The organism is Mucilaginibacter polytrichastri (assembly GCF_001911425.1).
Classification (GTDB): Bacteria; Bacteroidota; Bacteroidia; order Sphingobacteriales; family Sphingobacteriaceae; genus Mucilaginibacter; species Mucilaginibacter polytrichastri.
Genome location: NZ_MPPL01000001.1, coordinates 3,305,283 through 3,420,625, shown reverse-complemented (window position 1 = coordinate 3,420,625; position 115,343 = coordinate 3,305,283). Strand labels below are relative to the sequence as shown.

Below are 115,343 nucleotides of genomic sequence, written 5' to 3'. Positions count from 1 at the left end.
TACATGCGCTGTTGTTGGCAATGGTCCATCTTAAGGTGTATGCGCCGGCTTTTAAGTTACTTGCAGTGGCTGTTGCGCTGTGCAAATTATCAAAAGTAACGGCAGGGCTAAATGGCGGCTGGGTAACAACCGTCCAGGTGCCCTGGTCATTTCCGGTTAAGGTTGTGTTGGTAGATGCCAGGGTAACCGAAGCCGTACTGCCCGCTGCCGGTGCACAGGTGTTGGCAACCGTACCAGCATTGGCAACAGCAGGCGTATTGTCCTTTACAGTAATATTTACATCGGCAGATGAAGCAGTACAGGTACCATTGGTAATGGTCCACCTAAATTTGTAAGGATTGGCTGCATTAATTACCAAACCCGAAACACTTGTGGTCGGGGCATTGGGTGCATCAATAATCGGTGTACGGGTATCGCCGGGGCCGTTGGGTACAAACGTCCAGGTACCTATGCCCACCGTAGGGGTGGTACCGGTTAAGGTTACATTACCCAAACAGGCAGCAGGCTGGTCTGTCATTGGCCCGGCAACTGTTGGCGGGGCAAAAACACTGATGCGCACAATATCATTGCTCGACTCATTCCCCGTACAATTGGCATTGGTAACGGTCCATTGTAAAAGGTAATCGCCCTGCACACTTAAATTATTAAATGTGGCATTAGGTGCAGTGGTTGATGATAAAGTGGCTAAACTACCTAAAGGGCGGCTAATGATGCTCCAGGTGCCTGTACCCACGGTAGGTGTTGCCGCAGCCAGGGTTACCGAAGTGCCCGAACTGGTACATAATTGCTGGTCGGGGCCTGCATCTGCGGTAGATGGCGGCCCACTTACTGCAACTGCCATGTCATCTGTTAAGGTACCGCAGCCGCCTGCATCTTTACCTGCAACCAAGCCGGTGTTTATGGTATATCTGAATACATAGTTACTGTTGGGTGTTAACCCGGTTACTATTGCTGTATTGCCGAAACCGGTGGACGAGCCATTTTTGGTGATCGTAACCGGGGGAGTGCCCCCAGGTAATGCTGATACCAGTGTCCAAACACCATCGCTACCCTCATTGCCCGATAATACAGTTACTGTAGTATTACATAAAGCCTGATCTGCACCTGCATTGGCGGACTGATGCACAATAATAGAGACATTGGAGGTAGATGCCGGGCAGATAGTACCGTTGCTTGACTGCCAGGTTAATACATAAGTCCCTAATATTAATCCACTGATGGTGGCGTGCGGGTCGTTAAGGCTGCTAAAAGTTGGTGCGTTAGGGCCGCTTTGTACTACCCATAACCCTGTGCCAACAGTTATGGTGTTGGCATCTAAAACGGTTGATGCGGCATTACAAAGTGTAATTGGGTTTGTGCCGCCTACAGCCGCTACTGCTGGTGTTGGCGGCGCGCTTATATTGTAAGTTACCTCTGCAAACGAGCTTGAACAGGCACCGTTAGTTATGGTATATCTGAATTTGTACCTGCCTTCTACCAATCCTGTAACCGTGGTAGAGGTGCCATTGGGCGATGTAATTACTGCACCACCTGGCCCGCCGGTTTGCGTCCATGTACCTGCTTCGCCTGCAGTTAATGCGGCATTGGTGGCTGTTAGGGTAACAGGGCCTAGTCCGCACACATCCTGCTGCGATGTGCCCGTACTGCCGTTAATGGCAGCTGTGGTTGTACCATTTGATATGGTTATAACAACCGTGTCGCGCGTGGTGGCACATCCGCCTTTACTTAGCTGCCATTCAAACCTGTAAGTACCCAGGGTGGCACCGGTAACGGTTTGGCTGCTGGCGTTGGTAAAAGCAGGAGTATTGGGGCTGCCGGGCAGTAATGTCCAGATCCCGGTTTCGCCTGCATCCGGCGCATTAGCACTTAAATTAAATATTGTTGAGCCGCCTCCTAAGCATTGGTCGGGCCCGGCAGCTGCCTGTTTGGGGCCATTGGTGCTATTGGTGTTAATAACTACCTGGTCTGTAAGGGTACCGCAGGCATTTTCTATGGTCCATTGCAGGGTATAAATTTTATTGGCCAGTAAGCCGGTTACAATAGCGTTAGGGTCGTTAACGTTAGAAAACGTAACCGTACTTGCAGGTGTGGCGGGGCTTTCTGAGAGTACGCTCCATGTGCCTTTTTCATTTGGCAGCGGTGCATCGGCTGCCAGTTTTATTGGGGTAGAATAGCACACCGTCATATCAGCGCCTGCATTAACATGCGTTGGGGCAGCGGCAACGATCACTTTTACATCAGATTGCGAATCGCCGCAGTCTGTACTGCCACCGCTAACTATCCATCTAAAAGTATATACACCGCTTACCAGGTTAGATATACCTGTGGTATTTAAAGATTTATCGGCAATAGTAGCATTATTAGGGCCGCTTACCTGGCTCCATTGCCCGGTGCCCGAGTCATCGCCCTGCGGGGCATTACCTGCCAGCGTAGCAGAGGTAACATTACACGATAAAAACTGCGAAGTACCTGCATTGGCCTGGTATGGTGCTTTGGATACCACAATCCTGATATCTGCATAGCTGTCATTACATCCTCCGGAAGCATCGTCGCTGTAACGCCTGAACCGGATTACATACGTGCCGATCTTATTCATCCCAACAAAGGGTTGAAAATCGTCGGCTGCGGTTGTAAAAGTATTAATCCCTGCATTGGCCTGCAGCTGGGAGCCCGGCGGCGCGCTTACCAGCGCCCATTGCGAACGGTTACCACCGGCCGCATTATAATGTACCGTTAGTTGCGTAGCATTGCAGGGCAAAAATGAAGGGTTAGGGGTTATGAAACCAACAAATGGTGCCGTGGTATAACGTACATGATATATAGCTACCGAAGAGCAATTGGTAACTGTGTTGGTAATGGTATAAATAAAATCATACGCCGAAGCACCATTGAGGCCTGATATGGTGGTAGATGGTGATGTGGGGTTGGCAATTACTACACCGCCGGGGTTGGTTGCTGCCGATACCCAGCTTACCACTTCGTTTTTATAAAGTGGTTTTACACCGTTTAGTGCGGTATTTGTACGGCCGTCGCAGTAAGTAAAGAAAGGCTCGCCGCCTGCACTGGTCACATCCTGCGATGGTGGCGAAACATTAACAGTAACATCTTTAAAACCATTAAAACATGGGCCGGTTACCGTCCAGCGTACAATATAGGTGCCGCCTATCAGGTCGCCGATACCGGTATTTTGATCGTGAATATCTCCAAAAGTAGGTGTACTTGGCCCGCTGATGAATGACCAGGTGCCAATTTGCCCGTTGCCGCTACCACCAAATGAGGCATGCAAACCTACAGCTGCTTTAATAGAATAGCAGCTTACGTTAACAGGCGTGGTAACAGCGATAGGTTCGCCGCCCAGGTTAGTAACCTTTACACTGTAAGTAGAAGAGCAATTACCACTGTTGCTGGTAATGGTCCAGGTGTAAACCGAACTGCCAACTGTATTGCCGGTTGCCGGTAAGCTAATTGTACCATTGGGTGATGTTACCGGGTTGGGCAGCGGCAGGTTGCCATTTACAGACCATATGCCGGTTTCGCCAGCCAGTGGCGTATTTGCCGCCATGGTTACAGCATTAAGGCCGGGGCACGATACAATATCGGGCCCTGCATTAGCCACTGTTAATGGCGAAACCGTATATACTGCATCATCAAAAACCGGCGTACCATCGGTACAGGTAGCAGAGAGGCGGAAACTATAACTTTGCCCAACTGTATAGCCGGTAACGGTTGCAGATGCTGTACCGCCATTTACCGTTGTAGCCGAAATGGTGACAGGCTGCCCGGCAATCTGCGTCCAGGTTGCTTGCTGGGTAAGCAGCCCCGTGGCGTTACCGTTCAATACGAAAGTGCTGCCTGGGCAAATGGTGCGGTCGGCACCTGCGTTAATAGTACAATTTTGTGCAAATGCAGATAGGTGTACTAAAAGCACAAGTAAAATTGCAGGAAAATAAAAACGTAAAAGTTTGATCATACGGTTGTATAAGCAAGTGAATAAATAGCAGATGCCGGTTTATTATATCTGGCTGCCGAGAAAGGTGTTGAGGCAGAAAAAAGTAATATGCGTTTTAGATAATCTAACATGTAAGGCCGGTTCATTTATTAAATATAATTATAAATGATAACTACCCCAATGAAATGATATCAAAGGGGGCGTTATTTACCTTTTACGACAAATACTTACAAATAGGTTTTAAATATTGACTTTTTTAGAAAATTGTACAAAATGAACAATCGCCCGGAAAGGAATGAGCTTTTAAGGTATTGTCATCTGAAGTTATTTGCAGTGGAAGGAATGCAAATCGGGCCAACAAAAAAGGCTGTCACTCGACAGCCTTTTTTACCCTAAACAGTTTATTGATTTAATTACTTTGCTTCGTTCTTTTTTTCAGTTACCTCGGTGCGGATGTCCTGAGCAAGTGTTTTTAACTGTTGCATAGCATTGCGAACCCTTGTTCCTGCTGCTTTATTTCCTTTTTCGTAGAATGCGGTGAAGTCAGCTTCTGAAGCAGCCACCAGCTCTTTAACTTTACTGAAGTTTTCCATAATAATCTTTATATGATAACAAAATAGGTGCGAATATAGCCAGAATCCTGAAAAAGCGATATAAAAACAACGTAAACAGCTGCGTATTATAAAGTGACTTCAATCATTTATTATATCAGCCGCCGTCATTTTTTTAAAGGAGTTTGCACCCCATTTTTGGGGGGTAAACAATTAACCCATGGCTATACATACTATTGATGCTACCACTTGTTACCATTGCGGCAATGATTGCACCGATGTACATTATGAGTTAGATGAAAAAAGCTTTTGCTGTAATGGCTGTAAAAGCGTTTATAAAATACTTTCTTCCACTGGTTTATGCAGCTATTATGCCTACAACGATCATCCGGGTGCTACGCGTGCAAGGGTAGAAAAACGGTTTGAATACCTGGACGAGCCATCCATCATTAAAGAACTGGTTGATTATAAGGATGAGCAGATGACCATCGTTACGCTGTATATCCCTTACATCCATTGCAGCTCCTGCATCTGGCTGCTGGAGCAGTTAAACAGAATTAACCCGGCCATTTACTACAGCCGCGTCGATTTTTTGAAAAAGCAGATCAACATCCGTTTTAAAACACAAGAAATAAGCCTGCGCGAAGTGGTTGAATTGATCTTTGATATCGGTTATGAGCCATTGATCAGTTTGCAGGATGTGATTAAAAAGCAAAATAAGGGTACAAGCGATAACCTGATCAGAAAAATTGCAGTTGCCGGGTTTTGCTTTGGCAATGTAATGCTGCTTAGTTTCCCAGAGTACCTGGGGCTATCGGTTAATGAGCAAAACTTCCGGCATTTTTTCGGATGGCTTAATATCCTGTTTGCTGTGCCTGTAGTATTTTATAGCGGCTGGGGATATTTTTCGTCGGTCCGGGTAAACCTCCGGAACAAGGTATTGAACATTGATTTCCCCTTAGCCCTGGGCATAGCCGTTTTGTTTATCCGCACAGTGGCCGAAATATTAACACATACCGGCGCAGGTTTTACCGATACGCTTTGCGGGCTGGTGTTTTTCTTACTGGTTGGTAAATACGTACAACAAAAAACCTATTACCATATCTCTTTCGAGCGCGATTATCGCTCGTTCTTCCCGGTGGCGGTGCAGGTAATGGAAGAGGGTATGGAAAAACCCGTGCCGCTTTCCAATATTGTAATCGGGCAACGTATCCGTATCAGGCATGGTGAAATTATCCCGGCTGATGCTATTTTGTTAAAAGGGGATGCCCGTATCGATTTTAGCTTTGTGACCGGCGAATCTGCCCCGGTAAATAAAATATTAGGAGAGGTGATCTATGCCGGAGGCCGCCAATTGGGCGAAGCCCTGGAGCTGGAAGTAATTAAACCGGTTTCGCAAAGCTATTTAACCCAATTGTGGAACAACGAAGCCTTTACACGCAAGCAGGACAACCGCATGCAAACCTTTAACCAAAAGGTAAGTAAATATTTTACAGTGATACTATTGTGTATCGCTTTTGGCTCGTTTATATATTGGGTACCTGCTAATGTGCAGCGGGCTTTCTCGGCGTTTACAGCAGTACTTATTGTGGCATGCCCGTGTGCATTGGCTTTAAGTACACCATTTACCATGTCGGCTGCACTAAGCATCTTCGACCGTAATTTATTTTACCTTAAAAATACTGATGTGGTTGAACAGCTTGCCCGCATTGATACCCTGGTTTTAGACAAAACCGGCACCATAACCATTGGCGGCGAGCAAAGCGTTACCATGCATGCCGACTTAAACAACCGGGAGAAACAATATATTTATTCGGTTTGCAGTAATTCCGGCCACCCCTTAAGCAGGCAGATCTGCGCGTACCTGGGCCATTACGAAAGTCTCTCGTCGGTTGCCTATCATGAAGCCACAGGTCAGGGCATTACCGCACAAATTAATAACCACCTTATCCGCATCGGCAGTATGGCATTTGTGCTGGGCAGTGGTAACATCATAGAGCTGGCCACAGAAGTACACGTAATGATTGATGGTATTTATGCAGGCTACTTTGCTTTTAAACAAGAGCAGCGCACCGGCCTTAATGAAGTTGCCGATTTATGCGATGCCGATTACCGTCTCTATCTTTTATCAGGCGATAATGATCATGACCGGCGGGCATTACTGCCTTATTTTATGGATCATCACATGCATTTCAGCAAATCGCCCCAGCAGAAACTGGACTTTATAAAATCATTGCAGCAATCACACCAAAAGGTATTGATGATGGGCGACGGTTTAAATGATTCGGGCGCTTTAAAGCAAAGCGACCTGGGGGTTGCCATTACAGATAATGTTAACAATTTTTCACCGGGCAGCGATGCCATTTTAGATGGCAGATCCCTCCGCAAATTACCGCAGTTTTTAAGGTTTTCTAAAGATACGGTTCAGATCATCCATGCATCCTTTCTTATTTCATTGGTATATAACCTGTTCGGTTTGAGCTATGCTGTAACAGGCAAACTATCACCATTAATAGCGGCTATTTTAATGCCTTTAAGTACGGCAACCATTATCTCGTTCACCAGTATTGCTACACATTTAGCGGCAAGGTTCAGAAAATTATTATGAGCATTATTTACTTTTTAATTGGCTGCAGCATTTTGCTGGCAGTGCTATTTTTATGTGCATTTTTTTGGGCGCAGCGCCATGGCCAGCACGACGACCTGTATACGCCGTCTGTGCGGATCTTGCTGGACGATGAACCGCGGGAAGAGCCTAAAAGTGACTAAGATCAGCTTTTTGCGCAACCGTCATCATTCTGCCGCAGGAGTTACCTGCCTACTTTTACATCATCCAAAACAGATACAACCACACGATTATTATGCAACCCGAAAAATTTTACTACGATAACAAAATTGTACGTGATTTCGGTATCGCAACGGTAATATGGGGCATCATCGGCATGACCGTTGGCCTCATCATCGCGATACAATTGTACCATCCTGCCGCCAATATGGGTAACCAATACACTTCCTTTGGCCGCATTCGCCCCCTGCACACCAATGCTGTAATTTTTGCCTTTGTGGGTAACGCCATATTTATGGGTGTATATTACTCCTTGCAACGGCTGCTTAAAGCGCGCATGTTTAGTGATGCGCTCAGCAAGATCCATTTTTGGGGCTGGCAAATTATTATTATTTCGGCAGTAATAACCTTACCGCTGGGTATTACCACATCGCACGAATACGCCGAACTGGAATGGCCGATAGATATTGCCATCACCGTAATTTGGGTGGTTTTTGGCATAAACATGTTCGGTACCATATTCAAACGCCGCGAAAGGCATTTGTACGTAGCCATTTGGTTTTACATTGCCACCTTTGTTACGGTAGCGGTATTACACATCGTTAACTCGCTCGAATTACCCATCTCTACCTGGAAAAGCTATTACCTGTTTGCCGGTGTGCAAGATGCACTGGTACAATGGTGGTATGGGCATAATGCGGTAGCGTTTTTCTTAACCACGCCCTACCTGGGTATGATGTATTACTTTTTACCTAAAATGGCTAACAGGCCTATTTACTCTTATAAATTAAGCATCCTGCACTTTTGGGCATTGATATTTATTTACATCTGGGCAGGCCCTCACCACTTGTTGTACACCACCTTACCGGGCTGGGCGCAATCATTAGGCGTAGCCTTTTCTATTATGCTTATTGCACCAAGCTGGGGTGGTATGATTAACGGTTTGCTTACCCTGCGTGGCGCATGGGACAAGGTGCGTGATGATGCTGTTTTGAAATTTATGGTGGTAGGCATTACCGCTTATGGTATGGCCACTTTTGAAGGCCCGATGCTGGCACTGAAACAAGTGAATGCCATTGGCCACTTTACAGATTGGATCATTGCACACGTACACGTAGGTGCTTTGGGGTGGAATGGCTTTTTAACCTTTGCTATTCTGTATTGGTTAATACCCCGCATTTATAAAACAGAGCTTTATTCTAAAAAACTGGCTTCGTTTCATTTTTGGATAGGCACACTGGGCATTTTGTTTTATGCCGTGCCGATGTATTGGGCAGGTTTTACCCAGGGCTTAATGTGGAAAGAGTTTACCGCGGAAGGTATGCTGAAATATCCTAATTTCCTGGAAACTACGCTGCGCATTATCCCAATGCATGTGTTACGGTCAGTAGGGGGCACGTTCTATCTGTCGGGGGTTATCATCATGGCTTATAACCTTACCCGCACGATGTTGCAAGGTAAGCTGGTAGCAAATGAAGCCGCCGAAGCCATGCCGCTTGCGCCGGAGTTTACGGAAGAGAAGGGCGCACACTGGCACCGTACATTAGAGCGCAGGCCTATCCAGCTAATGGTACTGGCCTTGCTGGTGATATTGGTGGGTACTTTTGTGGAGCTGATGCCAACCCTTACCATCTCATCAAACATCCCAACTATAGCCAGCGTAAAACCCTATAGTCCGCTCGAATTACAGGGGCGCGATCTTTATATCCGGGAGGGCTGCGTGGGCTGCCACTCGCAAACGGTTAGGCCTTTTCGGTCTGAGACGGAGCGCTACGGAGAATATAGCAAAGCCGGAGAATTTGTGTACGATCACCCGTTTCTATGGGGCTCTAAACGTACCGGGCCAGATCTGGCGCGTATAGGCGGCAAGTATGGCAATGCATGGCATTATAATCACTTAATGGACCCGAGGTTAATGTCGCCGGGGAGTATTATGCCTAATTACGACTGGTTAATTTCACAAACGCTGGACACCACCACCACGGCATCAAAAATTAATGCTATGCGCAAGCTGGGTGTTCCTTACGGCCCCGGTTACGAAAACATAGCAAACCGCGATCTGGACAAGCAGGCGAAAGGCATAGCCGATAACTTAGCGAAGGACCATATTAAGGTAAAAAGCACGAAAGAAATTGTGGCCATTATCGCTTACCTGCAGCGTTTGGGTATGGACATTAAAGCAAACAAAACCGCAACTCCAAATAACTAATACCATGTTTAAGCAGTTTACAGAAAATATTCACGGAAACGAGGGTTACCTGCTCTCTTCATTGGCCATCTTTTTATTGTTTTTTATTGTGGTGGCTGTGTGGCTTTTGCTCATTAAAAAACAGCATGTGGTTTACATGAGCGATATGCCACTACACGACAGTATTGCCGAAAACCAAGAAAACTTACAGCCATGAAATTGATTAAACCTATCCTCTTAATAGTTTTAGTGATGGCAGCCCAGGGAATAAAGGCCGATAGCCTTATCTCTGGCCAGGATAAAAACTATATTGCCTATGGTGCCATCATGATGATGCTGATCTTACTGGTTATCGTAATGCTGGTATTGCTGCGCACCTTTAAAGTACTCACCAAAATAATCATCGGCCCCGAAGCTTACGCCACCATGAAAGCTGAAGAGGCTGCTGCTAAAATTAAGCTAAAGCCTAAAACCAGTGTGGTAGAACGTTTGCTTGAACTAAAGCCGCTTGATGAAGAAGCCGCGCTGATTATACCGCATGATTATGACGGTATACAGGAAATAGATAACCCGATACCATCATGGTTTACCGGCTTGTTTTATGCCACTATAGTATTTGCTATAGGGTATCTGCTGGTATATCACGTATTTGGCATTGGCCAGTTACAGTATGCCGAGTATAATACAGAAATGGCCGTAGCCGCTAAAGAAAAAGAAGTATTTCTGTCGAAGTCTGCCAACCGGGTTGATGAGAATAGTGTGAAGCTAAGCGTAGAACCGGGTGTGATAGCAGATGGGCAATCCATCTTTAAACTCAATTGCGTACCCTGCCATGGCGACCATGCCCAGGGTGTTGTAGGGCCAAATTTAACAGATGATTACTGGCTGCACGGCAGCAAAATTAGCGATGTGTTTAAAACCGTAAAGTATGGTGTTGCCGCCAAAGGCATGCCAACCTGGGAAAAACAATTATCGCCCAAACAGATAGCAGATGTGGCCAACTATATAAAATCTTTGCATGGCAGCAACCCGGCAAATCCTAAAGAAGCGCAAGGGGAAAAAGAGGTGGAGGATGTGGTTAAAGCTGCCCCAAAAACAGCCAATGCTGCTGCCGCGAAATAGGGAATAACATGCAACTAACAGAAAATTTAAGTCGGCCACAAGCGGCTAGTAATAGCCGTAAATGGATGTACCCGGTTATTCGTAAAGGTAAACTTTACGAATACCGCACCTGGCTTAGTTATGCTTACCTGGTGATGTTTTTTGCTGGGCCATTTATTCGCATTAGCGGGCAGCCATTTTTGTTGCTCAATGTAATAGAACGCCGCTTTGTGCTATTTGGGCAGGTATTTTGGCCGCAGGATTTCTTTTTATTCGTACTGGCTATGCTTGCCGGCATCGTATGCATAGTGTTGTTTACTATTGCTTTCGGCCGAGTATTTTGTGGTTGGATCTGTCCGCAGACTATTTTTATGGAGATGGTGTTCCGCAAAATAGAAGTATGGATTGAAGGGGATGCTAAAAAGCGCAGAAAGCTGGATGAAGGAGCATGGACACAAGAAAAAGTCTTTAAAAAATCAGCTAAACACGTACTCTTTTTCCTGGTGTCCTTCCTCATCGCCAATACCTTTCTGGCTTACGTTATCGGTAGTGAAACCTTGATCAGAATTGTGACAGAGCCGGTAACCAGGCACTGGTCAGGCTTTTTCAGCATCTGCATATTTACAGTTGTTTTTTATCTTGTTTACAGCCAGGTGCGCGAGTTGGTATGTACAGTGATCTGTCCTTATGGCCGCTTACAGGGTGTTTTAACCGATAAGCATACCTTGGTGGTTGCCTATAATTATTTGAGGGGAGAACCCCGCGGCAAACGATCTAAAAAAGAGGAAGCGCCCAAAGGCGATTGTGTGGATTGCCACTTATGCGTAGATGTTTGCCCTACCGGGATAGATATCAGAAACGGTACGCAACTGGAGTGCATTAACTGCACCGCCTGTATCGATGTGTGTAACCATGTAATGGATAAGATCAATATGCCTATGAACCTGATTGGTTTCTATTCGGAAGAAATGATCAGACAGGATAAAAAACCATCATTTACCGGGCGGATGAAAGCATACTCGGCAGTGATATGTGTTTTGCTGGTAGGCCTTATCTATTTTATAGCCCAACGCAGTGATATAGATATTACCATTTTACGCTCGGCAGGGATGCTTTACCAGGAACAACCGGGGGGGTATATCAGCAATATTTACAATGCAGATATGATTAATAAAACCGACAGTAAACGTCGGATCTCTTTGGTTACGAGTAATCCATCCATCAAAATAAAATATATACAGGCACCGGGCATACTTGATAAAGAAGGTGCAGGCAAAGCCGTGTTTTTCTTAATGATACCGACTAAACAGATCCGCTCGATGAAAACGGAAATCACGATCAAAGTAATGGATCAGCATAAATTACTGCAAACGATAAATACAACATTTATAGGACCGGTTAACGGGGAGGATTAAATATGAACTGGGGAAAAGGAATTGTTTTGGGGTTGCTGGCATTCGTGATTTTCATTACGGCCATGGGCGTAAAGATGTTTGCACAGCCCGATGATGTAGACCACGAGTATTACGAAAAAGGCCTGGCCTTTGATGCTGATTATAACCGCGAAAAGCGGGTAGTTACTGAGAAGCTGCAACCCAATATCCGGTTTACGGATAAGGCTATGTGTGTAAAGTTTGTTAAGCCGCTGCAATGTAAAATTACTTTAATGCGGCCGTCTGACCGCCGGATGGACAAAATCATTAATATGGCCAGCGATGGAGTAAACGAAATAAACATCCCTATTGAAAAATTGGCCACCGGCCCATGGCAATTATCTTTTGAATGGGCCGACCACCATAAAAAGTACCTGTATAATCAAGAAGTGATGGTACCATGAACGCTAATGAACTTGCCTTTTTTATTGGGCTGTTTGGCAGTATCCATTGCATAGGTATGTGCGGGCCGCTGGCCTTTGCCATCCCCAATAATTACGCAGGTTTTATGCTGATTATTTGGGACAAGCTGATCTATAACCTTGGGCGGGTATTAAGTTATGCTACCCTGGGCTTGGTAACCGGTTTAATAGGCCGGCAAATATGGCTGTCTGGTTTGCAGCAGGGGGTAAGTGTTTTTAGCGGGGTGCTAATTATCCTTGCGGCATCATCCAGGTTTTTAAAGGTGTCAATTGCCAATAACAGGCTGGGTTCTGTACTTATAAAGCCGTTTAATAAGGTGCTCACCTACGCGCTTAAACACCGGGCCGGGCATTTAATTATAGGTGTGCTCAACGGGTTTTTACCTTGTGGCTTTGTTTACCTCGCGCTTATTGGGGCAGTTAATGCCAGTACGGTAATGGCATCTGTGAGTTATATGGCTTGTTTTGGGCTGGGTACAATCCCGCTAATGCTGGTGGCATCGGTAAGTACTGGCCTGTTAAATAATTCGGTACGCAGAAAAATGAATAAGGTGGTCCCTTATTTTATGCTGTGCCTTGGCGTATGGTTTGTATTGCGGGGACTGTCGCTTAACATCCCCTACATCAGCCCGGCAGCCAATACCGGTAAAGTAATATGCCGGTAGGATTTTGAAAAATGCTCAAGATCATTTTTAGCGGTGATTGTGGTCACGCCCTTCAACAGCCTTAACGTTCATATTTGCATCAGAGACAAGATAAAACAGCAATTATGAATACTTTAAACAAAGCAAATTTGACCCAATTATACAGCCGCGAGGTATTGCTTTTTGCCAAGAATCTGTAATCCCTTTCCTCGTAACTAATTTAAAGAAAGTGGCAAAACCCGCTTTTATTTCCTGCAAACACTTAAAATATAAACTATGCCACATACTTTTCATATTCCAGTATTAGGGTTAGGCTTTTCTATTGATACGCCTTTAAAAACTGCCAGGTACGGTATAGCATCGGTAGTTTCTATTGTTGATGATGAGCTTATTGAACGCATGCGTAAGTACCATGCGTTGCAAAATGAGGAAGCATACACGCCGATCATGAAATCTGCACCGGATGCCCGGGCAAAAAGAATCACCGCTTATCTGAACCTGCTTAACAAACTTGTAAATAAGCAATTTGAGCGGTTAAAAACCTTGCCATTTAATCAAAATAACGACCTGGATAGATACTTTAGCCTGCTGCCGGATTCATCGCACCTGAAACAGGGCTATGAATTGATGCAGGAGTATCCCGAAGGCATCAGCAAAAAGATCTTTCAAAATATTTTACTGAGCCGGATGCAGAAGGGCGCTATCGATGTTAATATTATGTCGAAAGTGGATAAGCTTAATTTTGATATTGACGGGCAGTATACCGGTGATGATAATACCGATGCGCTGGCTGGCATCAGGGGTTTTGTGAATAGCGATCTGCAATCGTCGGTAGTTCTTTCGGCAGGGATGAACCCGCGTTTATACAGCTATCTGGAATCGTTTGATTGCTTTTTTCCAGACAGTGATGGCGCGTTAAACAAAAAGATCATCTTAAAAGTGAGCGACTACCGGTCGGCTTATATACAGGCTAAATTTTTAGCTAAAAAGGGTCTGTGGGTTTCCGAGTTCAGGATAGAATCGGGCTTAAATTGCGGGGGCCATGCTTTTGCAACAGAAGGGCTTTTATTGGGCCCGATACTGGAAGAGTTTAAGCAAAAGCGCGAAACCATGATGGCCGAACTGCTTACTATTTACCAGGCTGCATTGATTGAAAAAGGCGCTAATGCTACTGCCATACCTCCCCAACGCATTAGTGTGCAGGGTGGGATAGGTACCGCTAACGAAAACGATTTTCTGCTGGAACACTATCAACTGCAGGCCACCGGCTGGGGCAGCCCTTTTTTACTGGTGCCCGAAGCTACCAACGTTGATGAGGAAACCCTGCAGCAATTAACCAGCGCCAGGCAGGAGGATTTTTACCTGAGCGCATCATCGCCACTGGGTATTTTGTTTAACAACTTCAAAAAATCAACCGGCGAGCAACAGCGACTGGAAAGGATTGAACAGGGGAGGCCTGGCAGCCCATGCGTGAAAAAGTATTTGTGTACCAATACCGAATTTACCGAGCAACCCATCTGTACAGCATCGCGCGAATACCAGCATCTTAAATTGCAACAGCTGCAAACGTTGGAGTTATCGCAGGCTGATTACCAGGAACGGGTAGAAAATATTACTGAGAAAGTTTGCCTTTGTGAAGGTTTATGCGCTTCGGCCTATCTGAAAAATGATATGTTAAAACCCAGGGAAAATGCTGCGGTAACTATTTGCCCGGGCCCTAACCTGGCTTATTTTTCTCAAGTTTATACGCTCGACGAAATGGTGGGGCACATTTACGGGCGGCAGGATCTGTTAAGCGATGTGGAGCGGCCCAGCCTTTTTATTAACGAATTGAACCTGTACCTCGACTATTTTAGAAAAGAAATTACCGGCTACCTGAAAAACGTTAACCAAAAAAAGGAGAAACAACTGGTGAACTTTAAAGATCAGCTGCAGCAGGGTATCATTTATTACAAACAGCTATTACCGCAGTTATATAACGAAACCATAAGCTACCGCGACGAAATGTATAAAAACTTAATTGTTTGCGAAGCGCACTTAAAAGCAATTGGTGCGGGTTTGTTAGCAGTGTAATACCGTAAATAGTCTTAAACAATAAAAGCGGCTGTGGCCGCTTTTATTGTTTAAGATCAATTAAGTTAGTTTAGCCCGCCATGCTGAATAATTGTGATGAGGGTTTATCGGCCCATAAGCGGGCATCTAGCGCCATGCAGATATTGCGGAGAAAACGTTTGCCTGACTGGGTTACACTAAGCTCCCCTGAGTTAAGCTCAATAAGGCCGTCGTCGGCAAGTAGCTGCATTCGTTCTATGCCTTGCAACAAGGCTTCACATTGGTGTTGGGGGTGGTTCCAGGAGGTTTTGCCTGTACACATAATATTGAGGATATGCTTGCGGATAATCAAATCTTCTGCCGTTAACATATGGCCTTTAAATACCGGCAACTCACCGGCGTTAACCAGTTTAACATATTCTTCTACCGACTTTACATTTTGAGCAAAACCATACCAGCTATCGCTGATAGATGATACCCCCAAACCAACCATTAGCTGGGTATACTGGTGTGTGTAGCCCATAAAATTACGGTGTAATGTGCCGCATTGTTCGGCGTGGTACAGGCTATCTGTTGGTAATGCAAAGTGGTCCATACCTATTTCTTTATAGCCCAGGTCAGTAAATAAATCTCGGCCGGTATTATATAAATGGCGTTTGGTATAGGCATCGGGCAAATCATGTTCTGTAAACTTACGCTGGCCGGGTTTAATCCAGGGCACATGGGCGTAGCTGTAAAAGGCAATCCGGTCTGGCATTAATTGTGCAACTTGCTGGATGGTTGCCGAAAGTCCTGTTGATGTTTGCAAAGGCAGGCCATATATTAAATCGAAATTAATGGAGGTATAGCCAATTTTCCGTGCCTGTCCGGTCACCGTTTTTACCTGGTCAAAACTTTGTATCCGGTTAATAATGAGTTGTACCGCCGGGTCGAAATCTTGTATGCCAAGGCTCAGCCTGCGGAAACCCAGATCGTGTAGTATTTGTAAATGTGCTGTAGTGGTATTGGCCGGATGGGCTTCAAAGCCAAACTCGGCATCTGGGTGCAAGGTAGAATGCATGAGTATGCCATCTATCAGTACTTTTAAATGCCCCGCGCTAAAAAATGTTGGTGTGCCACCACCCATGTGTATTTCGCGTATTACAGGTTTCTGTCCAAAAATATTGCGGTACATAGCCCATTCCAGTAAAACGGCTTTGATATAAGGTTCTTCAACTGTGTGGTTTTTGGTGATGCGGGTATTGCAGCCGCAATAGGTACATAGGTTTTCGCAGTAGGGCAGGTGTATATAAATGCTGATGCCATCGGCCTCGTTACTCTCGTTGAAAGAAAACTTAACGGAGTTTTTCCAATGGTCTGTATTAAAATTGTCTGCATCCCAATAGGGCACAGTAGGGTAGCTGGTGTAGCGGGGCACCGCTACATTGTATTTATCAATTAAATGAAGCGGTGTGTTCATAAAGGGAGGGAATTAAATTTTAGGATTGTTAATAGCATCCATAGCGCGGCAATTTTTTGCGCATACGCAGGCCTTGCCAACGCATTTATCCTGCTGCCAGTTATCGAGGTTTCTGATGGTCTGGTCTGCAATTTGTTGTAAAGCCTCATGGGTTAAAAATCCCTGGTGCGGGGTTATTAAAACATTAGGATACTCTAGTAACCTGGTTAGTAAAGGGTCGCGCACTTTATCTTGCTGATGATCCTCAAAAAATAAGCCCTTTTCAAATTCATACACATCAAGCCCCAGGTAGCCAATCTTACCACACTCAAGCGCTTCTAAAACATCCTCTGTATTTATCAGCGCGCCACGGGATGTGTTGATAAGCATAACGCCGTTTTTCATGGCGGCCAAACTGCCTGCATTAATAATATGCGCTGTAAATGTATTTAAGGGGGCATGTAAAGAAATGATATCAGCCTGCTTAAGCAGCTGGTTAAATGGTACTGCCTCAATCCCTTTCAAATCTTCGGGCACCATTACATCATAGCCGATAACATGGCAGCCCAAGCCATTAAAAATTTGCGCAACTGCCAGCCCGATATGGCCCAGCCCAATAATGCCTACCGTTTTACCGTAAAAATTAAAGCCAATTAATTCATCAAGCTTAAAATCAAAATTATGGCTGTGTGTATTTGCCCTGGTTAATTGCCTGCTTAGCGATAAAGCAAGCGCCACGGTATGTTCTGCAATGGCCTGGGGCGAATAAACAGGAACATTGGCTATTTTAATACCCCTGCTTGCGGCAGCATCCTTATCAATTTGGTCGGTACCTGCAGACCGGGTGGCAATGTATTTAATACCCATTTCGGCTAGCCGGTTAACCACCGGTGCCGAAACATCGTCATTAGTAAAAACTACAACTGCATCTTTCCCTTCGGCATAGGCTGCTGTTTCGAGGCTTAGCGAATTTGATATAAGGGTTATATCATGTTTTTTTTGATTGGCTTTCGCTAAAAATTCTTTTTCAAAGCTCTTAATACTATAAGCTACCACTTTCATCTGTCGAAGGTATTTTTGATTATCTACAAAAATACCTGTCGGCCAAAAGATATACTATGCGTTAGGTCATGCTACAAAGTGACTGTTATCAGTTTTTCATTTTAATAAGTCTGTTCATATCCAGAATATTAATGAGGCTGCCTTTTTTTTCAATCAGTTTCTCCTCCTTAAAATCACTTAGCGTTCTGCTCACTGTTTCTGTTGCCATGCCGGCCATAGCGGCAAGTTCATCGCGCGAGATCTTAAATTCATGGGCATCTGCAAACTGTTTACTCAGCCTGATAAGTACTTGTGCCAAACGTTTGCGCACAGATTTATAAGCAAGCTCAATAAGCTGTTCTTCTTTTTCGCGAATGTTGTTAGAGAGTAGCTTTATAAACTGCTGCCCAATTTCGGGATATTTATTTAGCAGTTTTACAACCTCTTCTTTAGGCAATAAACACAGGGTGGTGTCTTCTATCGCTTCGGCAGTTTCTGTAAATACATCATCCATTAGTAATGAATTAATGCCCAGATAATTATCGGCTTTAAATAAGCCTGTCATTAGCTCGCGGCCATCCTCGGCCATTTTTATAGTTTTTACCGCACCTTCCAGTATCAGGTATAAGCCCTGCGGCTGGTCTCCTTCGTAATATAATACCTGTTTTTTCTTAATCTGCCTTATTTTACGGTGGGCAATTAGTCCTTTTAATTCTTCTGCACCTTTGCTGTTGCCGTTAGCAATGTTTTCCAGCCCTTGTAAAGATTTGCTGTAAAAGGCTTCCTGTTTTTGCTTTTTGTTCAGGCGGCTTTCTATCGCGTTCAGCAATTCCATATCGTCAAAGGGTTTGGTCAGGTAATCGTCGGCACCCATTTCCATCCCTTTCCTAAAATCAATCCGCTCTGCCTTGGCTGTTAAAAATATAAAGGGTATGGCATCGGTTTCGGGGTTTTTGCCCAGCAGGTATAATACGCCATAACCGTCTAGTTCGGGCATCATAATATCACACAGTATCAGATCTGGTTTATGCTGAAAAGCCAGATCGATGCCTGCCTTGCCATTGTTTGCCTGTAATACATTAAAGCCGGATAGTCCAAGTATTTCGGCAGTGCTTTCCCTAATGTCGTTATTGTCTTCAATAATTAAGATCGTTTTCATTTTTGGATCGGGAATGAGAGTATAAATGAGGTGCCTTTATTTACTTCGCTTTTAAACTGGATGGTACCATCCATTAGTTTTACGTAACGGGTTACAATGTTTAAACCCAAGCCCGTGCCTGGGATATTACCGGTATTGTGTGCCCTGAAAAAAGCCTCGAACAAGTGTTTTTGGTCGTTCTCTGGTATGCCGATGCCGTTGTCTTTAATAATAACAAGCAACTGCTGCTGCGTTATTTCTGTATTAAATTCAATAAACGTGTTTTCGCCCGAGTATTTGATCGAGTTACTGATGAGGTTGATGATACAGTTTTTGAGCAGCGACTGATCGAGCTTGGCATTACTTAATACGCCTGTATGCTGATAGATGATGTTTTGATTTTGCTTGGCAACAAGCTGCATTTCTTCTGTTATCTCTTCGGCAAATTTTACAATATCAAACGCTGTAAAAATGGGTTCTACTTTGCCGGCCTCTAATTTTTCGAGTGATAAAAAATCATTCAGTATCCCGGTGAGGTTCTCTACTGCGCTTTTAATTTTACCAATATGTTTGGTGATGTTGGCATTGTTAAATTCCTGGGCATATCTTTCTATAAGTGATGCCGATAGTTGTATGGAGCTTAAAGGCGTCCTGAACTCGTGCGAAGCCATAGATACAAACCTGCTTTTGAGCTGCCCCAGCTCGCGTTCTTTTTCTAATGACTGGCTAACTTCTTCTTTGGCTTCCTGTAGGGCATCCAACGATTTTTTTAATGATTGTGTGCGCTCTTCAACCAGTTCTTCGAGGTGCGTTGCATAATCCTTTAACTGGCTTTCTGCTTCTTTCTCACGGCTTAGGTCATGGATAAAACCAGTGTAAATTTTTCGCCCCGAGTATTTGACCTCGCTTACACCCAAACGGAAAGGAAACGTGGTGCCATCTTTGCGCAGCCCCATTACTTCGCGCCCAATGCCGATAATATGTGCCTGGCCGGTGTGCTGGTACCGGTGCAAGTATTCGTCGTGCTGGCTTTTGTCTGGTTGGGGCATTAGTATGGCAATGTTGTTGCCAATTACTTCGCTAGCTTCATAACCAAATAAATTACATCCCGAAGGATTTATGGATTCAACCCTGCCACGCTCATCTATGGTAATAATACCGTCGATGGCATTTTTAATGATGGCTTGTAATAAGGCTGCATTTTCCATTTAAAAATAAATATGATACTTGTCACAAATATCAACAATGAAACATAGAATAGAGAATGATGAATATCTGCCAGAATAGTGACGGCGGTCATTTTTTAAGCGAGTGTATAGTTTGGGTGTATGAATTAGAAACCGGGGCTTTGATTGGGATTTAAAAAAAAATGAAGCGGCTCAATTCGGAATAAAATATATTTAGTAAATTGCTATTCATATATTTAAGAAAAATCATTTTACGCCAAACAGCACATTTTATCATGATTAAAACCTCTTGTTTATTAACATTTCTGCTTGTATCTGTATCTGCTTTTAATGCTTTGGCACAGAAGCACGACCAATCATATTCTACTACGCCCGTGGCTGATGAATTAGGCAGGGCTGTACCAGTAAATAAATATGGCAAAGTAAAGGGATCGCCCTTTTTGTTTGATGACTGGATGACTGGAAAGGTGGTTACCGAAGATGGCAAGACCTATAAAAAAATGCTTTTTAAGTATAATATAGAAACCGATATGCTGACTTTTGTTTACAACAAAACAGACGAGCCTTTAAAGTTTGCAGAGCCGGTAAAATCTTTTACACTTAATGCCGACCGGGAAAGAACCTTTGCCGATAACTTTCCTAAAATAGATGGGTATCATGCCACATCATTTTATGAAGTAGTAGCCCCCGGAAAAACGATGCTGCTTAAACACTACAAGGAAGTAATTAAGGACGTAAGAGATGATAATATGGCGCCAATTGATGGCCTTTATTTAAAGGGGGCATCTTATTACATATTCAGGGATGCCAAAATGTTTCGCACAAAACTTAATAAAGATGCTGTACTGCAAGCCTTATCTGATAAAGCACCGCAGATAAATACCTACCTCGCTAATACAGCAATTGATTTCCATAAAGAAGAAGACGTTAAAAAGCTGTTTGATTATTATAACGGTCTGCAATAAATCTTTAACAAATCAGCCTGATTTAAGTGTTTGTTTAGGCCGAAAATACGGGTAATGTAAACCAAAAAGTACTGCCATTACCCAGTTCGCTGTTAACGCCTATCTGGCCCTTGTGCTTTTTAATAATTTCTGTACAAATAAAAAGACCTAAACCTAAGCCTGCATACCTGCTGCCGCTACTGTCTGCACGGTAATAACGGTCAAAAAGATAACGCAATTTTTCGGGGGGGATGCCAGGTCCATGGTCTATCACGGATACTTTAACCGAGTCGTCTATTTTTTCGATATGGACGCTTACTTTATCAGAACTCTGTGCATATTTGGCAGCATTGTTAAAAAAGTTAACCAATACCTGCTCAATACGAGCGGCATCTGCTAAAACAGCTACGGTACGGTCGCCAGTTACCTCAATGCGTAAACTTTCTGTTTTATACTGGCGAATGCACTCCTCAGCCACATTGAAAACTACCATGCGTTTTGCCTGGATGTTTAGCTGGCCCTCATTTGCTTTGCTGGCGTTCAATAAATCTTCGATCAACGCGTTTACCTTTTCAGAACTTTTATTGGCCTGCTCTATAAGAGCCGGAAGTATCGGCGCAGATGGTTTGTTTTTAATCCTGTCCAGCATTTGCAGGGTCGCTTTTAGGCTGGTCATGGGGGTACGCAATTCGTGGCTGGCAATACTTATAAAATCGTCTTTTTGCTGTTGCAGCAGTCGCAACTCCTGGATATCAGTAGCAGTGCCTACCCAAAGCTGCATTTTACCGTCTATGCTTTTTATGGGCATCAGGCGCAGCAAGTGCCAGCGGTAAGTACCGTCGGCACGTTTACCGCGAATTTGGAATTCACCTCCCTGGTTAGTTTTCCTGATCTGCCTGAATTTGTTAAGACTATCTTTCAGATCATCGGGGTGGATGAAAACCTCTATATCCCAATTGTCCGTTTCAGGGTTCAGTCCCGTGTAATCATACCAGCGCTGGTTAAAAAAGTTTACCGTACCGGCCATGGTGTTAGTCCAGGCAATCTGCGGTATGGTTTCCATCATGTTGCGAAACCGGTATTCGCTTTCTACTAACGCCTTAGTTCTATTGGTTACCCTTTCTTCCAGTTCGGCATTCAGGTCAATTAGTTCGGCGGTCTGCGCTCGTAATCGCTCATCTGTAATTAACTTTTCGGCCGCTATTTCAGTATCCCTCAGCGCACGTTTGATCTTTGCCGATAAACTAACCAGTGTGTTTTTTGATACGTAATCGGTTACGCCTTTTTTAATGAGCTCAACCACGTTTTCTTCCCCTATAAACCCAGATACGATGATGAAGGGGATTTGTGGATGGCTTATTTGTTTAATATCAAAAGCAGTTTCCGCATCAAAAGAAGGCATGGAATAATCTGACAAAATAATGTCAGGGATAAAATTCGCCAGCGCCAGCTCATAAGCAATACGGGTTTGTACAAGTTGAAAAGTAAAGTTTAATCCGGATTTTTTTAGCTGCCGGCATAGCAGGTCGGCATCTGTTGAGTCATCCTCCAGAATCAGTATTTTAGGATCAGCTATCATAGAAATAGGCAATCTAATGTGCCGGCTGGCTCAAAATCATCCAGTACATGCCAATTTCTTTAATGGCATTGAAGAAATTGTCGCTATCAACAGGTTTAACAATGTAGCTGTTTGCGCCCAGTTCAAAGCATTTTTCAATGTCGGGGCTTTCTTTTGAGGAAGTTAACATCACAATCGGTATGGCTTTCAGAATAGGGTCAGACTTTACTTTTTCAAGCACTTGCATACCAGATACTTTCGGCATCTTCAAGTCAAGCAAAATTAGTTTTGGAAACTCTTTCGGATTACGGGATTCGTAAATGCCCCTGCAATAAAGAAAATCAAGAGCCATAGCACCGTCCATAACATGATGAAGTTTATTTGTAAAACCGCTTTTGTTAAGTGCACGGACAGTTAGTGCTGCATCATCTTTACTGTCTTCGGCAAATAGGATTTCGATGTTATCGTAATTCATAGTTTAGTTATTAAATTTTTGTAGGCTGAAATAAAAGCAGCTTCCTTCTTCCAGCACAGATTCGGCCCATATGGTACCGTTATGGCGGCTCACTATTTTTTGCACAATAGCCAAACCAATACCGGTGCCTTCAAACTCCTCTTGTGAGTGCAGGCGTTGAAAAACCCCGAATAGTTTATCGTAGTATTGCATATCAAAACCAGCCCCGGCATCTTTTACATAGTAAACAATCAGGTCGTCTTTTTCATAAGCCCCAATGCTGATTCTTGTTTCCGGCTTATTGCGCGAATATTTAATAGAGTTGGAAATAAGGTTGATCCATACCTGTTTAATCAATGATTTATCTGCATTGGCAGCAGGTAGTTCGGCAATCTCGAAAATCGGAATATTTTCACCCTCCTCAAAGCTAAGGTCTTCACGTACCGATGCTACCAGGGCGTTCATGTCTACTTCGGTAAAGCTCACCTGTTTTCTTCCCAGCTTAGAAAACGCAAGCAGGTCATCAATCAGTTCGCCCATTTTTTTGGAGTTGTGAATGATGGATTGCAGGATTCCGGTGCCATCTTCATCTAACAGGTCGCCATAATCTTCGGCCAGAATCTTGGTGTATCCGTTTATTGCCCGGATGGGGGCACGAAGATCATGTGATACCGAATAAGAGAATGAGCCCAACTCTTTATTAACTGCCTCCAGCTGCGCGGTACGATCTGTTACCTTTTGCTCTAGTTCGTCATTTAGTTTACGGATATCGTCCTCAGCATTTTTAAGCTCCCTGTTGGCAGTACTTAGTTCCTCCGCTCGTTTTTCTTTTTCTATATTCTGATAAGCCAGTTCTTTATTGGCGATAATTAGTTCGGCAGCCCGGTTTTCCTTTTCTTCATTTTGATAGGCCAGTTCTTTATTTAAAATAACCAGTTTAGCGGCAAGGTCCTCTTTTTCTGTGTTCTGATAAGCCAGTTCTTTATTGGCGATAATCAGTTCAGCGGCGCGGTTTTCTTTTTCTTTGTTCTGAAATACCAGTTCTTTATTGGCAATGATTAACTCTGCAGCCCGGTTTTCTTTCTCTTCGTTCTGAAATATTAATTCTTTATTGGCAATGATTAGTTCGGCAGCGCGGTTCTCTTTTTCTTCGTTTTGAAAAGCAAGCTCTTTATTGGCGATAATTAGTTCGGCAGCGCGGTTCTCTTTTTCTTCGTTCTGAAAAGCAAGCTCTTTATTGGCGATAATAAGTTCTGCAGCCCGGTTCTCTTTTTCTTCGTTTTGAAAAGCAAGCTCTTTATTGGCGATAGCTAACTCCGCAGCGCGGTTTTCTTTCTCTTCGTTCTGAAATATTAATTCTTTATTAGCTATGATCAGTTCTGCAGCCCGGTTTTCTTTTTCTGCATTTTGAAAAATTAACTCTTTATTGGCTATCACCAGTTCTGCAGCCCGGTTTTCTTTTTCTTCGTTTTGATAATCCAGTTCTTTATTGGCGATGATTAGTTCGGCGGCCCTTTTGTTTTTTTCCTGGTATTGAAGAGCGATCTCTTTATTAGCACTTACCAATTCGGCAGCCTGGCTCTCATTTTCCTCATATTGTTGACGAAGATTGCCATCACCATCTGGTAAATTATCGGGATCAATTTTTATCATAGAATGAAGAGAACTAAAGGTAAGATGCAGGAAATAATAATTATTCTTACAAGATTATAAAGCTAACATAATTAAGTAGATACTGGTGGATAAGCAACAATGAGAACATAAATAATAGGAAATGAGTTTAAATGTCGATTTTTATGAAAGCAATTAAACTTGAACTTAAAACTGGTTGAAGTAGAATAGGGAACAGGAACTTTCATTTACAGATATCTATTGTTTGCGGAAGGTCGCGTATATTTCAAAAAAAAGATCTTGCTTACACAGCGCAAGGTGACAGGATTAACCTTGCCAGCAATAACAATTTTTTATAAATTGTTGGCTCTTGCTTTTATATTCTCCAGCCTGATATACCCGTTGGTGCTTTTACCGGCCTTGTTGCCATAGTTAATAAATACCCACCCGCCCTGGCGTATGTTCTCTAAGTCAACAATTACCCGGTCGCCCATTAATAAGTATGCGTTTGACCGGCTATTTAAATTGGGTTTTTTATAAAAATAAGTTTTAACCGCCAGCTGGTATGCTCCGGGTACAACATCGGCAATTTTGTGGTAGATGCCAGAAAAATCATCGGGCAAATTATCGGCCATACAATCATTAAATTTCACCTTAAGCTCATCTTTGCCAAAACTCATGGCAATACTGCAATCTAGATCATCGGTACCGCCATTAAACACACAGGTGTTGGCCTTAATTATTCCTTCGCCGCTAAAGTTGCCGTTGCGGCCCGATGGTATGCCCCACCATGCAAAAATAGCTGCTTTGGCTTTAGTGCCGTGTTTTGCAACGGCAATGGTGCAGGAAGCCCCGCTTTGGTCTTGCTTTTCATAAGTGCCTGTTTGAGCGCGGGTACTGCTTATGGTGAATAGTAATATTGTTAAAAAAAAGAACGTTAATAATTTCATGTGTCACGATAATCTGAGTATTCAGGATCTTATTTATTGTTGTTTTTTTGCCGGGTCACGTTTATAAATCTCACTTGGATAAGCATTTGATATATGTAATTGTATTAAGGTTTTTTTGTATTTCTAATAAATATAGACAACCCAATACCAAACAGTAAAAATATTGTAACAAATGATTTCATAGTTAGGTGATGAAGGAGCTATGAATGATAACCCAAAAACGAATGAAACGTTTGAACGAACTGGCATAATACCGGGGAAATAGAATGCAACTTAAAAATATGGTGTTGCTTACACTGCAAATTTAAAGTGTAAAAATCTGATAAAAAAGCAGAGCCTAAACTCATTAGTAATTACTAATTTAATTAGTAATTAATGTAGAAATATGTAAATAATTTTCCACCTTTGCTTATCACATTATTAGATATGGCATTAACTTATTTAAAATCTGCAGATAGCCTGAAGCTTAAAAGAGAGGATAATACCTTTAGGCTTGTAAGGGTGGAACCTTTTGGTGAAGGTGAAATAGCCTACCGGCTTAGGGAGGATGATACAGGTGTTTTCTTTCAGTTTTTTGAGGGATTAGGCGAAATTGCAGGGGAAGATACAGGCTCAGATCTTGGACGGATTATGTTTGATGAGCAAGGTTACTGGGTTTATGACGGTACCGGCCTCACTATCCAGGAGCAGGAACAGCTTGCAGAACAAATAAGCCATGCCGAAATTAAATCAATAAAAGCTGGCATTAGCGGCTTTTTTGAAAGGCATCCATCGTCCTAAATAGCTTAAATTATAATATGAAAGAGTATAGATGATATAGAAGCCATTTAATCATCTATCATGTACGCTGCTTGAAAATTAATAGCTAAGTAATGGGCCGATAAAAAGTTTGAATGTAATTAAGCGGTCTTCGTTAAAAAGCTGTCTTCAAAAGCATGAATAAATTGTTGAGAATTCAGCGGTTTTATCATGTAATCGGTAATATCCGGGTGGTCGTGCCCGCGTTCAATATCCAGATAATTAATGGATGAGGTTACTAAATAGATAGCAATTTTTTTGAAACTGCGTTGCGCCTTAAAAATCTCAAATGCGTTCATGAATTTCCAGCAACCCATATTTTCCATATCTACGCTCAGAAAGATCACATCGGGCAAATTGAGCGCTTCTTGGAGGTTAGTTAAAGTGTCTATAGCGTCGCTTGTGTTGCCAAAATCAAAGAGATTTTTGCATAAGACTTTATTGGTCACAAATTTACGAAAGCCATATCTGTAAATATCATCGTCATCTATTATCCATGCCGTACTAATCATATTAATACCTCCTATGGTAGCTTATACGATTAATGTTTTATCAATGTTACATGAACCTTGGTATCAGGTAAGTTTAATCAGAAACTTAGTACCTGCGTTTACAGTACTTTCAACCTCGATACAACCACCGAGCGACTCAATTTGATTGCGGGTAATATAAAGGCCAACACCTTGCGCATCCTGGTTGTTGTGAAACTTCTGATAAAGGCCAAATACTTTATCACCATATCGTTTCATGTCGATGCCTATCCCGTTATCTTCAAAAACAATAAAAATATGATCATCTTTAATATAGCTTTCGCAAGTTATAATTAGTGGGCGGTCAGGATTTCTGTATTTTAATGAATTAGAAAGTAAATTATGAAAGATGCTCTCTAAATAGGCCGGTAAATAATAAACATGGCTGCACTTGGTAAAATCATAATTGATTGTGGCATTGGTTTCCTGTATATTACTTTTTAGCGCGTTAATTATATTTTTAAAAAGCAACTCAAATTCAATCAGCGTTTTCTCGTTGTTTTTGCTTGTATCTATCGTTACAATTTCGGTTAAATGCTTAATTGTTACATCCAAGCTATTACTTATGCTTTTGATATGCGACAAAATCTCCTTCCTATCGTCTGCATCTTTAGATTCGTCGTGCAGGTTCAGCATTAACTTTAAATTACCGGCATACGAACGTAAATTGTGTGAAACGATATATGCAAAGTTTTGCAACCTTTTATTGTTATCGTTAACAGTGTTAAGTGAGGTTTTTAAATTCTCTTCTTGCCTTTTAACAAGGTCTATGTCTTGAATTATACCTTTAATAAATAAGCATTTTCCGTAGCCGTCTATATCGGCAACGGCTTTTATCTTTACCCATATTACGTTACCCTTATCTGTTCTTACTAATAAATCTAAATGAAATGGCCTGCCTGTTTTGATGCAGTCATCAATGGCAACTTTCAACAGTGGCCGATGCTCGGGTTCAACATATTCAATTAGTTCTTCAATTGAATCGAATTGATTTTGCAATTCAAAAATATGAAGTGCTTCCTCGCTCAAAAACAGTTTGTTAGCTAATGGATCGATTTCCCAAGTGCCAAACTTGACCAATCTGTTGGTTTCCGAAACTAAATTACTATTGGTTTCTAACTCAAACTCCAGAAACTTAAATTGATTTATATTGATGATTGTACCAACCGTTTTTAGATTATCACGCCGTTGAATTGTATTTTGGAACCATTCAAAGCCGCTCTTTGTTAACAGTCTTAAATATGTTATTTCGGGTTGCTTAATGGTATCTGTATCTATGCTTGTTAAAAATGTTGCCCTGTCTTGATAATAAATAATGTTATCAACCAAATTTAAATAAGAACATTCAATTTCTCCGGGAGCGTAACCCAGGATATTATAAAAGCCAACAGACCATTTTACTTTTTTGGTGCTAATATCAAGTTCCCATATGCCGGCATTAATATTATTTATTGTTTGTGCGAGATCGGGTGTATCGTTATCAAAAAGATAAGTGTCAAATAAAGTCATAAATTTTCGCTACGCAAATGCTTTTGCGATAAGTTAACGTAAGCTATTAGCAATTAACATACCGTAAAAGGTTTTAAATGAAAATATTATCATTGTTGAGCTAGTAAATTAATCAACATAACGGGTAAATTTATAAAACTATTGTAAGTTTATTTCCAAAAAAGAAAAATACTTTCAATTGATAGTAATCGTATATTTTCCTTTAACTAAATATATATTCAATTATTTTTATTCACGAAAATAAAGTAATCAATAGGTAATATTTGATCGCGAAATTTACAATGCTTCCGCTACACATTTAATTAATAACAGTGTGTTTTGAATTAAAAGGTACTGATAATAGCGTTTAGGTATACAGTGCTGTCGATTTGTGTTTTATTTAAAACTGTTATTACATGATCTGCTTAATAATTACCGGCTGTAAATTGCTACTAAACTTTTTATACAAATACACTAATACCAGTCTCTGCAAAGTATAGGGTTTGGCTGTTCATCTATCAAAATTTATTGTAATAAATTACTTTTATCACACTATTGCCTCTAATGTTTTTAGTATCTTTCTACCAGTTATCCCCCTTAAATAGTTGATGGAAAAAAGTACTTGTACTAAAGATATTGCAGAAGCGACCAATCGCCTTTTCGAACAGGAAATGTCCGTATTTTTGCGGGCATGGGTTCAGAATCATGGGGATCAAACGCTGCTACAATTTGATCAGACATTGGAGGAGTACCTGGAAAATGATGCATTAAGAGATTTCTTTGTAAACATACAGCACCCTATTCAACATTTGTTAAAGAACGATTTTATCGCTTGCCATTTGGGCCGTTGTGCAAAAAGTGTTTATTTCGATCCGGTTAACGGCGATCCTTTTCTTGCCCGGGCAGAGCAGCGGATCTATAACCTTGGCCGCCGTATGGATAGCGAACGCATGCATGTACCGTTCCGTACGGTTCAGCCTAATAAACAAACCGATACAGGTGATACGGCTGAGGTGAGCAGCTACCCCCCGGAGTCAGAAGAAATACGTTACAATAGTGGCAATCATTTTATAAGCCGCCCGGCCAATGATAATGTTTTTGATGAAAACAGTAAGCGTTGTGTAGCAAAATCAGATGAAAATTTGCATATTCTCTTTAAGCGGGGTTTTTTGGAAGACCGCTTGCAGGATGTTAAAGATATTGCCGCCGCTGTGTTTGGTGCAGGAGAAAGGCAGCCGCAATTTTTTGTAATTTATAGCAGGCATTCGCTGAAAGAAGGGCATTTTGGGGTTTCTTTGGTAATAGTAGATCCTGCAAAACCTGAGTATCCAAAGCGTGTTTTAGTTTGTGATACCCTGTTAAAAGAGCTGCCGCAGCATCCGCGCTGGTGGCATCATTTTATCGCCGAATATTCGAATGTATTTGGCGATGGGATAGTGGAGATCATCGAGGATCTTTCGCATCCGCTCCAAAAGGTAAATATTAAAGGAGATGAGCCATACCGCCATGATTGGGATTGCCCTTACTATGCAGCCAGCATGGCCGATGCACTTGCCAATTTGGTGAAAAGCAATCCGGACCTGCTGTTAAACGGATGCGTAAATGATATCCACCAGGCCATGAAAGAACTAATGCCGGATTATTATTTGCCGGATTGTGAAGTTAAGGACAGGGCGGATATCAGGCAGACCAACCAGTTAAAACGGTGGGAAAGCGGCCGCAATTTGATACATGATTTGCTGGCCGAAATGAGCAGGGAATCATCTTATAAGGTTTAATTACGGTGATCTGTTTGAGTTAGCACTTTAAATGTATTCGGCGTTGATAAATTGTGCAAAATATGCTTTGGGTAAAAAGGCAGGATAAGCTGTTAGTTACCCTGCCTTTTACCTGTAATTAATTCTTATTTACTGATACTTTTTATCTATATAAACAATTCGTGCAGGTCATCATTATCTCGGTTATCTGGTTTAAATAACTATTAAGCTTTTCGAGCTTTAGTATATTTCAATTAAACCATTACGCCTCCCATTACTGGGTCACTGAAACTGCTTTTTCCGGTTTCAACACGGCCTGCATATCTTTTTTCAAAACTGTTATGGCCATCTACCTTAATACTGAAATCGTACCAGCCAAAACTCTTGGTAAGATCAAGCACAAAACTTGTTTTTGCTCCATCTTTCCCCGAAGCTACAAGTAACTTTTTGCGCTTGCCGGTTTTGTAAGCATTATCAACAACCTCAATGGTATAGTTTGTATCTTTACTTAAATTTTTGACTTTCAATTCTACATTACCGGTCAGCTTTTTATTGCTGGTAAGGCTTGGCTGATATTCAAAAACTGTTTCAATAGCAGGGTCTTGTGCATTGCCTTTAAACTCGCGGAAAAAGCCATTTGGGCCGTAGGTTCTTAAATGGTAGTTCGCATTTTCAAATTCATGTAATGGCCATTGGTCGCTCAATTCGTCATTAGGCTTAACGCCGTATGCCCAAGTACGTAGGTTATCAAATTTTTGGCTGTCATCTTTATGGATGTACTTTCCGGGTGCGTAAACATTAAAAGGACCGCCTGCGGTATGCTCGCCAAAAATGGTGTCTTTACTGGCAAATGTAATTTCGAAAGCTTTTTTATCTGCGCTCAGCTTGCCATCTGCATAAAGCTGGTAGGGCAGGGCGCAAGCCGCACGGATGCCTTTTTCTTGCTTGGGCATGTACGGCGAAAGGTGAGGGGCTTTATTGATCTGCGCTATTTCATCTTTGTTAAGTATTTTGAAATCGCCAGGTAGCTTCTTAAATTGTGCTTTGTGGATGCTTTCTAAAAATACATCTTTAGATAAAAATTCCGGGTCGGCTATTTTATCATTGTTATGCGGCCTAAAAGCAGAAGTAAGGTTGCCGCACATGTTGCGGCGCCAATCGCTGATATTCGTTTCCTTGATTTTTTTACCGGTTTTTTTATCTAAGAAATGTTCTAAAAACTGAAGGGTTGAAGTGTGGTCAAATACTTCTGAATTAACCCAGCCGCCGCGGCTCCATGGCGATGCAATAACCATTGGCACGCGAAACCCAAGGCCGATGGAACATTCGCGATCATATTTTTCGGGGAAGTCTTTCCTGGCCTCTTCCTGCTCCAGGGTTACATACTCTACGCGGGTATCTATACCTTCTGAAACCTTGCCGGTACCCGGTTTATGCGAGTGGGGCGCTGTAAAAGGCGGCACGTGGTCAAAGTAGCCATCGTTTTCATCATACGTAAGGATGAAAATCGTTTTTTTCCACACTTCCGGGTTTTGCGTCAGGATGTCCATTACCTCTGATACATACCATGCGCCATACCACGGTGCCGAAGGGTGATCTGAGAAGTTTTCGGGGGCGGTAAGCCATGATACCGTTGGCAGCTTATCTGCTTTTACGTCTTCCCTAAATTGGTGTAGTACATCGCCCGCAGGTGCTTTCATTGATCGTGGCGTGCCATCATCATTGTAAGGCAAGTCTGTCAGCGTATGGTATTTCGGGTCGCGCTTGTTGGTATCAAATGCCTTTAAATGGATGTTTTGCTGGTGCTGCGATAATTTTTCAAACTGGCCTGGTTCTAATAAATGCGCGTTCTTTTTGATATTATCCAAGTCCAGCTGTTTTTGCCTGGCCTGTAATTGTAAATGATCTATGTGGGCATCGCCGGCAGGCAGGGCTGCTATTTGTTTTTGCAACGCAGCTATTTCTTCGGGCAGGGTGGTCAGCTGTTTTTTTAGCTGTGCTATATGCTCAGGATGCAGGTTGATATTATATTGCTCAAAAAATTCTAAGGGATTATCCTGAAAGTTAGAAAGCCATGGGTCTTCTTCGCCCTTAAAACCAACGTCGATACTCATCTCATTTTGATAGCATTTCCAGCTTACGCCGTTTTCTTCCAAACGCTCGGGAAAGGTTTTCCATTTCAGGGTGCCGTAATCCATGTCGTCATTCCAAACATTGGCTTTAGCGGTTTCATTCTGCTCTTCGCGAATTGTACCCGACCAGAAAAATAAGCGGTTAGGATTGGTGCCTGTTAATGCCGAGCAAAAATTTTGATCGCAAACAGTAAATGAATCGGCCAGTGCATAGTAAAACGGGATATCCTGGCGGGTATGGTAGCCCAGCGTTAATGGCATGTGCGCATAACTTTTATAGCCGGATTGCTTAACATTAAGCCATTGATCAAACTTGCCGTCGTTGCGTGCGTTAACCTGGTTGGCCCAGCTATGCGGTAGCGAGCTCATCCATGTTGCTTTAGTATTTTTAATATCGAGGTGGAAAGGGGCATAAGTTTCGCCCTTTGTGTTTGATTGCAGCCAGACTTTATTTTTATCAGGCAGGTCTATTGCCCGTGGGTCATTATAACCACGTACGCCGCGTAAGGTGCCGTAACAATGATCGAAGGAACGGTTCTCCTGCATTAATATTACAATATGCTCAGCATCAAGGTAGGTACTGCCCGGTTGCGGGTCAATAGCTAATGCTTTTTGTATTGATGTTGGCAGCACATTAAATAAGCCTGTAGCGCCCGATAGAAGCGCTGCTTTTTTAATAAAGTCTCTTCTGTTATCCATGATGTAAAGTAAGTTACACAGATTTACTATAATGTAAAATATAGATTATGAATTTGATCTGCCTGCAATAATTTGTTCGCACAGGCCGAATGATAATGTCATGCCGTTGCCGCCCATTCCGTTAATAATAGTTACGCCCGGTTCGGCCTCCATTACCAATTCGGTTTGGCCGTTGGTCATTTTGGGGTAGATACCGTTCCAGGTTTGTGCCAGTTGCCAGTTTTTAAGGTTGGTAAAGGTGCGCAGGTATTTAAGGATCATCTGGTTAATAAAATCTTTATCAAAAGGGTCATGCACCAGGCCGTATTCGTGCGAATCGCCTACGGTAAGTTCGCCGGTGTGGTTTTGTGATACCATTACATGGATGCCCCATTTTAATTCATCGGCATATTGTTCTTCATACCGCTTTTTTAAGCCGGGTAAAGAAGCCGCCGACTGAAAACCCGGGTAATGGATCATGGATAAACCACCGCATAGCGATGGGCCAATGCGCCACCCATCCGGCTGTGCGGCCAATCGCAGCATTTGCAATTTGCATTTGGTAATAGGGGTAGCTGCAAAAAGTTGTGGGTAAAGTGTTTCAAACTCGCTACCGCTGCAAACAAATATCTCGTCGGCTTCCCAACTGTTATTGCCAGATATTACTGCAGGGTAAGCTATCCGGCTGATGGCCGTATTCCAGTAAAATTGCACCTCATATTTTTCGGTAAGGTATTTTGCCACCTGGCCTATAGCTGCGCGTGCTTCTACAATCATTTCGGTGCCGCTCCATAAAGCGCCTTTCAACCCTTCCGGATTTACCCCTGCCGATTTTTGTAGTGTTTGTGCAGGTGTTAGCAAGGTACAATCGCGCAGGTGTTGGTTGGCATCGGCGTATTCTGCCATTACCTGCAGCTCATCATCATGGTAAGCCATATGTAATGAGCCTACCTCGTCGTGCCATATTCCGGCTTCGGCGCAAACTTGTTTCCAGATACTGCGGGATAGCATAGCGCGGTCAAAAAGCGGGCCCGTGGGCTGCCCTATTGGCCATACCATTCCAAAATTACGGATGGATGCGCCCACAGCTCTTTCATTACGTTCAAATACGGTTACCTGGTAGCCCCTAATGGCTAATGCCCTTGCGGTAGCGAGGCCAACTATGCCGGCACCAATTATAATAGCAGATGGTTTGCTCATGCTGTAAAAAGTTTAAGTTGGGAGTTTCTGTTCTTTTTTTTGTTAGCGGTATGGCGAAAATATATTAAAGACAATATGCCGCCAATACTGCCTGCTACAGATAAAACAATTAAGCCCTGGTTGTAAAATACAGGCCAGCTTAAGCCGGGGTTACCTAATTCTTTAATTAATAAAATACTGATGCTGCCCAGGTAGCCAATGGCATCGGCCACGTACATAATAAAACCCACGTTGCTGCGGTATTTAAAGGAGGCGATCATCCGCTCAAAAAATATAGCGTTATAGGGTACGTAACCTAAATAAAGGCCCAGCCCTGCCAATGTCATCCATATGGTAGGGCTTATGGCCCCAAGGTTGAAAAGCATGGTTGAGATACCGGCCAGCAAACAGCCTGCTATTATTAACAAATGGATAATGCTAAAGGCCCGCATGTTATTTTTAACCAGTATGAGCAGGCTAAGCACAATTAATACAACAATGGAGATGATGGAGTCTATATTGGTATAAATGCTGTTACTTTTAATGCCAAGGCCGGTCCAGATCTCTACTTCGAAATTATCGCGGATGTCGCGCATAATGGTTAGCATTACATATACGATAATGGTAAGTATAATACCGGGCAGGAATCGTATTAAAAAACCTTTTCTTTCGGCAGCTGTCATCGGTACCCTTTCAGACCGTAGCATTTTATCTTCGGCCGTAGGGGGCGGCATTAATTCGAGCAAAAAGATGAAAAGTAACAGGGGCAGCACAAATAAGGCTCCTGTTAAAAAAGGCATCATATATTCACTAACATGGAAGCTATGCATCAATGACCGGCCAACAGTTTTTACAAAACCCGATGCAAATATGAGGCTGATGGATAATACGGCTGCCATAAATTCGGTAGCCTTTCTTCCCTCCAGATAGCCAAAAACCAGGCCCCAGATCATCCCCAGGGGGAAACCATTAATGAATAAGAATATGATGTTGATCGGGGCGGGCACAAGTGCAAAGCCCAACAAGGCCAGCCAGGATACGCCTATTAATATCAGGATGCTTTTTGCGCGATGTTTCCCACTTATTTCGGCAATAAAGCGGATGCCATAAAATTTACTGAGGGTGTAACCTAATACCTGTGCAATAACCAGCCATGCCTTATAATCAACATGTAAATATTGATGACTGCTGTAGATACCTGCGGCAAATGCTTTGCGAAAAGCATACATACATGTGTAAGTACCAAAGGCTGAAAGAGATGTTATAATACATATAACACTATAAGGCAACTGTGTAACCTTATGCTTTAACCGGCTGATCACAGGCATGTGATAATTAGTTAATGATGTTTATTACTTCGGCTATATCATCAATAATATGGGTGGGGGCATAGGGCTGTAAAGTTTCGCGGCTAAAGGTGCCGGTGGTTACGCCAATTACATAGCGGCAACCTGCATTTTGCCCTTCGCGAATATCAACCTCAGTATCGCCCACTTTGGCAACTTCCTGTGCATCTGTAATACCGGCAAGTTGCATCATGTTAAAAATCATGGCCGGGTCGGGGCGGCCGGCGGGTACTTCGTCCGATCCGATAAGGTAATCGAACAAACCTTTTTCGCGCCATTGTAAACGTGCTATAATGGTATCGGCAATAACACGCGAAAAGCCGGTGTTAATGCCAATCTTTACCCCTTTGCTGCGCAGGGCAGCCATGGTTTCTTCGGCATGCGGTAAGGCTGTAAGTTTTGGTGTTTGCAAATAATGACTAATCATCAGCTCCACAAATTTGTGGTGAATGCTGTCAATTAAAACGGTTGTTATTCGGGTATGGTCAGCTTCATATATATTCAGCATTTTAGTGATAGCAGTCTTTTTCTCGTACCCCATCAACGGATTAATAATTTCTGCAGGGATCTGGTAGCCATAAGCGGCAATGGCTGACTGAAATGCTGCCGTAACATCGTTATCATCTTTAACGGTAGTTCCGGCCATATCAAAAACAACAAGTTTAATCGGCATTTTACTAAATTTTGTTTAGCAAAATTAAACTATGTTTATTAAGGGTAAACTAATTGTATGTTAAGCAATCTTTAAAAGTCAGTCTTTTTCTTCAAAAAAATAAACAACCAGCATCCTGGCTATTTCTTTACCGGTGTTTTGCGGGGTATGAGGCAGGCGCCCGTCAAACAGCATGGAGTCTCCTGCGTTTAAAATGTATTGCTGTTCGCCAAACAGATACTTTACCTGGCCAGATAGGATGTATTTGTATTCAAAGGCCTCTGTTTCTACCTGCGGTCGGTGGGCGTTAGGTTCCAGTTCAAGGATCACAATATCAACCGTGGAGTTTTTTATAGAGCGGGTAAATATGCGCTGGTAATGAAAGCCTTCGGCATGCTCTTTTTCGAAATGATCGTATTCTGCCTGCTTCCGTATAATTAGCGGTGCTAGCGTGCCGCCAGATTGGATGTCTTTGAAGAAAATATTAAGATCGATTTCTAAGGCCTTTATAATATCAATTAATACCATTAATGATGGTATGGTACGGCTATTCTCTATTTGCGAAATTAGTCCCTTACTTACATTAGCCCGGGTGGCTAATTCTTGCACGGTAATGTTTTTATCTCTGCGGCGGTCTTTTATCCGGTTACTGATCTGTATCAGTATATCATCTTCCATTGTATCAACTTTAATTAAGAGCGAAGAAAATTAGATAATAAATAAGCTGTAAACAAGAGGGGAGAGGTTAAATACTGTTAATTTATGCGATAGCGCACAGGATAGCTTGGTTAATAACATTATATACAGGTAATAATTTGTTTATTTTAAATGTGTTATTTGAACAAATTTTCTCTTTATGACAACAATACCCACAAGCCCCGAATTGATAGTAGAAGAAGTTTTTGCTTTGTATACATTACATGGCGACGAAGATTATATTGGTGAGCCTGTTTCACAGATCGAGCACATGTCTCAGGCGGCTGCACTGGCTGAAGCAGAAGGGTATGATGATGAAGTTATACTGGCTGCCTTTTTTCATGACCTTGGCCACCTTTGCGCCAGTAACCAGGCAGCCAGTATGGATGGCTTTGGGGCTGTTGATCACGAGAAACTGGGTGCCGAATATTTACGGGAACGCGGTTTTTCTGACCGCCTGGCCAACCTGGTACAGGGGCATGTAATTGCCAAACGATACCTTACTTATAAGCACCCAGAATATTATAAAAAGCTCTCACCGGCAAGTAAGGCTACTTTAAATTTTCAAGGCGGGGTAATGAGTGCTGCCGAAGCTGCACAATTTGAACTGAACCCAGATGCTAACTTAATTGTAAGAATGCGTTATTGGGACGATGAGGCCAAGCTGGAAGAAATACCTGTAGATAATATTAACCACTTAATGGACATAGCCATTAATCATCTAAAACGCAACAGATAAGGTGAAATTTTATTGTAATGTTAATTTTACATAACTGTTTCGTGATGTTATAATTACCAATTTCGGGCTGCTTAACGCTTAGTGAACAAAGGTTTAAAGTTTACTTAATCTAAACTTAGTTTATAAATAATAAACAAAGTTTAGTATTGCTTAAATCAAATCCTCATTAAAGCAATAAGCAAATGAAACAACTCTACCCCAATTTAAAAAGGCTTGTCATTATTCTATTATGCTGCCTTTCTCCATCGTGGTTGTTTGCCCAGACCAAAATTACGGGTACAATAAACGACGAAAAAAATCAACCACTGCCGGGTGTAAATGTGGTGCTGAAAGGTACAAACAAAGGTACTACTACAGACATTTATGGCCGTTTTAGCATTAATGCCGAAGCCGGGCAAGTACTAACCATTAGGTTTGTAGGCTTTACCACCCAAGAGGCAACTGTTGGTACTAACCACAATATGGTTATTACCCTAACGGGCGACACCAAAACCCTAAACGAGGTTGTAGTAACCGCATTAGGTGTTAAAAAGGAAACCAGGCGTATTGGTTACGCGGTATCAACCGTAAATGGCGACGACCTAACGATGGCGCGCGACCCCAACCCGATTACCGGTTTGGTTGGTAAAGTGGCCGGTTTATCAGTTGGCCCATCTGCAGAGTTACTCGGTGTGCCTAATGTAAGCATCCGTGGTAACACCGTATCATTATATGTGGTGGATGGTTTCCCGATCAATACAGATACTTACAACATTAGCCCAGATGATATTGATACTTATACAGTATTAAAAGGCCCTGCTGCTGCTGCATTATATGGTAACCGCGCCTCATATGGTGCTATTTTAATTACTACCAAAAAAGGTAATAAAAATAAAAAAGGTTTAACTGTTGATTTCAACAGCAGTACTGTAATAAATAAAGGTTTCCTGGCTTTCCCGCGTGTGCAGCATTCATACGGGCCGGGCGAAAATACCTTTTACCAGTTTGTTGATGGTAAAGGTGGCGCACCAGGTGGTGTGGATTCTGATTATGATGTTTGGGGGCCGTATTTTGCAGGCCAGTTAATCCCTCAGTATGACAGCCCCGTTATTAATGGTGTGCGCCAGGGTACACCCTGGACGGCCAGAGGTGCTGACAACTTGAAGAATTTTTTACAAACCGGTTATCAAACCAATAACAACATATCGTTAAGCGCCAATGGCGATAATTACAATATCCGTTTTTCGGCTTCGCAACAGCACCAAACAAGCTATATCCCTAAACAATACCTGGATATTGCCAACGCTAACCTTTATGCTTCATTTAACCCAGACCCACGCTGGAAATTTGAAGGAAACATTAATTTTAACAGGCAGTCTACAGATAATTTCCCTGATGTTGATTATGGGCCTAACAGCTTAATCTATAACCTTGCCGTGTGGACAGGGGCCGACTGGAGCGTAAACTCGCCAGATATTAAAGGTATCTGGCAGCCGGGTAAAGTAGGTACACAATCATTATTTGAGGAGTATACCCGCTACCACAACCCCTGGTTTATGGTTAACGACTGGACCCGCGGACATTATAAAAATGATGTTTATGGTTACCTGTCAGCAAACTTTAAAATCAACAATAACTTAAACGCCACTTTGCGTTCGCAAATTGATACTTACAACATTTTGCGTACCGAAAATATGCCGTTTTCGGCCCACCCTTATGGTCGTGAAGGTAACCAGGGCGATTACCGCGAAGATCGCCGCGATTTGTTTGATAACAACACCGAGTTTATGTTAAACTATAACTACACGGTTAAAAAGTTTTTAAACATCTCTGGTTTAGTAGGTGGCAACCTGCGTAGTTTTAATTATAACTCAAGCTGGACGTCTACTGATTACCTGATAGTGCCTGAACTTTATTCATTCAGCAACTCTAAAAACCCGGTACAATCAACCAGCTTCAACTCGCAAATGCGTGTATTAAGTGCTTATTACTCAATGGACTTGTCTTTTGGTAAATATGCAACCTTATCAAGCACTGGCCGTATAGATAAGTCGTCGGCTTTTCAAACACCAACAACTTACTATTACCCAAGTTTATCAGCCGCTACTGTAATTTCAGATTACATTAAGCTTCCAGATTTTATCACGTACTTAAAAGCGCGTGCATCTTATTCAAACATCCGTTCTGATGCTACCGCTACCTCTATTGGCCCTGCCCCTTTTAACTCTATCACCGTTTATGGTGGTACAACAACAGGTGCCGGCCCATTGTATTATAACCCGCTTGGTTATGGATCAACCTATACCTCGCCTTATAACGGGCCCGATTATTCACTAACTACCTCGTATGCCATCAGCAAGCCTTATAATGGCCAGGCGGCTGGTTATGCGTCTGATTATTTATATCAAAACGGTATTAAAACTTCAACCCGTGTAAATTACGAGGAGGGTTTTGATGTTAAGTTCTTACAAAATCGTTTAGGCTTTAGCGGTACTGCATTCCAGTATATCGACGGTCCGCGAATTTTGGCGAATACCATTTCTACAGCAAGCGGTTATACTACCGAATACCTGAATGCCCTTAAAACCAAGAAAACAGGTTACGAGGCGTCTATCAGTGGTACGCCTATTAAAGATCTCGGTGGTTTTGGCTGGGATATATTATTAAACTTCTCAACCTTTAAGGAGGTTTACAAAGAACTGCCTCCGGGACAAGATTCCTACAACACATTTTTCCATACCGGCGACCGTACCGACAAATTATACGGAACAGCTTTTGTAAGAACACCGCAAGGACAAATTATTAATGATGCTGCAGGCAAGCCGTTAATTAACCCGGTTTCGCAATACCTGGGCAACGAAAATGCTAAATACAGTTGGAGCGCTTACAATAAACTACATTACAAAAACCTAAGCCTTGGCTTCCAGTTCGATGGTTCTGTAGGTGGTGTAATTGTTGATTACATGCACAATAAAACGATGCGCGGCGGTGCCAATATTGAAACCGCTGAAGGTGCTTTGGGTGCTGCCCGCTACCAGGATTGGCAAAACTTTGGTGTAAAAGGTTACAATGGTGCTTACATAGGCCCGGGTGTTGCGGTATCAAACGGAACAGCTATCAACTATGATTCTAAAACGGGAGCAGTACTTAATTATAGTTCATTGCAATATAGCCCCAATAAGCAAACTGCCTTTGTACAAGATTACGTGAGTAAGTATTACAATGCCGACGAAGCAAACTTAATGAGCAAAACATTCTCGAAGCTTCGTGAGGTATCAATCGGTTATGATTTCCCTGCCAAATGGTTGCACAAATCATTTATACAAAAAGCTACAGTTTCTGTATATGGCCGTAACCTGTTTTACTTCTACAGCGATAAAAGATTTAAAGACGTAGATCTGGATCAGTACAACTACTCTACCAATACCGGTGGTTTACAAACCTCAAACAGTTTAACCGGCTTGCAATCTCCAACGGTGCGCAGCTATGGTTTTAACCTTAATCTATCATTCTAAACAAGTAGCAATCATGAAAAAGATATTTAAAAACTATATGCCGCTACTGGCTTTACTTTTACTAGTAAGCAGTTGTAAAAAAAGTTTTGAGGAACTTACTCAGAATAATAATAAACCAAACAACGTACCGGCATCATTATTATTTAATGGTGTTGCAAATAGCCTGGCAAATTTGCAAGGCAACTCAGATTTGCCCGAGAACTCAAGCGAAATATACGACCAGTATTACCTATATAATTACGATTATTACGGTAACAACCGCTATGACTTTGGCGGTGGTCCGGATTATTATACCACATTAAAAAACGTAGTGTCGATGGAGCAGCAGGCTGCTAAAGCTGGCTTGCCGGCGTTAAATCCTTACACGGCGCTGGGTAAATTTTTCAGGGCATATTTTTTTAGCAAGATGAGCCTTGAAATGGGAGATATCCCAATGACCCAGGCTCTTCAGGGACTTGATGGTCTTGAAAGCGCTTACGATAAACAAAAAGCAGTAATGCAACAATCGTTAGCCTGGTTAGAGAGTGCCAATACAGATTTAACCAGCCTGATTGCTGCAGGTGATAACAATTTAACCAACGACATTTATTTTAGCAACAACCTGGTAAAGTGGCAACAAGTAGTAAATACTTTTAAATTGAGATTGCTTATTCAGCTCAGCAAAAAGGCAACTACAGATCCTGACATGAATATCCCGGCACAGTTTGCAGCTATTGTAAACGATAGCAAAAAATATCCGATCATGACCAGTTCGAGCGATAACATGCAGTATGTATTTGTTTCGCCAAATAATTATTACCCATCAAATCCGCAAAACTTTGGTCAAAGTGGTTCCCGAAAAAACACATCATCAACGTATATCAGCTTACTGACAACGCTAAAAGACCCCCGTGTTTTTGTTACTGCCGAACCTGCCCGTTATTCTGTTGATACGCTGAAAAAAAGCCCTACAGATTTTGCGTCATTTATCGGTGCAGACCCGGGTTTGGATTTGGGGATCATGTATAATAATGCAGGCTTACAACGCTATTCGTTTATTAACCGTAAGCACTTTTATTCTACTTTTACCGGCGAGCCAAGTATACAGATAGGTTACCCCGAGCTGATGTTTAATATTGCCGAAGGCATTAACCGCGGCTGGGTTACAGGCGGCGATGCCGAAGCTTATTACCAAGCAGGTATCAAAGCCTCTATGGCATCGTACAGCATCCCGGATAATGGTACATTTACCGCATATTTTTATCGCCCGGGTTCTACAGATGTAACTGCGGCGTCTAATTACGATACTTATCTTATCCCCACTAACTTTGCAACCTATTATAACCAAACAGGTGTAAAGTATAGCGCCGGGAATGATGGCTTAACCAAAATATTACAGCAAAAGTATATTGCACTTTTCAGGCATTCTGGTCTCGAGTCGTATTTCACTTACCGCCGTACGGGTATCCCTGTCTTTACTACCGGCCCTGGTACAGGTAACGGTAGCCGTATTGCTTCGCGCTTCAAATACCCATCGGCCGAGCAAACTGCTAATGCTGCTAATTATAATAAAGCCTTGCAGAGTCAATATGCTGGTAATGATGATATTAACGGTATAATGTGGGTTCTTAAATAATTGAATTAACATACATAAAGTAAAGCCATTAGCAATAATGGCTTTACTTTTTTAATAAAGTTGCAGATGAGATGCATTAACCCATTGTGCCTTTTCCTTTATGGAAGAACTCAAGCTAAAAATCCATATGCAAATACTCACAAATTCTGGGTTTGAAATAGAATGGTGTCGGTAAATACTGTTCAATAATTGTAACATAAACAATACAATTATCAAGTTTTCTTTAGGACAATGCATGTCAAATGTGATTTTTAACACAAAATATAATTTAACCAGACGGAAATTGGTTAATATTTTTTTAAAATGGTTCAATAATCAATAATCTAATTAGCTACAATTTGATTGGCAGGTAATTAAGAGCTGATTTATGATGTTTTTATAAATTTAAAAATAGTATTTTATGTGAAATATTTTTAACAATAAAGTAATTGATACTCCTTTTTCGTGTTTTGGCACGGTTATTTACTAGTGCTGAGCGCAAGAATAATCTGCAACAAAATACGAATAATGAAATCTACAATTACAAAATCTGCATTGATCCTATCTATGATCGGTGCATCTGCGTCGGCTTTTGCGCAGCAAACAACAATGTCAGATACAACTAAACGATTTGACAAAAAAGAATTCCGTACCTGGTCAATCGGCCTTAATGGTGGTATGTTAACACACTATACACCGTTTAACAATAACGCAAATGGCGATTTTAAAACACCGCAGGAAAGATGGGGTTACGGTGGTTATATCAAAAAACAAATACTTCCGGGTTTTGGTATCCAGGCAGATTTCCTTGCTGGTAAAATAAAAGGTTTCCGGTCAAACGATTTACTTGCAGGGAGCCAGGCGCAAGACAACAGCAGTTTTAAAACGCACATCGAGTGGTCTGGTTCATTAAGCGCTAATTTTACTATTGCCAACTTAAGCCTTAATCAGAAACGTAATTTCTTATCACCTTACTTAACTGCCGGTGCAGGTTACATGTCATACAATGCACAAACCTATAACACGCCAGGCGGAGAGAATAACGGATACCAACGCAACTGGTTTGTACCGGTAGGAGCTGGTTTTAAACTGGGTCTGTCAAAGGGTATTAACTTAGACTTGGGTTACACCGTTAGTTTCATGAAAACCAACAAGTTTGACGGTGTAGCGAGCGCTATGAATGATCGTTTTACTTATGCACATGCCGGTATCGAAATTGCCCTGGGCAAAAGAAAATCATCACAACTGCAAAACTACAGCTCTATTGCAGCCCTGCGCGAGGCTAATGCAGCAGAAAGCATGGAATTGAGAAACAAGTTAGCAATAGCAGAGCAACAGCGTTTGGCAGACGAGCAACAATATGCCAAAGATATGTCTGATGATGATATGGATGGTGTAGCTAACAAATTTGATAAATGCCCTGGAACACCAACTGGTACTACAGTTGACGGTTCTGGTTGCCCGTTAAAAGTACCTGCTCCGGTTGTTACCGAAAAAGTACGTGTAATTGTTACCGATGCTGACCGTAGAGTTGTTAACGAAGCGATCAGAAACCTGGAATTTGATTTAGGTAAATCTTCCATCCGCGAAAAATCTTTCCCTACCTTAAACCGTGTAGCTGCACTATTGGTAGAAAAGAACTTCAGTTTAAAATTGGCAGGCCATACTGATAACACAGGTTCTGCGGCATTAAACTTAAGCCTTTCTAAAGATCGTGCCGAAGCTATCAAAGCTTATCTAGTAGGTCAGGGTGCAAATGCATCAAGAATTGAAGCTACTGGTTATGGTCAAACTCAGCCAATCGCTTCTAACAAAACAGCAGCTGGCCGTCAAAAAAACAGACGCGTTGAATTCTCATTATTGTAATCTTTAAATATAATATCATGAAAAAATATTTAATATTTTCAATTATGGGGCTTATTGTGCTTAGCTTTTCTGCTAAAGCGCAGATTCAGCAAGGCAATGTATTGGTGGGTGGAAACTTTGCTAACCTTAGTTTAGGTTTAGATAACTCTAAAGTATTTAGCGTTGACTTAACGCCCAAAGCTGCATGGTTTATTCAAGATAATGTTGCACTGGGTGGTTATGTAAACTTTGGTCTTCAATCGGCACATAACAGCAGTACTACTACTAATTACGGTGTTGGCGCATTGGGCCGTTATTACACCGGTAAAGATGTGGAAGTATTACGTCACGGTCGTTTCTTCGGAGAAGCTACTGTTGGTGTGGGTGGTATCAATGTAAGTGATGGTGGTGGCCATACCAATGGACTGGATTTTAGTTTCGGCCCTGGTTTTGCCTACTTTGTAACACCTAGCATTGGTTTAGAAACCATGTTGAAATATAACGGTGTAGGTGGTTTCGGTAATGCCGGTTACCAAAGCACCCTTGGTTTGTCTTTTGGCTTGCAGGTTTACCTGCCAGGTAAGGGTACAGCCAGGAAAATAAAAAATGATATAAGATAATCGGTTAAGTATTTTATAAAAAAAGGCGACTAAATTGTCGCCTTTTTTTATAATGTAATTTAATCATCAAGGGGCATGCCTATCAAGTATATTAAACATATATCCATGCCGATATTTATAAACACAAAACCAAATTGTATCAATAACGTTACGTATATATCAATCATAACTTAAATGAAAAAAAATTACATCCCGCTATTACTGATCTTATTATCTCTAAGCAGCTGTACCGTTATTGGAGATATTTTTAAAGCTGGTGCTATTACAGCCATAATTGGTATAGTAATCGTTGTTGCCTTAGTAATCTGGATTATCTCATTATTCAGAGGAAAAAATTCATAACAGCCTATATGGATATTAAGCAATTTAAAGCGCTACCGTTTTATATTAAAATGGCAAGCATCCTGTTTATCCTGATGTCTTTGGTTTACATCGTTATTGTTGCCAAAGAAATTTTATCACCATTAATATTTTCTTGCCTGTTCTCTATACTGCTGCTGCCATTGGCATCTTTTTTAGAACACAAGGTTAGGTTGCCAAGAAGCGCAGCTTCAATGCTGTCTGTACTATTACTGCTCGGTTCAATTGGTATTATACTATACGTTATCGGGTCACAGATATCCGGATTGGCAAATGACTGGCCCCAGTTTCAGGACCAACTCACCAAATCGGTAGATAATTTACAGGAATGGATTGCGGCCACATTCCATGTGGGTTATTCCAAGCAATTAACTTACGTACATACTGCAACTACCAAAATAATGGCTTCGGGTACCGCTGTTGCTGGTGCTACCTTGCTTACACTTTCTTCATTGCTGTTGTTTTTTGTATTTACGTTTATTTATACTTTTTTCTTTCTGTTATACAGACGCCTCATTATGAAGTTTTTTGAATCTGTATTTCTGGAAGAAAACAAGCACCTGGTGCACGATATTATTGAACAGGTACAATATATCATCAGGAAGTATATCATCGGCTTATTGATTGAAATGGCTATAGTTGGCGGAGTAGTTGCCTTAGCATTGTGGGCTTTGGGTATTAAGTATGCGTTTTTGCTGGGGTTAATAACAGGTATCTTCAACATTATCCCTTATATAGGCATTTTTTCTGCGCTTGTTGTCAGTTCGCTAATCACCTTTGCTACAGCAACCGTTGTCAGTAAAGTTTTATTGGTAGCCGTTGTATTCGTTGTGGTCCACTTGGCAGACAGTAATATATTATTACCGGTTGTAGTGGGTTCAAAAGTGAGGATAAACGCCTTAATAACCGTATTAGGGGTAATTATAGGTGAAATGATCTGGGGAATACCCGGCATGTTCTTATCAATACCTGTTATTGCTGTGCTGAAAATTATATTCGATAGGGTAGAAAGCCTGCAATCATGGGGTATTATCCTTGGAGACGAGGAGCATAAGCAAAATAAACTGGCCACTAAAATGAAAGCTAAGAGTAAGGCTAAGGCCGTAATACCAACAGATAATAATTAATATAAAACCAAAATTAAGTATATGAACAAATTAAAATTCTTAATGATACCTGCATTATTGGTGTCTTTACATTCGTTTGCGCAAACATCCGACAAGGGTAGCGTAGGGAAAACAATCAATAAGATTGGTAATAAAACGGCTCAGGTTGCTGTAAAAGGTGCCTCGGCTGTTGCCGACAAAAAATATGATGGTAAAGTTGGCCCTGCCGGACAAACTATTTACATCAACAAAAAATCGCATTACTATTATGTAAATGCAAGAGGAAAAAAAGTTTACGTTAGTAAGTCAAAACTAAGAAACAAGCCAATGTAATAAGGAGAGCCCGGGAATAAAATCCGGGCTTTTTGATTAAATGTGCAGTCGCTTTTTATATAGTTATACCCGTTTTTTTCTTTTAAATATACTGTTCAAATGCCGCACATAAGCAAGTTGAAAATTTACTACAGTTACTTTAAATTCATTTTGGTAGGCATACACTGATTTGTTATTAATGAGCATCAGAAAGGATACAGACCAATTTGGCTTTTGATAAGTTGCAGATCCTTTGGCAAAGGCGGTTGGATAGATTCTGAATTTTCCGGTACCGGCCATTTGGGGTTCGTTTTCTGTATTGGCCCCAATTTTGGCTATGCCAGATAGCATCCAATAGTTATTAATTACCCACGAGTAGCCATAGCCCAGATTTACGCCAATCTGAAATGTACGAATAGGGGTGCTTGCATGAATTACCATCAGGCTATCAAGCCCGATCTTGAATAAGTAAACGCCACCTCCTAATATAAAGCTCCCGGCCGACTGGAGTTGTTTTTCGCTTTGCTCATACGCCGCTTTCCCCGAAAATTTATTTCCGTTGAAAATATAAGAGCCTTCTGCTCCGATCTGGGAAACCGACAGGTTGGGATAGTTAACGATCTGATGATTGTTTATATCGCTATTATAGAAGCCTTTATACTTTTGAAGAAACAGGTCGAGCATGAAATGCCTGCCGTAGTTGTGGATCTGGAAATCGGTTAATTTTGTTTTGCCATAGGTATTGCTTTTTAATGGCAGCAGCCCATAATCAAATGTTGCATTTATTACCGTGTTCTTTACAGCGAGCCCTAAACCAACATTAAGCGGATAATTGGGCAAATAAGTTTTTCCGGCAGTAACCAGCTCAATGTTATTAGTGGAAAAATAGCCCTGTATTATTATTTTTTGAGCATAACTCTTAATAAAGACTGTATCTATGGCTAATTTTTGCGCAAGCGCCGGGCAGGCGGTAACACTACAAAAGAAAAGCGCTAAACAGGTGAACTTCATGATGCTTTTATGATCGCGGGCTAAATGTTTTTATCCATGCTATTGATAAATTATTGGAGCAATAAAATATGCTAAGCTTAATATAAACACCAAACCCGCGTCGTTGATTAACGACACGGGTTTGGTGCATTATCAGATTTATTAATTGTGAAGCACTTTATTAAGAATTACGCCCCCGGTGGCAGTATCTGTTAAATAAAGGGTATATATTTTGCCGGCCACAAGATCGGCCACGGTAAAGTTGCCTATATTATCTCTTGAAGCGGTACCAAAAAATTGTACCGATAAAGCTCCCGGGGATACATATTTGTAACCACTAGAAATATCTCTGGCCAGTGTAGTTACCAAGTCATCGCCCGACGAGTTTTTGATTGTGATTACAGAAGGGGCATTATTACTCAGGTGGATAAATTTAATTTTCACCTGGCCATTATTAGGAGCACCTAAATCATCTTCGTAAGCTTTAACCCTGGCATTTGAGCCCTGTCCGGCAAGGTAAACCGTAAAATTTACACCATTGGTAGTGTAAAGCGAGCCCGAGGCATAAACGCTGCTGGTTCCTGCATTCTTGAACTCCATCGTCATGTTTTTTCCGGATGGTGCATTAATGTAGGCAGAAGCATCAGTATAATTAAGCCCGCCGCTTACCAGCACATTACCTGCCAGGGTAAAGCTTTGTGCGCCGGATGTTGCGGCTGCATTTACTACCTTAATATTAAATTGTCCGGAAGCGTCGATCGTGTCTTTTTTGCATGAAGAAATAGATATTGCTGCAATTACAAAGGCCAGCCCCGTAAATAGTTTGTTATAAATTGCTGTTGTTTTCATATTGATTTTAGTTTTCATTCGTTTGAAATTTAATGCTTAGTATTCCCTTATTTAATTGAAAGTTTGTTACATGTATTTTACCTTGATTTCTATTTTTTGCTGTGTTTTTAAATCGACTTTAAAATCATCGAACACTGGCTTTTTCATCTTCTGCATAAAGAAGTTGGAAAACCCGAATCCTTCTTTGGGCATCCCGATAATGTTTTTATCAATTTTACCATTGGAGTTTTCATCGTCTACCATGGTAAAGCCATAGATGCCTGGCTCCAGTTCGCAGCTTATGGTAAGCGTTCCGTCAGCGAGTGCGCTTTTTTCAAACGTTAACTTTTTGTAAGGCTGTTCATCATCATAGGTCGCCTTATCTTTAAATACGTTTAGCACAATTTTTCCTTTCGGCGATCTGATCCCGGTTACTTTAATAGCTGTTTCGTGCTGTGCCTGGATATAAGAAGCCAGGCAAATAAACAGCAGGCCCATTAACAGGTTAATGCCAAATACAATTGTCTTTTTCATGGTTTTTAAAATTAATTTGCAATTACTTATGGCATCAAAAGTAGAGGTACCCATTGTAGGCTGCTCATAAAAACCCGGTGAAGCGGGCATAATTATAGCTGAAGGTTATGATAAGGGATATGAAAAAATACGATCATACCAGCTTGCCTGCCGGTTATTTTGATGAGGTAAAATACATTGGCTGTTTAATGTTGTGTTTTTAATATTGGGAGCCCAATTTGCCTGCTTCGGTACAAAATCAGTGCAACGATCCGGCTAAATAAGTAACTTAGCCTATATGCAAGAAAAGTTGCCTTTAAGGCGTTTAACCCAACTAACCTGGTTACAAACGATTATTATCGGTTTTATTTTTTATCTGGTAGCCTCTAATACCGATAGGCCGGTTCATCATACTATTGCGTATACTTTGTTAACCATGTCGGGGATTTTGCTGGTAGGGTATTCAGATATCGTGCTAATGATTTTTTTAGCTAAAAAGAACCCGATCAGTTCAAAAAAATTTTCGTTTTTAAGGCGGCTGTCAACCTATCCTATAAGTGTGCTGATTTATCTTTTGCTGCGGCCTGCCTTTGGTTATTTTGGAGATATTCAATGGTCGTTTTTAGAAATCGGCTCCTTTTTTGCATTCGTAGGATCGGGTCTTGTTGTTAATACCTTAATTACCCTTCTGCACGATTCTGTGTTGTTATATGAGCATAAGATGTATAGCGAGCTTGAATTAGCACGTTTGCATACAGCCAATGCAGAAGCTATGAATTTGGCGCTTAAGCAACAGATCCATCCTCATTTTCTGTTCAACGCATTAAATACACTTAAAGCGCTTTACCATAAAGACACACAAGTGGCCGATGATTATATTGTGCACATGGCCAACTTTTTAAGGGCATCCATTTATCACCACAGCGCCAATGTATCTAAACTGAAGGATGAGGTTAATTTATGTTATGACTATTTGGCCATGCAGCGGATTCGGTTTGGTTCCGCGGTGGATTGCCGGATTACCTTAGCTGATGAAACGCTGGATAATTATTATCTTCCATCGTTTTCGCTTCAGCCACTACTTGAAAATGCCTTCAAGCATAATAATTTTACACTGGAGGATCCGCTGCAGGTTATGATCAGCCAGGATGGCGACCGTCTGGTGGTTAGCAATAACATTCAAAAGAAAAAAATCAAGGTCATGTCAACTAATTATGGGTTAGCTAATCTTGCTGAGCGGTACAGGCTATGGTCAGGCGATGAGATAATTATTAAAGACGGACAAGACAAGTTTTCAGTCAGTATTAAATTGTTAGATAATGAACATAGTAATCATTGAGGATGAGGGGGTCGTTGCAGACGATCTGGAATTGAATATCAGGAAACTGATGGATGAAACGGTAGACATCGTGCAGTTAAGATCGGTGAAGGAGGGTATTGCCTATTTTAATACGCATGATGCTCCGGACCTCATTTTTAGTGATATCCAATTGGGCGACGGGCTAAGTTTTGAGATATTTGTAAGTAAGCCCATTGATGTCCCTGTTATTTTTTGTACCGCGTATGATGAATATGCGCTGGATGCGTTCAAAGCCAACGGGATAGATTATATCTTAAAACCATTTACCAGGCAAACACTTGATACTGCTCTTAAAAAGTACAAGCAGCTGAAAAGGGTATTTTCTACCGATCAAACACCGCAGTTTGATGCTTTGCTGCAAATGCTGTCGGCAAAAAACACACAGGTTGTAGCATCAGTGCTGGTTTATCATCAGGATAAGATCATCCCGGTAAATCTGGATGACATTGCAATGTGCTACCTCAGCAATGAGATTACGCATTTGCTTACATTTTCTGGCAAAACCTTTTACCCAAATAAAAATCTGGATGAACTGGAAAGACTAAGCGGGAATTCTTTTTTCCGGGCCAACAGGCAGCACCTTATCTGTCGTAAGGCAATTATAGATGTCTCCAGTTTTTTCTCCAGGAAACTTTCTTTAAATCTTAACGTACCCTTTGCCGAGAAGGTAATTGTGAGCAAAGGAAAAGCACCACAATTTCTTAACTGGCTGGCCAAAGGATAGTTTTGGTTAATGTGTGAATGCATAATTCGGGTTATTTGTTTGACAGGTATAAATTTTTGAGCATAAACGTATGCTAAGCGTATTCTGCGCCCTATCAGCAAATTTCTACAAATGGCATGATGTTGCTCTGTAAGCTCTTTCTCTACTTTTTCCTTTTGGCACAATCCCCCCCCGCGTTATAAATTAAAACTCACATTTACGGGGTAATCTAATATTGCTCATTAATTGCTTATAACTAACGGAGTAAATCTTAATTATTTGGCAGGGAAGCATGCCTGCAATTTATAAAGCTGCCACCACTCAATGCAGCCTAAAAGGTTTGTGGTGCAGACAGCCTTTCTGCGCTATTATCCTTATTGTCGCTTTTTTTTCAATCTGGTTTAAACAGTTTCAACTGTGAATTTGCCCGCTTCGGTTACATTTTGCTAGAAAGCTTTTCTATGATGCCGCACCTTTGACTTAAATAAGCAGCTTGCTATATGCAAGCAACAAAATTTAAAAGTTACAACAAGTAAGAATTTATGAAAAAGTTACTATCAATTTTAGTCGTTTTGGTTGCAATAGCAAGCAAAAGTTTTAGTCAAACAACTACTGAAAATCAAAGCTTCGGGAAAAAACTCCTGAGTAAAATGGAATTTGGCTTAACAGCCGGTGGCAATGCCAGCAATTTTACAAGCGCCAATTTCCCTACAGACCCACTGCCGGGTTTCCAGGCCGGGCTTACAGTTGCCTACAAATTCACAGATAATTTTATGGTGCAGGAAGAATTTCTTTATGCCATGCAAGGTGCTAAAGTTAAGGGAGGGATACTCGGTACACAAGATATCAAACTTTCTTATGCCTCTGTTCCCATTCTTTTAAAATACCGTACCAATTCTGGCTTGTTTGTAGAAGCCGGCCCGCAAGCGGGTTTTAAAGTAAAAGAAGATATTGGCGGAATCACAGATGCCAAATATTTCAAAAAAGTTGATTTTGGCATGGTTGGCGGAGTTGGATACAAATCCAGCATAGGTTTAGGCATTGATGCAAGGTATGTTTACGGGTTGCAAAAAGTTCAGGAAGTACCATCTGTTGTTTTAGGAGACTTCAAAAACAATAGCATACAGGCCAGTATCTTCTACGTTTTTTAGAATCAGGAATCACTTAGTCTGCCGATGACCCAAGTCCCGGTCGCATTTGCGCCGGGGCTTTCGGCGATTATAAAAAGTATAGGCGCCCTGTTCCCGCTATTTAAGTTAAATAATTCCCGCAAATAACCACATAATAAGTATTTCTAAACTCATCATCAACACGCCCTGAATGTATAAAGTTGATGTTTGTTGGTTTTAATTGAAAGAATGGCGGAACTCTAGCGGCGAGTAGCTGGTTTTTGTTTTGAATAGCTTGCTGAAAGACTGCAGATGTTCAAAACCCAGTTCATAAGCGATTTCGCTAACGGAAAGATTGGTGGTCGACAATTTCTCTTTGGCCAGTTCGATAAGCTTGTTATGCAGGTGTTGCTGCGTATTCTGTCCGGTAAGGGATTTAAGCAGGGTGCTTAGGTAGCCTGGTGAAATATTTAATTTTTCTGCAATATAGGTAACGCTGGGCAGACCTTTCTGAGCAAGCGCGCCGCTATTAAAGTAATTGGTGAGCATATCTTCCAGCTTGGTTAGGATTTCATGGTTGGCGATTTTGCGGGTGATGAATTGCCGCTGGTAGAACCTTTCCGAATAAGTTAGCAATAGTTCCAGCTGTGCAATAATTACGCTTTGGCTAAACCGGTCGATATTAGCATGGTACTCTTGTTCAATATTTTGCGTGATGGTGGTGAGCATCGTTTCTTCTTTGTCTGAAAGATAGAGTGCTTCGTAAACAGAGTAATTAAAGTATTCGTATTGTTTAATGGTTTTGGCCAGCGGCGTATTCCATAAAAAATCCGGGTGGATCAGTATAATCCATCCTTCGGGGCGGTGCACCATGCTGCCTTTTTCAAAGTCCACACCAAAAACCTGGCCGGGCGACATAAAAAACAGTACGCCCTCATCAAAATCCCTGGCCTGCTGGCCGTATTTGAATTTGGCGTTTTTCACCCTTTTCATCGAGATCGAATAAAAATCATAAACCACACTGAACGAACTTTCGGCCAGTGGCCTGCTCAGGTCGTCCATGTGCACCAGGCTAATCAGCGGGTGCGCCGGTTTAGGCAGGCCCGCCGCCCGGTGATATTCGGTGATTGTTTGGAAACGGAAAAGCTGGTTACTATTCATAGCTAAGTTAAAGTTCGTTATTTTTATGGTAAGCTGCTGCAAACTCTTTAGCGAAATCTGCAAGCTTTACCTTACCCATTTTTGGCTTGCTCCGGTTAAAATTCTCAAGGGTTTTGCCGCTATGCATGGCCGCCTGCATTTCTACTAATGTTTCGGCCAGTTTTTCAGGCAACTTGGCCATCTTCAATCCCTGCAGCATTTCTTTATCCGATAGTAATACCCATTTTAGCCAGGGCTTACCTACAGCTGTACCAATTATTCTGGCTGCTTCGTTACAGGTTATTTCCTCGCTGCCTACGTAACGGATGGTTTTCTCTTTATGCACCAATTGCAGTTCTTCTGCAACGGCGTCGGCGATATCCTTTGGCGATACAAAAACTATCCGGTCTTCTCCGCCGTAGTTTCCCATCAGCAGGCCGGTTCTACCGGTCAGTAAGGCCCGAAGGCCGGAGTAACGCAGCGTTAGTAATTTGCCGATGAAGCCCTTGCCTTTGATCAGATCCATCGACTGGTAGAAATTGGTATAAAAGGCGGCTGGCCTCATAATAGTAATAGAGGCATCCAGCCCATCCAATACATGTTCTACGTTTTCGGCTTTAACCAAGTCTGCTGCCCAGCCGCTCATCAATACAATCCGTTTGATGCCAGCTTCTTTAAGAGCCTGTGCGTAGTTTTGCGCCATACGGTGCAAGTAATCGCCCAAATCAGGTTCGGTAAAACTCAAAGGAATCATGGCATAAACTGCGTCTGCACCTTTAAAAGTATCGGTTAAAAAGCTGACATCGGAGATCGAGCCAATGGCTGGTATTGCGCCTAAGTTTTTTATAGCTGTTTGTTTTTTGGGGTCGCTGCTTACCACGGTTACAGTATGGCCCTGTTTAACCAATATTTCTGTCAGCGGCTGGCTGATGTTCCCTATAGATCCTGTTACAATAATGTTCATCTTTTTTAATTCAATTTTATTGCTCGTTATTTGGTATAAACGCCGTTCTCAATATCGGTAAGCAGGGTAGGGTGTGTTGGGTGCCAGTTTAAATGCTCCTGTGTCCATACGCTAGATGCAGGGCAGTCAATGGCGGCCATTTGTGCAAACCAGCCAAAATGTTCTGCGGCAGCTTCTGGTGCGATTGATTTTACCGGGATATTCAGTTGTTTACCGATAGCTTCAGCAATAGATTTTACTGTGATGGCTTCTTCTGTAGAAGCATGATAGCGGGCACGCGGGGTAGTGTTTTCTAATGCCAGGCGGAATAGATGGGCAGCGTCCAGCCTGTGTACGGCATTCCACCTGTTGAGTCCCTCGCCAATATAAGCCGATGCACCTTTTTCTTTAGCGATATTAACCAGCATGGGGATAAATCCGTGTTTATCCTCGTCGCCATGTACTGATGGTGATAAACGAAGAGCTGCCGCACGGACACCCAGGGCGGCCATGGCATCTGCTGTTTGCTCTGAAGCCCGCGGCCATGCTGGGTTAAGCGGTGGGATGATGTCTTCGGTGGCCAGTTTTCCTGGGCTTACCAGCGCTGTTCCCGAGGTTACAATAAACGGGCGGTTAGAGCCGGCTAATACTTCGCCTATGGCTTCAATAGCTTTTTTATCTGCCTGGCAAACTTCCGCGAAGCGGGTAAAGTCATGGATGAATCCGGCGTGGATTACGCCGTCTGCCAACGCAGTGCCGCTTTTCAGGCTATCAAGATCTTCCAGGTCACCCCGGTGAACTTCTGCTCCGGCATCGATCAGCTTTTGGGTAGATGCATCCGACCGGGCCAGCCCTAATACCTGGTGGCCGGCACCTATTAACTCCTGCACAATGGCAGTACCAATGAAGCCTGTGGCTCCTGTTACAAATACGCGCATAATTGTTTTCTTTTGTTGATACAAAGATGTGCTGCTTTGGCCGTTAGGATTTATCCAAATCTGCTTTTTGTTTAGCCAAAACCATAAAAGCATGCAAAGATTAAGATCCTGAATTCGCTGCTACTTATTTCCGTTAATCGTACTTGTAAAATGTGAATTTATTTTCTGCCTTTAATTGGGTATTCATACTCAACTGTAGTCGGATGGCAGGTGAGTTCTTTTCACTATTTACTTTATTGCCTTTTGCCACCCCGAGCTGCATCAGTGACCACGCTTATTGCTCTCGATGTGATTTCAATAATATTGTTTTGTAATGCAAAAGTTACGTTTTGTAAAATGAATTAAGTGGCCAAAAAGTTATATTTTTAAGGGTTTGATCAACCAAACCACCTTGTCCTACATGAATAAATTTATACTGGCTTTATCACTGTTTTTGGTTTCCTTAATTTGTAAAGCTCAATCTCCACAAATTTCATACAATACACCACAGCAGTTTAATGTCGGGATGGCGATTACAAATACTGTACCCACCAATACGGGTGGCGCAGTTGTGTCGCCGGATGGCTACAGTTATACACGTGTTTTAGCTGGTAGCGGCTCCTATTCAACAGTCGATGGCACAGGTATAGCGGCAAGTTTTTATTATCCTACCGGCATTGCAGCAGACCAGGCTGGAAATATTTATGTAGCAGACCAATATGGTAACAGGATTCGAAAAATTGCAGCCGGAGGCGTTGTGACAACAATTGCCGGAAACAATACTGCAGGCAGCACCAATGGCACGGGCATTGCCGCAAGCTTTAATAATCCCTGTGGCATTGCGCTGGATGCTAACGGAAATATTTATGTAGCCGACAGGTTTAATAACCTGATCAGGAAAATAACTCCCCAGGGTGTCGTATCCACGTTTGCAGGCAACAGTTATTATGGTAGTGGAGACGGGGTGGGTACTAATGCCAGTTTTAATAGCCCTTATGGCATTGCTGTTGATGCCTTGGGTAATGTTTATGTGGCCGAGCTAAGCGGCAATAAGATCAGAAAAATTACTCCGGCAGGTGTGGTAACAACCTTTGCGGGAAGCGGTTCGGCTATGAGTGTTGATGGCACCGGGATAAATGCAAGTTTTAACGGGCCCACAGGTATTGTTTTTGATGCCGCAGGGGCACTTTACGTAACAGAAAATATAGGTAACCGCATCCGTAAAATAACCCCGGATGGCATAGTAACTACTATAGCCGGAAACGGCCTTACCGGTGCGGTAAATGCAAAAGGTGCCAACGCTACTTTTAATGCACCAACAGGTTTAACTATTGATGCCGGCGGTAATTTGTATATAGCAGATCAAGGCAATAACATGATCAGGATGCTAAACCCTTCGGGAGATGTTACAACACTTGCAGGAAACCTTAACAGCGGCAATAGCGACGGTTTAGGCAATGCAGCCAGGTTTAGCAGGCCAACAGGCGTTGTAATGATAAATGACAAAGTTTATGTAGCAGATTGTTACAACAATTTAATACGATCAATTAACGCGGCCGGCTATACCATTTACCCTGCATTAACAGAAGGACTGATTTTTAATTCTTCAACAGGTGCCATTAGTGGTAGTGCTAATATTACGGCTGCGGCAAAAGACTACACGGTTACCGCCATTAACCAATATGGAAGCAGTACAGCGGTAATTAATATAGCTGTTATTTCACCGGCTGTAGCCCCTGTAATTGCTGAGTTTTCACCTTCAAACAGTATTGCAGGTACTTATATCACAATTAGCGGTAGTAACTTTTATGAAGCTTCTGGTGTTATAATAGGAGGGAAGACGGCAGAGTTTACCATCCTATCTCCCAATAAGGTAGTGGCAAAGATACCCCCGGCAGCTATAGATGGTGCTGTAACAGTTATTAACCCCTATGGCAACGGAAGCAAAAGTGGATTTACCATCACAACGTTGCCCGCAGTTACTTATACAAGCCCTCAACAGTTAAAAACCGGCCAACCTGTAAATATAATACCAAGTGGCAATAGTAATATACCCAGGCAATATTTAGGTCAAAAAATACTTTTTGCAGGCAGTGGTGTACCTGGCGCTACTGATGGTACTGCGCAAACTGCCAGCTTTTATTCGCCTGTAAGTTTAACGGCAGATGACCAAGGAAATATTTATGTATGTGACCAGGTAAACAGGTTAATAAGAAAAATTACTCCTGAAGGTGTAGTAAGTACTTATCCGGGTAACTACAGTTCTTCCGGATTGGTAACAGACCATTTGGGGAATATTTATGTGGCTGATAAAACCAGTAATACAATATTAAAGATAACACCAAACGGCACTTCTACCCTAATTGCAGGTGCTGGTTACAACGGTTCAACAAACGGCACGGGCACTGCTGCAAGTTTCAATTACCCGGCATCAATTATCCGGGACAATAACGGCAACCTTTACGTTAGCGATGCGGGTAATAACATGATCCGCAAAATTACTCCGGCCGGGTTGGTAACAACCCTGGCAGGTGGCGGGCAGGGATTTGCTGATGGAGCAGGTACCGCAGCTAAGTTTTCAAACCCACAGGGCCTGGCACTTGATAACGCAGGAAATTTGTACGTGGCTGATCAGGGGAATAATCTTATTAGAAAAATTACTTCTGGTGGAGTAGTAACAACCCTGGCCGGTGGGAGTAATACAGGTCTTTTACAGGATGCAGATGGTGCAGGGACTGCTGCAATTTTTAATTTTCCATACAATTTAGTGTTTGATAACAGTAATAATCTATACATCTCTCAATATAACGGTGCGATAAGAAAGGTATCTTTACAGGGAGGGGTTACTACCTTTACGCATGCAACTAATACCAGCTATTCTGCTTTTGGAATCACTATTGATCAGGCTAATAACATCTATTATAGTGATGTATCAACCAACAATATCTATAAAATAGCATTAACGGGATATGCAATTTCACCGGCACTGCCAGATGGATTAATTTTAAATCAGGATGGTAAAATAACCGGCAGCGCAAATGTAACTTCACCGGCAACAGATTACACGGTAACAGTAGCTAACCTCGCAGGAAAAAATACAACTCCCATAAATATCGAAGTAAAGATTCCGGAACTACCGCCGGTAATTAGTGCCGTTTCGCCTCAAAATATAGGTGCGGGCATGCGATTAAAACTCACGGGGACGAATTTTGTTGGTGCTACAGCAGTTAAAGTCGGTTCTTCAAATGTCGATTTTTTTATTGTGTCACCTACCATTATTACCACCAGTATACCGCAGGGGAGTACAGCCACAGAAATAAAGGTTATAAATCCATTTGGTACTGCTACCTATAGCCAATTACAATTAAACCCGCCACCGGCCATATCGTATACGCTAACCCAAAGTTTTACTGTTGGCACGGCTATCACTTCTTTAACGCCGGCCAATAATGGCGGTGCTATATCCGGTACTTACGGCACCGTAACAACCTACGCAGGTAATGGCACACAGGGCTACACTAACGGCACACTTACAACTTCGCGTTTCAGTACACCGCAAGGGATGACTACAGACGGAGATGGTAATACATATGTTACCGATGATTATTATCAGATTCGTAAAATCACAAAAGACGGTAATGTAACCACGCTGGCCGGCGGTGTAAGTAACAATGGCTACAAAGATGGTACGGGTGCCGCGGCAAATTTTAATTACCCTAAAGGTTTAGCAGCCGATGCTGCGGGAAATATTTACGTGGCCGAACAGGGAAATAATAGGATAAGAAAAATAACACCAGATGGAACGGTAACCACATTTGCAGGAAATGCGCAGGGATTTACCAACGGAAGTGCTGCCAGCGCAAATTTTAATTCACCTACAGGGCTTGCTTTTGATGTAAAGGGTAATTTGTATGTATCGGATATGTATAACAATGCCATACGCAAAATTACACCCGATGGACAGGTAACCACTTTTGCCGGGGGAACTTATGGAACAAGTACAGATGGTGTGGGTGCAGCAGCTATTTTTTCAACCCCATCCGGGTTAGCATTTGATGCTTCAGATAATTTGTATGTAACTGAAGTAAATGGTAACAGGATCAGAAAAATAACTCCTTCCGGAAACGTTACAACCGTAGCGGGCAGTGTTAATGGTTATGCGGACGGCCCGGTTGCAGACGCAAAGTTTAGCAACCCAAGTGCTATAGTGGCAGATGGTTTTGGAAATCTTTTTGTGGCAGATCAAGGCAATCAGCGCATCCGTAAAATCAGCCCGGATGGGATGGTGAGCACCGTAGCCGGAGGCAACGGCAATAAGAGATTAACAGATGGAGTTGGTTCAGATGCAGGGTTCAATTATCCGTACAGCATTACAATAGGAGCAGACGGAAACCTGTATGTTAGTGATGCCTACAATTATGCGATAAGAAAAGTTGTTCAAACGGGTTATACGATTAGCCCGGCTTTACCTGAAGGCCTTAATTTAGATGGGGCTACCGGTGTAATAAGTGGTATCCCAACGGCCTCGTCTGGTTCAAAGTCTTATAAAATAACCGGCAGCAATATTTACGGCAGCAGCACATCCACCATAAGCTTTGAGGTAAAGATACCGGCAGTTGCACCGTCCATTACACTATTTGCACCCACAACGGCCACCCCCGGTAATGCGATAACCATAACCGGAAGTAATTTTACGGATGCTTCGGGCGTTCAGATTGGCGGTGTTAGTGTATCGCCATATACGGTTGTTTCTTCAACAACTATAAAGGCTATTGTCCCGGCGGGGGCGCAGGGCAACAGTGTTAAAGTAATCAATAGTTATGGTTCGGCTACAGCTTCGGGGTTTGCTTATGCTGCTGCGCCGGCTATCAGTTACCCTGCAACCGCGAGTTTTAAAGCTGGTGTTGCTGCAACAGCAATTAACGTAACTAATAACGGCAGCGCCGTGCCAGAGGCCATATATATGCAGGTAAAGTCTATTGCAGGCAGTACCGAAACACAAAGCTCTGCCAATATTAATCAGCCGGTGGCAGTAGTTATTGATGCCATAGGCAATGCTTACAGCGCAGAAAATACGCTTATACGAAAAACTACCCCGGCCGGAGTAACCACTGTATTTGCGGGCAGCACAACAGCAGCAAGTACCGATGGTGCAGGCACCGCCGCCGGTTTTCAACTCATAAATGCAATGGCAATAGATAAAGCCGGAAATTTATTTGTTGCTGATGCCGGGAATCACAAGATTAGAAAAGTAACGCCGACAGGGGTTGTAAGTACATTTGCGGGCGATGGTACCGCTGTGTTTAACGATGGAGCATCCGGTTCTGCATCATTTATTAATATCACCGGGTTAGCTTTTGATACAGAAGGAAACCTATTTGTGGTTGATGCCGGAAGCTACCGTATCCGGAAAATAACCACCGATGGTATTGTTTCTACAATTGCCGGCAATATTGGAGGTTCTGATAACCCGCTTGCTAATGCCGGTTTCGCAAGCCCCAAGGGTATCACGATTGATAATTATGACAACATTTATATAACCGATTATAATTTAATAAAAAAAATTACGCCTGCAGGGATAAGCACACTTGCAGGGAGTTTTCAACAAGGTAATGCTGATGGAAACGGCACAGCTGCTACATTTTATAATCCCCAGGGAATTACTTCAGATATGGTAGGTAACTTATACGTTGCCGACGTTAGTAATCACACTATTAGAAAAATTACACCGCAGGGCGTTGTAAGTACTATTGCAGGCACAGGCGTAGGTGCGCTGACTGATAAAGTTGGCACGTTGGCAAGTTTCAAAAATCCCTGGGACATCAGGTTTGCCAATAACTATTTGTACGTTGCTGATAAGGGGAATAATGCTATCAGAAAAATAGCGATTGTTGGTTACCAGGTAACTCCTATACTTCCTGCTGGTTTGTCAATTTCCGACTTAGGGACTATTAGCGGTACACCAACCGTCATTTCACCGGCAACAAATTATACAATTAGTGCTATTAACAGTGCCGGATCGGGATTGGCAACTATCAAAATTGATGTGGGGGTGCCCCTGGTAGCACCGGCAATTACAGCAATAACACCAACTTCGGCAAACGCAAACACAGTAGTTACTATAACCGGCAACAATTTTATCGGAGCTACAAGTGTAAGCTTTGGTGGTGTGGCGGCATTGTCTTACACTGTTACTTCGCCAACATCCATTGTCGCTACTTTGGCTCCGGGTACGGCATCGGGCAGTGTTGTAGTTAATAATGCTTATGGTAGTGGCAACATTACCGGCTTTAACTTTATTGCGGCTCCCCAAATAAGTTATGGAAATGTGAGTACGTATACAGCCGGTAAGGCTATCACGGATCTGCAGCCAAGTAACAGCGGGACTGCTATTGAACCGGTTGTTTATTCAATGGTGTCAACAGTGGCCATTGGCGCTAATTTTCCGGCGCCGGTAAGTAATCCATATCTCTATAACGCCATTGCCGGACTTGTAACAGACCAAGCCGGGAACATTTACATAGCAGACCAGAGTTTGAATTTAATCCGTAAAATTACGCCTGCCGGTGTAGTAACCAATTTTGCCGGAAATGGGAATTACGGCCTAAATAATGGTAGTGCGGCCACTGCCACGTTTAGCAGGCCAAAGGATTTAACCATTGATAGGGATGGCAACCTTTATGTGTTAGATCAGGGCAATAATGTGATCCGTAAAATTACGCCGGCAGGTGTGGTAAGCACCTTTGCAGGTAATACTGATAACAGGTCGGTGGATGGTGTTGGCGTGGCGGCTTCTTTTGCTACACCTAATAACATTACAATTGATGCCGTAGGAAATCTGTATGTGATAGATCAGTCATCAAACACTGTGCGGAAAATTACACCTGATGGTATTGTTAGCACGCTGGCGGGGAGTGGTATTTCGGGTTCGGCAAACGGTACCGGTACGGCGGCAAGCTTTAATTATCCAAGTGGTATTTGTGTGGATGCAAGCGGTAATTTATACGTAGGTGACTCGGGTAACCATCTCATCCGGAAAGTTACGCCTTCTGGGGTAGTTACTACTTTTTTTGCAGGCACCCCAAGCGGGCCAAACAGCAGTGGCGGCTACATTTATAATGGAAATGCACTGGCTATGGATAGAGCAGGGAATATCTATGTAGCAGACTGGTCTGTCAATAAGATCATGAAAATTTCATCTGCGGGCATAGCAACTGTGCTGGCGGGTAATGGTTCCAATCTTCTGGTCAATGCAGTTGGCACAATAGCGGCTTTCTCTGCGCCTATCGCTATTTGTTATGACCAGGCGTCTGGTAACTTATATGTGTCGGCTAATCAGCAAGTGCGAAAAGTTGTGTTAACAGGCTATGTCATAGATCTGGCTTTGCCGTCAGGATTGAATTTTGATAGTAAAACCGGTAAAATAAGCGGCACTGCAAATGAGGTGATGCCTGCCAAAACATATACCGTTACAGGGTATAACAGTAATGGAAGCAGTGCAACAACTATCAACCTTTCTGTAGCATATCCGGAAAAACCACAAATTAGTTATGCGGCCAGTCAAACTTTTACTGCCGGCGTTATTATAGCGCCGTTAGTGCCTGCTAACAGTGGTGGCGGCATACCTACGGGCGGATATGGAAGCGTAAGCCGGATTGCCGGTATCGGCCAATATGATTATATAGACGGCCCGGCTGATGTTGCGGCATTTAAATATCCTTCGGGTTTGGCTGTTGATGCTGCTAATAATATATATGTAACTCATCGTATTGATAATTTAGTGAGAAAGATCAGTCCGGCTGGTATTGTAAGTACCTATGCCGGTTCCTCTTTTTATAACCATTCTGATTTTCCCGCCTCATTAGATGACCCGATCGGCCTGGCTATCAACTCAAAAGATGAATTATTTATTGGTGTTGGTTCAAACTGGCCGGGCAGTGATGGCAATAACCGTATTATAAAAATAGCTAATGGGCAGGAAACTACATTTGTTGGCAGTAATAACTATGGGCTACAGGATGGCACAGGCGCCGGTGCATTATTCCATGGCAGTTATCAGTTCTCAATGGATAAGAATGATAATATGTATGTAGCTGATCAGCAGAATAATGCTATACGTAAAGTAACACCTGCCGGGGTTGTTACTACATTTGCCGGTAATGGTACAATGGGTGCTGCCAATGGTGCAGGTACCGCAGCTACCTTTTATAATCCCGACGCTGTAACCGCCAACATTGACGGTAATTTATATGTTGCTGATACAAAAAATAACCTGATCCGAAAAATCACACCGGCTGGCTTAGTCTCTACTTTTGCAGGCAGTGGTACAGCGGCCTCGGTTGATGGAAAATTAACTGCTGCAAGCTTTAATTACCCAACATGCATTATTGCAGATAAAATAGGTAACCTGTATGTATCAGATTATCATGGCCATGTGATCAGGAAGATAACAACCGACGGTACAGTAACAACCATCGCGGGCAATGGTACGGCAGCCTCGGTTTCAGGGATTGGTACAGCAGCCGGATTTAATGGCCCGGTAAGTTTAACGCTCACCAATAACCAGGATGCTTTAATTGTAGCTGAGTATGATGGGCACCTTATTAGTAAAGTTCATTTAACCGGGTATGCTATTGATAAGCCACTCCCTCGAGGCTTAAGTTTCGATGTTAACACTGGTATAATTACCGGTACCCCTAAAAAGGCTATGCCTGCCACAGATTATATGATTACTGCAAATAATGCTTCGGGCACAAGCAGTACTAAGTTAACTATTACTGTAACGGCAGATCCTGCACCGGCCATCAGTTACCTGCCATCAAAAGTTTATACTTATACACAGGTTAACATTGGGCCCGCTAATACCGGGGGGGCTGTTCCGGCAGTTATCTTTGGCAACACAACAACTATAGCAGGTAATATCCAATCGGGAAATATAGATGGGGTGCTAACTGATGCACGCTTTAATAATCCGGCAGGCATTGTTACTGATAATGTTGGCAACATATACATCGCCGACCAGGCAAATAATATGATCCGTAAAATTACGCCAGATGGGGTTGTAAGTACGCTTGCGGGCAATGGCACAGCCGGATTTTATGATGGCCCTGCTGCTGTTGCGATGTTTAACAACCCAAGTGGTGTTGCGCTTGATAGTTACGGAAATGTTTATGTAACAGACAGGTATAACAACATGATCAGGAAAATAACACCTGATGGCATGGTGTCTACCCTGGCTGGTAACCTCAATGCAAATTCGCATAGCGGAAAAGGGTCGGCAGCGGGGTTCTATTACCCTTACGGTATTATAGCGGATGCAAATGATAATTTATATGTAGCCGAACAAGGCGGAAGCTTAATAAGGAAAGTAACGCCTGACGGTACGGTTACCACATTTGCGGGTGATGGTGTTTATGGTGGTAGCAAAGATGGTACGGGTACCAGTGCCAGTTTTTATAACCCTACTGGTATTGCTGCAGACAGTAAAGGCAATTTCTTTATTGCAGATAATTATAACAATATGATTAGGAAAATTACCCCGGCAGGTGTAGTAACAACTTTTGCCGGAGCCATCTCCAGTATTTGGGAAAGTAAAGATGGTATCGGTTCTGCAGCCAGATTTTATCGTCCAACATCTATTGTTATTGACAATAACGATAATTTATATGTTACAGATCAGAGCACTAATCTGATTAGAAAAGTAACGCCTGATGCCGTAGTAACAACAATAGCCGGAAAAGGAGTAAGCGGATTTAACGATGGTGTGGGTTTAAATGCGAGTTTTAACAGGCCAACCGGTATTACAATTGCAACAGACGGGGCGTTACTTGTTACAGATTTTGGTAATAATACTTTAAGGCGAATATTACTTAATGGTTATCAGCTTAGCCAGCCATTGCCCGCCGGATTAGTTTTTGATGGCACAACAGGAACTATAACCGGTATAACCAGTAATGTAACCGCGGCTAATAATTACCCTGTAATTGCTGCCAATGTTTCTGGCATGAGTAATACCACACTCGCGCTTGAAGTGCTTGCATTGCCAGCACCAAACATCACTTACGATACGCCTGTGGCATTAGGCATTAATCAATCAGCCGGAAATATATCTCCGAAAAACACAGGGGGGCCAGTACCGGCTACAGTATATGCTCAAACAACAACGCTTGCGGGTTCGCAAGGTGTACGCGGATATGCTGATGGAGTTGGCGTAGCTGCGTCTTTTGGTACACTGGCTGGTTTAACAAGCAGCATAGACGGCAATATTTACGCACTTGATTCGCAATACGGGCTTATCAGAAAAATAACCCCGGCAGGTGTTGTTAGCACCTTTGCCGGAAATACTAACAACGGGTTGGCAGATGGTGCCGGTCAGCTTGCCAAATTTAGAAACCCTAGTGGTATAGTTGCCGATGCTTCAGGAAACCTGTATGTAGCAGATCGCGGAAATAATTTAATAAGAAAGATCTCACCATCAGGATATGTGAGTACATATGCAGGCACAGGCTATGCGTCGTCAATTGATGGCTACACTTATTTTGCCAGCTTAAATGCGCCCGATGCCATAACTATTGATGCAGCCGGTAATTTATATGTAAGTGAAAAAGGCGGGGCTAAAATCAGAAAAATTAATGTTTCGACCAGTATGATCACTACTGTAGCAACCATACCTAATGCAGGGGGCGATTCTTTTATTTCAGGTATAGTTACAGATAGCCGGGGAAATTTATTCGTAACAGATTATGCCAATAACCTGATCAGGAAAATAACGCCATCCGGTACGATAAGTATTTTTACAGGTAATGGTTTAACCGCAAATAAAGATGGTACCGGAACCGAAGCCGGGGTTATGGCGCCAGTTGCGCTTGCTATTGACATTAATGATAACCTATACGCAGCCACCAGTAACCGGATTAGAAAAATTACGGCTGATGGAATTGTAACAACAATAGCGGGTACAGATACACAAGGTGCTGCCAACGGAATTGGTACCGCTGCTACTTTTGGGCAGCCTCACGGGTTGCTGTTTGATAACTCGGGGAGGCTTATTATTGCAGATTTACAAAATTCGCTGCTCAGAACTTTAACGCTTACGGGTTATACCATCTCGGCCAAATTACCGGCAGGGCTAGCATTTGACCAAACTACAGGTATTATAAGCGGCACTGCTACAGAACTTTCAACGGCTACGGACTATACTGTTTCCGCATACAATGTAACTGGTGCAGGCCAATTTAAAATTAACCTGAATGTTAGAAAAATACCACAACAGGTTATCACTTTAGCACCAGATGCTTATGCTACTTATGGCGACGCCGACTTTACGCCTGCTGCATCAAGCAATAATCCGGATAATACAATAATTTATAGCGGAGATAACTCTGCGGTTGCATCTATTGTTGGTGGTAAGGTTCATATAATTGGTGCCGGTGTTGTTAATATCACAGCTTCACAGGCAGGCAGCATTAATTACCTGCCAGCTGTTAACGTTGCACAAAAGTTAATAATAAGCCCGCTTCAGGTTGCGGTTAAGGCAAATGATTTTAGCAAAACATATGGCGATAGTGATCCTGTATTTACCTACCAGGTTACCAGCGGGCGCCTTGTAAACGACGACCAGTTTTCGGGCAGCATAGCAAGAGCAGCTGGTGAAGCAGCTGGTTCTTATAAAATTGCTCAAGGTACATTAGCCCTAAATGCAAATTATAAACTTACCTTCACAAGCACACCATTTATTATTAGCAAAGCATCGCTTGCCATCACCGCTAATGATCAAACCCGTGCATACGGGCAAAATAATCCGGCTTTAACAGTAAGCTATAGTGGTTTTGTAAATGGCGATAGTCAAAGCAGTCTGAATACTTTACCCACCATATCTACCACTGCAGATAATACATCAGCAGAAGGTGTGTATGATTTGGTTCCGTCGGGGGCAGTATCCAATAATTATAGTTTTGTTTATAAAACGGGTAAACTTACCATTACTGTACCGGCAACTAATTTCAAAATATCCACTACCAGTGTAACCTGTAAAGGCTCAAACAATGGTATGATTACCATATCACCTGTACAAAAGTTAAATTACACCGCAACATTAACCAGTAACGGGCTAAACAAAACGTATAGTTTTACCGGAGATGTTACCATTGATCAGCTTTCGCCGGGTACTTATAATGTTTGTATCACCGCCGGGGGTGTTGCAAATTTCAATCAATGTTATGATTTGGTGATTACCGAACCTAAAGACCTGGCATTGTATGCTACGGTTAATAAGTCTGTAAACACAGTAACCCTAAGCCTGAACGGAAGTGATGTGTATAACATACAGCTTAATGGGGCATTATATACCACGCATAGTAATTCTATTACGCTGCCACTTATTAAAGGTGGGAATAAGCTATCTGTTAGCACAGATAAGCCATGCCAGGGAACAGTTGACCAGGTGATAAATACCAAAGATGAACAGGCGCCTTATCCTAACCCGTTTAACAATATTTTGTACGTTAACTTAGGCAGTGCAAATATTAAAATCTGCGATATCAAAATCTATGGTTTTTCTGATGCCCGGTTAAGATATAATCAAACATATAATAATACTTCAGGGGTGGTTAGTATCGATGCCAGTACACTTACAACAGGGTTTTATTCCATACATATTATCGCAGATGGAAAAGAGTCGGTTTATAAAATAATCAAGCAATGAAAAAACAACGCTATTTAATTTATACAATCGCCATATTTTCACTGATGCTTGCCGCATGCGGCGGTGGTGGGAATAATGATACAGACCCTGTACCAGTGGCGGCACCGGTGAAGGCCGTGTTGGTTTTTCCGGCCCAAAATGCACTTTGTACACAGGGCATAGTAATTTCAGCTGTGCAAAGTACCGTTACGCTTAAATGGAATGCCGCGGCAAATGCAGATAAGTATGAAATTAACGTCAAAAACTTGTTAACTGGCGTTGCAACCACACAAACCACCACCAGTATTCAGCAGGATGTCGTTTTAGATATTGCTACACCATATTTATGGTCTGTTAAGTCTCTATCATTTCAAAGTACCGATGTTGCAGTTAGTGATACGTGGAAGTTCTATAACGCAGGGCCAGGTAAAACCTCTTATGCCCCATATCCTGCAGAGGCTATATCGCCAACTCAAATGTTGAGTGTTTCTGCCAATAACGGCAAAGTAACATTGAACTGGAATGGGGCCGATGTAGATAATGATATTAGCGGCTATGACCTTTACTTTGGTACCACTACTACGCCTATACTATTTAAAAGCGGTTTAATGGATAGTAAATATGATGTGGACGTTTCCAGTACAATAACATACTATTGGAAAATAGTAACAAAAGATACAGCTGGAAATACGTCGCAATCTGTTATCTACCAGTTTAAAGTTAATTAATTGACGTGCAGATTGAGTTTAAATTATACATTGCTGAATATAAAAAATAGGTTGGGTAGCCTGATAAAATTGAAGGCTCACTATTCATTTATAAATGTTTTGAGTGCACAATGTTCTATGGCTTAACAAATATATACTAATCGATTTTGGTTATCTGCTCCTCTTGATGTTTCTGTACATTAATGAAGAGTAGCGCTTTGAAACGGAACTGCAAGCAAGCCAGCGCATGTAATTCAAAGGTTTTCAAATTGGCTAGCGAAGAACAGCGCTTTGGGGATATTGCCCAGTGAACAGAGAATGCTTTATATGCGATAAAAGAGCAGGGCAATTATGCCGAATTGACTTGAGGCAATAACGAACTTTTCAACCATGCTACAAAAGCTAATTAAGGGTAATGTTATAAGCCTCCTTGTCCCTTAGCAGACAGTGTTATAATGTTTGTGATCACCTTATCCAGATTCGATGCGCTTATATTTAACATTTTTATAATTGCTTTGTTATCAGGGTTTACTTCATCATTCTCTTCCAATAAGCTAATCAAACCTAATATGCTGGCTAAAGGAGCCCGTACCAGGTGTGATTGATTGTAAGCAACCTCCCTTAAAACCAGGCTTTGATTTTCATGCTCGCCTTTTGCCTTGTTTTTTTCGTTCAATAATTCTGCTTCAAATTTTTTTCGCTCTGCTATCTTAAAGATAATTCCATTGATAACTTTTCCTTCCACTTCCCTTAATTCACCTGTTACTGCGCTGAATAACACAGGGAGGCTTCCAGAAGGCGTCCGTATCTCCAGATTGATTTCATTTACTGCCGAATGCATTTGAAGCAAGGGCAGAATAAAGAGGTGGTAGTATAGGTTACCGCCTTTGTGCAGAAGTTCGGGGAATTTTTTTGTTTTTATTGCTGTCTCGTCATAACCTGTCCAATTTAGCAAAGTATGGTTTGCATATACTATCCGGCCATCAGGCTGAAAAGTGATCATCCCGCAAGCTGCGTTTTCATATAAAACTTCGTAATCAATTGGGTTTTTCATATTAGCAGTATTCCATTAACGGAACACTAACGTAGGATTTTATGGCTTCTATTGTTTCCTGAGGGGCGCTCAAATGCGGGCAATGTCCTGTTGCTTCTAAAATAGTTAGCGTATTGTTTGCTGTATGTTTGTAAATATAATTACCTACCGCCAAAGGTGCAAGCATGTCATCAGAACATTGGAGCGTAAAATTTGGAACTTCCAGCTTTTGAAGGTCGGGCCTGCTGTCAGACAGAAAAGTTACCCGGGCAAATTCCTTGGCAATATTTGGATCGGTTGAACAAAAGTTGGCAGTAAGCGCTTCCCCTAGTTCAGGCTTGTCAGCATTTCCCATAACCAGAGGGGCAATAGCAGATGACCAGCCCAAATAATTATTATCCATCATACTTAATAAATCTAACAGATCAGATTCTTCCATACCTCCAATATATTCACCATCGTTAATGTAATAGGGAGACGGGGATACAAAAATCATTTTACTGAAATAGCCGGGTTTTAATAATGCGGCTCGTACACCAATCATGGCACTAACAGAATGTCCCACAAAAACAGGTGCTTCGATTGCCAGTGCTTCACAGATATCCAAAACATCCTTTGCATATCCGTCTAATGTAGCATACTTATGCTTATCATACGCACTTAGATCCGAATTTCCGGCACCTACATAATCGAACAGGACACATCTAAAGTCGGATTCCAGTGCCTGTATTACAGGCAACCATACATTTTGGTTACAACCAAAACCATGAGCGAAAATCATCGTTTGGTCTCCACAGCCTGTTACACTAACATTGTTTCTTTGTATTATATCAACCATAATTATAGAAAGGAATTTTAAAGAAATGATAGCGACTCACTATCCTTTCTTGCACATCATACACGTCTACAGAAATTGTTTCAATAACCAGTCCAATTTGTTAAATTTTGAGGGATAAATTTATTTTTTTAAAAAAATTTCGTAATGGTTTAAATAATAATCATTAACGATTTTTTTTGACGTGCATTGATGGATAAACGTTAGTTTTCTAATTCGCTTTTTTAATTTCTTTCAATATATTCATACACATTTGATACATTAAATAAATTCAATACGTAACTCGGTTTTACACTTTAATTAAGCAGGATAATTATGAAATATAAGGAGGGCAGGACAAAATTGTTCGGGTAATCGGTTCACTATCCTAAACTGGTATCGCCTTGTTCATAAAAGTTGTCTATTGACAGCCCTTCTAGAAAAATAAATATTAATTCAATTATTTACTTGCGCTAGTCTGTTAATGAGTAATAGATTTTGCTTCCTTTTTTTGATTTGCCGAAACAGTTTGTGGCTCATAAATGGGGCTTGCAATGCCATTAAGGTCGTAAACAATGTTTCCGGCCCTGATGGTTAGTTCACACTCCAGTTTTTGGGTAGCATTAATCTTGTAGCCTGTGTAGTCAAACAGGCCGAAGTTGCCTTTCCTTAAGTTTAAGATGGCTACATCAGCATCGGTACCAATACTTAAATTCCCTAGTTCCGGATGGCCAATTTCTTTGGCTGGCGTAAAGGTGCTTGCAGTAATAACGCCTTTAAGATCCATCCCAATGGCCAGGAATTTCGACATCGTGGTTAGCATGTCTTTCATAGCATTATTCATGCTGCCGGCGTGCATATCTGTGCTGATAGAGTTTGGAAAAAAACCTTCTTTAATTGCGGGGATAGCTTGCGAAAAAGCAAAGCTGATACCACCATAACCTACATCGAAGTTTATGCCGCGTTCTCGGGCTTTCCAAACAAAGGATTTTATATGGTTGGTTTTCAAGTCTACAATGTATTCCCGGTTACCAAGCTGGCCAAAGCAGTGTGTAAAAATATCGCCGGGGCGCAAATGTTTCATAAATAGTTCTTCAATGGGCAGGGGCGGGGTACTGCCCCCAAAATCAACCATAAGGGGTATGTTGCCTGCTTGTTTCGAAGCTTCAACGGCGTTATCAACTGGTGTCCATTCGTGGCCTTCGTAATGTGCTATTTTAAAACCCACAATCAGGTTTTTATATTTTCTGGCTACAATCGCTGCCATTTTAGGGTCCATATCATTGGCATTTTGTTCATAGCCGCCGCGCATCCCTTCGCCAACAATATTCAGGAAGGCAAGCACCCGTGTTTGTGATTGATCAATAGTTTGTGCTTTAAAGGTAGGGAAGGTACGCCAGCCAGAACTGCCTGCATCTACAACCGTGGTTATACCATTACGAAACGTAAAGCCATCCGGCGGGAGTGCCAGGTTCCCGTTTTCATAAGCATGATCGGGTTCAGTACCCCAGAAGTTGTGTGAGTGGATATCAATTAAGCCCGGGGTAACCCAAAGGCCGGTGGCATCTACCACTTGTATGCCTTGTTTAGGGTCGATATTATCTGCCACGCGTACAATTTTACCATCGCTTATGGCTATGTCAGTTATTTTATCAATACTGTTTTTAGGGTCGATAACGTGCCCGTTTTTGATGACTATATTATAGGTTTGCGCTTGTGCCTTTACCTGGAAAACACACAATAAAAGTGCGATTACAAAAAATAATTTTCGCATTAATTAATTTATTAGAGAAATAATTTGAACCGTGTAGCGGCTTTTGGGATATTTAAACTGCCTGTTGCAATATCTCTTTTACACGCCTTGCAACTACATCTACCTGGTCGGGGCGCAACAGTACTACGCCAATATTTAATTTATCACCGTCGCTGTTTGCCACTATACTTGGCGTGCCGTTTTTTAAAGCAGTAAGCACAGCTTCGGGTTTTATCTTAATTTTTGAGGTATTCCAGGTTACGTTTAAACTTGGGAAGGCATTGGCCGGCCCCGGGCTGATGTAGGTTTCTGTTTTTACGGAGTAGAGAGTTTCTAACTGAGCGCCGATTCGTTTGGCTCGTTGTAGCCATTCTTCCCATTCTTTTTTATGATCCCGTTCGAGGTATGATTTTAGGGCGGCATACATGCCAAACATTTCTTCTTTATTTACCTTCATCGGCCTGCCGATGGGTGCCTCGTGCGGGCTGTGGTTTAAGCGTGCAGCAGTAATTAAATCTTTACGACCGAAAAGTAAGCCGGCACTTTGTGGGCCGTGCATCATTTTACCGCCCGAAAATGTTACCAGGTCGAAGCCCATTTTCTGAAATTTAAACAGGTTTTCAACCGGTGGCACATCTGCCGCGGCATCCAGAAAAGTTGGAATTTTGTGCTTTTGTGCTATAATTAAAAATTCCTGATGGGTAATACTGCTTTTTTCGGCGGCATTAAAAAACAAGGCCATAACAGTGTTTGTATTAACAGCATTCTCCATTTCGGGAACTCCTTCAACCTCTATAATCTTTGCGCCGGTGGTACTAACCGCTTGGTCAAATAGGTAACGGTGTGTTTTTTGCATAATTACCTCGGGGCGGGGGCCGGGCAAATTGGGCAGTTGTTTAATTTTTTCGGCATTTGTGCCGGTTATTGTTGCGGCAGTACCTAAAACCATGGCGCAGGCAGCGCCCGATGTTACCATCGCTGCCTCTACGTGTAGCATTTCTGCTATTTTTGCGCCAACCTTATCTTGCAATTCATACATGTTGGCAAAATCGTGCGCGGTTGAGTTGATGGCTTCCAACACTTCGGGCAACATTAAAGACCCCGATAAAAAGGTCATGGTTACACCTGCATTGATAACCGGGGTTACGCCTAGTTCTTTAAAAAAGTCGCGCTTGGGAGTGGTTGGGGCTGCTTTAACAGCCTGTGGAATTACGCTGCCTATAATGCCGCCTGCCAACGGTAGGGCAGTAAGGCTTTTGATAACGTCTCTGCGTTTCATATGGAGTTGTCTGATTATAATTTGATAAATTTTATAAGTAGGCGATGCAATCCATCTCTACTAAAGAATTACCGGGTACGCCGCCCTTTGCCACTGCTACCGTGGTACGTACCGGCGGGTTTTTGCCAAAGCGGCCTTTGTATACATCGTTCATGCCCTGGTAGTCGGCTATATCGTTTAGGTAAACATTTACCTTTAAAACCTTTTCCATTGACGAGCCTGCCCTTTTAAGCTCTTCTTCCAATTCTTTCAATACAATTTCGGTATGCGCTTTTATTTCAAAAGGGGCAACGTGCGCACCTTTACCGGCTATAAAAATCATGTTGCCTAATTTGGTAGAACCCGAAAAAAGCGGCACATCATTATGTGTGGTTATGTTGTTGGTTTCTTTTTTGTCTTTAGCCAAATAACTGGCCTTTGCCGACAAGCCCATTACCGAGATACCGGCAACCGAAGCCAGCATTTTTTTCAAAATAGATCTTCTTTGTGTTTCCATAGTTATTATAGTTTTTAAGTATTGGTGTTTATTTATTAGGGGTAGAAGGCGTTAACCGGCTAACCCTCCGGTTAAATTGAAAATTATTGCACACCCCTGTAAATTTTCGTTTCGCCTTCTACCTCTAAGTTTGATTGCTCTGCAACCGCTTTATATTCATATTGCTTGCCTTTTTGTAAGGCACTAACCATCAAGTCAAAGTCGCCGTTGGGTTTAATGCTTGTCCAACTGGTTTTAACCCAGGGGCTGGCATACAGGGTTTCTACCTGCCCAGTGTAGGGGCGATAGTAGAAGCACGCCCTTTGTGCGCTTTTAGGCACATAGTGCATGATTTTTCCCGATAAAATCCCACCGGTTGCGGTCGCTTTATTTTCGGCTGTTATTACCTGTACAGCTTCGTTTATCACGGGGGCTATGTGCTCCAGCTTAATTACAACCGGGTTAGGCCAACGGTGATCGTCATAAATTCGCTGTGCTTTTACAACAGAAACCTCCAGGCCCTCTGCCGTTTGGCGGAAGCGGCTGGTTACATCATCGTTTTTGTACTCAATAATTTTGCTGTTTTGCCCCAGTACATTAACTTTTGTATCGTTTGTGCTTTTTACAGAATGGATCATAAAGGTTTTGCGTTGGCCTTCTTTCCAATCTTTTACATCGGTTATAAAAGCGTACAGTGTATGCCCATTTTTGCTGGTAAACCAAACGTCTTTTTCGTGGCTTACCACCCAGCTCCTCACACTATCTACACTTTCGCGATTGATAAAATACCATCCTGCCATTTCGCGCAGGCGGTCTTCCTGTTCTTGCGCCAATTCGCCATTGGGTTTGGGGCCAACGTTTAGCAGCAGCGAGCCGCCTTTTGCCCGCGCCTCAATTAAAAGCTGTAACAGTTGGTTGCCAGATTTATAGCGATCATTTGTGGGTTGATATTGCCAGGCAGTGCCCATTGTAATGCACGAAAGCCAGGGAGCTGTAATTTTGGCGCCCGGTAATACCTGTTCGGGCGTTTTAATAGCTCCCCGGGTAATAAGGATGTCGGGTTGTAACTTCCAGGCCAGTTTCTTAACAGTTTCCTTCGGGTCGCCGTCTATAAACAGTACATCAATTTTGCCGTAATTGGTAAAGAGCTCTTTACATTGCCGGGCAGTGTATTCGTCGTATAGTTTAAGGGTGGCATCATCCATTTTTACATCAGTACGGCTAATGGGGATCTGGTGATCGTGCAAAAAGTTAAAATCCTCTGGCGAAAAATAAAATCCTACGCCTAAACCTACCTCGCGGGTAGCCTCTACATACTCTATTAAAAGATCTTTTTTATAGGGCGTTTTAGTGATGTTAAAATCGGTTGTTTTGGTATCCCACATGCAAAAACCAGAGTGGTGCTTGGTGGTGAACACAATGTACTTCATACCTGCCAGCTTAGCCAAAACAGCTATTTCGTGCGGGTTGAACTTTTTAGGGTCAAACGTTTTGGGCAACTCGGTAAAGTAACGATTCACAAAATCGTCTGAAGCGCCAACTAGGGCATGGCTAATTACTATACCCAACTGACCGTCAACCCCAAAATGGATAAAAAGGCCATCATTGGTGTTGCGCAACCACTCCACACGTTCGGGTTTATTAAGGTTAAAATCGCTTGCTTCGTCGTCTTTTACCACATCATTTTGTGCTAAAACTATTTGGTAACAGCACAGCATCACGAGTAGTAGATATAATTTCTGCTTCATATATAGGCATGGAAGTATATGCAGCGCGTATAAAACGCGCTGCATATGAGGTATAGAAAAATAGTTTAAGAGTTATTGTTTATCCCACCAAATCCGGGTCAGAAAACTGTCGGCTCCCTGCCTGGCTATTGCGGCCTTATATGAAACTGTATTTAAGTTTTGCTCAGAAAGCGGGTAAAGCATTCGCCTGAAAATAAGCCCGCCTGTGGCATTGCCAACGTAGTTATTAGGCGTTAATGCGGGGTAACCTGTGCGGCGATAGCTAGCAAAAACTTCCTGCGCATCCGGGAAAACACCTACCCAAAACTGGGTATAGATTTGTGCCATCTGCTGATCGAAAGTACCGCTGGTGGTTAGCTGATGATATTTAATATAGGTATCAATTTGGTTGGTGGTTATGCTGCCTGCCGAGCCTGCAATAACTGCCCACTGGCGCATAGAAGCGCTGATGCCATTTTGGTACGAAGCGCTTACAGTTGCACCACTATACCAACCCCGCAAAGCAGCTTCGGCCAGTAGGAAATAAGACTCGGCCGCTGTGAAAACCAATCTTGGCGACGATAGTAAAAGCAAAGTGTTTTGCCGAGGCTCTGAAAAAGTAACAAAATTGCTCGGCTTAGCACTTAACATAGCCGACATGCCTTTTTGATTAACAGATGTGGTATCGGCAGTGCCGGTGGTGTAAACAACAGAAATTACAGGTAAACGGGGATCGTTGTTTTGCTTTAAGTAGTTAATAAACACATCCTGATATTTGCCGCCTTCTGTATTACTGTTTCCATCGGCCTTAATATAATCTGAGTTAAGCAAACTTAAAGCCAGCGGATTTTTATTGATATCCTGGCCCGAACCCACGTAAGCAACCTTGGCGATATCGGCATCGGCCATAATTACACCCCCTGTGATGGCTTTGGTAACCCATGTTTGGGCAGCTGCGACATCAACCTTGGTCATCCGCATGCCTAAACGGAGCATTAAAGAGTAGGCGAACTTTTTCCACTGCGTGGTATTGCCACTATAAATCAGATCAGATGATCCGAAAGTTGCTTTAGATGCATCCAAGCTTTGGGCGGCTGCATCCAGCTCGGCTAGCATGTTGGCATAAATGTCCTTTTGGGCATCATAAACCGGAGAATAAATACTGCTGTTGTAACCTTGTGCAGCTTGCGAATAGGGGATATCTCCGTATAGGTCTGTTAAACGGCTAAAGCAGTAAACGCGCCATATACGTGCTTCGGCAAGTAAATTAACCTTTGTTGCATCGCCTGTAACTGCTTTAATTACCTCCGTAATCTCATTAATCTCGTTAGGGTAAGCGTTGCTGAAGGCTGACGATGATGAGGTACTTTGGCTTTGAATATATTTAGATCCAAAACCTGCTACATCATTATAACTGGTGGTGTATTGCATAGTGCCCAGCAAAAGATTAAGCATGTTTGATGTGCCATCGTACTGCGCTTTGGTAAAAATGAACTGCGGGGTGCTGGTAGCAACGGCATCGGGGTTGGTATTTATTTCAGCAAAGTTTTTGCTACAGGATTGCATGGAGGCCACTCCTGATATTAGCAATGCTGTTTTTAATAAGTGCTTTTTTATAAAATTCTTCATCAGGTTTGTCATTAAAATTTAACAGAAAAGTTTAAACCAAAAGAGCGGGTATGCGGCAAACCGATAGACTCGATGCCCTGAATGTTGCTATTTGTAAGGCTCGATTCGGGATCGAAATTATCTGTCTTTTTGTATAAAATAGCCAGGTTGCGTGCCACAAGCGATATATTGGCAGATTGTATTTTAACCAATCTAAGGTTGTTAACCGGTATGCTGTAGCTAAATATCAACTGGCGAAGTTTTACAAAGCTACCGTCGTGTAAAAACAGATCGGAGTAGGTTTTGTAGTTGTCGTAATAGCTACGTAAACCACTTACAGGTACTGTGCGTGTGTAAGCAGCGCCGGTTTGGTCAACCCCTTGCAGTACTAAACCGTTTTCCCTGCCAGGCAGGGTTGATTTTAACAAGCCTAAACGGGTTGCATAAACTTCTGTTACAGAAAATATCTTGTTGCCAAACTTGCCGTCTAACAGCACACCCAGTGTAAAGCGCTTGTAACGAAAATTGTTATTAAGCCCCATGGTGTAAGGCGCAACACTATTACCCAATACCTGTAATGGGGTTTGTACCGGGTAGCCTGTTGTTTTGTTGTAAACTACATTGCCGGCGTCATCGCGCTGCATGCGCGTGCCTACAATTTGCCCGGCCGAGGAGCCTACAATATTGTTAATATAAGCCCAGTTGCCAACCGAATTGGCCAGTTGCATAGAAGTAATGTTATCGGTTAATTTTAATACTTTGTTTTTATTGTAAGCAAAGTTAAAGCTAGGGTTCCAGCTAAAATCGTGCGATTGTACAGGCGTTCCGCTTAATAAAATCTCGATACCTCTGTTATCTACAGCGCCAACGTTTAACACTACGCTATTATAGCCGGAAGCCGATGATATGGTTGAGTTAACAATATCATTAGTGGTTTTGCGATCATAATAAGTAACGTCAAGATGTAGCCTGTTTTTTAACATTTGTAATTCGATACCACCTTCTTTTGTGGTTGACGTATAGGGCTTTAATTTCGAATTGGTAATTTGGGTGCTGGTTACATTTTGCAGCGTTGGGCCAGAGCTGGGTACGTTACTGTATGAAAGGTTGATTACATACGGGTCGGGGCCGCCGCCGCCTACTTGTGCGTATGATGCCCTGATTTTTGCCAGATCGAAAATAGCCGGCAATTTAACCGCGTCTGACAGGATAAAACTTCCGCCTACACTTGGGTAAAAGATGTTATTGTTAGACGGGCTTAAGGTAGAGAACCAATCTTTACGGCCGGTTAAGGTAAGGTAGAAGATGGTTTTGTAATTCAGATCTGCCGAGGCAAAAGCCGAATTGGTTTGGATACGTGCATTGTAAGGGATGGTAGATGCAGTAGCAAGGTTGGTATAGCTGTAAAAATAAGGGATGGTGAAAGTAGCACCATTCATATTCAATTGTTCGTTAACAAATTTCCGGCTGTTTACACCCGCCAAAACAGAGATGCCGTAATCTTTTAAGACCGTTGTTTTATAATTACCGGTAACCATACCATTGGTTTCTGATACGTCTGATTTGATACCACTGTACTGGCCGTTTGGTACATACAAAGTACCGGTTGGTAAAATGTTGGTATAGTTATAGTTGTAAAAATCGCGACTGATAGTTGCCTTGAAAATCAGGTTCTTAACAGGCTCATAGGCCACAGATCCCTGGCCGATGAAGCGATTTTTAGTGTCGTCTTCTTTATATTTGTTAATCACAAAATAGCCGTTTGATGCAATAGAGGCATCGTTCCAAACAGTTTCGTTTCCGCTAGCGTCATAGCCTGGTTTTATCCAGCGCACATCAACAGTGTTGGCAGCCATGTAAGGCAGCCAGTTTGGGTTACCCAGTGCATCACCTGCGCTGGCACGGTTGTGGCCATTTTCTAAGTTGTATTGTGCTAAAGCTTCGATGCTTATTTTGCTGCCTAGTTTGGCATTTACCGCTAGGTTACCTGTTTTACGCTTGTAGGTATTGCCGGGCAAAATACCACGGCTATCTAAATCAGAGGCAGAAAACCGGTAGGTTACAGCCTCGTTACCGCCGGTAAAAGCCAGTGTGTTTGTATAGGTTGAACCTGTTTGGTAAAAGTTTTTAAGGTTGTTTTTTTGCGCTGTATAGCTGTGCTTTTGCCCATCTACAGCCACAAATGTTTTTGAGGGATCAATTAATGAACCCCAAGAACGGCGCCCGGTAGATTGTGCAGTTCCCAGGTCTGTGGGCATTACGCCGCCATCACCCTGGCCGTAAGTATATTGATAGTCTGGAAAAACAGCAATATCTTCTAACGTAGCGGTACTGTTATATTCAACACCTATGCCTTTTTGTGCTTTACCTTTTTTTGTGGTAATTAAGATAACACCATTTGCAGCACGCGACCCATATAAAGCCGCAGCAGTTCCACCTTTTAAAACCGTCATGGTTTCGATATCGTCGGGGTTGATACCGCCAATACCATCGCCGCGATCCACGTTGCTGGTAATACCGTTAACTGTTGCCGAACCACCGGGTACAGAATTGTCAATTGGCATACCATTTACCACATATAAAGGCTGGTTTTCGCCCGTTAAAGATCCGTTACCGCGGATCACCACACGGCTCGACCCACCGGGGCCGGTTGATGTACCAATAGCGTTTACACCTGCTACTTTACCTGTTAAGGCATTAGCAACGTTATTTTCACGTGCCTGGGTAAATTCATCGCCCTTTAATTCGGTAACGGCATAACCTAATGATTTTTTTTGGCGGTTGATACCTAATGCCGTAACTACTACCTCATTTAAGCCACGGGTAGCTTCTGCCATTTTAAGGTTAACTACCTTTTGGTTATTAACCGCAAGTTCTTGCGTAATAAAACCTACATAAGTAAAAATCAATGTGCTGTTGCCATCGGCGATGGTGAGCGAAAAATTTCCGCTATTGTCTGTGACGGTACCGGTTGTGGTTCCCTTAATCATAACACTAACACCAGGCAGGGGTAGGCCCCTGCTATCTGTTACCTGGCCTTTAACGGGTTGAGCCTGGGTTGATTTATCTGTTTTTTCTTTTTTATCAATTACGATAATATTGTCTGATACCGAATAAGCCATGCCTATCGGATCTAAAATATCGTGCAGTACGGTTTCAAGTATCTTATCGTGTACCTGCAAATCAATTTTCTTTTCGCAGGGTACAATGTTGGGGCTGTAAGCAAAATTGATATGGTAATCTTTGCTTATTTTTAAGAAAACGTCTTTTACTGCAATGTTTTTAACGTTTAGTGTGATGCGGGTGTCTAAACTTTGATTGCTTTTTACAGCTGCACCGGCATTGTAAATTGTTAAAAGTAAGATTAAAATAATAGCCCGGCATTTGCTTAAAGCGAGTTGCTTTATGCAAAAGGGTGGTAAAAATTTTATCATATATTTGAATGATTGTTTTTATACAATTGTTAATTCTCCTGTGAGGGATGGATTTTCGAGTCGATGTTGCTTCCTGCAACCCGGCTTTTGGGTTGAATGTGCTGGTAACACATTCAGCCCTTTTTTAATTATATGCTTTTTTACATAGGCAACTAATGGGGCGTTTATTAAATTTATTTAGTTATCGTTGCAACCTTTGCCAGAAATTTCGGCAATGTTGTTATGTATTGTATAGGTAGATTTTGTAATTCTGGTAATCACATTCAGTATTTGCGTTAAGCTTTTATTCTGGAAAACTGCAGAGATTCTGCACTTTCTCAATTGGGGATTATCCATTGTGATTTTTACGCCAAATCTTAAACTGAGGTCGGTCGTAATTTCATCCATTGAGGCGTCTTCAAAAACCAACTTACCGTTTCGCCAGGCGATGCTATTTTCGGCATCGCTAATCAATACCTTATTAAATGCTGCTGTGCCGATGTTAAATACAGCTTGCTGATTTGGGGTAAGCATTAATAACCTGCCTGCTGTTGCCTCCTGCACGGCTACCTTACCGGTTACGACGGTAATTTTCATGCTGGTGGCTTTTTTATAGGCCTTAACATTAAATGAAGTACCCAAAACCTGCGTTTTTAGTAGGCCAGATTGCACAATAAACGGTTTGTTAACCATGTGGTGAATTTCAAAATAGGCTTCGCCGTTAAGGTTTACTTCGCGTGTTTTTGACGTAAATACTTTAGGATATTTAATAGTTGTACCAGCGTTAAGGGTAGCCTTACTTCCATCTGCAAATAAGATAGTTTTAGTATGGTTGTAAGGTACGGTGTAGGTAATGTAGTTAGTGCCTGACAAATTGCTACTGCTAAACGTTTTAGCATGAAATAGGGAGGCGACGGTAATTATTACTGCTATCGCTGCCGCTGCAGCGCTGTAATACCACAGTTTTGGGGTAATGAATTTCTGATTTAATTTGCTTTGTGACTTTTGATTAATTGAGTTCGAATATAACTTATCCCAGTTTGGTTGTTGGGCAGCTTCATTCTGCTGAAGGTTATTCCATAGCGAAAATAATTCAGTATCGAGGTTGTTGTGATCTGAAAAATATTTTATTGATTCAAATAGCTCAGATATTTCATCTTTGCTTGCATTATTATTTATGTATTTCTCAAAAAGATAATTTATTCTGTCTTTTTCTTGCATAATTGGTGTCAATTATACTAAAGACACAGAAATGACTATCAGGGACTAATCACATTTGGTTTTTTTTAAAATCTAGCTTAAAAAGAGGAATAAAATGGCGATCGAGATGCCATTTTCACTTAGATAGCTTCTGATATGTTTTAATGCAGAAACGATATGATTTTTTACAGTGTTCTTAGACAAGTTTAGTTGAACCGCAATTTCTTCATGATTTAACCCTTCGTGGCGGCTTAACTCATAAACCAGCCTGCGCTGCGATGATAAAGTATGCAGGGCTTTTTCCATCAGCATGCGATAATCGTCGGCAACCAATTTCTCATCTATGTTATTTTGCTCAACCGCCGCGAAAGACAGAATCTCTTTCAGCATGCGGTCATCCTGGGCAGCTTTGCGCAGATGGTTAAGCGCATGATTTTTTACAATTTTGAAGATAAACCCGTCGAGGTTGTTGATCTCATTCAGCTTATCACGGTATAACCACAGTTTTATAAATATTTCCTGGGTTATCTCCTCCGCCGAAAAAGGAGATTTAACTATAGTTAGTACGTAAAAATAAACTCGCTTTTTATAGATGTTAAAAATAGAATCGAAATCTGGTAAACAGTCAGTCTTCATTTTACTTATTCACAAAAGTTTAATAATCAGGTAATATTAGCTTAAATTAAGAAAAATATGATATATGCAATGGTACTTTTGAAATATTTTAAAATTGTTTACTAATGTAAGGCACTAACACGCCTAAAGGCTTTGATAAAGGCGTTTAACTTACCGAGGTTACCACCGGCATTTCAGATTGTCGGTTCTTTGCATCTGTGAATGATAAAAAGCTAGGTGTAAATGCTATTAATGATAGTGGAACTGTTTTGTGCGAAGCTGTAATTACAAAATGATAATTAAGGCAATTAACAAATTTAACACTACGCAACTAGCTTCGTATAAATTACCAATAATGATTAGATCAGTATTAAGCAGCCTTATTTGGGGTGCCCTTTCTTTACAGGCAATTGCCCAGCCAAATCCGGTTCCGCAGCAACGGCATAAATTTATAGTAATAGCTCACCGTGGCGACCATGTATACTTTCCCGAAAATACATTGGCTGCTTATGCCCAGGCAATTAAAGATGGTGCTGATTATGTGGAGATAGACTTGCGTACAACAAAAGACGGAAAATGGGTTAGTCTGCATAACGAGTCTGTCGACAGGATGACCAACGGTAAAGGGCTGATAAAAAACCTGACTTTTGATGAAATTAAAAAGCTGAAAATTGCTGGCAGTGATAGCTTGAAAAATCAAGTTTACAGGATACCGGGCTTTGAGGAAATACTCAGCTTGTGTAAAGATAAAATATACATCTACATTGATTTTAAAGAGGCTAACCCGGCGCTTATTTACCCTTTATTGAAAAAGTTTGGAATGGAAAAGCAAGTGTTGGTTTATATCAACAGCGCAGCGCAATTTACCCAGTGGAGGCAGGCCGCGCCAAAGATGCCTCTGATGTTAAGTTTGCCTGATGATGCAAAAGACAGCATAGGCGTAATTGGGTTTATTAATAAGTACCAACCGGATATATTGGATGGCGACTTTAAGCAGTACAATACAAAACTGGTGGCTTTAGCAACCAGCTATCACATACCCGTTTGGCCAGACGGGCAAAGCGGCTCTGAAGGGCCCGCTGTTTGGGATGAAGCAATAGGTAAAGGATTAGCCGGATTGCAAACAGATCATCCGGAAGCATTGATCAATTATTTAAAGTAAAAAGGACTGAGATAGGCAATCAGGCTTAGGATTGATGTTATTTCACAACATGTATCTTACTGAGTTTTTTGTAGAATAACGTGATGTTTTATATCAAATCCTTTATTTGATATAAAACATCAAATAGAGGATTTAACAATTATTTAACCTGTAATAATAAATAGCATCATAAGGTATCAGCATCTTTGCTGCGGATTATGACAGCGCAAATTAAAGCATTGAAAGACAGCAGCAGGGAGTGTTTTAATGCTGTGTATGCTCAGTATCACGCTAAATTATACCAGTATATCTATAACCGCACACAATCTGCTTATCTGGCCCAGGAGGTTGTTCAACTTACCTTTATTAAGCTTTGGGAAAACCGAATAAAACTGTCGGAAGAGTTTACTTTGGATATTCAACTCTTTAGAATTGCCAAGACAATTTTGATAGACCAGTTAAGAAAAGATAAGGTTAAACTAAGGTATAGTGATACTGTAATTAATACAACAGAACAGGTATACGAGGATAATCAGGTTGCCGACAAAGATACGCTGAAGCATATTTACGATAAGTTGGAAACCCTGCCCACTATGCGAAAAAAGGTTTTTAAGCTTAGCCGCATGCAAGGGCTTTCGTATAAACAAATTGCTGAGCAATTATCTATATCCCCCAAAACGGTCGAAAATCATATTTCTAAGGCCATAAAGCAAATTAGGAGTGCTATAAGTATTTTGCTTCTTTAATCGCTAATTTGTAATGCATTGTAATTTAAAATTGAATAATAAAAAAGTTAAGTAATATATTACCAGTAGGGGTAAAGTATTATTTAAACGTATTAGTAAGATATGGAAGTTACCAAAGAGCTGTTATCTAAGTTTTTCAGGCAGGAGTGTAAGCCCGAAGAGCATACGGCAGTGAGTGAATATTTCCATAACCACCCCGATGAATTGGAAAGCTATCTGGACGAGGAAGACTGGAATAACTTTAGTTTAGAAAATGAATTGGACCCGGCAGTATCACAGCAAATGTTTGATGTGATAGAAAGCCATATCAATCAAAAAGCCGGGCGAGTAATCTTGATTAGGATAGTAAGTATTGCCGCTTGTTTGGTAGCAGTATTGGGTATTGCTGTATTTATTGGTTTAAACAATTATAAGGTTTCGAAAATTAACTCATTAAACTTAAATACAGCTAATAAATCATCTAATGATACTGTTTATAATAAAACGGACCACGTAAAGTATATTGCGCTGAAAGATGGTTCGCAGATCTCACTTTCGCCGGTGAGTATGGTTGTATACCAACATAGTTTTGATCAGAAAAAGCGGGAAGTTTATTTAACAGGCGAAGCTTTTTTTAATGTAGCTAAAGACAAATCCCGGCCTTTTACGGTTTATGCAGGCGGCCTTTCTACAACGGCCCTTGGTACCAGTTTCAGGATTACTGCGTTTGCAAAAAGTAATTTAACCCGGGTACAGCTTTTTACAGGTAAGGTTGTTGTAAAGCAATTGAAAAAGAAAGACAATACCGCCAACACTGATGTTTACCTAACACCAGGCAAAATGGTAGCGTTAGACCGGGCCGGTTACAGCACAAAGGTTTCTGAAATTAATGAAGCACCTGCATCTGTAAATGGTAGCGTTGAACTCAATACCGCTGTAAAAGGTAATATCATTAGTTTTAATAATCAGCCTTTGACAACAGTTATTGATATTTTACAAAAAGCATATCAGGTTAAAATAAAGGCGGGTAAGGGTAATTTGGCCAACCGGTATTTCACAGGTGCGGTTAACATACAAAAAGAGCAGGTAGATGACGTGCTGCATACAGTGGCCATGCTTAATAAACTTAACTTAAGTAAACACAATGGCACATATATATTGGGTGAATAATGAGCCTTGCAATAAAGTGATATTTTATGGGCAATTTGCAATGTTCCGAAATATACATGCACTTAAAAAGGGCATTTAAACGAGGGAGAGATGTTTACTAAAAAATGGCTTTTTATTTTATTAATGCCATGCTGGTGTACATTATATGCCCAAAATGTTAAGTCGCTTGTTACCGGTATTGTTAAGGATGAACAAGGGAAATCTATTCCCAATACCAACATAAAGCTGCAAGGCAATAACAACACGTTTTATACACAAACAGATACCAACGGGGTATTCAAATTCGATAAAGTACAGCCTGGTGGCCCATATGCTTTGTTTTTTACCAGTATAGGTTTCGAAAGCCAGATACTTAGCGGTTATAACATAGCGCAAGGTAGTGTAATAGCGGTTTCGGTTAAAATGAAACAGGTACTAACTGAGCTAAACCAGGTTGTGATTGTTGGTTACGGCAAAACACTTAAAAAAGAATTGAGCAGTTCCATTTCTCCACTGTCGCCGGTTGATTTTAATATTGGAGTAATTACCTCACCTGTACAATTACTACAGGGTAGGGTAGCCGGGTTAAGCGTAACTCAGGATGGCAACCCTAATGGCATCCCAACTGTAATTCTAAGAGGGCCGTCAACATTAAATCTGGGGCAGCAACCATTTTACGTGATAGATGGTGTGCCAGATGCTTCGCTTAATTTAATCAGCCCGGCAGACATAGCAAGCATAGAAGTACTTAAAGATGCTTCGGCAGCAGCAATTTATGGTAATAGGGGTGCAAATGGTGTAATTATGATCACCACCCGGCGTGGCAAACCCGGCGACACTAAAATAACTTACAATGGTTATGGCTCTATTCAAAAAATCTCCAGCTTTATTGATGTGTCAACTGCTAACGAGTTGCGTAATTATTTAAGGGCTAATAATAAAGCACTCGCCCCTGCAGATGATAACGGCGCTAATACCAATTGGCAAAAAGAAGTAAGCCGCACCGGCAATGCACAAAATCACAATATTGGTTTCTCGGGGGGCACCGATAAATTCATATATAGCGGTAGCGTCAACTATTTTAGAAATGAAGCCGTTATTAGGGGATCATCTCTCGAACGGTTTATTGGCCGCCTAAACCTCGAACAAAAAGCCCTAAATAATCACCTGAAAGTTAAATTCTCTTTATCCAATTTGGTTAGTAAACAAAGTGATGTAGATACGCTGGTGTTTTATAACGTATTGCGCTTTTTGCCTACACTTAACGTATATAGCGCCGACGGTACATTTAAGGAAGACCTTACCCGCACACAAACATACAATCCGCTAGCGTTGATTAAGAATAACCAGTATGATACCAAAATAAATACCATTTTGGCCAATGGGGGTGTTGAGTTAAAATTACCATTGGGTATAATGTACAATTTAGATGCAGCCTACCAAACCCGTACTACTAATAGTAATACCTATTATAATCACTATTCATTATTGGCTTATAATACTAATGGCGAGGCAATCCGGTCAACTTACCAAGATACCAAAAAGGTGCTGGAAACCTATCTTTCCTATGATCATGAATTTAACGGCAATAATCATTTGAAATTTTTGCTGGGATACTCCTGGCAGCAAGATGCCAATGGAGACGGCTTTCAATCATCGAATATCAACTTTTCTTCAGATGCCACCACTTATTACAACCTGGGCCTGGGGCAGTCGCCGCCTGGTTATGTGCCCTTATATGGCGATATATCTATTGAAACACTGCGCTTAATCTCTTTTTATTCGCGACTCAATTATAATTATAAAGACAAATACCTGCTACAAGGTTCACTACGGCGAGATGGTTCGTCTGCCTTTGGCACCAATCATCGCTGGGGATATTTCCCAGCTGTTTCTGCAGCATGGCGGCTTATTGAAGAGACTTTTTTTAAAAAACAAACCTATTTAAGCGATTTGAAATTACGGGTGGGTTATGGTAATGCAGGCAATACTATAGGGTTTGACCCGCTTACCCCTTTGCTGCTTAATAGTTCTACAGGTTCATTTTATTACAACGGCAGCTACATCAAATCAATAGGGCCAGTGCAAAACCCTAACCCTAATTTGCAATGGGAAAAAACGGCGCAGCTGGATGTCGGGATTGATTTTGGATTTCTGAAAAACAGGATAACCGGGGCTTTAGATCTTTACAATAAAACCACAACAGGTATTATTTATAATTATCAGCAACCTGCGTCATTGTCTTACACGCCTGGCAGTATGATCTACGCCAATGCCGGTGAAATGAATAATAAAGGTATTGAACTAACCCTAACGGCAATGCCTGTAAGTAATAAAGATATAAGCTGGGCCAGCAGTTTCAATATCGCACATAATAAAAACGAAGTCGTGTCACTATCTAATAGTATTTATAAGCTAAGCTATATTTATACCAGTTATCCGGCTGGTACGGGGCAAAGCAATGTAAGCACCCAAATTATACAGGCAGGCCACCCGGTAGGGCAATTTTATACACTCCATTATTTGGGCAAAAACGCACAGGGTATTTCTATATTTCAGGATAGAAATGGTAACCCTACAACGTCGCCCAAATCTACCGATCAAACTTATTTGGGTAATGCCCAGCCCCAATTAATAATTGGTTTCAGCAATACATTTAAATACAGGAGTTTCGATCTCAATGTGTTTTTACGGGGGGTAACCGGTAATAAAATATTAAATGCTACGCTGGCTACACTTAATGCTCCAGGCGATGCCAGTAACCATAATATCCCGAAGCTTACCCTATCAGAGTCATATAACGATTACAACGCAAGCCTTTATTCTGATAGGTATCTCGAAAACGGATCTTATTTAAGGCTGGATAACGCTACGCTCGGTTATAATTTTAAACTCTCGGGCCAGTCGGTCAGGTCATTAAGGTTATATATAACAGGTACCAATTTATTTACCATTACCAGGTACTCCGGTATAGACCCTGAGATGAATCTGGGTACGGTAACCCCGGGCATTGATAATCATAATTATTATCCTAAAACCAGGTCATTTATTGCAGGCTTAGCGCTTGAACTATAGCTTATGAAGTACATAGCCAAGTTTAAATATTGTTTGATGATTGGTTTCATAGCGGCATTTGCCGCATGTACAAAGTTAGATGTTAATGTACAGTCGCAATTAACCAATTCTAATTTCCCGAAAACACCGGCCGAATATATTGCGGCATCGGGCCCGGTATATACACAATTGCGCAGCCAGTACGCGCAATCTTATTGGTTTATGCAGGAGTTATGTACCGATGAGGCGGTAATTGTAGCCCGCGCAGGCAACTGGTACGATGGTGGTAAATGGCGAGATTTGCATTATCACAGCTGGACTATAGATCACGAGCATGTAAACACAACCTGGCAATGGGGGTTTAGCGAAATTAGCACCTGTAACCGAATCATCGCTTTATTTAATACCCTGCCCGATAACACTACAAAACAAATTACCATAGCCGAAATACGTGCAACCCGCGCATTCGCCAATTTTATGATGATGGATCTGTATGGTAATATCCCGCTGCTGAAAAACTTTGGCGACACTACCAATCTGGTGACCACCAATCGAAGTCAGGTTTTTCAATATATCGAAACCGAACTGAAAGCTGCCTTACCAAACTTAAACACAGCCATTGGCAATATTACTTATGGCAGGCCTACGCGCTGGATGGCTTTTGCCTTATTGGCCAAAATGTATCTCAACGCCGAATATTATACCGGCACACCGAGGTATAATGATGCCGTTACCATGTGCGATAGCATTATACAGAGCAAAAACTTTTTACTGGATGCCAATTACATTGCTATGTTTAACATTGATAACGGCCCGCAGATAAGGGATTTTATTTTTGCCATTCCTTATGATAATATTCAAGCTAAAGGGCAATATTTCGCCAGATATAGCCTGCATACCGCTTTGAAGGACAAGTACGGCATCCCTTTTATCCCGAGCAACCCGATGGCAACATTACCCGCGTTTTATAACTTATATAACGACCCGGCTGATGCACGTAACAAACAATGGTTGGTTGGTAAACAGTATGATAATCTGGGTAACCCCATCATTATACAAACTACAAAAGCCGGGCTCGATCAAACCTATAGAGGTGCAGATGCAAGCACCCTGGTTAATTATCAGTTGGAATTTACCCCTAACCTAACCCTCGATCCTACGGTTGATCCTGCCAAACTCGATGTAGGTAATGATGAGCTTGGTAAAGCAAAGGGTTATCGTAATAATAAGTTCTTCCCGGATAAAACATCTACAGATCGTAACCAAAGCAACGACGTGCCGGTTTTCAGGCTGGCCGATGTAATGCTGACCAAAGCAGAAGCCATATTAAGGGGAGCTAATTCAACCTATGGCGAAACGCCTTTGGGCTTACTAAACCAGGTACGTGCCCGTTCTGGTGCCGGGGCTTTGTTACAAATAGATCTTCAAACCATATTGGACGAACGCGGGCGAGAACTGGCCTTTGAGGGATGGCGCAGAAACGATTTGATCCGTTTCGGAAAATGGGAAAATCAATGGGGCTACAAAACAGATGCTAACCCCAATCACCGCATTTATCCCATCCCGGCAATTCAGCGCCAGCTTAGCCCAAAGCTGTTGCAAAACCCGGGATATTAATAAAAAGACTCTTATATGTATCCTCATTGTAACGTAATGGGGTGTTTTGCAGGTGTGTATTAAATAATTGTTAAGCAGTAGGGGCAAGGGTTTCAATAGGCGTATTGGTTGTAAATAATAACTATCGATAAGCAATTAATTATTGAAACAATCTCTTAAAGCTCAAAAATCAAATTAACAATTAGCATCTATGAAAAAAATGTACCCCTTATTTTTAAGGCCATTTTGCAGCGTTGCAACAAAGACAGCACTTATGCTGCTGCTGCTGCTTATGCAACTAACTACAACTTTGTTTGCCCAAAACACAGGCACAGTTAAAGGTATCGTTACAGACGAGAACAACGCAACACTGCCTGGTGTTACTGTATCAATTAAAGGTACGAACCAGGCAACTACAACCGGTAATAATGGCGCTTACACTATTTCTGTAAAAAGCCCCGCCGATGTACTCAGGTTTACATTTGTAGGTTCTGTACCCAAAGAAGAAATTGTTGGCAACAAAAAAGTAATCAACGTTACTTTAGTGGCCGATTCCAAAGGCCTTAAAGAAGTAGTGGTAATTGGCTATGGAACATCCAGTAAAAAGGATATAACAGGCGCTATTACTTCTATTAAGGCAGATGAATTTAATGTAGGCGTAACCACTACACCGGCGGAATTACTACAAGGTAAAGTAGCAGGTTTAAATATTACAAAAAGCGGCGATCCGAATGCTGCTCCTGCTGTGATATTAAGAGGCCCTTCTACGATACGTACAGACAATGGGGCCCAGGAGCCTTTTTATGTAATTGATGGAGTGCCTGGTGCATCTATAGATGTTTTGGCTCCGGCCGATATCGAAAGTATAGATGTTTTAAAAGATGCATCTTCAACCGCTATTTATGGCTCGCGGGCTGCTAACGGTGTAATTATTATTACAACAAAAAAATCTAAGGCCGGGCAAACCAGGTTAAATTACAGTGGCTACGGCTCTGTTCAGGATGTTTCTAAGAAAATTGATATGCTTAGTGCCGATCAGTTGCGTAAATATTTATCAGATAACGGCGTAGCTGCATTGGCGAAACCACTTGATGATGATGGCTCCAATACAAACTGGCAGAATTTAGTAGAAAGAAAGGGCTACTCTCAAAATCATAACCTTTCTTACAGCGGCGCATCAGACAATGCCGAATATGGCGCCAGCGTAAACTATTTTAAAAACGAAGGCGTGCTTAAACGCAGCTCACTTGAGCGTACCATTTACCGTGGCTATGTTAACCAGCGTTTTTTTGATAATCGCTTAAAATTAAATTTAAGTGTTACGAATAGCAACAGTACTGATAATGATATTTACCAGCAATATATTTTACCTGGTATGTTATTTTATTTGCCTACAGTGAGCCCCTTTAACCCTGATGGCAGCTATAAAGAAAACTATCAGCGTACAGGTAGCGGAACGCTAAACCCGCTATCGTTATTAAATAATAACACCATAAAAAACACCAGCAACAAAACATTAATAAATGGTATTGCACAGGTTGATATATTAAGTGGCTTAAAGTTTACTATAAGTGGATCAACACAGCGCGATCAAACTAATGCTAATAGTTATTTAAACAGTCAGTCTGGTTTGGCCGTAAATTTAAACGGGGTTGCCAAGCGCACTGCTTATTTAAACACCAATACAATTGTTGAGTCGTATTTTAATTACGATAAAATGTTTGGTAAGCATGTAATCAAATTATTGGCAGGTTACTCTTACCAGCAAAACCGTACCAATGATGGATTCGGCGTACAAAGTCAAAACTTCTCGAACGATAATTTAACGTATAACAATCTGTTTTTATCAAACCCTTCTTCTTTATCGCAAATAGCTTTTGATAATAACCCCATTTCTACGTTAAGGCTTATTTCTTATTACGGTAGGGTACAATACCAATTTGCCGATAAATATCTGTTTCAGGCATCTTTACGTGATGATGGTTCCTCTGCATTTGGAGCCAATCATCGGTACGGGTTATTTCCTGCAGTGTCTGTAGGGTGGAGGATTATCGACGAAGATTTTATGAAGAAGGCTCCTGTGTTTAGTGATCTGAAATTAAGGGGTGGTTATGGAGTATCTGGTAATAGCGTAGGTTTTAATGCTTTTAGCTCCATATTGGTTTATGGTTCCCAGTCAAGCAGTAAGTTTGTGTATAACGGGAATGTAACCAACTCCATTGGGCCGGTTAGAAATGAGAACCCCGATTTGAAATGGGAAAGTACAGGAACAACAAATATTGGTGTTGATTTCGGGTTGTTTAAAAACCGTATTACAGGTTCGGTAGATTACTACATCAAAAAAACCTCCGATTTAATTTATGACCAGTATCCGGTTTCATTAACACAATATTTTGTACCTACAATCACAGCCAATGCAGGTAAAATAAAAAACTCGGGTATTGAGGTGGTATTAACAGGCACGCCGGTAAAAACAAAAGATTTTACCTGGAAAACCTCCATTAATGCATCGCACAATAAAAACGTTATTGAAAGCCTTTCAAACGGACAGTTTAACTTGCCACAATTTTATACTGCCCAATTAGGTGGTAAAGGCCAGTCGGGCAATTTTAGTCAAATTGTACAGCCTGGTTACGCTTTGGGTACCTATTACCTGTGGCACTACATGGGTAAAAATGCAGCAGGGGTAAGTACTTATTTAAATGCCGCAGGCAACACAATAGCTACGCAACCATTAACAACAGATCAGCGCATAGCAGGTAATGCACAACCATCGCTTATATACGGCTGGAGCAATACATTCTATTACAAGAATTTTGACTTAAATTTTTTAGTACGCGGTGTAATGGGTAATAAGATATTAAATGCTACGCTGGCCAGTTTAAATAACCCGGCCGATGCTAAACTTCAAAATATCCCAACGTATACATTAGGCGAGTCTTATAAAGATATCAATGCTTATTTAATTTCAGATCGTTACCTGGAAAGCGGCGCGTATTTACGTTTGGATAATGCAACCCTTGGTTATACCATCAAGCCTAAAGTTCAGGCTATTAAAAGCATCAGATTTTACCTTTCGGGCAACAATATCTTCGTAATCACTAAATACAAGGGTATAGATCCTGAAGTAAATATTGGTGGCTTAACCCCAGGTATAGATAATAATAACTATTACCCTAAAACGCGCACGTTTTTGTTCGGCGTAAACGCATCATTTTAAAAGTTTAGTCAAACATTGTAATCAAAATGAAAAAGAAAATATACTTATTAATAGCAGCATTTACAGTAATAACTGTCATAAATGCTTGCAAAAAATTAGATGTACCTGTTGAGTCGCAATATGTAAAGTCTAATTTCCCGTCTACTACAGCTGATTATACTGCCCTGGTAGGAACTATCTATTCTAACTTGTCGTCAAGCTTTGCCGTAAATTACTGGCGTATGCAAGAGTTATCTACAGACGAAGCCATTATACCGGCACGCGATGGTAACTTTGACGACGGCGGCCAATACAGGCAGTTACACTATCATAGCTGGACGTTTGATCATCCAAACGTAATTGGGATATGGCAGTGGGGCTTTAGTGGTATAAATACCTGTAACCGTCTGTTAACCGTAATTGACGGTTCAAACTCTTCGGCTACTTTAAAGGCCTCTTATACCGCAGAAATTAAGGCGATGAGGGCTTTGTATTATTATTTTATGATGGATTTGTATGGTAACGTTCCAATCATCACAACATTCCCGGTAGCTACTCCTCCGGCAAATCAACCAAGAGCAAAAGTTTTTCAGTTTATAGAAAGTGAATTACTTTCAGTTTTGCAACAATTACCTTCTAAAACCAATACGCTGTCAACCAATACGCTTCAATACGGTAGGCCAACTAAGGGAATGGTATTTGCACTTTTGGAGAAAATGTATTTAAATGCCGGTGTTTACACAGGTACAACCCGCTACCAGGATGTGGTTACCATGGCAGATAGTGTTCAGAAAAACCCTAATTACACATTAGATGGTAAATTCAGGGATATATTTTTACCAACCAACGGTCCGCAGGTAAATGAAACCATATTTGCTATTCCTTACGATCAGCAAATTCCGGGCAATCAATTTACACGTTTTGGTTTCTTTTATTATTTAGCGCAGGCTTACGGCTTTAATGTAGGGCTAAGTATAGCCATGAGCACCACGCCCGAATTTTATAACCGATTTAACATACCCGGTGATGCACGTACTAAAACATGGCTGGTTGGCCCTCAGTTTTATCCTGACGGTAATGGTGGCTTTACCCCCCAACCGGTTTATTATCCGAACACGACTACACAGGTTGTAATAACCCCGGATCTTATCCTGGTACCGCCTAAACCGATGGATGTTGGTAATACCATTGCCAGTCAGGCAGAAGGTGTAAGGTCGATTAAATATTACCCGGATCCTGCTATTATACAAGCCACGCGTTTAAACGGTAATGACGTGCCGGTGTTTCGCCTGGCAGATGTTTATTTAATGAAGGCGGAAGCTATATTACGTGGCGCTTCGGCTACAACAGTAAATGGCCAAATGCAAGACCCGCTTACCTTGGTAAATAAGTTGCGTGCGCGTGCCGGTGCTCAATTTGCTTCTTCAATAGATCTGACAGGCCTTTTAGACGAGCGCGCTCGCGAATTATCATGGGAGGCATGGCGCCGGAACGACCTGATTCGTTATGGATTGTTCGAGAAAGAGTATCCATTACCTAATGATGTTTTAAAATTAAATACCGATGTTACCAGGAGAATATTTCCTATCCCATCTACAGAATTGAAAACAAATCCTAACTTGGTGCAAAATCCTGGTTATTAAAATCTTCATGTAATACACTTTTTTTTGATTCAACCAGCGGTCTAAAGGCCGCTGGTTGACCTTTTAATTTATACTTATGAAAACGTTTTTAAGCACCCTGCTTATATTAACATTGCCGGTAATTAAACAACCGGCACCAGATAATCTGCCGATGAACAGGGTGCAGGTAATAGGCTCGCATAACAGCTATAAAAAAGCTATTGACCCGGCTTTGTTTAAGCTGTTTCAGCAAAAAGATTCTGTGTCTTCCAGCAAGATAGATTATGAGCACATCGGTATTGCTGATCAATTAAATATGGGTTTATTAAACCTGGAGATTGATGTATATGCAGATGTAAATGGTGGACGTTATGCCCATCCTAAAGGCCTGGACTGGGTTAAAAACCAGCCTGATTTTGATCCAGAGGGTAAAATGAAGGAACCTGGCTTTAAAGTGTTCCATATCATCGATCTTGATTTCCGCAGTCACATGCTGACATTTAAAGATGGTTTAAAACAGTTAAGGGATTGGTCGCTTGCTCATCCTGACCACAACCCTATTTTTATCACTTTAGAACCCAAAGACGGTACACCTAAAAATCCGGCTTCAACCCAACCCGAAAAATTTACCCCTGCGCTTTTTGATGCTTTGGATAAAGAGATGGTTGATTATTTGGGTAAAGACCAGATCATTACACCAGATATGGTTCGTGGAAAATACAAAACACTTGAAGATGCCGTATTGCACGATAACTGGCCAACATTAAAAAAAGCCCGTGGCAAATTTATTTTTGTTTTAGATGATCACGAAACTAAGAGAGACATGTACATTGCCGGTCATCCATCTTTAAAAGATCGCGTAGTATTCGCTAACGCTGTGCCTGGAACACCCGAAGCTGCAATGATGATCAGAAATAATCCCAAAGATCCTGAAATACCAGGATTGGTTAAAAAAGGCTACATCATCCGCACCCGTGCCGATGGCGATACAGAACAAGCAAGAGCAAACGATAAATCAGATTTCATTGCTGCCTGCAACTCTGGCGCGCAAATTATTACCACTGATTATTACTTGAAAAGCACCCATTTTAAATCAGACTATGTGGTAAACTTCGAAACAGGTAACAAATATTTCCGGCTTAATCCATTGTTTGCCGGTAAGTCGTCAACCTCATCTGTTCTGGTGAAATAAACATTTATACAGTCTTTAATTAAATAAATATGTCGTTTTACAGGGCAATCAGTGCTTTATTGTTGATAGCAGCATCCACCGGGGGAATATCGGTAAATGCGCAAAAAAAGGTACATCAATATGTCGATCCAATGATCGGCTCAGAGGGGCTTGGGCGTGTCTTTATTGGGCCATCTTATCCTTTTGGTATGATCAAACCAAGTCCGGATTGCACATCTAGCCCCAATAGCGGTTGGTTGCCCGATCCTAATCCTGTTACCGGTTTTAGCCAGGTGCATGTAAGTGGCACAGGCGGTGGCCCCAAATATGGTAATATCCAGATTATGCCTTTCGTGGGTGCACTCAATAAAACCGAGCAATCTTCCATGCGCGAAAACGAACATGCGGCCTTGGGTTACTATGGGGTTACACTTAAAAAGGATCATATCAAAGCCGAAATTACCGCTGCAGAAAGGGCAGCTATTTACCGGTTCACGTATCCTAAAAAAGCTCAAAAAGCTTTAAAAATCGATGCCGGGTTCTTTTTAGGGGAGCAACCTGAACCCGATGCCCGCGAGGCCCAGCAATTTGTAGGTTCTGAAATAGAAATTGTTTCGGCTAATGAAGTAAGGGGTTACAGCCGTATTCGCGGCGGATGGAATAATGGTGCTGCCTATACCGTGTTTTTTGATGCGGTATTTGATAGCCCGGTTACAGCCTATACTACCTGGAAGGGCGAAAAGCTTTATCCAGGCAAAAAACAACAATTCGATTCTGGTGAAAAAACGGGAGTCTTGTTGGCATTTAAAAGCAGTTTATCTGATACACTGAAAGTTAAAATCGGGATCTCTTTTATCAGCGAACTGAAGGCAAAAGAAAATATCGACCAGGAAATATCACATTGGAGTTTTGAACGGGTGCTAAGCGGTGTCCAAAATAAATGGGATGCGCTTTTAAGCCGGATTGAAATTAATGATGATGCCACCCTGGAGCAGAAAACGCTCTTTTATACAGGGTTATATCATACCATGTTAATGCCTGCAGATCGCACCGGTGAAAACCCGTTGTGGACAGTTGATAAGCCTTATTATGATGATTTTTATGCCATCTGGGATACCTTCAGATCTTCAAATCCGCTAATTACTTTGATCTCTCCAAAGCGCGAAACAGAGATCGTAAATGCGCTGCTTAATATTTACAAGCACGATGGCTATATGCCAGATTCGCGCAGTGGTAATTATAACGGGCGTACACAGGGCGGCTCCAATGCCGAGGTATTAATAGCAGATGCTTATGTGAAAAAACTACCCGGCATTGATTATAACCTGGCTTTAGAAGCCATGCTGAAAGATGCCACCGTGCCACCGGGCGGTAACGAGGAAAAGGAAGGAAGAGGCGGCCTTACAGACTATAATAAACTGGGTTATGTATCGTATGACTTTGTGCGCTCTGGTAATCGCACACTTGATTATGCTTATGATGATTATTGTATTGCCATTGTTGCCAAAGGTTTAGGAAAAGAAAAAATCTATCAGCGTTTTATTAAACAGGCTGATAACTGGCGTAACTTATGGCGTGATGATTATAAAGATCATGGCGCAACCGGCTTTATTATGCCTAAGGATGCAGCGGGACATTGGTTGGATAATATTGCTTATGGAGAGGCTAATAATCAGCATCCTACTTTTAAGTATACACCGCTTACGCGCGAGTTTCCATGGTATGTATGCCATTGGTGTGCTTTCTTTTATGAAGCCACATCGTGGGAGTATTCATTAAGCATCCCGCATCAGGTGCCCGTTGTGATTGCTAAATCCGGCGGTAAAGAAGCATTCCGCCGCAGGCTCGATACTTTGTTCGATAACAAATATTACAACGTAGCTAATGAGCCATCGTTTTTAACACCATGCCTTTATCACTGGATTGGCCGACCTGATCTAAGCAGTAAACGTATCAGACAAATCATCGCTCAAAATTATAACATTTCACATTTCGGTTTACCGGGCAATGATGATTCGGGTGCTATGTCGTCATGGCTGGCATTTCAGATGATGGGTTTGTATCCCAATGCAGGCCAGTCGTATTACCTTATCAACTCGCCTTTACTTAAGCAAAGCATATTACACCAGGAGAGTGGTAAGGATTTTAAGATCACAGCTAAAAATCTAACTGATAAAAATATATATATAAAATCTGCCACTTTAAATGGTAAGCCATTGAACCAAGCTTGGATAGAACATGACGACGTGATAAAAGGTGGAGAACTGCAACTTGAAATGGATGATAAACCATCTGCCTGGGGAACAGAAATACTGCCTCCCGTTAAATATTAATCAACCGGCATAACACATTATAAAATGAAAAAAGTAAGTTACATTATACTATTGCTGATGCTGGGCTTAGGCACATCGGCACAAAAGTTAACGCCGGTAATTAAAGAGGGCACTGTTTTTAAATACACGTTTTACCTGCACGGGCAAACCTCACCTTTTCAAATTACGCTAAACCATATCGCAGATTCATTACTTTTGGGTTGGAACATTCGTGGTTTGGCAGCCGGCACCTACATTGTCTCCGCTTCGGGGCTTAATAACGGTACTAGTTTAAGCTTTGCACAGCCCGAAGCTTTTAAGAAAGTTAAACTCGGGGCCAGTCAAACTTTTTGTATGATTTCGCGTAGCGCTTTTAAGGAACTGGTTGCCAAACACCAATTTACGTATGATAATACGGTTTATGAGTTACAGTCAGATTCGACTATGGTAATGATTGACAATCAGCCGTTGGATGTGCTGCATGTTACAGCCCAAAATGAGACCACGGAATTTTGGATACTCAACAATCCAGATTTTCCTATTATCTGCCAAAGCAAGGCTAATCCTTTAGGTATCAACATGAAGCTCAACGCCATCACTCAACCCTAACTCATTCTAATTCTTCAAACATTTAAGCTTTAATTAGAATGACAACCAGAAGTAATAAAACACAAGCATTGCGTATTGTAATTCTCCGTACTGCATTATTATTATTTACCGCTTGTATTGCCGGCAGTGCATTGGCACAAGAGGCTCACGTTAGTCCATGGGAGCCAACTATATCTGGGCCGCTGCCTCCCATTGCCAGCCTTAGTAAAGGTGTATGGTTAAAGGGCGAGCTGCATGTGCACTCGCGGCATAGTAAGGAATCATCAAATAATTCCATTTCAAAAATCATCAATTTCTCTAAATCTGTTGGGATAGATTATGTAGCTATTACAGACCATGATAACCATGTTAATGGCGATGTAGCGCATAACACCTGGGCCGATCCGGAGTTTAAGTCTGACTCTGTTTTGCTGCTGTATGCTGCGGAATGGACAACAACGCGTGGCCATGGTAACGCATTTTCTGCCACACCGTACGATCATCAGCGGCTGTATGACGTTCGCGACCAGCGTGACGTGGTGGTAGGAGAAGTGAAGAAACAATTGGGTATCCATTTATCGGCCAATCATCCGAGCGGGAAAGATCATTTCGGCTATTCGTACGATATGGTCAACTCTATTGAGGTTTGGAACTCTGCAATCTGGCCAAAAAACGCCAATGCGATTATGATTTGGGACGATATGCTTTCATCGGGGCGTAAATTAACTGGTAGAGGCGGAAGCGATGCACATCATGGAGAACCGGATTCGCCTGATCTGGCTACAAAAAATACCTATCAGAGAAAAGCTAACTATGTAGGCACGCCAACAACCTGGGTGTTTGCTACCGCACGCACCACGCAGGCTGTTATTGATGCGTTAACCAATGGCCGGGTTTGCGTAACATCAAATCCTTATGCCCCTCGTGTTGAGTTTTATGCAGATCTTGATCAGGATGGTAAGATGGATATGATGATGGGCGATAATGTAAAATCGACCGGTAAACCTGTAAAGTTTCGTATTCAATTAACGGGGAAAAGTATTATTCCAGGTGCAGCTTATACCATCAGCGTAGTTAAAAATGGCAACCCCTACAGCACCATACAAATGAATGGTAAAACGCCCATGGTAGAATTTACAGACGCACCGGCAACTGTTGGTCGTACCTACTATCGTGTTACTGTAGAAGGGCCCCCTACGGCTTATCCCCAGGTGCCAGAATCGGCTGGTCTAAGCGGTAATATGGTTGGACTATCTAATCCGATCTATTTTAATTTCGATCCTAATTTTTAAAGCGAGAAACATTTAAAAGTCTATTTCAGTTATTTTTATAATCTTATTAAAAGAGGAATAAGATAAATTTTCTTTTGCAAATTTTAGAATAAGCATTACCATAAGATACCAATAACATAATTTTTAGTAACATTTATCTGTAAGCTTGTACGCGAGCGGATAACGAAGTACTAGTTATCTAATAATGGCTGTTTACTTGCTATTCTTACCCAGCTCCAAATGCAACCTATCCCTGCCAGTATCTGCAAGGGGAGCAAGGTAGTCCTTACAAAAACACTAAAGCCATTTGCTTCTTTATAAATAAACGGGGTAATTTGATAGCTACCTTCTTTAAACATATACAAATAATAAATTAAGCAGCCACGTAGCAGCGTTATCAAAAGTACTGCGAGCACTACCGTATTAGGTTTTTTACCGGGCGCAAAATAGAGAACTGTTAATACCAAACCGAGAGTAACACATATAATTAGATCAAGCACATAAAAAATTACGCTATTCATGTCATAAGTGGCATGATAACCAGGCTCTGGGGAATGGAGGAGTGCCGAAAAATCCAGGCATTCAATGAGCAGGAACAGTGCATACAGAAAATAAGCAGCAATGCTGATTGATAACCAGGTACTGCCGTTTTCTTTGGTGCTACTTTCAATTTTACTTGTTGAAATGTTGTTTTTCTTCAATCATCTTCAGCAATTGATAAATGCACCATGCACTATAAAAGTTAATTATTAGTTATAGTTGGACTGCGTATAAAGTCTTGATTTTTGTATTTCTTTACTTTCAAAGTAAACTTATTAAAATGAAACATGAAAAGAAAAGTTAGTGTTTTACGAAGGATGTTTATAAAATCTACCATAATTACCGAAGTCGCCTTAATATTAATGATTGGGTTTACTGCTGCGCCGGCATTTTCACAGAAAAATCCAATCCGAATGGGTTCACACTCTTTCTCTATTCAGTGGATTAGCTTTAATAAGGCAAATGCAGGGGCTGTAATGATTAAACCGCTCGGACGAGGGAAATATAGCATTGAAGGAGAACAAAGGGATAAGCGTAAAAACGATTACGTAACCATAAAGGGTAGTTTTGAGGTAGCCGGCAGTCAGCTCTATTTTAATGGGAAGATTGTATCAAGAGTATCTTACATTAACAATGGGAAGCCCTGTGAAAGTAATGGCCCTTCCGTTTTCAACGCATCCGGTAAGCGAAAATACTGGCGATTGCAACAGATGCTAAACTGCGATGGCATTAGCACAGACTATATAGATATTTTCTTTTAATTACGATCACGAACAAACCCCATCCAGTTAATAGCTGAACCTACTTATGAGCCTATTAAAATATTTTGCTAAAGTGAAAAAATGCTATACATTGATAAGCCTGGTGGCCTTTGCATTTTTGACTGGATGTAATACACACGAAAAAAAACCAGTTAAGGTTAAATATAATAAAGAGATAAAGGTTGATACTACAACCGCTGTGGCAGCACCCATTCTGGCTTCTGCAGATACGATGAAACCTATAGATTGCCCTCGTGGCGCGGCTGGGCCGGTAGTAAAAAAATCAATTTTCCCGGGTGCGCATTTTGCATTACAGGCTGACGGTATTACCGGGATAGAAACACTCACCTTACCGCAAGGTGATAAAGTTACCATCAAACAATCTGGCTGCGAGTATTATATTCTGAATGTTGAGATAGAAACTTCCCGCTTTGCCGCAGATACTACCGATATCAATTACTGGTATACAGCCGCCTTAACACTAATGCGAGAATTAAATAGCGGGCTTAATACACCATTAGAGATCAACAAGGGGTTAAATAAGTTAGCCGGCCGGATTAAGGCAGGGCAGGCAGGTACCCAAAACCAGCTCAAATTAAATGACGAGATAGACTTTGGGGGCCCCGACCCACGGCAGTACCTCACCGTCGATCATATAAGCCAAATTGTAGATCATGGCTATTTAGTGAATCTCACTTTTAGTTACGGGCCTATATAGCCATTACATCTGCTTCAACTTCATTAATTAACTTAGCCGGCCGGATTAAGGCAGGGCAGGCAGGTACCCGAAACCAGCTCAAATTAAATGACGAGATAGACTTTGGGGGCCCCGACCCACGGCAGTCCCTCACCGTCGATCATATAAGCCAAATAGTAGATCATGGCTATTTAGTGAATCTCACTTTTAGTTACGGGCCTATATAGCCATTACATCTGCTTCAACTTCATTAATTAAGTTAGCCGGCCGGATTAAGGCAGGGCAGGCAGGTACCCAAAACCAGCTCAAATTAAATGACGAGATAGACTTTGGGGGCCCCGACCGCAGTACCTCACCGTCGATCATATAAGCCAAATTGTAGATCATGGCTATTTAGTGAATCTCACTTTTAGTTACGGGCCTATATAGCCATTACATCTGCTCCAACTTCATTAATCAACTACACGATGCGCATTTCCATTATCTGATAAAGCTCTTTAATAAAGCGATCAATGTCGGCACTCTTTCTTAACGAGCTCACCGTAAACAAATCTTGCTTGCCATTTTTATTCGGCACATCAAAATACATATTAATAATCAATCCAAACAGCAAACATTTGTTGTTTTAGCTGTTTAAGGAGTGTATTAATATAATTTTATTAAACTTCAGTATGCGTTTATATCACTACTTTATCATACTGCTAACGGGGATTAGTACACATATTATGGCACAAGAGCCCAAAATAGAGGTATCTGTTCCGGTTAATATGAAGCAGTTTATTTTAAAAGGCTATAATGTACTCGACCTAACCAAAGGCGATCTTAACAAAGATGCTTATCCTGACGCCGTTATGGTGTTGTATAAAAAAGGCGAAGAAAAAACCTCAGATGTGATCGATCATCCCGAAAAAAGACCTTTACTGGTGTTAATCGGGCAGGCAAATAATACATATAAACTAGCTGCCTACAGCGATAACGCGGTGTATTGTGTAGACTGCGGCGGGCAGATGGGCGACCCATTTACCGGGATTACCATAAAAAATGGCTATTTTTCTGTAGAGCACTATGGCGGCAGTGGCTGGCGTTGGACCCGCATCATTACATTTAAATATGCCCCTGCAGAAAAGGCCTGGTTTTTATACAAGGATGGAGGAGAGCATTTTCATGCCATATCACACGAAGAGGTAAAAACCCAGGTTAAAACTGTGAAAGATTTTGGAAAGGTGCCTTTTGAAAAGTTCGATATTTATAAGTAAACAGCGCTGCTAACAAATGCGAATTAATTTGCGAGGCAGTTAAGCATATTAAAAGCAAGTATTAAGTAAATTATTGATGACAAAAAAACAGTACTGTATATGAATTTTAAAAGATTATACCGATGCTTAATCGGGTGCGTTTTTGCGTTGGTTATAAATGTTTTGGCCGTACAAGCACAGGATAATTTTAACACCGAAGTGCCTAAAGACATTATAATTTTGCGAAGTACTAAGGATTACAAAATAGCTTTGACCACTGCTCAACAAGCGGCAAGCCGTTTACATAAAAAACTCGATCTACGTAAGTTAAGCCCAAACAAGGAGCTTGGCTTAACCATGAGCAAGGCCGACTGTGACGAAATAGGTTACCCTTGCTACCCGGCGCGAGGGGATGGCAACGCATTTAATGATAGTTATATTTCGGTAGAATATTCTAACGCTTATAAAGGGTTTGCAAAAGGATATTACATAGTGATGGCAGCGATCACAAATGTTAAATCTGCTTCTATGAAGGCTCAATTAGCAATCATCAATAAAGTATATCCGGATGCTTATGCCAAACGTACTTTCATTTGGTTAGGTTGTATGCACTAAAACATTGTCAGTTAATTAATTTATTGAAACATGCGTACTATTCTTTCTTTTACACTACTATTTATCAACTCTTGGGTTTATGGCCAAATAAAAATGCAACCGGTGGCCAATGCAAACTTGCCAAAAAATATAAGCTTCCAAGGTAAATCAGTGCAGTCTGTCAAATATCAGGATAATACGGGCAGCTACTTAGCCATAATTACACAAACTGGTATACAGCCGCAAAAAGGAGATGATGAATTTAAACAGGCCCATCTTTATGGTTACGTGTATCAGCTAAGAGAAGTAGGAGCACCTGTGCTATTATGGCAACTGCACGATATGGTTACCGATTGTAGCTTAGATATGGTAGCTAACTTTATACCTGGCTCCTTAACCATTACAGACCTGGATAAGAATGGAAAAGCTGAAGTATGGGTTGCCTACCGGTTAAGTTGCCGCGGAGATATAAGCCCAAGTGACTTTAAAATTATTATGCACGAAGGGGCTACCAAATATGCGATGAGAGGTATCAGCATGATAAAGGTTGGCAATGCTATTCAGCACGATGGCGGTGTAATTACCAGCGATGAGTTTAAAAAGGCACCGCTTAGTTTTAAAGTATATGCCGGGAAGCTGTGGAATAAATATGTGCTGGAAACTATGTAATGAGTTATTTTATAGATTTCAATGCCACAGCTATAAGTTTGTACCCATCAGTTGTTCTTAAAAACGAGTAGTGCTCCTGGTAATTTAGCTGGTGGCTGTTAGTGTAATGGCTGGTTATTACATCAAACGATGGGAACTTCGCCGTGTTGGGGGCGCCACAATCTGTATGGTAAGTTTTAAAAAGCCTGCTATTATAAATTAGCGTGTTCAATTCTTCACTAACGATACTTGTTTCAAGTTGGCGTTTTTTAACAGCGGCCAACTTTAACAGCAGCAATGCACTATACTTTTTTATAAAAATATCTTTGCTGTAATGCTTCCTAAGTGTTTGCTTCCACAACCCTTCAACGGTAAGTTCGTCAAAGCAGTAAGATGGTAAAGAGTTGCTTTGCAAACCGGAAAGGAAGTGCTGGTAAAACCAGTTTTCAAATTCTTTTTGGTAATTGATAAACGTGTAATACTTATTATTTTTAGCCTTAAACGAGGTATACAAAGTTGTATCGGCAGGGCCATCGGCAACTTTGCCAGAATACCAGTTTAAGTTTGCCGTGTTCATTATATTAATGCTGTCGGCTACTATTTCACCTTTTTTGTTGATTAGTGCGGTTATCCCATCCCAACTCCAGTGTTCGCAAAATTCAGCTTTGTATGGTGTCCCATCGGCACAAATACGTTTCCCGTCATGGATCACCAACGCCAATCCATTATAAAACGGCCTTGCATCATTGTAAACAGCCCTAATATTCACCTTGCCATTTTTATCTAAAAATCCAACCCTGTCTGTAACTGGGTCTCTAAATCTGATGGTGCCTTCCTGCTCGCAGTCGTATGTAAAGTCCCATACATACAAACTGTCTTTAGCCACATTTTGCCCATTCTTTAACAGGTAGTAGGAGGTGTGCGTGTCTGCATCATCTACGGCAATAATATTTCGGAATGTGGATGTATGGGTAAGGCCATTAAAATGTGCAGGGATCTTGATCTTTCCGTTTGCATCCTTATAGCCTATAGATTCCTTTTGAGCATTATAATAGCTAAACCAGTTATTGGCTATTTGTGCATGAAGTGAACTGATGGAAATGCAGAATAATAATAAAAGAAGATAGCGTTTTGTATTGCGCACGATGCTGTTATTTATTCGGGTACTTGCGCGTTAGTTAACCTTAACAAATCCCCGAGTGTTGTGAAGATCAATAAATAGAATATGAAATTAAAAAATAATGTACAAAAACGATGGAATATAGAGCCTCATTTTGTTACCATATAGCTTGTATTTTATCGATACACCTATTTATAGCGATCACAAGCAATAACACCTCAGAATTTTTAAGAAGCAATAGACCAGCCAGTAACAATGCCGTATAAAACGTATTGGCCGAGGCAAAACAGAACGCCTGTAACAATGTTTAACCACACATGGCGAAAGATATTAAAGCGATACAATGCCCTAAATGTGGCAGCACATACAAGAAAGAGATAAAGCCGGATTTTTACCAATGCCAAAACTGCCAAACAGAGTATTTTTTGGACAGTGACGATGTACATCATTATTATCACCATGACCGGGTGCCCCCCCTGCAAAATTCTGCACCGCCCGTGAATTCTAAACTGCCGGTTTATATCCTTTTAGGTGCAATAGCATTTATAGCAATTGCCTACATAACAACAATGCTTTTTCAAACAAAAATAAATACAACTAGCAGTTACACCAATAGTACTTATAAAATACCCCGGTCATATTACAGCAGTTATGTTTATACCAACACTGCCACCAATAACCCGGTTTATTTACGTATCGGCGTTGATTATATTAACAATGGTAATAATAAATCGTATCAAGAGCTGCATGCGCAGTTTAATAATGCATTGGATGGTAAGTTGATCGCAGACCGCATTATAACAGATGAACGGTTGCGAAATGACCGGTGCGCCTTAACGTTTAAAACCTACTCGCCTGATATGATCTATGCGATAGGGTGTAACAGCACGCTGCTGGAGTTAGATACCAGAAACAACCGCCTTATCGACATTACTAAAAGTACATTTAAAGACTATCCAAAACTGAGTTCGGGGGTGGCTAAACTGGATTTTGATTATCGCAAAGCAATGATAAAAGTAATGAGCAATGAAGGGGAGGCCTTTTATTATTTTCCGACTATAAAGAAGCTGGTTAGCAATGAGGAGCAGGCAAACGCAGTAGAGAAGCAGCTAACTAAGAAAAACTATTGTGAGTTCACCTATGCGAACGGCGACTTTGATAAACTTGATGTGCTCCAGTTATTTGAAATAAAATATGATGCAGGACGGATATTAAGGCGCGAAGTTACCCCTGGCAGAAAGTACTTTAGCCCAATAATTCTTTATCAGGATGCCAATCATTTGTTAATTGTTGTAAACACTACCGCTGCGCCCGACCCGCCAAAGAGCGTCCAGCTGATTGATACAAATACCGGAAAAATATTGTGGGCTTTGTCGCCCGATAATTTCAACCTATTTTCTACAACCAAATGCAAACAGGGTTTTGCACTAGAGTACCGTAAGGATGAAGAAGCAGACTATGTGCACGGTGTTATGGTGATATCTGATGGCGGGAAACTGGTGTATAATTATCAATTAGCCCGAACAGAATGATCGATCATAAGATCAGATAGTGGTTATCTAACCATTAAACGCACTAATATTTAAAAATTTAAAAGGTAATTAATTGATTAATAGAGCTATTTTTTTAAAGAATAGTTTCGTCTTACTGCCCGGTGCTAAAACCTTTACCAACTGATGGCTGTTAGTATATCTATAATTTCTTATCACTTACTCAATGGCTAAAGAAATAAAAGCGATACAATGCCCTAAATGTGGTTCCACACAAAATGTGGAGATTAAGCCAGATTATTTTAAATGCCTGAGTTGTGACACCGAATATTTTTTAGATAATGATGATATTACCATCAACCATAATGTTAATTATCAACAGGCACCTCAGCCTGCTCCAATAGCTTCACCCAAATTAGCCTCGCTAATCATTGGCGCCATATTAATTATATTCGTGCTTTTCGTTTTTTTACCAACACTGTTTAATAAGTCATCTAAATCTCTAAGTAATGTTTTGGATAGCAGCGCTTACCGTTGGAGTGATAAGGATTGTATTGCTTATGAGGATGGTACCGGTATGCTAATTATAGCGGTTATGGGTCATCGCGAATTTGATAATGATGAACACGATAGCAGATCAGGTAATTTTATTACTTTTTATAATGCCTTAAACGGAAAGGAATTGAAAAGCCAGCGTTTAGGTCAATTTCCTACAAAAGATCTAGATAAGATTAAGTTCCGGATGTTTAAAAATGGTGAAGTTTATGCGATTGCTAATGAAAGCATACTTTTTAAAGTCGACAAGAGCAACACCCAATTGCAAGAGGTACAGCCAAATTTTTTTACGCACCACCAGGAACTGGAAGCAGGCATTGCCCATATAGAATCTATTGGTGAAGAATATGGCGATGGCTTTAAGCTGATGACTAACGACGGCAAAAGCCGATTTTTTTTCCCCATTGCCGACAGTGTATATACCGAGAAAGCTTATTATGCCGCACAAAATGCCTTAGAAATTAAAGATGCAAGGGCCAAGGTAAACACATACTTTTTGTTTAGTGAACACAGTGATGATTTTCCGGATGAGAAAATAAAGTTGATGATGTATACACAGAAAGACGATAAGGGCGGCCGTAATGACCGTCCATTTTTTCAAAAAAAAGAATACTCAGACTACAATGGTGTAAAACATGTTACCGATTTTAGGCAAGGAAGCGATTTAGTGATCTCATATAAAGACCTGACGCCTGGCAGGCTATATTTTGCGCCAAAAGTACTTTATGGCGATGAGAAATATGTGCTGATAAGTTTTAACGCTGCGGCTGCCGAAAAGTCAAATACATCTGTTCAGTGCGTTTCGGTGCCAGATGGGCGTATTATTTTTACCCGGCCATTTAATGGAGAACAATATTTTACCGATGAAGCTTTTCGTTTTAAAAACGGCTTTGTTGTTAAAAAACCTATGAGTCGATGTTTATAATAGGCATGGATGGTAAATTGATTAACGAATTTAAAATAGCACAATAGTATGGGCATCGGCAACTTATTTAGAAATCAGCTTTCGGAAGTTATTGAATGGAAAAACCCGGAGCCTGATATCCTGGTATGGAAGTTTCCTTCAAATAGTGATGAGCTTAAAAATGCAGGAAAACTGATCGTTTCGCCGGGGCAAGGCGCCATATTAGTTTATGAGGGCAAGGTAACTGATAACTTAACTAACGATGGTATTTATAACCTGGAGACTAATAATCATCCATTTATAACCACATTACTAAAAATGCGCACCAACTTTGAGAGTGAGCATAAGATGAAGATTTGGTTTTACCGCACGTCCGACAATGTGAACCAAGGCTGGGGAACCCCACAGTTAATTAAGTACATGGACCCGATTTACAAAATACCGGTTGAATTGGGGGCGAATGGGACGTTTTCTTTCCGCATTTCTAACCCGCTATACTTGTTTTCAAACGTAATAGGTTCGAAGGATACCTATACGCTAACGGAGGCACGGCAGCTATTGCAAAACCGATTTCCGGAAAGCTTATCATCGGTGTTAGCGCAAAGCAGCGTTTCTTACCAACAAATTGATGCGCAGTTACCCTTGCTTTCTACCAGTATTAAAGCACTGCTAAATGCAGAGTTAGATAAACTGGGTTTTGAATTAACAGACTTTAAACTTAACGGGACTGTTTTTGATGACACAACTAAAGAACGTATAGGAAAAATAGCCGATATAACAGCCGAAGCCATGGCTGCCGGTGAAGGTGGTTTAACTTATGTAGAACTGGAAAAACTAAAAGCCTTGCGCGATGCAGCCCGTAACGAAGGTGGCCTGGCAGGTGCAGGCTTGCAATTGGGCGTGGGGATGGATTTAGGTAAAACCTTTAACACAGCTAAAGAGGAACAACTGAATGCCGGTAGTGCAGACCCGATAGTGAAGCTTAAACAATTAAAGCTATTGCTTGATGAAGGTATTATCACACAGGATGAGTTTGCGGCAAAGAAAAAGGAATGGTTGGATAAGCTTTAAATAACAAAATATGAAAACATTTATTGGCATACTTGCCGTGTTAATTAGTTTAGCCTTTATTAGTTTACTTGTGCTGCGGATCTGGGATATTCAAATAATAACCCTGCAAGCCATTATCCGGAGTAGCAAAACACTTGTAGTATTAGGCATTGCTGCAGTTTTGTTAATCGTTTATTATGGCGCTTTTTTTAGGAGTAGCGAACGCCTTTATAATGAAGACAGGGGTAACCGCGCACATCCAAAAGCGGGGCAATAAAGTTGACTGCGAAGTAAATTATGCAATCAAATGTTGCACGTTTATTGACCAATTATTTGGATATGAATAAAAAACTGCCGCCCGCTATTTTTGCCGCCCTCATATTCTATTTACCAATCACATTAAGTTCGTGTCATCCTCAACAAAAGCTTCAGGCAGAAATTACTCATAAAAAGCATACAGAAACAAAGGAAAATCAGGCGGTAAACCTGATCATAAATCTGGATGAGGTGAATCGCAAAAGCGCAGAGGTTAAAAAGGATAGCAAGGGTAAACAGCATTTAGCCATTTATGCCGAAACATTGCCAACTGATACCGACCCCAACTACTGGGTAAAAGTGGCTGAGGATAATGGTGATAATTACGTTGCTTATTACACGTTTGCCGTTAATATTAAAACGCGTACTATCGAATATTATGATGTAATGCAAAATTCCTTAATCACGCTAAGCAAATGGCGCAAATCAACACCGATTGATGAGCAATAGCAATACATACAGCTTCCTATCTGCTTTGGCTTCGGGCAGGGTGCTTTATTTACTTGGTTACTAATTAAGCTTTTTAAGGTCACTCAGCAACATATAACCAGATGTATCTTTACCTGCCTTGTTGGTAAAGTACACATAAACCCAGTTTTGTTTGCAAGCAGCTATTCTATCTATATCAAGTACCACCTTGTCTCCTTTAAGCACATAAGCTTTTTGCTTGCTGCCGGAATCCGCTGTTTTGTAAAAATAAGCTTTCGGAACAGTTACCTGATAATCGCCTGCCACAGCATCAGTAAATTTTGTGTATAAGCCGCTAAAGTCTGTCGGGAGGTGGTCTGTGCTGCAATTTGCAAATGAAGCTTTTATTTTATCGTTAACCACAGTCAATACTACCTTACACCCGGGCTCATTTAATTCACTGTTCAAAAGCACAGTATTATTTTTAAGGGTACCTTCCCCATTATAGCTGCCGGTTTGAGCGCTTGCGGTATTCCACCAGGAAAAAATATCCGCCTTTACCCGGTTGCCTGATCGTTGAAACGAGATAACGCAGTAAGCTCCATTAGCATCCTTTTTTTGGTAAGTGCCGTTTTGTGCATTAACGGTTAAAGACGAACATATAACAATAAGTAATAAAATAATCACTTTCTTAAATTGAGCTATTGGCTCAACCAGCATTAGTTTCATAGCAGTGTAATTATGATTTTTAAAATTGTACTAAAAATATGATGTAGATTATTTAGTTTGACTTTATGAAATCGCGTAGATAACTACATTCATCAACAGCTTCTTTATAAAACGATGTTGTTTTGTACTGTTGCAAATCAATGAAGTATTTATTATGGGTGAGTTGTTTGAGGTAAGCTTTTTCATGCTTATCAAAAGTGTCATAACTTTCCACAAATGAGGGTGCTTCATATTGCTTTTGTTCGCACTTGGCAGCCATAAAGGTGCATTTGGCCTTAAACTCCCGGCTTGTGCTTAAATCCCGCGCTTTTAAATAATACTGTTTTGCGAGTAGCGTTTTTATATAATCTGTATCGTAGTAATAAAGCGGCGTTCTGCCAAAATCGTAAGATGACCATTGATATGATATCATGTTCCAGGAGTTGCCATAAGTAGAGGTGTTGTAAATACCGGTAGCCATCTGGTAATAGGTATCAGCATTTTTTGGATCGCTTTTAAGCTTAACTTCCAGTGCTGCCATCTTTTTTGCAAATTCAAGCTTGTTAATGCCGCTTGTTGCAGTTTGGGGGTAATCGTTTATTTCTACCTCAAAAGGGTTGCCTGATGTAACGGCTGTCTCTTTCAACTTGGCAAAATTTTGTTTTACTTTTTCATTATTGAAAGAGGCCAGTGCATCCTGGTAATGGTGTTCGCGCAGCTGTGCAGTACCAAGTAGTTCATACAAATTGCCGTCGTCAATTTTTGCTAAGCCTGCACTCAAGAAAGTCATATAAGGCTCATTAGGGCGTTTCACCTTCCAGCTAATAATCTGTTTCAGCTCAGCTGCGTGTAGGTAATGATACCAAAAAGCAGGCATTTGCGAAGATGAGTTGTACCGGTAAGCCGTGCCGTTGCTATTATCACTCTTGAGCAAGGCAAGGGCTGCTTTAGTTGTATCGCCCTGGCGAAGGTAGGCCGGAGCCAGTACATAAGAATAAAAATTACGCTGGGTTAAAGCAAATTGGTTAGTACTTTCCGGCCTTGAAGGATAAACATCTGTTTGAGGTTTACCGCCGGCTATCACTTTATTATTCAGCCATTTTAATGCCGGCAATAATGCTGTCTCGTCAACTTCTTTTATCTGTTTAATCCGTTGGGCAGATAAAAGCAGGTTCAGAATTTGTTTTTCATCGGCTATTTTACTGCTGAGCGGCTTTCCTTCCATCTTACCCAGTGCTGATAACCCATCATCCGGTTTGTTTTGCATAAAATACAAATAAGCGTTAACCAATGTACCCACCTGTGGCTCGGGGTATTTGGCATCGCTGGTTAGTTTGGTGCAAAAGTTCCTCAGCGTCTCTATTTGTGCTTCGTATTTGCTTTTTACACTATCTGGCATGGCCACAAAAAAGCTACCTTGTGGTAACTGTTGTATTTCTTCAATAGTCTGTTTATGCTTATTTACATAGAACCATGACACACCAACTGCGCCAAACAATAGCAGCGCACCACCTATTACTTTAAAGCCAAGCCCGGCCTCCTGCTTTTTAAACGCCGTAATTAAGATGATCGCTCCTGAAAATAGAATTACGGCGGCTACCCATAAGAGCCATCTTTTTGTCATAGACATTGGCTGCGGCGACTTGGTTGTAACGAATGAACGATTACTGTAAAACTGATCGGTATTGTTACTTAATGCCGGTGTAAGGTAATATTGTTCGAGCTTATTAATTTCCCTTACCAGCAGTACGCCCACCAATGGCGAACCTGGCGCAAGATCATATACCTTTTCCAAATCAGCCGTACCAATCTCTGGGTCGGCAAAGGCTTTTATGGCGTACAAATTGGCTTTTTCTTGCGGGGTATTGGCAAGCTTTAACACATTTTCAAACGGTGCGCCAATGTAATGGTAATTGCGGTAGGCCTGTACCCTGCGTTCGGGGTAATTGGCAAACACCTTAGAGAATAGGTACGCCGCCTCTGTGGTATCGCCTAGGCGGCGTAGCTCTCCGGCCTTGAACGCCAATGCCCAGCCTTTTACATGGCTTTGCGATGGTGTTTTTGTAATATATTGATCATAGATGCTTTTAGCCTCTGCGTAATTCTCTGCATAATGATTAAGCTTTTGGGCCTGGTAAAAATACCGAAGCTTTAAAAAGCTGTCATTCTCATCTTTTGCCGCTTGTAAGGCTTGGGCGGCAGCGGTTTTTAAACCGGTAGTATCCACGGGTGCTGGTTCCCATGGGTTATAATTATGCTGCCCCAATTTTTCTGCCTGTAGCGAAAACTGATAATACATTCGAGCCGCTTTGTGCGCAGGGTTATTTAATGCCCCTAAAAAACTACTTGCTGCAAGGCTGCCGGCAACTGGCGGGTCTTGCTCAAAAAAATGATATACTTTTTCTTTTCCTGCGCTATCCAGATCATACATGATGTTTTCTACATCTGCTGCTTTTACCGGGGGGCCTAAATATTTTGCCCATTCTGCCGCGTTAATGGCGGCCTCGCTTGCAGGTTCTTCATCGGTGTAGGTAAAACTATAATCAGTGAAGTAAAAAGCACCAAAATCTTTCTTGCCTTGAATGTCCGGGTGAAAAAAGGACGTGTAATAATCGTATGGATCAGGTTCGTCCGAACATGCCACAATTACAGCAATGCCTATTAAAAAGCATCCGATCAGGCTAACGAAACAAATCAGCAGTTTCTTTAAGGGTGTCATAGGTGTAAAGTTTGAGTATCGGTTCGTCTAAATGAAAATAAATAATATTTACGGTATCTGATGATATGTATTGATGAATATACGAGGCGGTTACCTTTAATTTTTCGGCAGGTATATCTTCCCATCTTATTTCATCTCCGCGCTTCAACCCTAATGTTGGCATGTCTTGCTGTAACGTGTATAAATTATTACCGGCTGCTATAAATAGTTTTTTGTTTTTCAGGGTTTCGTTTTGCAGCCTTTTGGCTATCCCAATATATTGTTTTTGCCTAAATACAACCGCCCAGCTAAACAGGGGCAGGCCTATATCAATTGGTTTAGGGTAATCAGTTAAGTTGTTACCCATGTATTTTTCTAATTCGCTTTGGTCGAGAATGGAATTTTGTGTGCCGTATTTGCGCAGATTACCCATATTGTAACACATTAACATTACGCGGTTAACCGGCGGTACCCCGCTGCTTTTTTGGTTCTTTAGCTGATGCAGCCGCAATGTGGCCGATAGTTGTTTGTTTTTAAGCTGCGGGTTGGCTTTTATGCGTTGAAGCAGGTAAAAATAATTATCACGGGTGGTGCGTGTCCAGTCACAGTCAATCTGCAATTCATTAAACGTGGCTTTACCGGCCTGTTTAACTTTCCCATCTACATAATATACCATTTTTGTTGCCAAATTATCCAGTTGTGCACGTGTTTGGCTTTTGATTGCCTGGTTCACAATATAAACTACCGGCACTATTTGTACCTGTTGGGGTAGTGGGTTTTTGAAGTTAATGGGCGAAACGGGAACGGGGCCGGTATCGCCTGCCTCTACGTCCATTATTCGGATGTAAAGTCGTTTACAGTTCAGGCTACCCATGTATTGTTTTTCGACCGCGTTGTGCTCATATACCGTTTTCCAATAATAGAAAGAAGTATTTACAACCCGTTTTTTATGGCATGATGCCAACGTTAGCAAAATAACGAGGCTGGTGAAAGTAAGCGATCTCATCAACAAATGGCTCCCGTGGTAGTGTATAAATGAAGGCAATTATTGCTGTAAAATATCGGCGAGAGCAACTGTATGAAGGTTTGGTGCATTTGTGAATAATAAATTGGGGATGTACTATTGATTCGGTTTACGTAGAAATTATTTTCTTGGATAAATGATAATTAATTAGGTAAAAAATAATAGCAGTTACGGGGATAACTACAAT

At 41.6% G+C, this 115,343-nt stretch carries 85 protein-coding genes (1 of these 85 only partly in view); 46 read left to right on the top strand and 39 right to left on the bottom strand.

Annotation, left to right across the window (positions count from 1 at the left end):
* Positions 1–3,970: the 5' portion of an Ig-like domain-containing protein gene (locus RG47T_RS14440; protein ID WP_074490126.1), read on the bottom strand. It extends 3,413 nt beyond the left edge of the window; the window shows 3,970 of its 7,383 coding nt (coding positions 1–3,970); its start codon is at positions 3,968–3,970; the stop codon falls past the left edge of the window.
* Positions 3,971–4,362: 392 nt separating this feature from the next.
* Positions 4,363–4,542: a BF3379 family histone-like protein gene (locus RG47T_RS14435; protein ID WP_074490125.1), complete on the bottom strand. Its 180-nt coding sequence runs from the start codon at positions 4,540–4,542 to the stop codon at positions 4,363–4,365.
* A gap of 178 nt (positions 4,543–4,720) precedes the next feature.
* Between RG47T_RS14435 and RG47T_RS14430 the strand changes: the two genes are divergently transcribed.
* From RG47T_RS14430 to RG47T_RS14390, 9 genes are all read left to right on the top strand, one after another.
* Positions 4,721–7,108, top strand: coding sequence for a heavy metal translocating P-type ATPase (locus tag RG47T_RS14430; protein ID WP_074490124.1), 2,388 nt, complete (start codon positions 4,721–4,723; stop codon positions 7,106–7,108).
* A complete protein-coding gene (ccoS, locus tag RG47T_RS14425) occupies positions 7,105–7,269 on the top strand; it encodes a cbb3-type cytochrome oxidase assembly protein CcoS (protein ID WP_074490123.1) in 165 nt (54 codons plus the stop codon). The genes RG47T_RS14430 and ccoS overlap by 4 nt, the downstream gene beginning before the upstream one ends.
* Positions 7,270–7,361: 92 nt before the next feature.
* Positions 7,362–9,494 (top strand): cytochrome-c oxidase, cbb3-type subunit I, encoded by a 2,133-nt coding sequence (gene ccoN / locus RG47T_RS14420; RefSeq protein ID WP_074490122.1) that lies wholly within the window; start codon positions 7,362–7,364, stop codon positions 9,492–9,494.
* Positions 9,495–9,498: 4 nt separating this feature from the next.
* A complete protein-coding gene (locus RG47T_RS14415; protein WP_074490121.1) occupies positions 9,499–9,690 on the top strand; it encodes a hypothetical protein in 192 nt (63 codons plus the stop codon).
* Entirely contained in the window at positions 9,687–10,595 is a 909-nt protein-coding gene (locus tag RG47T_RS14410) for a cbb3-type cytochrome c oxidase N-terminal domain-containing protein (protein ID WP_074490120.1), read from the top strand. Before RG47T_RS14415 ends, RG47T_RS14410 begins: the two co-directional genes overlap by 4 nt.
* Before the next feature lie 8 nt (positions 10,596–10,603).
* On the top strand, positions 10,604–11,989 hold the full coding sequence (ccoG, locus tag RG47T_RS14405) for a cytochrome c oxidase accessory protein CcoG (protein WP_074490119.1): 1,386 nt from the start codon (positions 10,604–10,606) through the stop codon (positions 11,987–11,989).
* Between the two features lie 2 nt (positions 11,990–11,991).
* Complete coding sequence (locus RG47T_RS14400) at positions 11,992–12,411, top strand: FixH family protein (RefSeq protein WP_074490118.1); 420 nt, start codon at positions 11,992–11,994, stop codon at positions 12,409–12,411.
* Positions 12,408–13,094 carry a sulfite exporter TauE/SafE family protein gene (locus RG47T_RS14395; protein ID WP_074490117.1) on the top strand — a complete coding sequence of 229 codons (687 nt, stop codon included), beginning with the start codon at positions 12,408–12,410 and terminating at the stop codon, positions 13,092–13,094. The genes RG47T_RS14400 and RG47T_RS14395 overlap by 4 nt, the downstream gene beginning before the upstream one ends.
* 255 nt (positions 13,095–13,349) lie before the next feature.
* Positions 13,350–15,146, top strand: a complete 1,797-nt coding sequence (locus tag RG47T_RS14390; protein WP_074490116.1) for a hypothetical protein — start codon at positions 13,350–13,352, stop codon at positions 15,144–15,146.
* Between the two features lie 70 nt (positions 15,147–15,216).
* Here the strand turns inward: RG47T_RS14390 and hemN are convergent, their stop codons facing one another.
* The 4 genes from hemN to RG47T_RS14370 all read right to left on the bottom strand — a co-directional run bounded on the left by hemN (position 15,217) and on the right by RG47T_RS14370 (position 19,950).
* Complete coding sequence (gene hemN, locus RG47T_RS14385) at positions 15,217–16,584, bottom strand: oxygen-independent coproporphyrinogen III oxidase (RefSeq protein WP_074490115.1); 1,368 nt, start codon at positions 16,582–16,584, stop codon at positions 15,217–15,219.
* 12 nt (positions 16,585–16,596) lie between these two features.
* Complete coding sequence (locus RG47T_RS14380; RefSeq protein WP_074490114.1) at positions 16,597–17,625, bottom strand: 2-hydroxyacid dehydrogenase; 1,029 nt, start codon at positions 17,623–17,625, stop codon at positions 16,597–16,599.
* A gap of 88 nt (positions 17,626–17,713) precedes the next feature.
* On the bottom strand, positions 17,714–18,763 hold the full coding sequence (locus RG47T_RS14375; RefSeq protein WP_074490113.1) for a response regulator: 1,050 nt from the start codon (positions 18,761–18,763) through the stop codon (positions 17,714–17,716).
* Positions 18,760–19,950, bottom strand: a complete 1,191-nt coding sequence (locus RG47T_RS14370) for a PAS domain-containing sensor histidine kinase (protein WP_074490112.1) — start codon at positions 19,948–19,950, stop codon at positions 18,760–18,762. Before RG47T_RS14370 ends, RG47T_RS14375 begins: the two co-directional genes overlap by 4 nt.
* Before the next feature lie 254 nt (positions 19,951–20,204).
* On the opposite strand from RG47T_RS14370, the gene RG47T_RS14365 reads away from it, so the two are divergent.
* Complete coding sequence (locus RG47T_RS14365) at positions 20,205–20,894, top strand: hypothetical protein (protein ID WP_074490111.1); 690 nt, start codon at positions 20,205–20,207, stop codon at positions 20,892–20,894.
* Positions 20,895–20,928: 34 nt separating this feature from the next.
* Here the strand turns inward: RG47T_RS14365 and RG47T_RS14360 are convergent, their stop codons facing one another.
* The 4 genes from RG47T_RS14360 to RG47T_RS14345 form a co-directional block, all read right to left on the bottom strand.
* Positions 20,929–22,452 carry an ATP-binding response regulator gene (locus RG47T_RS14360; protein WP_074490110.1) on the bottom strand — a complete coding sequence of 508 codons (1,524 nt, stop codon included), beginning with the start codon at positions 22,450–22,452 and terminating at the stop codon, positions 20,929–20,931.
* Between the two features lie 13 nt (positions 22,453–22,465).
* Complete coding sequence (locus RG47T_RS14355; protein ID WP_074490109.1) at positions 22,466–22,906, bottom strand: response regulator; 441 nt, start codon at positions 22,904–22,906, stop codon at positions 22,466–22,468.
* A 3-nt stretch (positions 22,907–22,909) separates the two neighbouring features.
* Entirely contained in the window at positions 22,910–24,538 is a 1,629-nt protein-coding gene (locus RG47T_RS26440) for a sensor histidine kinase (RefSeq protein WP_083627414.1), read from the bottom strand.
* 311 nt (positions 24,539–24,849) lie between these two features.
* Positions 24,850–25,446 (bottom strand): hypothetical protein, encoded by a 597-nt coding sequence (locus RG47T_RS14345; protein WP_074490108.1) that lies wholly within the window; start codon positions 25,444–25,446, stop codon positions 24,850–24,852.
* Positions 25,447–25,872: 426 nt separating this feature from the next.
* Between RG47T_RS14345 and RG47T_RS14340 the strand changes: the two genes are divergently transcribed.
* Positions 25,873–26,226: a hypothetical protein gene (locus tag RG47T_RS14340; RefSeq protein WP_074490107.1), complete on the top strand. Its 354-nt coding sequence runs from the start codon at positions 25,873–25,875 to the stop codon at positions 26,224–26,226.
* Between the two features lie 119 nt (positions 26,227–26,345).
* Here RG47T_RS14340 and RG47T_RS14335 read toward each other — a convergent pair whose 3' ends face one another.
* Positions 26,346–26,756, bottom strand: a complete 411-nt coding sequence (locus RG47T_RS14335) for a response regulator (protein WP_074490106.1) — start codon at positions 26,754–26,756, stop codon at positions 26,346–26,348.
* Between the two features lie 63 nt (positions 26,757–26,819).
* Positions 26,820–28,283: a PAS domain-containing sensor histidine kinase gene (locus RG47T_RS14330; RefSeq protein WP_074490105.1), complete on the bottom strand. Its 1,464-nt coding sequence runs from the start codon at positions 28,281–28,283 to the stop codon at positions 26,820–26,822.
* A gap of 587 nt (positions 28,284–28,870) precedes the next feature.
* Here RG47T_RS14330 and RG47T_RS14325 point away from each other — a divergent pair.
* Entirely contained in the window at positions 28,871–30,040 is a 1,170-nt protein-coding gene (locus RG47T_RS14325) for a hypothetical protein (protein WP_074490104.1), read from the top strand.
* 233 nt (positions 30,041–30,273) lie between these two features.
* Here RG47T_RS14325 and RG47T_RS14320 read toward each other — a convergent pair whose 3' ends face one another.
* The 5 genes from RG47T_RS14320 to RG47T_RS14300 all read right to left on the bottom strand — a co-directional run bounded on the left by RG47T_RS14320 (position 30,274) and on the right by RG47T_RS14300 (position 36,684).
* The gene (locus RG47T_RS14320) at positions 30,274–32,850 is read right to left on the bottom strand and encodes a phosphocholine-specific phospholipase C (RefSeq protein ID WP_074490103.1); all 2,577 of its coding nucleotides are present in this window, start codon (positions 32,848–32,850) and stop codon (positions 30,274–30,276) included.
* Between the two features lie 45 nt (positions 32,851–32,895).
* Positions 32,896–34,029: a TIGR03364 family FAD-dependent oxidoreductase gene (locus RG47T_RS14315; RefSeq protein ID WP_074490102.1), complete on the bottom strand. Its 1,134-nt coding sequence runs from the start codon at positions 34,027–34,029 to the stop codon at positions 32,896–32,898.
* A complete protein-coding gene (locus RG47T_RS14310) occupies positions 34,026–35,237 on the bottom strand; it encodes a DUF5690 family protein (RefSeq protein WP_253187522.1) in 1,212 nt (403 codons plus the stop codon). Before RG47T_RS14310 ends, RG47T_RS14315 begins: the two co-directional genes overlap by 4 nt.
* 106 nt (positions 35,238–35,343) lie before the next feature.
* Positions 35,344–36,027 carry an HAD-IA family hydrolase gene (locus RG47T_RS14305; RefSeq protein WP_074490100.1) on the bottom strand — a complete coding sequence of 228 codons (684 nt, stop codon included), beginning with the start codon at positions 36,025–36,027 and terminating at the stop codon, positions 35,344–35,346.
* A gap of 78 nt (positions 36,028–36,105) precedes the next feature.
* Positions 36,106–36,684: a helix-turn-helix domain-containing protein gene (locus RG47T_RS14300; RefSeq protein WP_074490099.1), complete on the bottom strand. Its 579-nt coding sequence runs from the start codon at positions 36,682–36,684 to the stop codon at positions 36,106–36,108.
* A gap of 178 nt (positions 36,685–36,862) precedes the next feature.
* On the opposite strand from RG47T_RS14300, the gene RG47T_RS14295 reads away from it, so the two are divergent.
* The 8 genes from RG47T_RS14295 to RG47T_RS14265 all read left to right on the top strand — a co-directional run bounded on the left by RG47T_RS14295 (position 36,863) and on the right by RG47T_RS14265 (position 46,793).
* On the top strand, positions 36,863–37,441 hold the full coding sequence (locus RG47T_RS14295) for a phosphonate degradation HD-domain oxygenase (protein ID WP_074490098.1): 579 nt from the start codon (positions 36,863–36,865) through the stop codon (positions 37,439–37,441).
* Between the two features lie 182 nt (positions 37,442–37,623).
* Positions 37,624–40,935 (top strand): SusC/RagA family TonB-linked outer membrane protein, encoded by a 3,312-nt coding sequence (locus tag RG47T_RS14290; protein WP_074490097.1) that lies wholly within the window; start codon positions 37,624–37,626, stop codon positions 40,933–40,935.
* Between the two features lie 13 nt (positions 40,936–40,948).
* Positions 40,949–42,550: a SusD/RagB family nutrient-binding outer membrane lipoprotein gene (locus tag RG47T_RS14285; protein WP_074493459.1), complete on the top strand. Its 1,602-nt coding sequence runs from the start codon at positions 40,949–40,951 to the stop codon at positions 42,548–42,550.
* Positions 42,551–43,057: 507 nt separating this feature from the next.
* Positions 43,058–44,395, top strand: coding sequence for an OmpA family protein (locus RG47T_RS14280; protein ID WP_074490096.1), 1,338 nt, complete (start codon positions 43,058–43,060; stop codon positions 44,393–44,395).
* A gap of 17 nt (positions 44,396–44,412) precedes the next feature.
* A complete protein-coding gene (locus RG47T_RS14275) occupies positions 44,413–44,994 on the top strand; it encodes a hypothetical protein (RefSeq protein ID WP_074490095.1) in 582 nt (193 codons plus the stop codon).
* Between the two features lie 174 nt (positions 44,995–45,168).
* Positions 45,169–45,336 (top strand): hypothetical protein, encoded by a 168-nt coding sequence (locus RG47T_RS26110; protein ID WP_171972535.1) that lies wholly within the window; start codon positions 45,169–45,171, stop codon positions 45,334–45,336.
* A gap of 8 nt (positions 45,337–45,344) precedes the next feature.
* Positions 45,345–46,481, top strand: coding sequence for an AI-2E family transporter (locus RG47T_RS14270; protein ID WP_074490094.1), 1,137 nt, complete (start codon positions 45,345–45,347; stop codon positions 46,479–46,481).
* Between the two features lie 21 nt (positions 46,482–46,502).
* Positions 46,503–46,793, top strand: a complete 291-nt coding sequence (locus RG47T_RS14265) for a hypothetical protein (protein WP_074490093.1) — start codon at positions 46,503–46,505, stop codon at positions 46,791–46,793.
* Between the two features lie 63 nt (positions 46,794–46,856).
* Here RG47T_RS14265 and RG47T_RS14260 read toward each other — a convergent pair whose 3' ends face one another.
* From RG47T_RS14260 to RG47T_RS14250, 3 genes are all read right to left on the bottom strand, one after another.
* Positions 46,857–47,783 (bottom strand): DUF4421 family protein, encoded by a 927-nt coding sequence (locus RG47T_RS14260; RefSeq protein WP_074490092.1) that lies wholly within the window; start codon positions 47,781–47,783, stop codon positions 46,857–46,859.
* 141 nt (positions 47,784–47,924) lie between these two features.
* The gene (locus RG47T_RS14255) at positions 47,925–48,629 is read right to left on the bottom strand and encodes a DUF4397 domain-containing protein (protein WP_245770819.1); all 705 of its coding nucleotides are present in this window, start codon (positions 48,627–48,629) and stop codon (positions 47,925–47,927) included.
* A gap of 48 nt (positions 48,630–48,677) precedes the next feature.
* Positions 48,678–49,124: a DUF2141 domain-containing protein gene (locus RG47T_RS14250; protein ID WP_091690927.1), complete on the bottom strand. Its 447-nt coding sequence runs from the start codon at positions 49,122–49,124 to the stop codon at positions 48,678–48,680.
* A 415-nt stretch (positions 49,125–49,539) separates the two neighbouring features.
* Here RG47T_RS14250 and RG47T_RS14245 point away from each other — a divergent pair, with 415 nt between their 5' ends.
* The 3 genes from RG47T_RS14245 to RG47T_RS14235 all read left to right on the top strand — a co-directional run bounded on the left by RG47T_RS14245 (position 49,540) and on the right by RG47T_RS14235 (position 52,317).
* Complete coding sequence (locus RG47T_RS14245) at positions 49,540–50,442, top strand: sensor histidine kinase (protein ID WP_245770818.1); 903 nt, start codon at positions 49,540–49,542, stop codon at positions 50,440–50,442.
* The gene (locus tag RG47T_RS14240; protein WP_074490089.1) at positions 50,423–51,187 is read left to right on the top strand and encodes a LytR/AlgR family response regulator transcription factor; all 765 of its coding nucleotides are present in this window, start codon (positions 50,423–50,425) and stop codon (positions 51,185–51,187) included. Before RG47T_RS14245 ends, RG47T_RS14240 begins: the two co-directional genes overlap by 20 nt.
* A 521-nt stretch (positions 51,188–51,708) precedes the next feature.
* Complete coding sequence (locus RG47T_RS14235; RefSeq protein WP_074490088.1) at positions 51,709–52,317, top strand: porin family protein; 609 nt, start codon at positions 51,709–51,711, stop codon at positions 52,315–52,317.
* Positions 52,318–52,512: 195 nt separating this feature from the next.
* On the opposite strand, the gene RG47T_RS14230 is transcribed toward RG47T_RS14235, so the two are convergent.
* From RG47T_RS14230 to RG47T_RS14220, 3 genes are read right to left on the bottom strand one after another with little or no spacing between them, the layout of a single operon-like run.
* The gene (locus tag RG47T_RS14230) at positions 52,513–53,436 is read right to left on the bottom strand and encodes a helix-turn-helix domain-containing protein (protein ID WP_074490087.1); all 924 of its coding nucleotides are present in this window, start codon (positions 53,434–53,436) and stop codon (positions 52,513–52,515) included.
* A 7-nt stretch (positions 53,437–53,443) separates the two neighbouring features.
* A complete protein-coding gene (locus RG47T_RS14225; protein WP_074490086.1) occupies positions 53,444–54,379 on the bottom strand; it encodes an NAD(P)H-binding protein in 936 nt (311 codons plus the stop codon).
* Positions 54,380–54,405: 26 nt separating this feature from the next.
* Positions 54,406–55,296 carry an SDR family oxidoreductase gene (locus RG47T_RS14220; protein WP_074493455.1) on the bottom strand — a complete coding sequence of 297 codons (891 nt, stop codon included), beginning with the start codon at positions 55,294–55,296 and terminating at the stop codon, positions 54,406–54,408.
* 400 nt (positions 55,297–55,696) lie between these two features.
* Here RG47T_RS14220 and RG47T_RS14215 point away from each other — a divergent pair, with 400 nt between their 5' ends.
* On the top strand, positions 55,697–67,978 hold the full coding sequence (locus RG47T_RS14215) for an NHL domain-containing protein (RefSeq protein ID WP_074490085.1): 12,282 nt from the start codon (positions 55,697–55,699) through the stop codon (positions 67,976–67,978).
* Positions 67,975–68,685 carry a hypothetical protein gene (locus tag RG47T_RS14210; RefSeq protein ID WP_074490084.1) on the top strand — a complete coding sequence of 237 codons (711 nt, stop codon included), beginning with the start codon at positions 67,975–67,977 and terminating at the stop codon, positions 68,683–68,685. Before RG47T_RS14215 ends, RG47T_RS14210 begins: the two co-directional genes overlap by 4 nt.
* Positions 68,686–69,082: 397 nt before the next feature.
* On the opposite strand, the gene RG47T_RS14205 is transcribed toward RG47T_RS14210, so the two are convergent.
* The 10 genes from RG47T_RS14205 to RG47T_RS14160 form a co-directional block, all read right to left on the bottom strand.
* On the bottom strand, positions 69,083–69,718 hold the full coding sequence (locus RG47T_RS14205) for a PAS domain S-box protein (protein ID WP_074490083.1): 636 nt from the start codon (positions 69,716–69,718) through the stop codon (positions 69,083–69,085).
* 1 nt (position 69,719) lies between these two features.
* Entirely contained in the window at positions 69,720–70,535 is an 816-nt protein-coding gene (locus tag RG47T_RS14200) for an alpha/beta fold hydrolase (protein WP_074490082.1), read from the bottom strand.
* Positions 70,536–70,992: 457 nt separating this feature from the next.
* Positions 70,993–72,285 carry an amidohydrolase/deacetylase family metallohydrolase gene (locus RG47T_RS14195; RefSeq protein WP_074490081.1) on the bottom strand — a complete coding sequence of 431 codons (1,293 nt, stop codon included), beginning with the start codon at positions 72,283–72,285 and terminating at the stop codon, positions 70,993–70,995.
* 52 nt (positions 72,286–72,337) lie between these two features.
* Positions 72,338–73,543 carry an aminotransferase class V-fold PLP-dependent enzyme gene (locus tag RG47T_RS14190; protein ID WP_074490080.1) on the bottom strand — a complete coding sequence of 402 codons (1,206 nt, stop codon included), beginning with the start codon at positions 73,541–73,543 and terminating at the stop codon, positions 72,338–72,340.
* A gap of 31 nt (positions 73,544–73,574) precedes the next feature.
* A complete protein-coding gene (locus RG47T_RS14185) occupies positions 73,575–74,039 on the bottom strand; it encodes a RidA family protein (RefSeq protein WP_074490079.1) in 465 nt (154 codons plus the stop codon).
* An 83-nt stretch (positions 74,040–74,122) separates the two neighbouring features.
* Positions 74,123–75,766, bottom strand: a complete 1,644-nt coding sequence (locus RG47T_RS14180; RefSeq protein ID WP_074490078.1) for an alpha-L-fucosidase — start codon at positions 75,764–75,766, stop codon at positions 74,123–74,125.
* A gap of 72 nt (positions 75,767–75,838) precedes the next feature.
* Positions 75,839–77,374 (bottom strand): SusD/RagB family nutrient-binding outer membrane lipoprotein, encoded by a 1,536-nt coding sequence (locus tag RG47T_RS14175; RefSeq protein WP_074493453.1) that lies wholly within the window; start codon positions 77,372–77,374, stop codon positions 75,839–75,841.
* An 11-nt stretch (positions 77,375–77,385) separates the two neighbouring features.
* Complete coding sequence (locus RG47T_RS14170; protein WP_074490077.1) at positions 77,386–80,787, bottom strand: SusC/RagA family TonB-linked outer membrane protein; 3,402 nt, start codon at positions 80,785–80,787, stop codon at positions 77,386–77,388.
* Between the two features lie 177 nt (positions 80,788–80,964).
* Positions 80,965–81,987, bottom strand: coding sequence for a FecR family protein (locus tag RG47T_RS14165; protein WP_074490076.1), 1,023 nt, complete (start codon positions 81,985–81,987; stop codon positions 80,965–80,967).
* 72 nt (positions 81,988–82,059) lie between these two features.
* Positions 82,060–82,602: an RNA polymerase sigma factor gene (locus RG47T_RS14160; RefSeq protein ID WP_074490075.1), complete on the bottom strand. Its 543-nt coding sequence runs from the start codon at positions 82,600–82,602 to the stop codon at positions 82,060–82,062.
* 334 nt (positions 82,603–82,936) lie between these two features.
* On the opposite strand from RG47T_RS14160, the gene RG47T_RS14155 reads away from it, so the two are divergent.
* The 11 genes from RG47T_RS14155 (at position 82,937) to RG47T_RS14105 (ending at position 100,430) form a co-directional block, all read left to right on the top strand.
* Positions 82,937–83,743, top strand: coding sequence for a glycerophosphodiester phosphodiesterase family protein (locus RG47T_RS14155; RefSeq protein ID WP_074493451.1), 807 nt, complete (start codon positions 82,937–82,939; stop codon positions 83,741–83,743).
* Between the two features lie 197 nt (positions 83,744–83,940).
* On the top strand, positions 83,941–84,468 hold the full coding sequence (locus RG47T_RS14150) for an RNA polymerase sigma-70 factor (RefSeq protein ID WP_074490074.1): 528 nt from the start codon (positions 83,941–83,943) through the stop codon (positions 84,466–84,468).
* A gap of 102 nt (positions 84,469–84,570) precedes the next feature.
* Positions 84,571–85,617: a FecR family protein gene (locus tag RG47T_RS14145; RefSeq protein WP_074490073.1), complete on the top strand. Its 1,047-nt coding sequence runs from the start codon at positions 84,571–84,573 to the stop codon at positions 85,615–85,617.
* A 90-nt stretch (positions 85,618–85,707) separates the two neighbouring features.
* Positions 85,708–88,671, top strand: a complete 2,964-nt coding sequence (locus RG47T_RS14140; RefSeq protein WP_074490072.1) for a SusC/RagA family TonB-linked outer membrane protein — start codon at positions 85,708–85,710, stop codon at positions 88,669–88,671.
* A 3-nt stretch (positions 88,672–88,674) separates the two neighbouring features.
* Positions 88,675–90,267, top strand: coding sequence for a RagB/SusD family nutrient uptake outer membrane protein (locus tag RG47T_RS14135; RefSeq protein WP_074490071.1), 1,593 nt, complete (start codon positions 88,675–88,677; stop codon positions 90,265–90,267).
* A gap of 190 nt (positions 90,268–90,457) precedes the next feature.
* Positions 90,458–93,466, top strand: a complete 3,009-nt coding sequence (locus RG47T_RS14130) for a SusC/RagA family TonB-linked outer membrane protein (protein WP_083627412.1) — start codon at positions 90,458–90,460, stop codon at positions 93,464–93,466.
* Positions 93,467–93,492: 26 nt separating this feature from the next.
* Positions 93,493–95,088 carry a RagB/SusD family nutrient uptake outer membrane protein gene (locus tag RG47T_RS14125; RefSeq protein ID WP_074490070.1) on the top strand — a complete coding sequence of 532 codons (1,596 nt, stop codon included), beginning with the start codon at positions 93,493–93,495 and terminating at the stop codon, positions 95,086–95,088.
* A gap of 76 nt (positions 95,089–95,164) precedes the next feature.
* On the top strand, positions 95,165–96,259 hold the full coding sequence (locus RG47T_RS14120) for a phosphatidylinositol-specific phospholipase C1-like protein (RefSeq protein ID WP_074490069.1): 1,095 nt from the start codon (positions 95,165–95,167) through the stop codon (positions 96,257–96,259).
* A 29-nt stretch (positions 96,260–96,288) separates the two neighbouring features.
* Positions 96,289–98,571, top strand: a complete 2,283-nt coding sequence (locus RG47T_RS14115; protein WP_074490068.1) for a GH92 family glycosyl hydrolase — start codon at positions 96,289–96,291, stop codon at positions 98,569–98,571.
* 24 nt (positions 98,572–98,595) lie between these two features.
* The gene (locus RG47T_RS14110; protein WP_074490067.1) at positions 98,596–99,159 is read left to right on the top strand and encodes a hypothetical protein; all 564 of its coding nucleotides are present in this window, start codon (positions 98,596–98,598) and stop codon (positions 99,157–99,159) included.
* 38 nt (positions 99,160–99,197) lie between these two features.
* Positions 99,198–100,430, top strand: a complete 1,233-nt coding sequence (locus RG47T_RS14105; protein WP_074490066.1) for a CehA/McbA family metallohydrolase — start codon at positions 99,198–99,200, stop codon at positions 100,428–100,430.
* A 170-nt stretch (positions 100,431–100,600) separates the two neighbouring features.
* Here RG47T_RS14105 and RG47T_RS14100 read toward each other — a convergent pair whose 3' ends face one another.
* Positions 100,601–101,110, bottom strand: a complete 510-nt coding sequence (locus RG47T_RS14100; protein WP_083627411.1) for a hypothetical protein — start codon at positions 101,108–101,110, stop codon at positions 100,601–100,603.
* Positions 101,111–101,236: 126 nt separating this feature from the next.
* On the opposite strand from RG47T_RS14100, the gene RG47T_RS14095 reads away from it, so the two are divergent.
* Complete coding sequence (locus RG47T_RS14095; RefSeq protein WP_083627410.1) at positions 101,237–101,710, top strand: hypothetical protein; 474 nt, start codon at positions 101,237–101,239, stop codon at positions 101,708–101,710.
* 46 nt (positions 101,711–101,756) lie between these two features.
* Positions 101,757–102,428, top strand: a complete 672-nt coding sequence (locus RG47T_RS14090) for a hypothetical protein (protein ID WP_074490065.1) — start codon at positions 101,757–101,759, stop codon at positions 102,426–102,428.
* Positions 102,429–102,626: 198 nt separating this feature from the next.
* On the opposite strand, the gene RG47T_RS26105 is transcribed toward RG47T_RS14090, so the two are convergent.
* The gene (locus RG47T_RS26105) at positions 102,627–102,794 is read right to left on the bottom strand and encodes a hypothetical protein (protein ID WP_171972534.1); all 168 of its coding nucleotides are present in this window, start codon (positions 102,792–102,794) and stop codon (positions 102,627–102,629) included.
* Between the two features lie 284 nt (positions 102,795–103,078).
* On the opposite strand from RG47T_RS26105, the gene RG47T_RS14085 reads away from it, so the two are divergent.
* From RG47T_RS14085 to RG47T_RS14075, 3 genes are all read left to right on the top strand, one after another.
* On the top strand, positions 103,079–103,663 hold the full coding sequence (locus tag RG47T_RS14085; RefSeq protein ID WP_074490064.1) for a hypothetical protein: 585 nt from the start codon (positions 103,079–103,081) through the stop codon (positions 103,661–103,663).
* Positions 103,664–103,825: 162 nt separating this feature from the next.
* Complete coding sequence (locus RG47T_RS14080; RefSeq protein WP_139302430.1) at positions 103,826–104,257, top strand: hypothetical protein; 432 nt, start codon at positions 103,826–103,828, stop codon at positions 104,255–104,257.
* Between the two features lie 30 nt (positions 104,258–104,287).
* The gene (locus RG47T_RS14075; RefSeq protein WP_074490062.1) at positions 104,288–104,905 is read left to right on the top strand and encodes a M949_RS01915 family surface polysaccharide biosynthesis protein; all 618 of its coding nucleotides are present in this window, start codon (positions 104,288–104,290) and stop codon (positions 104,903–104,905) included.
* A 4-nt stretch (positions 104,906–104,909) separates the two neighbouring features.
* Here the strand turns inward: RG47T_RS14075 and RG47T_RS14070 are convergent, their stop codons facing one another.
* On the bottom strand, positions 104,910–106,028 hold the full coding sequence (locus RG47T_RS14070; protein ID WP_074490061.1) for a WG repeat-containing protein: 1,119 nt from the start codon (positions 106,026–106,028) through the stop codon (positions 104,910–104,912).
* A 293-nt stretch (positions 106,029–106,321) separates the two neighbouring features.
* Between RG47T_RS14070 and RG47T_RS14065 the strand changes: the two genes are divergently transcribed.
* The 5 genes from RG47T_RS14065 (at position 106,322) to RG47T_RS14045 (ending at position 110,768) form a co-directional block, all read left to right on the top strand.
* Positions 106,322–107,536, top strand: coding sequence for a hypothetical protein (locus RG47T_RS14065; RefSeq protein ID WP_074490060.1), 1,215 nt, complete (start codon positions 106,322–106,324; stop codon positions 107,534–107,536).
* A 184-nt stretch (positions 107,537–107,720) separates the two neighbouring features.
* Positions 107,721–108,974, top strand: coding sequence for a hypothetical protein (locus RG47T_RS14060; RefSeq protein WP_074490059.1), 1,254 nt, complete (start codon positions 107,721–107,723; stop codon positions 108,972–108,974).
* A gap of 48 nt (positions 108,975–109,022) precedes the next feature.
* Positions 109,023–110,024 (top strand): SPFH domain-containing protein, encoded by a 1,002-nt coding sequence (locus RG47T_RS14055; protein WP_074490058.1) that lies wholly within the window; start codon positions 109,023–109,025, stop codon positions 110,022–110,024.
* Between the two features lie 10 nt (positions 110,025–110,034).
* Positions 110,035–110,280, top strand: coding sequence for a hypothetical protein (locus RG47T_RS14050; protein WP_074490057.1), 246 nt, complete (start codon positions 110,035–110,037; stop codon positions 110,278–110,280).
* Between the two features lie 62 nt (positions 110,281–110,342).
* Positions 110,343–110,768, top strand: a complete 426-nt coding sequence (locus tag RG47T_RS14045; RefSeq protein ID WP_074490056.1) for a hypothetical protein — start codon at positions 110,343–110,345, stop codon at positions 110,766–110,768.
* A gap of 60 nt (positions 110,769–110,828) precedes the next feature.
* Here the strand turns inward: RG47T_RS14045 and RG47T_RS14040 are convergent, their stop codons facing one another.
* From RG47T_RS14040 to RG47T_RS14030, 3 genes are read right to left on the bottom strand one after another with little or no spacing between them, the layout of a single operon-like run.
* On the bottom strand, positions 110,829–111,455 hold the full coding sequence (locus RG47T_RS14040) for a hypothetical protein (RefSeq protein ID WP_083627408.1): 627 nt from the start codon (positions 111,453–111,455) through the stop codon (positions 110,829–110,831).
* 52 nt (positions 111,456–111,507) lie between these two features.
* Positions 111,508–114,153 (bottom strand): hypothetical protein, encoded by a 2,646-nt coding sequence (locus RG47T_RS14035; protein ID WP_074490055.1) that lies wholly within the window; start codon positions 114,151–114,153, stop codon positions 111,508–111,510.
* A complete protein-coding gene (locus RG47T_RS14030; RefSeq protein WP_074490054.1) occupies positions 114,116–115,138 on the bottom strand; it encodes a hypothetical protein in 1,023 nt (340 codons plus the stop codon). Before RG47T_RS14030 ends, RG47T_RS14035 begins: the two co-directional genes overlap by 38 nt.
* Positions 115,139–115,343: the final 205 nt, after the last annotated feature.

Excerpts from the sequence above, each read along its gene's own strand:
- hemN (WP_074490115.1), bottom strand. The coding sequence starts at position 16,584 with ATGAACACACCGCTTCATTTAATTGATAAATACAATGTAGCGGTGCCC.
- RG47T_RS14150 (WP_074490074.1), top strand. The coding sequence starts at position 83,941 with ATGACAGCGCAAATTAAAGCATTGAAAGACAGCAGCAGGGAGTGTTTT.
- RG47T_RS14145 (WP_074490073.1), top strand. The coding sequence starts at position 84,571 with ATGGAAGTTACCAAAGAGCTGTTATCTAAGTTTTTCAGGCAGGAGTGT.
- RG47T_RS14300 (WP_074490099.1), bottom strand. The coding sequence starts at position 36,684 with ATGGAAGATGATATACTGATACAGATCAGTAACCGGATAAAAGACCGC.
- RG47T_RS14160 (WP_074490075.1), bottom strand. The coding sequence starts at position 82,602 with ATGAAGACTGACTGTTTACCAGATTTCGATTCTATTTTTAACATCTAT.
- RG47T_RS14235 (WP_074490088.1), top strand. The coding sequence starts at position 51,709 with ATGAAAAAGTTACTATCAATTTTAGTCGTTTTGGTTGCAATAGCAAGC.
- RG47T_RS14055 (WP_074490058.1), top strand. The coding sequence starts at position 109,023 with ATGGGCATCGGCAACTTATTTAGAAATCAGCTTTCGGAAGTTATTGAA.
- ccoS (WP_074490123.1), top strand. The coding sequence starts at position 7,105 with ATGAGCATTATTTACTTTTTAATTGGCTGCAGCATTTTGCTGGCAGTG.
- ccoG (WP_074490119.1), top strand. The coding sequence starts at position 10,604 with ATGCAACTAACAGAAAATTTAAGTCGGCCACAAGCGGCTAGTAATAGC.
- RG47T_RS14215 (WP_074490085.1), top strand. The coding sequence starts at position 55,697 with ATGAATAAATTTATACTGGCTTTATCACTGTTTTTGGTTTCCTTAATT.
- RG47T_RS14125 (WP_074490070.1), top strand. The coding sequence starts at position 93,493 with ATGAAAAAGAAAATATACTTATTAATAGCAGCATTTACAGTAATAACT.
- RG47T_RS14335 (WP_074490106.1), bottom strand. The coding sequence starts at position 26,756 with ATGATTAGTACGGCATGGATAATAGATGACGATGATATTTACAGATAT.
- RG47T_RS14310 (WP_253187522.1), bottom strand. The coding sequence starts at position 35,237 with ATGTATGCTTTTCGCAAAGCATTTGCCGCAGGTATCTACAGCAGTCAT.
- RG47T_RS14135 (WP_074490071.1), top strand. The coding sequence starts at position 88,675 with ATGAAGTACATAGCCAAGTTTAAATATTGTTTGATGATTGGTTTCATA.
- RG47T_RS14295 (WP_074490098.1), top strand. The coding sequence starts at position 36,863 with ATGACAACAATACCCACAAGCCCCGAATTGATAGTAGAAGAAGTTTTT.
- RG47T_RS14185 (WP_074490079.1), bottom strand. The coding sequence starts at position 74,039 with ATGGAAACACAAAGAAGATCTATTTTGAAAAAAATGCTGGCTTCGGTT.
- RG47T_RS14155 (WP_074493451.1), top strand. The coding sequence starts at position 82,937 with ATGATTAGATCAGTATTAAGCAGCCTTATTTGGGGTGCCCTTTCTTTA.
- RG47T_RS14270 (WP_074490094.1), top strand. The coding sequence starts at position 45,345 with ATGGATATTAAGCAATTTAAAGCGCTACCGTTTTATATTAAAATGGCA.
- RG47T_RS14130 (WP_083627412.1), top strand. The coding sequence starts at position 90,458 with ATGAAAAAAATGTACCCCTTATTTTTAAGGCCATTTTGCAGCGTTGCA.
- RG47T_RS14170 (WP_074490077.1), bottom strand. The coding sequence starts at position 80,787 with ATGATAAAATTTTTACCACCCTTTTGCATAAAGCAACTCGCTTTAAGC.
- RG47T_RS14060 (WP_074490059.1), top strand. The coding sequence starts at position 107,721 with ATGGCTAAAGAAATAAAAGCGATACAATGCCCTAAATGTGGTTCCACA.
- RG47T_RS14050 (WP_074490057.1), top strand. The coding sequence starts at position 110,035 with ATGAAAACATTTATTGGCATACTTGCCGTGTTAATTAGTTTAGCCTTT.
- RG47T_RS14255 (WP_245770819.1), bottom strand. The coding sequence starts at position 48,629 with ATGAAAACTAAAATCAATATGAAAACAACAGCAATTTATAACAAACTA.
- RG47T_RS14115 (WP_074490068.1), top strand. The coding sequence starts at position 96,289 with ATGTCGTTTTACAGGGCAATCAGTGCTTTATTGTTGATAGCAGCATCC.
- RG47T_RS14120 (WP_074490069.1), top strand. The coding sequence starts at position 95,165 with ATGAAAACGTTTTTAAGCACCCTGCTTATATTAACATTGCCGGTAATT.
- RG47T_RS26105 (WP_171972534.1), bottom strand. The coding sequence starts at position 102,794 with ATGATCTACAATTTGGCTTATATGATCGACGGTGAGGTACTGCGGTCG.
- RG47T_RS26110 (WP_171972535.1), top strand. The coding sequence starts at position 45,169 with ATGAAAAAAAATTACATCCCGCTATTACTGATCTTATTATCTCTAAGC.
- RG47T_RS14320 (WP_074490103.1), bottom strand. The coding sequence starts at position 32,850 with ATGGATAACAGAAGAGACTTTATTAAAAAAGCAGCGCTTCTATCGGGC.
- RG47T_RS14395 (WP_074490117.1), top strand. The coding sequence starts at position 12,408 with ATGAACGCTAATGAACTTGCCTTTTTTATTGGGCTGTTTGGCAGTATC.
- RG47T_RS14280 (WP_074490096.1), top strand. The coding sequence starts at position 43,058 with ATGAAATCTACAATTACAAAATCTGCATTGATCCTATCTATGATCGGT.
- RG47T_RS14195 (WP_074490081.1), bottom strand. The coding sequence starts at position 72,285 with ATGCGAAAATTATTTTTTGTAATCGCACTTTTATTGTGTGTTTTCCAG.
- RG47T_RS14030 (WP_074490054.1), bottom strand. The coding sequence starts at position 115,138 with ATGAGATCGCTTACTTTCACCAGCCTCGTTATTTTGCTAACGTTGGCA.
- RG47T_RS14380 (WP_074490114.1), bottom strand. The coding sequence starts at position 17,625 with ATGAAAGTGGTAGCTTATAGTATTAAGAGCTTTGAAAAAGAATTTTTA.
- ccoN (WP_074490122.1), top strand. The coding sequence starts at position 7,362 with ATGCAACCCGAAAAATTTTACTACGATAACAAAATTGTACGTGATTTC.
- RG47T_RS14045 (WP_074490056.1), top strand. The coding sequence starts at position 110,343 with ATGAATAAAAAACTGCCGCCCGCTATTTTTGCCGCCCTCATATTCTAT.
- RG47T_RS14210 (WP_074490084.1), top strand. The coding sequence starts at position 67,975 with ATGAAAAAACAACGCTATTTAATTTATACAATCGCCATATTTTCACTG.
- RG47T_RS14095 (WP_083627410.1), top strand. The coding sequence starts at position 101,237 with ATGAAAAGAAAAGTTAGTGTTTTACGAAGGATGTTTATAAAATCTACC.
- RG47T_RS14230 (WP_074490087.1), bottom strand. The coding sequence starts at position 53,436 with ATGAATAGTAACCAGCTTTTCCGTTTCCAAACAATCACCGAATATCAC.
- RG47T_RS14315 (WP_074490102.1), bottom strand. The coding sequence starts at position 34,029 with ATGAGCAAACCATCTGCTATTATAATTGGTGCCGGCATAGTTGGCCTC.
- RG47T_RS14340 (WP_074490107.1), top strand. The coding sequence starts at position 25,873 with ATGGCATTAACTTATTTAAAATCTGCAGATAGCCTGAAGCTTAAAAGA.
- RG47T_RS14035 (WP_074490055.1), bottom strand. The coding sequence starts at position 114,153 with ATGACACCCTTAAAGAAACTGCTGATTTGTTTCGTTAGCCTGATCGGA.
- RG47T_RS14390 (WP_074490116.1), top strand. The coding sequence starts at position 13,350 with ATGCCACATACTTTTCATATTCCAGTATTAGGGTTAGGCTTTTCTATT.
- RG47T_RS14325 (WP_074490104.1), top strand. The coding sequence starts at position 28,871 with ATGGAAAAAAGTACTTGTACTAAAGATATTGCAGAAGCGACCAATCGC.
- RG47T_RS14175 (WP_074493453.1), bottom strand. The coding sequence starts at position 77,374 with ATGAAGAATTTTATAAAAAAGCACTTATTAAAAACAGCATTGCTAATA.
- RG47T_RS14205 (WP_074490083.1), bottom strand. The coding sequence starts at position 69,718 with ATGAAAAACCCAATTGATTACGAAGTTTTATATGAAAACGCAGCTTGC.
- RG47T_RS14360 (WP_074490110.1), bottom strand. The coding sequence starts at position 22,452 with ATGATAGCTGATCCTAAAATACTGATTCTGGAGGATGACTCAACAGAT.
- RG47T_RS14355 (WP_074490109.1), bottom strand. The coding sequence starts at position 22,906 with ATGAATTACGATAACATCGAAATCCTATTTGCCGAAGACAGTAAAGAT.
- RG47T_RS14415 (WP_074490121.1), top strand. The coding sequence starts at position 9,499 with ATGTTTAAGCAGTTTACAGAAAATATTCACGGAAACGAGGGTTACCTG.
- RG47T_RS14305 (WP_074490100.1), bottom strand. The coding sequence starts at position 36,027 with ATGCCGATTAAACTTGTTGTTTTTGATATGGCCGGAACTACCGTTAAA.
- RG47T_RS14430 (WP_074490124.1), top strand. The coding sequence starts at position 4,721 with ATGGCTATACATACTATTGATGCTACCACTTGTTACCATTGCGGCAAT.
- RG47T_RS14040 (WP_083627408.1), bottom strand. The coding sequence starts at position 111,455 with ATGAAACTAATGCTGGTTGAGCCAATAGCTCAATTTAAGAAAGTGATT.
- RG47T_RS14105 (WP_074490066.1), top strand. The coding sequence starts at position 99,198 with ATGACAACCAGAAGTAATAAAACACAAGCATTGCGTATTGTAATTCTC.
- RG47T_RS14085 (WP_074490064.1), top strand. The coding sequence starts at position 103,079 with ATGCGTTTATATCACTACTTTATCATACTGCTAACGGGGATTAGTACA.
- RG47T_RS14290 (WP_074490097.1), top strand. The coding sequence starts at position 37,624 with ATGAAACAACTCTACCCCAATTTAAAAAGGCTTGTCATTATTCTATTA.
- RG47T_RS14165 (WP_074490076.1), bottom strand. The coding sequence starts at position 81,987 with ATGCAAGAAAAAGACAGAATAAATTATCTTTTTGAGAAATACATAAAT.
- RG47T_RS14330 (WP_074490105.1), bottom strand. The coding sequence starts at position 28,283 with ATGACTTTATTTGACACTTATCTTTTTGATAACGATACACCCGATCTC.
- RG47T_RS14220 (WP_074493455.1), bottom strand. The coding sequence starts at position 55,296 with ATGCGCGTATTTGTAACAGGAGCCACAGGCTTCATTGGTACTGCCATT.
- RG47T_RS14250 (WP_091690927.1), bottom strand. The coding sequence starts at position 49,124 with ATGAAAAAGACAATTGTATTTGGCATTAACCTGTTAATGGGCCTGCTG.
- RG47T_RS14265 (WP_074490093.1), top strand. The coding sequence starts at position 46,503 with ATGAACAAATTAAAATTCTTAATGATACCTGCATTATTGGTGTCTTTA.
- RG47T_RS14435 (WP_074490125.1), bottom strand. The coding sequence starts at position 4,542 with ATGGAAAACTTCAGTAAAGTTAAAGAGCTGGTGGCTGCTTCAGAAGCT.
- RG47T_RS14065 (WP_074490060.1), top strand. The coding sequence starts at position 106,322 with ATGGCGAAAGATATTAAAGCGATACAATGCCCTAAATGTGGCAGCACA.
- RG47T_RS14190 (WP_074490080.1), bottom strand. The coding sequence starts at position 73,543 with ATGAAACGCAGAGACGTTATCAAAAGCCTTACTGCCCTACCGTTGGCA.
- RG47T_RS26440 (WP_083627414.1), bottom strand. The coding sequence starts at position 24,538 with ATGATAAAAATTGATCCCGATAATTTACCAGATGGTGATGGCAATCTT.
- RG47T_RS14140 (WP_074490072.1), top strand. The coding sequence starts at position 85,708 with ATGTTTACTAAAAAATGGCTTTTTATTTTATTAATGCCATGCTGGTGT.
- RG47T_RS14370 (WP_074490112.1), bottom strand. The coding sequence starts at position 19,950 with ATGGAAAATGCAGCCTTATTACAAGCCATCATTAAAAATGCCATCGAC.
- RG47T_RS14110 (WP_074490067.1), top strand. The coding sequence starts at position 98,596 with ATGAAAAAAGTAAGTTACATTATACTATTGCTGATGCTGGGCTTAGGC.
- RG47T_RS14240 (WP_074490089.1), top strand. The coding sequence starts at position 50,423 with ATGAACATAGTAATCATTGAGGATGAGGGGGTCGTTGCAGACGATCTG.
- RG47T_RS14400 (WP_074490118.1), top strand. The coding sequence starts at position 11,992 with ATGAACTGGGGAAAAGGAATTGTTTTGGGGTTGCTGGCATTCGTGATT.
- RG47T_RS14285 (WP_074493459.1), top strand. The coding sequence starts at position 40,949 with ATGAAAAAGATATTTAAAAACTATATGCCGCTACTGGCTTTACTTTTA.
- RG47T_RS14245 (WP_245770818.1), top strand. The coding sequence starts at position 49,540 with ATGTCGGGGATTTTGCTGGTAGGGTATTCAGATATCGTGCTAATGATT.
- RG47T_RS14345 (WP_074490108.1), bottom strand. The coding sequence starts at position 25,446 with ATGAAATTATTAACGTTCTTTTTTTTAACAATATTACTATTCACCATA.
- RG47T_RS14365 (WP_074490111.1), top strand. The coding sequence starts at position 20,205 with ATGATTAAAACCTCTTGTTTATTAACATTTCTGCTTGTATCTGTATCT.
- RG47T_RS14180 (WP_074490078.1), bottom strand. The coding sequence starts at position 75,766 with ATGAAGCAGAAATTATATCTACTACTCGTGATGCTGTGCTGTTACCAA.
- RG47T_RS14410 (WP_074490120.1), top strand. The coding sequence starts at position 9,687 with ATGAAATTGATTAAACCTATCCTCTTAATAGTTTTAGTGATGGCAGCC.
- RG47T_RS14260 (WP_074490092.1), bottom strand. The coding sequence starts at position 47,783 with ATGAAGTTCACCTGTTTAGCGCTTTTCTTTTGTAGTGTTACCGCCTGC.
- RG47T_RS14200 (WP_074490082.1), bottom strand. The coding sequence starts at position 70,535 with ATGGTTGATATAATACAAAGAAACAATGTTAGTGTAACAGGCTGTGGA.
- RG47T_RS14225 (WP_074490086.1), bottom strand. The coding sequence starts at position 54,379 with ATGAACATTATTGTAACAGGATCTATAGGGAACATCAGCCAGCCGCTG.
- RG47T_RS14275 (WP_074490095.1), top strand. The coding sequence starts at position 44,413 with ATGAAAAAATATTTAATATTTTCAATTATGGGGCTTATTGTGCTTAGC.
- RG47T_RS14075 (WP_074490062.1), top strand. The coding sequence starts at position 104,288 with ATGCGTACTATTCTTTCTTTTACACTACTATTTATCAACTCTTGGGTT.
- RG47T_RS14090 (WP_074490065.1), top strand. The coding sequence starts at position 101,757 with ATGAGCCTATTAAAATATTTTGCTAAAGTGAAAAAATGCTATACATTG.
- RG47T_RS14375 (WP_074490113.1), bottom strand. The coding sequence starts at position 18,763 with ATGAAAACGATCTTAATTATTGAAGACAATAACGACATTAGGGAAAGC.